The 101,727-nt window shown below is 70.5% G+C and carries 92 protein-coding genes and 3 pseudogenes; 38 read left to right on the plus strand and 57 right to left on the minus strand.

The features are described 5' to 3' along the window. The first annotated feature begins 189 nt into the window (after positions 1–189). Complete coding sequence (locus J7E96_RS06735) at positions 190–636, plus strand: transposase (RefSeq protein WP_308295865.1); 447 nt, start codon at positions 190–192, stop codon at positions 634–636. A 23-nt stretch (positions 637–659) separates the two neighbouring features. Here J7E96_RS06735 and J7E96_RS06740 read toward each other — a convergent pair whose 3' ends face one another. Both J7E96_RS06740 and J7E96_RS06745 read right to left on the minus strand, forming a co-directional pair. Beyond that, positions 660–1,643: a phosphotransferase family protein gene (locus tag J7E96_RS06740; protein WP_215128458.1), complete on the minus strand. Its 984-nt coding sequence runs from the start codon at positions 1,641–1,643 to the stop codon at positions 660–662. Positions 1,644–1,799: 156 nt separating this feature from the next. Further along, the gene (locus tag J7E96_RS06745) at positions 1,800–3,398 is read right to left on the minus strand and encodes a FadD3 family acyl-CoA ligase (RefSeq protein WP_215128460.1); all 1,599 of its coding nucleotides are present in this window, start codon (positions 3,396–3,398) and stop codon (positions 1,800–1,802) included. Between the two features lie 172 nt (positions 3,399–3,570). On the opposite strand from J7E96_RS06745, the gene J7E96_RS06750 reads away from it, so the two are divergent. Genes J7E96_RS06750 through J7E96_RS06760 form a run of 3 tightly spaced genes read left to right on the plus strand, consistent with a single transcriptional unit; the run spans position 3,571 to position 5,945 of the window. Further along, the gene (locus J7E96_RS06750) at positions 3,571–4,719 is read left to right on the plus strand and encodes a lipid-transfer protein (protein ID WP_215128462.1); all 1,149 of its coding nucleotides are present in this window, start codon (positions 3,571–3,573) and stop codon (positions 4,717–4,719) included. Between the two features lie 3 nt (positions 4,720–4,722). Beyond that, positions 4,723–5,172 carry a Zn-ribbon domain-containing OB-fold protein gene (locus J7E96_RS06755; protein WP_215128464.1) on the plus strand — a complete coding sequence of 150 codons (450 nt, stop codon included), beginning with the start codon at positions 4,723–4,725 and terminating at the stop codon, positions 5,170–5,172. Continuing rightward, entirely contained in the window at positions 5,169–5,945 is a 777-nt protein-coding gene (locus tag J7E96_RS06760) for an enoyl-CoA hydratase/isomerase family protein (RefSeq protein WP_215128466.1), read from the plus strand. The genes J7E96_RS06755 and J7E96_RS06760 overlap by 4 nt, the downstream gene beginning before the upstream one ends. An 18-nt stretch (positions 5,946–5,963) precedes the next feature. Here the strand turns inward: J7E96_RS06760 and J7E96_RS06765 are convergent, their stop codons facing one another. Further along, the gene (locus J7E96_RS06765) at positions 5,964–7,202 is read right to left on the minus strand and encodes a serine hydrolase (protein ID WP_215128468.1); all 1,239 of its coding nucleotides are present in this window, start codon (positions 7,200–7,202) and stop codon (positions 5,964–5,966) included. Between the two features lie 202 nt (positions 7,203–7,404). Here J7E96_RS06765 and J7E96_RS06770 point away from each other — a divergent pair, with 202 nt between their 5' ends. Beyond that, positions 7,405–8,046 (plus strand): hypothetical protein, encoded by a 642-nt coding sequence (locus J7E96_RS06770; RefSeq protein ID WP_215128470.1) that lies wholly within the window; start codon positions 7,405–7,407, stop codon positions 8,044–8,046. A 36-nt stretch (positions 8,047–8,082) separates the two neighbouring features. On the opposite strand, the gene J7E96_RS06775 is transcribed toward J7E96_RS06770, so the two are convergent. Together J7E96_RS06775 and J7E96_RS06780 are read right to left on the minus strand one after the other, a co-directional pair. Then, on the minus strand, positions 8,083–10,572 hold the full coding sequence (locus J7E96_RS06775; RefSeq protein ID WP_215128472.1) for a PQQ-binding-like beta-propeller repeat protein: 2,490 nt from the start codon (positions 10,570–10,572) through the stop codon (positions 8,083–8,085). 192 nt (positions 10,573–10,764) lie between these two features. Continuing rightward, positions 10,765–11,697 carry a VOC family protein gene (locus J7E96_RS06780; RefSeq protein ID WP_215128474.1) on the minus strand — a complete coding sequence of 311 codons (933 nt, stop codon included), beginning with the start codon at positions 11,695–11,697 and terminating at the stop codon, positions 10,765–10,767. A gap of 305 nt (positions 11,698–12,002) precedes the next feature. Here J7E96_RS06780 and J7E96_RS06785 point away from each other — a divergent pair, with 305 nt between their 5' ends. Then, positions 12,003–12,650: a TetR family transcriptional regulator gene (locus J7E96_RS06785; RefSeq protein WP_215128476.1), complete on the plus strand. Its 648-nt coding sequence runs from the start codon at positions 12,003–12,005 to the stop codon at positions 12,648–12,650. Positions 12,651–12,767: 117 nt separating this feature from the next. Here J7E96_RS06785 and J7E96_RS06790 read toward each other — a convergent pair whose 3' ends face one another. After that, positions 12,768–13,250 carry a nitroreductase family deazaflavin-dependent oxidoreductase gene (locus tag J7E96_RS06790; protein ID WP_215128478.1) on the minus strand — a complete coding sequence of 161 codons (483 nt, stop codon included), beginning with the start codon at positions 13,248–13,250 and terminating at the stop codon, positions 12,768–12,770. After that, on the minus strand, positions 13,250–14,512 hold the full coding sequence (locus J7E96_RS06795; RefSeq protein WP_215128480.1) for an acyl-CoA dehydrogenase family protein: 1,263 nt from the start codon (positions 14,510–14,512) through the stop codon (positions 13,250–13,252). The genes J7E96_RS06790 and J7E96_RS06795 overlap by 1 nt, the downstream gene beginning before the upstream one ends. Before the next feature lie 239 nt (positions 14,513–14,751). Between J7E96_RS06795 and J7E96_RS06800 the strand changes: the two genes are divergently transcribed. From J7E96_RS06800 to J7E96_RS06825, 6 genes are all read left to right on the plus strand, one after another. After that, the gene (locus tag J7E96_RS06800; protein ID WP_215128482.1) at positions 14,752–15,930 is read left to right on the plus strand and encodes an acetyl-CoA acetyltransferase; all 1,179 of its coding nucleotides are present in this window, start codon (positions 14,752–14,754) and stop codon (positions 15,928–15,930) included. 113 nt (positions 15,931–16,043) lie between these two features. After that, positions 16,044–16,712: a pyridoxal 5'-phosphate synthase gene (locus J7E96_RS06805; RefSeq protein WP_215128484.1), complete on the plus strand. Its 669-nt coding sequence runs from the start codon at positions 16,044–16,046 to the stop codon at positions 16,710–16,712. Positions 16,713–16,817: 105 nt separating this feature from the next. Then, a complete protein-coding gene (gene htpX / locus J7E96_RS06810; protein WP_215128486.1) occupies positions 16,818–17,729 on the plus strand; it encodes a zinc metalloprotease HtpX in 912 nt (303 codons plus the stop codon). 20 nt (positions 17,730–17,749) lie between these two features. Next, positions 17,750–18,370, plus strand: a complete 621-nt coding sequence (locus J7E96_RS06815) for a hypothetical protein (protein ID WP_215128488.1) — start codon at positions 17,750–17,752, stop codon at positions 18,368–18,370. A gap of 61 nt (positions 18,371–18,431) precedes the next feature. Then, positions 18,432–18,734, plus strand: a complete 303-nt coding sequence (locus J7E96_RS06820) for a hypothetical protein (RefSeq protein ID WP_215128490.1) — start codon at positions 18,432–18,434, stop codon at positions 18,732–18,734. Positions 18,735–18,741: 7 nt separating this feature from the next. Further along, positions 18,742–19,062 (plus strand): type II toxin-antitoxin system PemK/MazF family toxin, encoded by a 321-nt coding sequence (locus tag J7E96_RS06825; protein ID WP_215128493.1) that lies wholly within the window; start codon positions 18,742–18,744, stop codon positions 19,060–19,062. A 12-nt stretch (positions 19,063–19,074) separates the two neighbouring features. Here J7E96_RS06825 and J7E96_RS06830 read toward each other — a convergent pair whose 3' ends face one another. After that, positions 19,075–19,365: a DUF397 domain-containing protein gene (locus J7E96_RS06830; RefSeq protein WP_215128495.1), complete on the minus strand. Its 291-nt coding sequence runs from the start codon at positions 19,363–19,365 to the stop codon at positions 19,075–19,077. Beyond that, positions 19,320–20,096, minus strand: coding sequence for a helix-turn-helix transcriptional regulator (locus tag J7E96_RS06835; RefSeq protein ID WP_215128496.1), 777 nt, complete (start codon positions 20,094–20,096; stop codon positions 19,320–19,322). Before J7E96_RS06835 ends, J7E96_RS06830 begins: the two co-directional genes overlap by 46 nt. Before the next feature lie 123 nt (positions 20,097–20,219). Between J7E96_RS06835 and J7E96_RS06840 the strand changes: the two genes are divergently transcribed. Further along, positions 20,220–20,627, plus strand: a complete 408-nt coding sequence (locus tag J7E96_RS06840; RefSeq protein ID WP_215128498.1) for a hypothetical protein — start codon at positions 20,220–20,222, stop codon at positions 20,625–20,627. A gap of 24 nt (positions 20,628–20,651) precedes the next feature. Here the strand turns inward: J7E96_RS06840 and J7E96_RS06845 are convergent, their stop codons facing one another. Continuing rightward, entirely contained in the window at positions 20,652–21,050 is a 399-nt protein-coding gene (locus J7E96_RS06845; protein WP_215128500.1) for a Zn-ribbon domain-containing OB-fold protein, read from the minus strand. Next, positions 21,047–21,502 (minus strand): DoxX family membrane protein, encoded by a 456-nt coding sequence (locus J7E96_RS06850; protein WP_215128502.1) that lies wholly within the window; start codon positions 21,500–21,502, stop codon positions 21,047–21,049. Before J7E96_RS06850 ends, J7E96_RS06845 begins: the two co-directional genes overlap by 4 nt. A 298-nt stretch (positions 21,503–21,800) precedes the next feature. On the opposite strand from J7E96_RS06850, the pseudogene J7E96_RS06855 reads away from it, so the two are divergent. Beyond that, positions 21,801–22,147: pseudogene (locus J7E96_RS06855) on the plus strand (NAD(P)-binding domain-containing protein); the annotation flags it as partial. Here the strand turns inward: J7E96_RS06855 and J7E96_RS06860 are convergent. From J7E96_RS06860 to J7E96_RS06880, 5 genes are all read right to left on the minus strand, one after another. Beyond that, a complete protein-coding gene (locus J7E96_RS06860) occupies positions 22,098–22,847 on the minus strand; it encodes an ABC transporter ATP-binding protein (RefSeq protein WP_215128504.1) in 750 nt (249 codons plus the stop codon). The pseudogene J7E96_RS06855 and the gene J7E96_RS06860 overlap by 50 nt on opposite strands. Next, positions 22,844–23,431 carry a hypothetical protein gene (locus J7E96_RS06865; protein ID WP_215128506.1) on the minus strand — a complete coding sequence of 196 codons (588 nt, stop codon included), beginning with the start codon at positions 23,429–23,431 and terminating at the stop codon, positions 22,844–22,846. Before J7E96_RS06865 ends, J7E96_RS06860 begins: the two co-directional genes overlap by 4 nt. Next, a complete protein-coding gene (locus tag J7E96_RS06870; RefSeq protein ID WP_215128507.1) occupies positions 23,428–24,705 on the minus strand; it encodes a hypothetical protein in 1,278 nt (425 codons plus the stop codon). Before J7E96_RS06870 ends, J7E96_RS06865 begins: the two co-directional genes overlap by 4 nt. A gap of 73 nt (positions 24,706–24,778) precedes the next feature. Next, entirely contained in the window at positions 24,779–25,210 is a 432-nt protein-coding gene (locus J7E96_RS06875; RefSeq protein WP_215128509.1) for a hypothetical protein, read from the minus strand. A 217-nt stretch (positions 25,211–25,427) separates the two neighbouring features. Then, the gene (locus J7E96_RS06880) at positions 25,428–25,883 is read right to left on the minus strand and encodes a carboxymuconolactone decarboxylase family protein (protein ID WP_215128511.1); all 456 of its coding nucleotides are present in this window, start codon (positions 25,881–25,883) and stop codon (positions 25,428–25,430) included. A gap of 74 nt (positions 25,884–25,957) precedes the next feature. Between J7E96_RS06880 and J7E96_RS06885 the strand changes: the two genes are divergently transcribed. The 3 genes from J7E96_RS06885 (at position 25,958) to J7E96_RS06895 (ending at position 30,109) form a co-directional block, all read left to right on the plus strand. Further along, the gene (locus tag J7E96_RS06885; protein WP_215128513.1) at positions 25,958–26,860 is read left to right on the plus strand and encodes a sigma-70 family RNA polymerase sigma factor; all 903 of its coding nucleotides are present in this window, start codon (positions 25,958–25,960) and stop codon (positions 26,858–26,860) included. 133 nt (positions 26,861–26,993) lie between these two features. After that, entirely contained in the window at positions 26,994–29,228 is a 2,235-nt protein-coding gene (locus tag J7E96_RS06890) for an acetate--CoA ligase family protein (protein ID WP_215128515.1), read from the plus strand. Positions 29,229–29,299: 71 nt separating this feature from the next. Then, positions 29,300–30,109, plus strand: a complete 810-nt coding sequence (locus tag J7E96_RS06895; protein ID WP_215128517.1) for an enoyl-CoA hydratase/isomerase family protein — start codon at positions 29,300–29,302, stop codon at positions 30,107–30,109. A gap of 1 nt (position 30,110) precedes the next feature. Here the strand turns inward: J7E96_RS06895 and J7E96_RS06900 are convergent, their stop codons facing one another. Further along, positions 30,111–30,935 carry a hypothetical protein gene (locus J7E96_RS06900; RefSeq protein WP_215128519.1) on the minus strand — a complete coding sequence of 275 codons (825 nt, stop codon included), beginning with the start codon at positions 30,933–30,935 and terminating at the stop codon, positions 30,111–30,113. A 122-nt stretch (positions 30,936–31,057) separates the two neighbouring features. Here J7E96_RS06900 and J7E96_RS06905 point away from each other — a divergent pair, with 122 nt between their 5' ends. Further along, a complete protein-coding gene (locus J7E96_RS06905) occupies positions 31,058–31,672 on the plus strand; it encodes a flavin reductase family protein (protein WP_215128616.1) in 615 nt (204 codons plus the stop codon). Here the strand turns inward: J7E96_RS06905 and J7E96_RS06910 are convergent. Both J7E96_RS06910 and J7E96_RS06915 read right to left on the minus strand, forming a co-directional pair. Then, on the minus strand, positions 31,662–32,960 hold the full coding sequence (locus J7E96_RS06910; protein ID WP_215128521.1) for an MFS transporter: 1,299 nt from the start codon (positions 32,958–32,960) through the stop codon (positions 31,662–31,664). The two genes, J7E96_RS06905 and J7E96_RS06910, sit on opposite strands and share 11 nt — an antisense overlap. A gap of 108 nt (positions 32,961–33,068) precedes the next feature. Then, complete coding sequence (locus tag J7E96_RS06915; protein WP_215128524.1) at positions 33,069–34,346, minus strand: MFS transporter; 1,278 nt, start codon at positions 34,344–34,346, stop codon at positions 33,069–33,071. 75 nt (positions 34,347–34,421) lie between these two features. On the opposite strand from J7E96_RS06915, the gene J7E96_RS06920 reads away from it, so the two are divergent. Further along, entirely contained in the window at positions 34,422–35,450 is a 1,029-nt protein-coding gene (locus J7E96_RS06920; RefSeq protein ID WP_215128526.1) for a GlxA family transcriptional regulator, read from the plus strand. On the opposite strand, the gene J7E96_RS06925 is transcribed toward J7E96_RS06920, so the two are convergent. From J7E96_RS06925 to J7E96_RS06935, 3 genes are all read right to left on the minus strand, one after another. Beyond that, complete coding sequence (locus J7E96_RS06925) at positions 35,451–36,512, minus strand: Zn-dependent alcohol dehydrogenase (protein ID WP_215128618.1); 1,062 nt, start codon at positions 36,510–36,512, stop codon at positions 35,451–35,453. A gap of 8 nt (positions 36,513–36,520) precedes the next feature. Further along, positions 36,521–37,696, minus strand: a complete 1,176-nt coding sequence (locus J7E96_RS06930) for an acyl-CoA dehydrogenase family protein (protein ID WP_215128528.1) — start codon at positions 37,694–37,696, stop codon at positions 36,521–36,523. A 114-nt stretch (positions 37,697–37,810) separates the two neighbouring features. Further along, positions 37,811–38,725, minus strand: a complete 915-nt coding sequence (locus J7E96_RS06935; protein WP_215128530.1) for an SDR family oxidoreductase — start codon at positions 38,723–38,725, stop codon at positions 37,811–37,813. An 84-nt stretch (positions 38,726–38,809) separates the two neighbouring features. Between J7E96_RS06935 and J7E96_RS06940 the strand changes: the two genes are divergently transcribed. Further along, on the plus strand, positions 38,810–39,736 hold the full coding sequence (locus tag J7E96_RS06940) for a cyclase family protein (protein WP_215128532.1): 927 nt from the start codon (positions 38,810–38,812) through the stop codon (positions 39,734–39,736). Between the two features lie 252 nt (positions 39,737–39,988). Here J7E96_RS06940 and J7E96_RS06945 read toward each other — a convergent pair whose 3' ends face one another. The 4 genes from J7E96_RS06945 to J7E96_RS06960 all read right to left on the minus strand — a co-directional run bounded on the left by J7E96_RS06945 (position 39,989) and on the right by J7E96_RS06960 (position 43,825). Further along, positions 39,989–40,456, minus strand: a complete 468-nt coding sequence (locus J7E96_RS06945; protein WP_215128534.1) for an ATP-binding protein — start codon at positions 40,454–40,456, stop codon at positions 39,989–39,991. 507 nt (positions 40,457–40,963) lie between these two features. Next, positions 40,964–41,866, minus strand: a complete 903-nt coding sequence (locus J7E96_RS06950; RefSeq protein ID WP_215128536.1) for an acyl-CoA dehydrogenase family protein — start codon at positions 41,864–41,866, stop codon at positions 40,964–40,966. Positions 41,867–41,873: 7 nt separating this feature from the next. Continuing rightward, positions 41,874–43,046, minus strand: a complete 1,173-nt coding sequence (locus J7E96_RS06955; protein ID WP_215128537.1) for an acyl-CoA dehydrogenase family protein — start codon at positions 43,044–43,046, stop codon at positions 41,874–41,876. Continuing rightward, positions 43,046–43,825, minus strand: a complete 780-nt coding sequence (locus tag J7E96_RS06960; protein WP_215128538.1) for an amidohydrolase family protein — start codon at positions 43,823–43,825, stop codon at positions 43,046–43,048. Before J7E96_RS06960 ends, J7E96_RS06955 begins: the two co-directional genes overlap by 1 nt. A 152-nt stretch (positions 43,826–43,977) precedes the next feature. Here J7E96_RS06960 and J7E96_RS06965 point away from each other — a divergent pair, with 152 nt between their 5' ends. Beyond that, a complete protein-coding gene (locus J7E96_RS06965) occupies positions 43,978–45,546 on the plus strand; it encodes a class I adenylate-forming enzyme family protein (RefSeq protein WP_215128539.1) in 1,569 nt (522 codons plus the stop codon). Positions 45,547–45,565: 19 nt separating this feature from the next. On the opposite strand, the gene J7E96_RS06970 is transcribed toward J7E96_RS06965, so the two are convergent. Continuing rightward, positions 45,566–46,087, minus strand: a complete 522-nt coding sequence (locus J7E96_RS06970; RefSeq protein WP_215128541.1) for an EF-hand domain-containing protein — start codon at positions 46,085–46,087, stop codon at positions 45,566–45,568. A gap of 41 nt (positions 46,088–46,128) precedes the next feature. After that, positions 46,129–46,503 (minus strand): STAS domain-containing protein, encoded by a 375-nt coding sequence (locus tag J7E96_RS06975; protein WP_215128543.1) that lies wholly within the window; start codon positions 46,501–46,503, stop codon positions 46,129–46,131. 238 nt (positions 46,504–46,741) lie between these two features. On the opposite strand from J7E96_RS06975, the gene J7E96_RS06980 reads away from it, so the two are divergent. Continuing rightward, positions 46,742–47,329 carry a sigma-70 family RNA polymerase sigma factor gene (locus tag J7E96_RS06980; protein WP_215128545.1) on the plus strand — a complete coding sequence of 196 codons (588 nt, stop codon included), beginning with the start codon at positions 46,742–46,744 and terminating at the stop codon, positions 47,327–47,329. A gap of 140 nt (positions 47,330–47,469) precedes the next feature. Beyond that, positions 47,470–48,681, plus strand: coding sequence for a maleylpyruvate isomerase N-terminal domain-containing protein (locus J7E96_RS06985; protein ID WP_215128620.1), 1,212 nt, complete (start codon positions 47,470–47,472; stop codon positions 48,679–48,681). 28 nt (positions 48,682–48,709) lie between these two features. On the opposite strand, the gene purU is transcribed toward J7E96_RS06985, so the two are convergent. Continuing rightward, on the minus strand, positions 48,710–49,600 hold the full coding sequence (purU, locus tag J7E96_RS06990; RefSeq protein ID WP_215128547.1) for a formyltetrahydrofolate deformylase: 891 nt from the start codon (positions 49,598–49,600) through the stop codon (positions 48,710–48,712). A gap of 29 nt (positions 49,601–49,629) precedes the next feature. Further along, on the minus strand, positions 49,630–50,076 hold the full coding sequence (locus tag J7E96_RS06995) for a hypothetical protein (RefSeq protein WP_215128622.1): 447 nt from the start codon (positions 50,074–50,076) through the stop codon (positions 49,630–49,632). Between the two features lie 171 nt (positions 50,077–50,247). Here J7E96_RS06995 and J7E96_RS07000 point away from each other — a divergent pair, with 171 nt between their 5' ends. Next, positions 50,248–51,582 (plus strand): ABC transporter substrate-binding protein, encoded by a 1,335-nt coding sequence (locus J7E96_RS07000; RefSeq protein WP_215128549.1) that lies wholly within the window; start codon positions 50,248–50,250, stop codon positions 51,580–51,582. A gap of 81 nt (positions 51,583–51,663) precedes the next feature. On the opposite strand, the gene J7E96_RS07005 is transcribed toward J7E96_RS07000, so the two are convergent. Further along, on the minus strand, positions 51,664–53,334 hold the full coding sequence (locus tag J7E96_RS07005; protein ID WP_215128551.1) for a hypothetical protein: 1,671 nt from the start codon (positions 53,332–53,334) through the stop codon (positions 51,664–51,666). A 185-nt stretch (positions 53,335–53,519) separates the two neighbouring features. Further along, a complete protein-coding gene (locus tag J7E96_RS07010) occupies positions 53,520–54,905 on the minus strand; it encodes a transcriptional regulator (RefSeq protein WP_215128553.1) in 1,386 nt (461 codons plus the stop codon). A 293-nt stretch (positions 54,906–55,198) separates the two neighbouring features. Between J7E96_RS07010 and J7E96_RS07015 the strand changes: the two genes are divergently transcribed. Genes J7E96_RS07015 through J7E96_RS07025 form a run of 3 tightly spaced genes read left to right on the plus strand, consistent with a single transcriptional unit; the run spans position 55,199 to position 58,346 of the window. Next, positions 55,199–55,873 carry a bifunctional DNA primase/polymerase gene (locus J7E96_RS07015; protein ID WP_215128555.1) on the plus strand — a complete coding sequence of 225 codons (675 nt, stop codon included), beginning with the start codon at positions 55,199–55,201 and terminating at the stop codon, positions 55,871–55,873. A 44-nt stretch (positions 55,874–55,917) separates the two neighbouring features. After that, positions 55,918–56,739, plus strand: a complete 822-nt coding sequence (locus J7E96_RS07020; protein WP_215128557.1) for an ABC transporter ATP-binding protein — start codon at positions 55,918–55,920, stop codon at positions 56,737–56,739. Beyond that, on the plus strand, positions 56,736–58,346 hold the full coding sequence (locus J7E96_RS07025; protein WP_215128559.1) for a transporter: 1,611 nt from the start codon (positions 56,736–56,738) through the stop codon (positions 58,344–58,346). The genes J7E96_RS07020 and J7E96_RS07025 overlap by 4 nt, the downstream gene beginning before the upstream one ends. 88 nt (positions 58,347–58,434) lie before the next feature. On the opposite strand, the gene J7E96_RS07030 is transcribed toward J7E96_RS07025, so the two are convergent. Together J7E96_RS07030 and J7E96_RS07035 are read right to left on the minus strand one after the other, a co-directional pair. Continuing rightward, positions 58,435–59,325 (minus strand): alpha/beta fold hydrolase, encoded by an 891-nt coding sequence (locus tag J7E96_RS07030; protein ID WP_215128561.1) that lies wholly within the window; start codon positions 59,323–59,325, stop codon positions 58,435–58,437. 528 nt (positions 59,326–59,853) lie between these two features. Then, on the minus strand, positions 59,854–60,546 hold the full coding sequence (locus J7E96_RS07035; RefSeq protein ID WP_069928273.1) for a metal-dependent transcriptional regulator: 693 nt from the start codon (positions 60,544–60,546) through the stop codon (positions 59,854–59,856). A gap of 176 nt (positions 60,547–60,722) precedes the next feature. Between J7E96_RS07035 and J7E96_RS07040 the strand changes: the two genes are divergently transcribed. Next, entirely contained in the window at positions 60,723–61,478 is a 756-nt protein-coding gene (locus J7E96_RS07040; protein WP_215128563.1) for an SIS domain-containing protein, read from the plus strand. A gap of 13 nt (positions 61,479–61,491) precedes the next feature. Here J7E96_RS07040 and J7E96_RS07045 read toward each other — a convergent pair whose 3' ends face one another. Both J7E96_RS07045 and J7E96_RS07050 read right to left on the minus strand, forming a co-directional pair. Continuing rightward, complete coding sequence (locus J7E96_RS07045; RefSeq protein WP_215128565.1) at positions 61,492–62,697, minus strand: HAMP domain-containing sensor histidine kinase; 1,206 nt, start codon at positions 62,695–62,697, stop codon at positions 61,492–61,494. Beyond that, positions 62,694–63,359: a response regulator transcription factor gene (locus J7E96_RS07050; RefSeq protein WP_215128567.1), complete on the minus strand. Its 666-nt coding sequence runs from the start codon at positions 63,357–63,359 to the stop codon at positions 62,694–62,696. Before J7E96_RS07050 ends, J7E96_RS07045 begins: the two co-directional genes overlap by 4 nt. 112 nt (positions 63,360–63,471) lie before the next feature. Here J7E96_RS07050 and J7E96_RS07055 point away from each other — a divergent pair, with 112 nt between their 5' ends. The 4 genes from J7E96_RS07055 to J7E96_RS07070 are packed head-to-tail and all read left to right on the plus strand — an operon-like array spanning position 63,472 to position 66,930. Beyond that, positions 63,472–63,987: a hypothetical protein gene (locus tag J7E96_RS07055; RefSeq protein ID WP_215128569.1), complete on the plus strand. Its 516-nt coding sequence runs from the start codon at positions 63,472–63,474 to the stop codon at positions 63,985–63,987. Further along, positions 63,984–65,042: a peptidoglycan-binding protein gene (locus J7E96_RS07060; protein ID WP_215128571.1), complete on the plus strand. Its 1,059-nt coding sequence runs from the start codon at positions 63,984–63,986 to the stop codon at positions 65,040–65,042. The genes J7E96_RS07055 and J7E96_RS07060 overlap by 4 nt, the downstream gene beginning before the upstream one ends. After that, complete coding sequence (locus J7E96_RS07065) at positions 65,039–65,719, plus strand: ABC transporter ATP-binding protein (protein WP_215128573.1); 681 nt, start codon at positions 65,039–65,041, stop codon at positions 65,717–65,719. Before J7E96_RS07060 ends, J7E96_RS07065 begins: the two co-directional genes overlap by 4 nt. Then, complete coding sequence (locus J7E96_RS07070; protein ID WP_215128575.1) at positions 65,719–66,930, plus strand: ABC transporter permease; 1,212 nt, start codon at positions 65,719–65,721, stop codon at positions 66,928–66,930. Before J7E96_RS07065 ends, J7E96_RS07070 begins: the two co-directional genes overlap by 1 nt. A 39-nt stretch (positions 66,931–66,969) precedes the next feature. On the opposite strand, the gene J7E96_RS07075 is transcribed toward J7E96_RS07070, so the two are convergent. Continuing rightward, positions 66,970–68,331, minus strand: a complete 1,362-nt coding sequence (locus tag J7E96_RS07075; protein WP_308295866.1) for a PAS domain-containing protein — start codon at positions 68,329–68,331, stop codon at positions 66,970–66,972. 392 nt (positions 68,332–68,723) lie between these two features. Further along, a complete protein-coding gene (pdxH, locus tag J7E96_RS07080) occupies positions 68,724–69,347 on the minus strand; it encodes a pyridoxamine 5'-phosphate oxidase (RefSeq protein ID WP_215128624.1) in 624 nt (207 codons plus the stop codon). Positions 69,348–69,681: 334 nt separating this feature from the next. Between pdxH and J7E96_RS07085 the strand changes: the two genes are divergently transcribed. Continuing rightward, a complete protein-coding gene (locus tag J7E96_RS07085; RefSeq protein WP_215128578.1) occupies positions 69,682–70,782 on the plus strand; it encodes a citrate synthase 2 in 1,101 nt (366 codons plus the stop codon). A 30-nt stretch (positions 70,783–70,812) separates the two neighbouring features. Here J7E96_RS07085 and J7E96_RS07090 read toward each other — a convergent pair whose 3' ends face one another. The 10 genes and pseudogenes from J7E96_RS07090 to J7E96_RS07135 form a co-directional block, all read right to left on the minus strand. Then, entirely contained in the window at positions 70,813–71,445 is a 633-nt protein-coding gene (locus J7E96_RS07090; protein WP_251069521.1) for a TetR/AcrR family transcriptional regulator, read from the minus strand. After that, a complete protein-coding gene (locus J7E96_RS07095; RefSeq protein ID WP_215128580.1) occupies positions 71,433–72,173 on the minus strand; it encodes an enoyl-CoA hydratase family protein in 741 nt (246 codons plus the stop codon). Before J7E96_RS07095 ends, J7E96_RS07090 begins: the two co-directional genes overlap by 13 nt. Beyond that, positions 72,170–73,749 (minus strand): annotated as a pseudogene (locus J7E96_RS07100) (4-coumarate--CoA ligase family protein). The gene J7E96_RS07095 and the pseudogene J7E96_RS07100 overlap by 4 nt, the downstream one beginning before the upstream one ends. Positions 73,750–73,793: 44 nt before the next feature. Then, positions 73,794–74,957: an acyl-CoA dehydrogenase family protein gene (locus tag J7E96_RS07105; protein WP_215128582.1), complete on the minus strand. Its 1,164-nt coding sequence runs from the start codon at positions 74,955–74,957 to the stop codon at positions 73,794–73,796. Continuing rightward, positions 74,954–76,951 (minus strand): biotin carboxylase N-terminal domain-containing protein, encoded by a 1,998-nt coding sequence (locus tag J7E96_RS07110; protein ID WP_215128584.1) that lies wholly within the window; start codon positions 76,949–76,951, stop codon positions 74,954–74,956. Before J7E96_RS07110 ends, J7E96_RS07105 begins: the two co-directional genes overlap by 4 nt. Positions 76,952–76,962: 11 nt before the next feature. Beyond that, positions 76,963–78,564, minus strand: coding sequence for an acyl-CoA carboxylase subunit beta (locus J7E96_RS07115; RefSeq protein ID WP_215128586.1), 1,602 nt, complete (start codon positions 78,562–78,564; stop codon positions 76,963–76,965). A gap of 262 nt (positions 78,565–78,826) precedes the next feature. After that, positions 78,827–80,521 (minus strand): acyclic terpene utilization AtuA family protein, encoded by a 1,695-nt coding sequence (locus J7E96_RS07120; protein ID WP_308295867.1) that lies wholly within the window; start codon positions 80,519–80,521, stop codon positions 78,827–78,829. Next, the gene (locus J7E96_RS07125; protein ID WP_215128588.1) at positions 80,518–81,339 is read right to left on the minus strand and encodes a TIGR03084 family metal-binding protein; all 822 of its coding nucleotides are present in this window, start codon (positions 81,337–81,339) and stop codon (positions 80,518–80,520) included. Before J7E96_RS07125 ends, J7E96_RS07120 begins: the two co-directional genes overlap by 4 nt. Before the next feature lie 103 nt (positions 81,340–81,442). Then, the gene (locus J7E96_RS07130; RefSeq protein WP_215128590.1) at positions 81,443–82,423 is read right to left on the minus strand and encodes a DMT family transporter; all 981 of its coding nucleotides are present in this window, start codon (positions 82,421–82,423) and stop codon (positions 81,443–81,445) included. A 75-nt stretch (positions 82,424–82,498) separates the two neighbouring features. Beyond that, positions 82,499–85,279, minus strand: a complete 2,781-nt coding sequence (locus tag J7E96_RS07135) for an FAD-binding and (Fe-S)-binding domain-containing protein (RefSeq protein ID WP_215128630.1) — start codon at positions 85,277–85,279, stop codon at positions 82,499–82,501. A 457-nt stretch (positions 85,280–85,736) separates the two neighbouring features. On the opposite strand from J7E96_RS07135, the gene serC reads away from it, so the two are divergent. Further along, the gene (serC, locus tag J7E96_RS07140) at positions 85,737–86,855 is read left to right on the plus strand and encodes a phosphoserine transaminase (RefSeq protein WP_215128592.1); all 1,119 of its coding nucleotides are present in this window, start codon (positions 85,737–85,739) and stop codon (positions 86,853–86,855) included. A gap of 280 nt (positions 86,856–87,135) precedes the next feature. Further along, on the plus strand, positions 87,136–87,819 hold the full coding sequence (locus J7E96_RS07145; protein ID WP_215128594.1) for a DUF4360 domain-containing protein: 684 nt from the start codon (positions 87,136–87,138) through the stop codon (positions 87,817–87,819). Positions 87,820–87,904: 85 nt separating this feature from the next. Here the strand turns inward: J7E96_RS07145 and J7E96_RS07150 are convergent, their stop codons facing one another. Beyond that, complete coding sequence (locus tag J7E96_RS07150) at positions 87,905–88,717, minus strand: ABC transporter permease (protein WP_215128596.1); 813 nt, start codon at positions 88,715–88,717, stop codon at positions 87,905–87,907. Further along, complete coding sequence (locus tag J7E96_RS07155; protein WP_215128598.1) at positions 88,714–89,715, minus strand: ATP-binding cassette domain-containing protein; 1,002 nt, start codon at positions 89,713–89,715, stop codon at positions 88,714–88,716. Before J7E96_RS07155 ends, J7E96_RS07150 begins: the two co-directional genes overlap by 4 nt. 98 nt (positions 89,716–89,813) lie before the next feature. On the opposite strand from J7E96_RS07155, the gene J7E96_RS07160 reads away from it, so the two are divergent. Then, positions 89,814–90,587 (plus strand): TetR/AcrR family transcriptional regulator, encoded by a 774-nt coding sequence (locus J7E96_RS07160; protein ID WP_215128600.1) that lies wholly within the window; start codon positions 89,814–89,816, stop codon positions 90,585–90,587. 37 nt (positions 90,588–90,624) lie between these two features. On the opposite strand, the gene J7E96_RS07165 is transcribed toward J7E96_RS07160, so the two are convergent. The 4 genes from J7E96_RS07165 to J7E96_RS07180 form a co-directional block, all read right to left on the minus strand. Continuing rightward, entirely contained in the window at positions 90,625–91,368 is a 744-nt protein-coding gene (locus tag J7E96_RS07165; RefSeq protein ID WP_215128602.1) for a hypothetical protein, read from the minus strand. A gap of 88 nt (positions 91,369–91,456) precedes the next feature. Then, positions 91,457–92,746: an ATP-binding protein gene (locus J7E96_RS07170; protein ID WP_215128604.1), complete on the minus strand. Its 1,290-nt coding sequence runs from the start codon at positions 92,744–92,746 to the stop codon at positions 91,457–91,459. Between the two features lie 179 nt (positions 92,747–92,925). Next, on the minus strand, positions 92,926–93,123 hold the full coding sequence (locus J7E96_RS07175; protein ID WP_215128605.1) for a DUF6381 family protein: 198 nt from the start codon (positions 93,121–93,123) through the stop codon (positions 92,926–92,928). Positions 93,124–93,219: 96 nt separating this feature from the next. Continuing rightward, positions 93,220–94,263, minus strand: a complete 1,044-nt coding sequence (locus J7E96_RS07180; protein ID WP_215128607.1) for an esterase-like activity of phytase family protein — start codon at positions 94,261–94,263, stop codon at positions 93,220–93,222. Positions 94,264–94,322: 59 nt separating this feature from the next. Between J7E96_RS07180 and J7E96_RS07185 the strand changes: the two genes are divergently transcribed. Further along, positions 94,323–95,036, plus strand: coding sequence for a GDSL-type esterase/lipase family protein (locus J7E96_RS07185; protein WP_215128609.1), 714 nt, complete (start codon positions 94,323–94,325; stop codon positions 95,034–95,036). Between the two features lie 365 nt (positions 95,037–95,401). Here the strand turns inward: J7E96_RS07185 and J7E96_RS07190 are convergent, their stop codons facing one another. Together J7E96_RS07190 and J7E96_RS07195 are read right to left on the minus strand one after the other, a co-directional pair. Beyond that, entirely contained in the window at positions 95,402–95,950 is a 549-nt protein-coding gene (locus tag J7E96_RS07190) for a DUF1062 domain-containing protein (protein WP_215128610.1), read from the minus strand. Positions 95,951–96,349: 399 nt separating this feature from the next. Then, positions 96,350–97,012 carry a GPP34 family phosphoprotein gene (locus tag J7E96_RS07195; protein WP_215128612.1) on the minus strand — a complete coding sequence of 221 codons (663 nt, stop codon included), beginning with the start codon at positions 97,010–97,012 and terminating at the stop codon, positions 96,350–96,352. A gap of 431 nt (positions 97,013–97,443) precedes the next feature. Between J7E96_RS07195 and J7E96_RS07200 the strand changes: the two are divergent. Next, a pseudogene (locus tag J7E96_RS07200) lies at positions 97,444–98,005 on the plus strand (transposase family protein); the annotation flags it as partial. A 221-nt stretch (positions 98,006–98,226) separates the two neighbouring features. Here J7E96_RS07200 and J7E96_RS07205 read toward each other — a convergent pair. Beyond that, positions 98,227–100,503: a VCBS repeat-containing protein gene (locus tag J7E96_RS07205; RefSeq protein WP_215128614.1), complete on the minus strand. Its 2,277-nt coding sequence runs from the start codon at positions 100,501–100,503 to the stop codon at positions 98,227–98,229. Between the last annotated feature and the right edge of the window lie 1,224 nt (positions 100,504–101,727).

Raw genomic sequence — 101,727 nt, forward strand, 5'->3', positions numbered from 1 at the left:
ACCCCCGACCCCCGACCCCCGACCAAGCACGCTACAGCGGTCGGATCCGGACCGTCGGCGTACAGAGCTTCTTCACCCGGCCTGGCTGGCTGCTCGCAATGAACGTGTGCGCCGCATCGATGGCGTACTTATGGCCGCCGAGCAGTCCGGTGTCCGCGAGCAGGGCGATCGCCGCGTCGGCGACATCATGTGTCTGCGCCTTTGCATCGCCTTCGCGCTCGTCGAACCAGCACTGGATGTCGCGAAACTCAGCCTGCGCCGCCGCCCCTTCCCCCGCCAGAGCAGTGCACCCGCTCCAACAACAAGTCGGACATGGGCCGTCGGATCACCCTCCGCCCGCAAGCGGAGTATGAGGCGATTCAGCAGGCACGGGCCCAGGAAGGCACCCAGGAGTGGAAGGAACAGTACGCACACCGGGCCGGTGTCGAAGGCACGATCTCCCAAGGCGTTCGATCCTTCGGCCTGCGGCGATGCCGCTATCACGGGCTCGCCAAGGCCCGACTGCAACACCAACTCACGGCCACCGCTATGAACTTCCACCGCCTCAACGCCTGGTGGACCAACACCCCACGGGCCCGGACGCGCGTTTCTCACCTGGCAGCGCTCCGGCCCACCACGCAGAACTCCTGCTCGTAGGCGTTCGCCCCAGCGGCGACGGTTCAGGCATAGCGGCCGAAAAGGGATTCAACGTATCCCTCCAGCCTTTGAGCCAGGACACTGGCTGTCAGATCGACGCGGCCCAGTTCACGCCAGGGAACAGCGACCTTCTCCGCGTCCGGAGCGAAACCCAACGCGTCCAGCAGCCGCCAGTAGAGATGGGCGGTGCCGTCTTCGGCCAAGCTTCCTCCCGCAGCGACGTAGCGATCGGCGAAGCGCATGCCTGCGGGAGCCCCGTGCAGCAGAGCGAGGGCCGTCGAGCAATGAGCCACGTCCAAGTCGGCCGGCCCCCAAGAGGTCTCCACCCAGTCGACGACCCCACTGATCTGAAGATCATCGCCGGTGCCTGTGAAGAGGACGTTGCCGGGATGGAAGTCCCGGTGCAGAAAGCAACCCTGATAGGCCGGGGGCTCCCGGCGGATGACGTCGACAGCCCGCTGCCAGAGCTCAGGCCGCTCGGTGGCTGCGGGCAGAGTCGCTCGCTCGGGGGAGGTCCAGGCCTGATAAGTGCGAGGCCGTTGTTGCGCGGTCACCGACAGCTGATGGATACGCACCAGTTGCCGGGCCAGCAGTTCGGCGCGGTCATCAGCACCCTGATCGCCCAGGTGCACGGTCCCCGGCAACAGGGACATCAGCAAGGAGGGGTGATCGCAGTACTGCGCCGTCGCGTCCACCGCCGCGAGCGTGGCCGCAGGGACGTCCGTGTCACCGAGCAGGCGCAGGATGGTCGCCTCACGGGTCAGCAGGCCCTCCGCATGCCGAACGAAGAAAGGCTTGACGAAGGACCGCAGGACGAGTGAGCGCCGACCACCCGGACCGCCGACGTCCAGGCGGCGCATCTCCGACGTCCAGCCGCCGCGCAGCCGCACAACCTTTTCGATGCGCTCCGCCTCGGACAGCCCCTTCTGCACCCAGGAGCGCGTGGCACCCCAGCCCTGACTGTCAAGATCCGCGCCGATGCCCTCGGCCCCCTCACCCGAACCCATGGCGGCAGACTATCCGCCCCCTCCCCCTCCACTCAGCGAACGCATCCGTGAACCGAATTCGCCAACAGTGTCGCTCCTCCGGCAGGGGGACCGTGTACTTCTTGGTTGCCCTGCCATCGACCACACCTCCCGGCCCGTGGAGTGACCCACGCCATTTCAGTGGTCCCGTGACCGCAACTCCGTCTTCAGGACCTTGCCGCTCGCGTTGCGCGGAAGATCCGTGACGAACTCGACCTCCCTCGGGACCTTGTAGTTCGCCATTTCGCGGCGGGACCACGCGATCAGGTCGTCCGACGTCAGCGTCGAACCCGGGCGGCGGACCGTGTACGCCTTGCCCACCTCGCCCAGCCTCGCGTCCGGGACGCCGATCACCGCCACGTCCGCCACATCCGGGTGCAGGCCCAGCAGTTGCTCGATTTCCGCCGGGTAGGCGTTGAAGCCGCCCACTATGAACATGTCCTTGATCCGGTCGGTGATGCGCAGGTTGCCGGCCTCGTCCAGTACGCCCACATCGCCCGTACGCAGCCAGCCGTCCGTGGTGATGGCGGCAGCCGTCTCGGCCGGGTCCTCGTAGTAACCGCGCATGACGTTGAAGCCCCGCACCAGCACCTCCCCCGGACTGCCGGGCTCCGCCAGTACGCGGACCTCCGTGCCCGGGATCGCGCGGCCCGACGTCAACGCGATCGTCTCCGGCGGGTCGCCGCGCCGGCACATCGTCACGATGCCGGACGCCTCGGACAGGCCGTACGCCGTGAGGACCGTAGAGATGTGAAGCTCCGAGCGGAGGCGTTCCACCAGCCGCAGAGGCACCACCGCCGCGCCCGTGACCACCAGGCGCAGGGCGGAGAGGTCGTGGGTGTCGCGGGACGGGTGGTCCAGCAGTGACTGGTGGAGGGTGGGCGGTCCGGGGAGGACGGAGATGCGTTCGGCGGCGATGTTCGCCAGGACCGTGTCCACGCTGAAGACCGGCTGGGGGACCATCGTGGCCCCGCGCATCAGGCAGGCGATGATCCCCGCCTTGTAGCCGAAGGTGTGGAAGAAGGGGTTCACGATCAGGTAGCGGTCGCCTTCGCGCAGACCCGCCAGCTCGGACCAGATGGCGTAGCCGCGCAGCGTCTGCGCGTGCGTGATCACCGCGCCCTTGGGGCGGCCCGTCGTGCCCGACGTGTAGATGATGTCGGAGGGCGAGGAGGGGGCGATCGTCGCCGCGCGAGCGCGCACCTCCGACGACAGCACCGCCTCACCCCGCGCCAGGAAGTCCTTCCACGTGCTGAAGTTCTCGGGTGCGTCGTCCGCCAGGACCACCACCTCCTCCAGGTGCGGAAGGGAGGGCAGCGGGCCGTCGCCCGGGCCGTCCGTCGTCGCACGGCGCAGGGACGCGACGTACGACGTGCCCAGGAAAGTGCCCGTGACGAAGAGGAGTCTGGCCCGGCTGCGCTGCAGGATGTACGCCGCCTCCGCGCCCTTGAAGCGGGTGTTCAGCGGGACGAGGACCGCGCCCGCCGTCACCGCGCCGAGTGCGGACACGATCCAGTCCAGCGTGTTGGGCGCCCAGACGGCGACCCGGTCGCCCGGCTCGACCCCGCGCGCCATGCACGCCGCCGCCGCCCGCTCGACGCGCTCGCCGAGATCGGCGTACGAGATACGGGTCCGGCCCTCGGCCACCGCCTCCCGCTCCCCGTACCGTTCGGCCGCACTCCACACCAGCTCCGGGATGCTGCCCCATCCGGCGTCCCCGCCGTCCGCTGCGCTCATCACAAGCCCTCCACACCGCACTCCGCACGCTGCACGCACCACGCACCACGCCGCACGCCCCACGCCGCACGCCGACGCGGATGTCGACGCCGACGCACTAGCTGACTATCCGTCAGATTAGCTGTAACCTGACGCGCTGTCAGCAGTCGTGACCATCGCGGAGGTGCCCGACGTGGCGACGCTCAAAGATGCGACAGCGATAGTCGGTACGGGACAGACGCCCTTCGCCAAGCAACTCCCCGAGTCCGAAAAGACCTTGGCCTGCCGCGCCATACTCGCCGCCCTCGACGACGCCGGTATCGCCCCGTCCGAAGTCGACGGCCTCGCCTCGTACACCATGGAGGAGACCGACGAAGTCGAGGTAGCTAAGTCCATCGGAGCCGGTGACCTCACCTTCTTTTCCAAGGTCGGTTACGGCGGCGGCGGCTCCTGCGCCACCGTCGCCCACCTCGCCGCCGCCATCGCCACCGGCCAGGCGAGCGTCGGCGTCGCCTGGCGTTCGCGAAAGCGCGGGTCGGGGCCGCGGCCCTGGAAGAACACCGCCGTGCAGCTGCCCACCCCCGCCCAGTGGACCCGCCCCTTCGGTCTCCTGCGCCCCGCCGACGAGATCGGCATGCTGGCCCGCCGGTACATGCACGAGTACGGCGCCACCCGCGACCACCTCTTCAACGTCGCCCTCGCCTGCCGCAACCGGGCCAACCAGAACCCCGCCGCGATGATGTACGAACGCCCCCTGACCCGCGACATGTACATGAGCTCCCGCTGGATCAGCGAGCCGCTCTGCCTCTTCGACAACTGCCTGGAGACGGACGGGGCCCTGGCCTGCGTGGTCGTATCGGCCGAGCGTGCCCGCGACTGCCGGCAGAAGCCCGTGTACGTCCACTCCGCCGCCCAGGGCCTGCCCGCCCAGCACCACGGCATGGTCAACTACTGGAACGACGACCCACTCACCGGCCCCGCCTGGACCGCCGCACGCCAGCTCTGGAAGCAGGCCGACTTCGGCCCCGACGACGTCGACGTCGCGCAGATCTACGACGCCTTCACCCCACTCATTCCGCTGTCCCTGGAGGGCTACGGCTTCTGCGGGAGAGGAGAAGGAGCGGCGTTCACCGAAGGCGGGGCCCTGGAGAGCGGCGGGCGGCTGCCGATCAACACCGGCGGTGGCGGGCTCAGCGAGGCGTACGTCCACGGCTTCAACCTCATCACCGAAGGCGTCAAACAACTGCGCGGCACCAGCACCGCCCAGGTTCCCGGCGCCGCCACCTGCCTGGTCACCGCGGGCGAGGGAGTTCCGACGTCCGCCCTGCTGCTGAGGAGTTGAGGGATGAATGACAGTCGGCTGCTCACGCCCGTCGTCGACGACGACGGCGCGCCCTTCTGGGAGTACGCCGCCCAGGGCGAGCTCCGCATCCAGGCCTGCGCCGCCCCCGGCTGCGGCGAGCTCCGCTTTCCGCCCCGGCCCTGCTGCCCGCACTGCCAGTCCTTCGACAGCGAGTGGCGGCGGATGAGCGGCAAGGGGCGGATCTGGTCGTACGTCCTGCCCCACCCGCCACTCCTGCCGGCGTACGCCGCCCAGGCCCCGTACAACGCGGTCGTCGTCGAACTGGCCGACGCCCCGCACATCCGGCTCGTGGGGAACGTGGTCACCAGGCCCGACGCGGCGCTCGACTCCGTCGATCCGGCGCGGCTGCGCATCGGCGCGAGGGTGCAGGTCGCCTTCACCGAGGGAGCGGACGGCGTGACGGCGCCTCGATGGCTGCTGGAGCGGTCATGAGCAGCTGCGTCCGCGTCGAACGGGACAAGGAGACCGGCGTCGCGGTCGTCACGCTCGACCGGCCGGAGAAACGCAACGCCATTGACCTGGAGACGGCGCGCGAACTGTCCGCCGCCTGGCGCGAGTTCCGCTTCGACGACAGCGTGCGGGCGGTCGTGCTCACCGGAGCCGGCGACAAGGCCTTCTGCACCGGCATCGACCGGGGAGTGGACGTGCCCCAGCCCCCGTCGCCGTACTCGATCGACGATCCGCTCCTCTCCATCGGGCCGAAGGCGAACGACCTGTGGAAGCCGGTGATCGCGGCGGTACGGGGCATGGCGTGCGGCGGGGCGTTCTACCTGCTGGGGGAGGTCGAGTTCGTCGTCGCCGCCGAGGATGCGACTTTTTTCGATCCGCATACGACGTACGGGATGGTCAGCGCGTACGAGGCGATCTACATGGCGCAGCGCATGCCGTTCGGGGAGGTCGCCCGGATGTCGCTGATGGGTACGGCGGAACGGGTGTCGGCGCGTCGGGCGTACGAGACGGGACTCGTGTCGGAACTGACCGCCCGGCAAGACGTGTTGGGGGCGGCCGTCCGGTCGGCCGAGGTGATCGCTTCGTATCCGACGGAGGCTGTCCAAGGCACCGTACGCGCGGTGTGGGCCGCGAAGGAGGGGGCGCGCAGCCAGGCGCTCGCGCAGGCGCCGCATCTGGTGGCGCTCGGGAACCTGCCGCCGGACCGGCAGGCGGAGCTCTTCGCCGCCCGCCGGTCCGGCTTCCGTACGCGCTAGACAGCTGGGTGGTGTACCTCAGCGGCGGCGGAACAGCTCGCAGACGAAGTCCTCCTGGACCTTCCGCAGCTTGGCCAGGAGCTCAGGCGTTTCCTGCTGGCTCAACTGGGTGTTGACGGAGACCGCCACGGAGCGTTTGCCGTCGGGCGTGGCGGCGGCGAACTGGGAGTAGCCCGGGATGGTGCCCGTGTGGCCGTAGACCACGCCGCAGCGCGTCGTGTACTGAAAGAGCGCCAGTCCGGCCTTGTTGCGGCCGGGTCCGGGGTTCACGGAGGAGCCGTTGACCCACTTCGTCTGCTGCTTCCGGGTCGCTTTCGAAAGGAGTGCGCCGCCCGCGTGAGCGCGCATGAAAACGTTCATGTCGTTCGGGGTGGCGACCACTCCGCCCGAGGCCCAGAACCACGACGCACTGAAGGCGGTACTGACGTCCTCCGGAGGCTGGCCCGGCTCGAAGGCGTAACCGTGGACATAGGGCCGGGGAAGCAGGTGTCCGCGCGGCAAGCTGGTGTTGCGCAGGCCGAGCGGCCGGTAGACCAGTCGGCGCAGCAGCTCCTCATACGGACGACCGGTCACCGCCTCCGCCATCAGGGCCACCGCGATGTTCTCGGAGTTGGAGTACCGGTAGCGTGAGCCGGGCTTGAAGCGCAGGGGCTCGTCGGCGACGAAGTCCAGCAGCCTGCGCGAGTCCACCACGCGGCGCGGGTCGGCCGCCACCGCCTCCTGGAACCCGGGTTCCTCCGTGAAGTCCGGCAGGCCGCTGGTGTGCTGGAGGAGCTGACGTAGTGTCACCTTGTGCCAGGCTTTCGGCAGGGCCGGCAGCCGCTTGCCGATCGTGTCGTCAAGCCGCAGCTTCCCCCGGTCCACGAGCTGCAGCGCGACCGACCCGCTGTACGCCTTGGCGATGCTGGCCACGCGCATGTGGTCGTCGGGATGCGGCGGCCGGCCGGATTCCAGGTCCGCCACACCGGCCCGGTAGACCTTCACGTGCTTGCCCCGTTGCAGCACGGCGATGGCGCCGGGCGGCCCGTCCGGAGGGCCCACCAGCCCCTGCAGGGCCTCACGCAACGCGCGGTCGTGCCGGTTGTTGTCGGGATGCGTCTGGCTGTCGGGACGCGGCTTGCTGTCGGGATGCGGCCCGTCGGCCTGTGCCGGCCCGGCGATCAGACCGATCGCACACGCCCCGGCCACGACCAGGGCGGCGGTCGGTCGCAGTCGGGGGCGGAAGGGTCTACCGCGGTGGTTGGGTGCTGCACACATGCCGGCGTACCTCCTGGAAGTCCATCGCTCCCGGCGCATGCCGGGTCGCTCACGGCACAGCATCGGGCGACCTGCGCGGCAGCGCCCCGCCTGGTAGGCCATCTGGCCCGGCACCGTTCACCGGCCGCCCCCTCCTGTGACTGGCAACCGCCGCACGGTGGGCGTAGCGTCGGGAGCCAGAGCCACCGGAAGGAGGCCGCCGATGTTCCGCAGTGTCCTCGGCTGGGTCCTGGCTCTCGTTGGAGCGACGGCCGCCGTTCTCAGCCCCTTCCGTGCCTGGTACGACGGCCGTCTCGGGCGCGAGTACCGCATCGGTGATCTGTTCAGCGGCATTACGGAGAGCAAGGCCGGGCTGGCGGGATCCCTCCTGCTGCCGTTCGCCTTCGCCGCCCTGGTGGCCCTGGTCGGGCTGCTGCTGAGATCCCGGCTGACGGTCGCCCTCGCCGGGGTCGTCGTGCTCGGGTTCACGATCTTCTGGATGGTCCGTGTGGGCCAGGCGCAGGGAAGCCTCACGGTCAACGGCGAAGGCACCGGCCTGAACGTCGGCGTCGCCTACGCACTCGCGGGCGGCGCGCTCCTCCTGCTGGCCGCCGCCGCGATGCTCGGGCGCGGGCATCGGCGCAGGCATCGCGTGGACGGCAACGGCAACAGACACCGGCGGCGCGAGCCCGTACCGGGGGAGGAGCATGAGCCCGTACCGGAGGAGGAAGGGCACTTCCCCAGGTATCCACCGCCGCACGGCCGGGACGACCGGGGCGGCCGGGGTGGCCGGGACGACCGGGGTGGCCGGGACGACCGGGGCGAGTACGGCGACCGGCCGGGCCCGTCGCCGTACCGCCCCTGACCTACGCCCCGACCGACCTCTGCACGTGCACGCTCCCTACGACCGGCCCGTCGCCGTGCCCTTCACCGCGTCCAGGGCGTACACGCACCGGTCCTTGCTGCACGCGTACACCACACCACCCTGTGCCACCGGCGACCCGGTGATCTCGCCGCCCGTCGCGAGCTTCCAGCGCAGTTGCCCGCCGCTCGCGTCCAGCGTGTACAGGCAGTGGTCGGCCGAGCCGAAGTGCACACGGCCGTCGGAGACGACCGGCGCGCCGACCACCTCGCCGCCCGCCGCGAAACGCCACTTCGGCGTGCCGGTCACGGCGTCCAGGGTGTAGAGCGCGCTGCCGCTGCCCACGTGGATGTTGCCCGCGGCGACCAGCACCGGCTCGATGGACTGGCGGGACTCGGTGGCGATGCGCCAGCGGTCCTTGCCGGTGGAGGCGTCCAGGGCGTACACCGTGCCGAGGTAGTCGGCGAGGTAGATGCCACCGCCCGTGACGGCCGGACCCGGCGCGAAGGCGGGCGGGCTCAGGAAGACGGCGGGGGCCTCGAAGTGCCACCGCACACGGCCGCCGGCAGCGTCGATGGCGAGGACTCGGGTCCCGGCGGCGACGTACACATAGCCGTCCGGCGCCGACGTCACCCGCAGCGGGACTCCCCCGCAGGACGCCGCGTCGCCGATCGGGTACGACCAGCGCTCCCTGCCGGTACGGGCGTCCAGCGCACGCAGCCGTGCGTCCTGCCACACGTACACGGTGTCGTCATGTACGGCGGGACCGGCCTCCGGGGTCTCGAAGTCGCTCTGCGCGCCGGTGAGTTCCCACAGCTTCTGGCCGTTGGTCGCCTCCCAGGCCTGGACGCCGCCGCCCCGCGTGCCGGTCACGACTGTGCCGCGGTGAGCCTTGAGGGAGTACACCCACGCATCGGTCTGGAGCCGCCAGCGCTCCTGGCCGTCGGCCGCGTCGAGGGCGTACAGCGTGGGGCCGTCGGAGGCGTGGATACGCCCGCCCGCGACCGCCATCGCCCAGGCGACGTCACGCGTCTTGAACTGTCGCCGGCCGCTGGCCACGTCGAGGGCGTGCACCTCGAAGGAGGTGACGTAGACGAGGTCGCCCGCTACGGCGGGTGTGCCCCACACGTCGTTGGACATGCGGAACCGCCACGGCCGCCATCCCCCGGACGGCCCCGCGCCGTCCGCCGACTGTGCGGGCGGCGGAATGGCCGGGGGCGGCGGGGCGGTGGAAGGCGGCGGTACGACGCCGGCGTGGGCGTCCGCGCCGTTCGGGGAGACGCTCACCCCGGCGGGGGGCCGGATCCATCCCGTGGCGTGCTCGCCGTGCGCCTGAACGGCGGCGGTGCGGCCGTCGACCACGCGGGGGCCCGGACCGATCGGCACCTTGGCACCGGGCAGGCGTACGGCGGCATGGTCACCGGCTTGTCCCGCGTGGGCTCCCTGCGGCTGCGGCGCGCGCCCACCCGGGTACGCCGGTGCCGGTGCCGACGCCGCAGCGGAGGCAGGAGCCGACGCCGACGCCGCGGCCTGCGACCGTGACGCCACCGGGGCGAACGGCGGCGGGCCCGGCGGCCTCGGCGGCGTGGAGTGCGCCCGGGCCGGCGGCGTGCTCGGCGTGGACGGCAGTGCGGCACGCCCGCCCCGCCGCTGCTCGATCATCGCGGTGGCCCGTGCGGGCAGCCAGGCCGACGCCGTACCGCTGTCGTCCTCGCCGGAGTCGAAGAGGTGCGGCGAGAGCTGCGCCTGGAGGTCGGCCGGGCTGGGTCGCCGTACCGCCTCCATCTGCATGCACGACTCGATCAGCGGGCGCAGCTCGTCGGGCAGTCCCTCGACGTCGGGGCCCTCGCGCAGCAGCATGAAGACGGTTTCGACCGGGTTCGCGCCGTGGAAGGGCGCATGCCCGGTCGCCGCGAAGACCAGCGTCGAACCGAGCGAGAAAATGTCGCTCGCGCCCGTCACGCTGCGCGAGTCGCGCGCCTGCTCGGGCGACATGTAGGCGGGCGTACCGACGGCGACGTTGGTCATGGTCAGCCGTGTGTTGGAGACGCCCGAGGCGATACCGAAGTCGATGACGCGCGGCCCGTCCTCCACCACCAGGACGTTCGACGGCTTGAGGTCACGGTGGACCAGACCCGCCCCGTGGATGGACTGGAGCGCCTCGGCGATACCGGCCGCCAGCCAGCGCACCGCCTGGGCCGGCATCGGCCCGCATTCATTCACTATTTCTTCGAGGGAGGGCGCGGGTACGTACGCCGTGGCCAGCCACGGCACCGCCGCCCGCGGATCGGCGTCCACGACGGCGGCCGTATAAAACCCGCTGACCGCCCGGGCGGCCTCCACCTCGCGCGTGAAGCGGACGCGGAACAGCTGGTCCTCGGCGAGCTCGGTCCTTACCGTCTTGATCGCCACGCGCCGGCCGGACGCCGACCGCGCGAGATAGACCAGCCCCATGCCGCCGGCCCCGAGCCGGGCCAGTACCTCGAACGGGCCGATCCGCCGCGGGTCATGCTGCGTCAGCTGCTCCATAACTTGCCTGCCACCTCCCCGTACGAGGCCGTGAACACAGCCCCGTGAAGCGTCTCACCACTGGGCACCACCCAGCGGTGCGCACCCTGATTCTTCCTGTCGGAGGCGGTGGTGGCGAACCCGGGGGCGGACCGGGGTGTCTCACCCGGATTCGGACAGGTCACGCAGGCGCGGAATGTCGGGGATGGCCTGCTACGTTCCGGTTTCGCGGGGCCGGTCGGGCTGGGGGCGCTCGGCAACCTCGCCACTTTCGGCCACTTCGGCGGCTTCGGCCGCCTCCGCCCTGTCGGCCGTCTCGGCCGTCTCCGCCGGCTCGGCCAGCACAGCGAAGGTGGCGCCCTGGTTGTCGGTGAGCACCGCGATCCGGCCGTAGGGCGTGTCGAAGGGGTCCGCCTGGACCCGGCCGCCGAGTTCCACCGCCTTCGACACGGCCCCGTCGCAGTCGTCGACCACGAAATAGACCAGGAAGTGGTCGGGCATCTCGACCGGGAAGGCGTCCCCCATGACGCTGCGCCCCCCGATGGCCGTATCGGGGCCGGGCTCGGCGCCCGCCGGAGACCACATGCGGAATTCCTGGCCCGGTTCGTCGAGGTCGAGGTCGAAACCCTGGAAGCCGAAGACCGTCTCGTAGAACGGGTCAGTCCGGTTCTTGTCGCGCGCGTAGACCTCGGTCCAGCAGAAGCAGCCGGGCTGGTCCCGCTTCTCGAACCCGGCATGGCTCCCCGCCTGCCAGAGCCCGAACACCGCGCCGCCGGGGTCGGCGGCCACAGCCATCGTGCCGAGCGGGGGCAGAGGCAGCGGGTCCGTCACCATCTGGCCGCCCGCGTCCCTGATCTTGCGGGCGAGCGCCGCGGCGTCGTCGGTGGCGAAGTAGACGCCCCAGGCGGTGGGCATACGGCCGTCCAGTTTGGGCGCGAGGGCGGCGACCTTCTTGCCGTCAATGAGGGCGTTGACGAAGGTGGCCTGCCCCCCGGCCCGCCCCGACCATCGCGCTCTGGCCCGCTCGTCGATGCCGGGATCCTCAAACGTCCAGCCGAACAGCCCACCGTAAAATCGCTTGCCCGCTTCGACGTCAGCCAGCGTCACATCCACCCAGCACGGCATGCCTTCCGCACATACGGCCATGAGCCCGGCTCCTTCCGTCACGCAGGGCAAGGGCGGCGTGTGACGCCCGTCACCCTTCAAGCTAACGGGCCACCGCGCTCCACGCAGAGGAGGAAAATCGAACAAGTAGTTGAATACCGGGGCATCACGCCATGGCGGACACAACTTGTCCACCAAAGTTGTCCACAGGCTGTTGATAAGACTATTCGGGTTCGGGGCGGTCAGCGAGGTGGCGGCCCCTGCGGAGCAGGCCCGTGCGCCCGGCCGGTTCCCCATTTGCAGTCGGCCGAATCGCGCTCCGATCACCCCTCGGTAAGCTGACTGGCATGACAGGACAAGTACGCACGGTCGACGGCCGCGTGGCCGGACGACGCGGTCAGGCGACGCGGCAGAAGCTGCTCGACTGCCTCAGCGAGATGCTCAGCTCCTCGCCCTACCGCGACGTCAAAGTCATCGATGTGGCCCGGAAGGCGGGGACTTCACCCGCGACGTTCTACCAGTACTTCCCTGATGTGGAGGGCGCCGTCCTCGAAGTCGCGGAAGAAATGGCAAAGGAGGGCGCCGGGTTGACCGAACTCGTCTCCGGCCGCTCCTGGGTCGGCAAGGCCGGCTGGGCGACCTCCGAAGAGCTTGTCGAGGGCTTCCTCGACTTCTGGCGCAAAAACGACGCCATCCTCCGGGTCGTCGACCTGGGTGCCGCGGAGGGCGACAAGCGGTTCTACAAGATCCGCATGAAGATCCTGAACTCCGTGACCAACTCCCTTACGGACACGGTGAAGGAGCTCCAGGCCAAGGGCAAGGTCGACAAGGACATCAGCCCCGCCGCGATGGCCGGCTCTCTCGTCGCGATGCTGGCCGCGGTGGCCTCGCACCAGAAGGGCTTCCAGGCGTGGGGCGTGAAGCAGACGGAACTCCGCCCCAATCTCGCCCTGTTGGTGCACCTGGGCATCACCGGCAAGAAGCCGACGAAGTAGGCCCCGCCTCCCAAAACTTCAACCCCCAACCCCCAACCCCCAGCCCTCTCACCCCCACCCGACCCAGTCCTGTCTACGCAGCGGCGGCCCCATACCGGTCCGCCGCTGCGGCATTTCTCAGCGGCTTCGCCGCTGCTCCAGCAGAAAGAGCCGGATCTCCCGCTCCACTCTCGCCTGGTACGTCGCGTACGGCGGCCAGAACTTCAGTACCGCCTGCCACGCCTCCTCCCGCTCGGCACCCTCCAGCCGCCGCGCCCTGACCTCGATGTCCTTGCCGCGCCAGCTGATACTGGCGTCCGGGTGCTTCATCAGGTTGGCCGTCCAGCCGGGATGTCCCGGCCGGCCGAAGTTGTTCCCGACGAGAATCCACCTGCCGCCGTCCTCCGGCATGCACGCCAGCGGCGTGGTGCGCGGCAGGCCGCTCCTGGCGCCCTTCACCGTGAGGATCACGCCGGGCAGCATCTGGGCGCTCAGCATCACCCTGCCGCGGGTCAGGCGGTGTACGGCGCGGTCCATGGCGGGGACGAAGTGCGGGGCGATGCGGGCGAAGGCGCGGGTCGAGGACACCTTCTGGAGGAGCCGTACTCCGGTCGGCGGCATCAGGCCGTCACCCCTTGCTCCGCCACTCCCGCCACGCCCGCCACTCCCGTCGTCTCCCCCGCCGCCTCCCCCACCGCGCCTTCCGCCGTACCGAAGAGCCCCGCGACCTGCGCCGCGCGGTCGCGCAGGCGGTGGACGGGGCCGAACAGCAGCTCGTCCGACGCCGCCCGCTTGAAGTACAGGTGCGCGTCGTGCTCCCACGTGAATCCGATCCCGCCGTGCAGCTGGACGGCCTCCCCCGCGGTCGTACGCAGCGCCTCGACCGCGTGCGCGAGGGCGAGGCCCCCGGTGGCCGGGTCCCAGGCTGCGTAGTACGCCGCCGAGCGTGCAGCCTGGACCTGTACGTACAGGTCCGCCAGCCGGTGCTTGACCGCCTGGAAGGAACCGATCGCGCGCCCGAACTGCTCGCGCGTCTTGACGTAGTCGACGGTTCGCTCCAGCGCGTGCGAGGCTGCCCCGACCGCCTCGGCGGCGAGCATGACGGCAGCGGTACGCCCGGCTTCCGCCAGCGCCCCCGGAACATCGGCGGCGTCGTCACCACCCAGCAACTCCCCCGCGACCTCGCGCAATTGGACGCGGGCCTGGGGCCGGGTCTCGTCCAGGGCGGTCTGTCGTACGCGGACCAGTCCCGGGGCGTCGGCCCGTACGAGAAACAGCAGGGTGCGGCTCCGGGCGAAGCCGCCCGTGTGTGCGGCGACCAGCAGCAGACCGGCGCTGTGCCCGTCGAGCACCTGCTCGGCCTCCCCGTACAGCGTCCAGGTTCCGTCTCGCTCATCCGCGGCCGTACGCCGGGCCTGTACGCCGCCGGACCGGCCACCGCCCGCCCACTCGCCGCCGGCGTTGTCGCCGGTGAGGGCGAGCGCGGCGGAGAGGCCGCCGCCGGGGACGGCGAGGGTGGCGGTCAGCGTGCCGTCGGCGACGGGCGGGAGCAGGGCGGCGCGCTGGGCGTCCGTACCGAGTGCGGCGATCAGCGGTGCGGCCAGCACGGCGGTGGCGAGCAGCGGGGACGGCAGCAGGACTCGGCCCGTTTCCTCGCAGGCGAGGGCGAGTTCGACGGTCCCGCAGCCGACTCCGCCGTAGGCGGCGGGGAGGGCAAGGCCGGGCAGCCCGATCTGTTCGGCGAGCTGCCGCCAGAGGTCGGGGTCGTACCCGGCGGTGGTCCGCACGGCCGACTTCACCTCATCGGGACCACATCGCTTGGCCAGCAGTTCGCGCAGCGTGCGGCGGATCTCGTCCTGCTCCACGGTGAAGGCGGCGTCCATGGAACTCCCTCCCAGCCCTCTGACTGACGGCCCGTCATGTTAGGGCTGGGTGGGCGAGATGCACAGAGGCGCGACGGGTGCGAGCACTGGCCTCCCGGCACATCGCCACCAACCGGCACATCCGGCCTCTCCGGCGTTTGAGGAGCGGGGTCTGGGGCGGAGCCCCAGCACCCACCCGCCCGCGCCTAACTCCGCCAAGCCCCACCACCGAAGGCCAAACCTGATGTACCGTCAGTTTCATGTCGCCGCCGCCGACCCACCCCACCCGCAAGGTAGCCATCGTCGGCACAGCCCTCTCCGACTGCGGACGCGTCGACGACGCCACCCCGTACGCCCTGCACGCGCAGGCCGCCCGCCGCGCCCTCGCCGACTCCGGCCTCGACCGGTCCGTCATCGACGGCTTCGCATCGGCCGGCCTCGGCACGCTCGCGCCGATCGAGGTCGCCGAGTACCTCGGGCTGCGCCCCACCTGGGTCGACTCGACCACCGTCGGCGGTGCCACCTGGGAAGTCATGGCCGCGCACGCCGCCGACGCGGTAGCCGCCGGCCACGCCAACGCCGTACTCCTGGTGTACGGCTCGACCGCCCGCGCCGACATCAAGGCGCGGCGCCGCACCGCGAACCTCTCCTTCGGGGCGCGCGGCCCGCTGCAGTTCGAGGTCCCGTACGGGCACAGCCTCGTCGCCAAGTACGCGATGGCCGCCCGCCGCCACATGCACGAGTACGGCACGACCCTGGAGCAGCTCGCCGAGGTGGCCGTCCAGGCGCGGGCGAACGCGGCGACGAACCCCGACGCGATGTTCCGCGACCCCATAACGACCGACGACGTACACTCCGGCCCGGTGATCGCCGATCCCTTCACCAAGCTGCACTGCTGCATCCGCAGCGACGGCGGCTGCGCGGTGCTGATGGTGGCGGAGGACTACGTACCGGATGCGGCAAAGGCTCCGGTGTGGGTCCTGGGCGCCGGCTCAGCCATGTCCCACACCACCATGTCCGAGTGGGACGACTTCACGGTCTCCCCGGCGGCCGTCTCCGGGCGTCTCGCCTTCGAGCGGGCAGGCGTACGCCCCGCGGACATCGACCTCGCCGAGATCTACGACGCCTTCACGTACATGACCCTCGTGACGCTCGAGGATCTCGGCTTCTGCGCGAAGGGCGAGGGCGGCGCGTTCATCGAGAAGGGCCGGCTGTTGCGCGACGGTGGACTGCCGGTGAACACCGACGGCGGCGGCCTGTCCGCCTGCCACCCCGGGATGCGGGGCCTGTTCCTGCTGGTGGAAGCGGTACGGCAGCTGCGTGGCGAGGCGGGCGGGGGCCAGGTCCGCAGGGCGGACGGCGGGCTGCCGGAGCTGGCGGTGGCGTCGGGGACGGGCGGCTGGTTCTGCTCGTCGGGAACACTGGTGCTGGGGCGCTAACCGTTGCCCGCATGGCCGGTCCATCTCTGACCTGTCACTGGTCTTCCACTCGGTTCGCCCGGCCCCTCGGCCCCTCGTCCGCTCACCGGCGGTCGGTGGTGTGCAATGAGGCCATGAGCGATGCACAGAATGCCTTCCGGGACCTGCTCCACGCACAACGCGTGTGGGACATCGACCTCCCCGCCTTCGACCCGGCAACCGCGCCCGGCAGCCCGGTGAGCCTCTTCCACGCCTGGTTCGCCGAGGCGGTCGCCGCCGGGCAGCCCGAGCCGCACACGATGAGCCTTGCGACCGTGGACGAGGACGGCCTGCCCGACGTACGGACGCTGATGCTCCACGACGCAGACGGGCACGGCTGGCACTTCGCCACGCACGCCACCAGCGCGAAGGGCCGCCACCTCGCCGCACGCCCGCACGCGGCACTCGGCTTCTACTGGCCCGCTCAGGGCCGGCAGGTACGGATACGGGGCCGCGTCACCGCCGCCACCCCCGCGGAGAGCCAGGCCGATCTGCATGCGCGCTCGACCGGCGCCCTGGCCTCGGCCCTCGTGGGACGCCAGAGCGAGGTCCTCGACTCGTACGAGGAACTGGTGAGGGCATCGGAGGCCGCCTGGGAGCGGGCGGCCTCCGAACCGGACTCGGAGAGTCGAAGCTGGACGCGGTATGTGGTCGAGCCCCGGCAGGTGGAGTTCTTCCAGGGCGACGCGAGGCGACGGCACGTGCGGCTGCGCTACCACCGGGAGGCCGGAGGCGCGTGGGAGCGGGAGCTGCTCTGGCCGTGACGAGCCGCCCTGACGAGCGCGAACCTTATTCGATTTCAACCAGAAAGGGGCATTATAGGAGAGTCATAAACACGTAGCCCCAGGGACTCGGGACTGGAGGCACCGATGGCCCGCACCCGCACCCGTTACGCCCCCGACCGTGGTCTCACCTCCCGCATGGTGACCACCATGTTCCTGATCGGTCTGCTGTACGTCGTGCTGGTCGGCGTACTCCTCGCGGCCCTGCGCGGCGCCTGGCCGATCATCCTGGTCATCACGGGCGGCGTCTTCATCGCCCAGTTCTGGTTCAGCGACCGCATCGCCGCCTACGGCATGGGCGCCCGCGAGGTCACCCCCGAGGAAGCACCCGAGCTGCACGGCACCGTCGACCGGATCTGCGCCCTGGCGGACATGCCGAAACCCCGGGTCGCCATCGCGCAGAGCGACGTACCGAACGCCTTCGCCACCGGCCGCAGCGAGCGCACCTCCCTCGTCTGCGCGACCACCGGCCTCCTGCGCAGACTGGAGCCCGAGGAGCTGGAAGGCGTCCTCGCCCACGAGATGTCGCACGTCGCCCACCGCGACGTGGCCGTCATGACGATCGCCTCGTTCCTGGGCGTGCTGGCCGGCCTCGTCACCCGCGTCGCCCTGTGGGGCGGCTTCGCCCGCAACAACCGCAGCAGCGACCCGGCCGGCATCGTCATCATGCTGATCCCTCTGATCAGCGCCGTCGTGTACGCGGTGAGCTTCCTCCTCACCCGGCTGCTCTCCCGCTACCGCGAGCTGTCCGCCGACCGCACCGCCGCACTCCTCACCGGCCGCCCGTCGTCCCTCGCCTCGGCCCTGACCAAGGTGAGCGGGCAGATGGCCCGCATCCCGACCGAGGACCTGCGGAAGGCGGAGCCGTACAACGCCTTCTACTTCGTGCCCGCCTTCGCCGCGAAGGAGAGCCTGGGCCGGCTGCTCTCCTCCCACCCGACCCTGGAACAGCGCCTGGACCAGCTGGGCCGCATCGCGGCCGACCTGTCACGCCCCTGAAAGCCAGCCAAGGAGTTCCTGTGGGTCTGCTCGACTCCATCCTCGGCCGCAGCAAACCGGTCCGCCCCGACCTCGACCAGCTCTTCGCCGTCCCGTCCGCCGCCCTCACCCTCCAGGCGGGCGCGGGCTTCACGCCGACAGGGCTCGGCTCGGTGTGCTTCGCGGGCGTGGAGGGCGGTACGTTCGCCCGCCTCCAGCAGGACGTACGGGAACTCCTCGACGCGGACGCGGATGGAGGCGCGGGCGGGGGCGGGGGCGCGGGCGGGATCCCGGTGGAGTTCAGCCGGGACGCGTACGGCTACACCTGGCTGCTGGCCCGCCATTCGGCCGACGACCCGGCCGCCGCCCTGGTCGACCTGGTCAACGACCTGCACGCGGTCAACACCCTGCTCCAGGACGCCGGCTTCGGCCCGCACCTGCTGTGCTCATTGATCGGATTCCGGGACGGGGAGGGCCGTTCACTGGCCCTGGTCTACCTGTACAAGCGCGGCACGTTCTACCCGTTCGCCCCGCTGCCGGGCGGCGAGGAGAAACGCGACAGCCAGGTGGAGTTGCAGGTCAACGCACTGCTCGGGGACGACCTGCGGGTGGAGAAGGACCTGGCCCGGTGGTTCCCGGTCTGGGGCGCGCCGGGCTTGTGAACGATCGCGCTGCACGTACCGCCGCTTGCCATGCAGCAGCAAGTGCTGCATGCTGTGAAGCATGGCACCTGCGATGAAGATCCGTAAGAGCATCCCGCTCAGCCACGAGGACCAAGCCCACCTTGAACGCCTCCGCACCGCCGGAACCCCGGAACACGAGGCCCTCAAGCAGGTGGCGGGGATACTCCTGGCTGACGACGCCTCGGAAGCAGAGACCTTGCACGCGCTGCTCACCGCGGGACGCATTGCGGTAACCGAGCGCGTCATGCTCACCGGATATGCCGCACTGGCCGCAGCACAGGACGACGAAGACGCTGCCGCCCGCCGTGCCATGCGTGCCCGTAGCGCCCGGCTGGAGGGCTGACTCCCTCATGGGCAACACCCTTACCCCTGTGCGGGGCCGGGTCTACATGGCCGACATCGGCAACGGCCGCAAGCCCTGGCTAGTCGTCTCCAACAACGCCCGCAACCGAGCGTTGCAGGACTGTCTGGCCGTCCGTCTCACGACCAGTATCAAACCGGAGCTTCCCACCATCATCGAACTCGGATCGGCCGACCCTCTGGTAGGGCGCGCCCTCTGCGACGACGTCGCCCTGCTCTACCGCACCGACCTGGAGGAGGATCGCGGCGCCTTGTCCCCGCACACGATGATGAAGATCTCCGCCGGCCTCCGTGCGGCTCTTGCACTGTAGGGCGACGAGCAGTCAGCCAGTAGCGGTGCCGGCCAGGAACGCTGCCCAGGCGGCGGGGGCGACGGCGAAGGTGGGCCCGTCGGTGACCTTGGAGTCACGGACGTGGACGGCGTGGGGGCAGGCGGCGACCTCTACGCAGGCGCCGCCCTCGTTGCTGCTGTAGCTGGACTTGTGCCAGTCGTAGGCAACCTCGATGCAAGCCTCGCCCTCGTTACCGCTGTAGCTGGACTTGAACCACGCCAGCTCGGGTCGCGTGTTCACAGCTGCCCCGCCTTCCTCTCGATGAGCTCTGCGGATTCCCATGGTGTGAGCGCCTGCGCCCGCAGGATGCCAAACAGGTCGAACAGATCGCTAGCCTGTTCCGGCTTGTGGATCAACTTACCGCCGCCCTGCGCCTCCACGTACAGCAAAGTCCGTCCCTCTTGCGTCGCCATCAGCTGCATGGGCCCCATGAGACCCGCGTGCGTGTGCCGCCGAGTCGGCATCACTTGGAACGTGAGGTGGTTCATCGTCCTCATACAGTCCAGCACATGCCAGAGCTGCTCCTTGAGCACTTCCGGACCGCCGAGCGTCCGCTCAAGCACCGACTCTTCGACGACGAACCCGATACGAGGCGGCGGATTGCGGGTCAGGACCGCCTGCCGTTCCAGTCGGCCCTGGACGTGTCGCTCAATCTCCTCTTCTGTGTACGCCGGCACGCGGGCCTCGTACAAGGCCCGCACATACGCCTCCGTCTGCAACAACCCGGGGATGAGCAACGCCTCGTACGCGCTGATCACCCGCGCCAGTCGCTCCAGCCGCACCCAGTCCAGGAACTTCGGCGGATACTTCTCCTCCTCCATCAGCTCAATGCACGCTGTCAACGCGCCACCAGCGTCGAAGACTTGATCCGCATCCCGCAGGAAGTCCAGCGCCGGGATGCGCTCCGCCCGCTCGTACGCCCCCATCAGCGACTCCGAGACCAGCAGCTTCTCCGCCGCGTCCTTCTGCGTGAGCCCGGCCCGCGTCCGATGGATGCGAATCAGGCCCCCCACCAGCCTCCGCACATGCGACGGCTCGACACTCGTCCCCACAGCCACCACCCCACTCACCACATTCGTCCGATGTGGACCGCGTCCTCCTGGTCACGCTACGCAACCGCCAGGATGCTCGTAGCCATGACGAGTAAGAAACTCCCCGATTGGGTACCTTCCGCGGGGCATCAACTCCACCTCACCGGCATCTACTTCGACGCCATCCGCCTGCGCGGCGCACGGGGCGAGGCCGTGCTGCACCACCTCGCGACGCTCACTGACGGTGAACCCGGGCCGGTCGTGCGGGAGATCGCGGGCGGGCGATGGACGTACTTCCTGGTACCGCCCGGGGAGAGCAAGGGCTTCGACTGGCCGCCCGGGGCCAAGTGCTTCGGTCCGGCCGCCCGGGACCAGTACGTCGGCATCCCCGCGCCGGACGGCAACACGTACCCGCTGACATGGCGGTGCGGGGCTCCGGAAGAGGGGGAGTTCGTCGATGTGGAGCTGCTGTACGGGCTGGTGATGGCGCAGCTGGTCACGGACGACGAGTGACTGAGCGAGTGAGTGAGTGCGTGATCAGCCCGGCCCGAACACCGGCACCGTCACGCCCGCCCCGCACCGCCGGAAGGTCACAGTCAGCGCCATGCCGATGGCGAGGGCGGACTCCGCGCAGTCCACGACCTCCGTCATCATGCGCGGCCCCTCCGCGAGGTCCACGACGGCCGCGACGTACGGAACGCGGTCACCGAAAGGCGGCAGGTCGTTGCGGTGGATGACGGACCACGTGTAGAGCGTGGCCCGGCCGCTCGCCCGCTCCCAGCCGACGTCCTCACTCCAGCAGTACGGGCAGAACTCGCGCGGATAGTGATGCGGCCGGGTACAGGCCCGGCAGCGGCGCAGCAGCAGAAGGCCTTCGGCGGCGGCGTCCCAGTAGGGGCGGGTGAACGCGTCGATGTCCGGCGTGGCCGCGTTCATGCCCGGAGCCAGCCGATCGCATGGTCGAGGGACCATGCCTGCCACGACAGGGCGAACAGGGCGACGAGCGAGATCAGCGCCATCATGGCGTTCTGCCCCTGCTCGGCCCAGTCATGAATCATCAGGACCAGGTAGAGAAGATTGAGGAGCAGGCCTGCGGCCAGCGCGATTGGTGTCAGAAAACCGACGACCAGACCCAGCCCGAGGGCGAGTTCGGCGTACACGACGATGTACGCCATCGCCTTGGGCCGGGGCGCGACAACCACATCGAAGCCGCGCTTCACCGCCGGCCACTTGTGCTTGCCCGCGACGTCCGCCGCCCAGGCGATGCCCGTACCGCGCTCGAACCAGCCCTTCTTGTCCTTGTGGCGCCAGCTTTCCAGCCACCACAGGCCGAGGCCGATGCGCAGCACGGCGAGCCACTCCGCGCCGCCGAGCCAGATGGTCTGCATTCCGCTCCACCCACCCCTCTCCAATCTGACGGTACGTCAGTTCAACCGATGGGGCGGCCACCGCGCAAGGGGTGCGCCCAGCCCGTGTTCGGCCGATCGCACTGTTCGTCATGCGGACACGGAGCAGCTCCGTCGAAGTACCACCCATTTCGATTCCGTAAGGGGTGGCGGACGACAACAGGGCGGCCACGCCCCCCGCCTGGGGCTCTCTCTCCGGGCAGGCGGCGTGGGAGCCGACCGCCGCACCCCTGTGGCGACTGTCCGTGATCGTTACGCTCACGAATCATGACCGATACCCCCAACGTCGTTCGGGCGGTGGGTGTCGCGGGACACGTGGTGCGGTACCTGGAGAAGTACGCCGAGTTCCACGAGCTGGAGATCGTCACGGGGGTCGAGGTCGCCCGTATCGAGCCCGCGTATGACGGCGACGGCGGCTGGCTGCTGCACGCCACCGGCGGCCGCGAGCTCACCGCCTCGGCGGTGGTGGTCGCCACCGGCTACAACCACACGCCGTACGTCCCCGAGTGGCCCGGCAAAGACCTCCTGGTCGTCGGGACGGGCAACACGGGCGCGGAGATCGCGGTGGCGGCCGAGCTCAATAGGCGAGGTTGCTCCCGGCGCTCGACAGCAAGGCGGTGTACGCACCCTCCGCGGCCCGCCCCGGGGCGGCGCCTGTCGGCGTGTGCGCGAGGAAGGACTCCGTAGTTCCGGAGTGCAAGATACGGCCGGCGTCCAGGACGGCGACGTGGTCGGCCTCCTCAGCGAGGTCAGCGACGTCATGGGTTGACATGAGTACCTGTACGTCGTCGCTCAGGCCGGTGAGAATGTCCCGGAAGACGCGCCGCTGGCGCGGGTCCATGCCGGCTGTCGGTTCGTCGAGGAGCAGGACGCGGGCGTCGTGCACCAGAGCGGCGGCCACCCCGACCCTGCGCAGCTGACCGCCTGAAAGGCGGGAGGTCCGTTCGCCCGCCTTGTCTGCGAGCTCGACCCGCTGCAGGGCCTTCCGCGCCCCCTTCCAGGCATCGCTGCGGCCCATTCCCTTGAGCCAGCCGACGTAGGCGACGTACTCCCGCGCGGTCAGCGAGGGCAGCGGGGTGATCGTCTGGGGCATCCAGGCGACGGCCCTGCGGTACTCCTTGCTCCTGGCGTGAAGCCGTCCGTACGAGACCGAGCCCGAGACCGGGACGACGACGGAGGCGGCCAGCTTGAGCAGCGTGGACTTTCCGGCACCGTTCGGGCCCAGCAGAATCGTGAGACCACTGGGCAGCTGGAAGCTGAAGTCTCTGATCACGGGCGCCTTGCGCCGACTGTAGGCGTAGGTGCAGGAGGACAGTTCCAGAGTCACAGTTCACTCCTCGTAGTGCGGAGTTGGGCAACGACACCAGCTGCGAAGACCAGCACGGTGGCGATGGCGGCATGGGGGGCTGCGAATGGTTCCGGGACGATCGCCCAGAAGTAGGGGGCGTCCCAGGTGCGGAAGCCCACGAGAACGACGGTCATCACCCAGCCGAGGGGCACCATGACGGCGGGCCGGCCGACGAGTGCGCGGGCGCAGAGCATCAGCCCGGTCAGGAAGGCTGTATTCCGTCCGGAAGTCCAGGCGGCGGCGGAGCTGAACAGTGCGCCCACCGCGCATCCCACCAGGATCGCGGCCAGCACGAACGCCACGATGAGGGCAGTGTCCAGCAGCCGTACCCGGCGGATGCCGGACGACTCGGCCGCGGGAAGCCGGGAGTCGAGACAGCGCGCGACTGCTGCGACCACAACGACTGGGGCGAACAGCAGCACCTGCGTCTCGGTCCCGTTGGACAGTGAGATCGACGGCAGCCGGGCCGAGACGTCGTGGAACACCAGGGTCAGCACCGCGAGCCCAGCGATTCCCGCCGGTAGGACGAAGTGGGCCTGCCTGGCCTTGAGCCACCAGATCATGTCTGGCTCCCACAGGCGCTGTTTACCTGCTCCCGATACCACTGGGACTGTTCAGCCGGTGACTTGGCCAGCACCTCTGCCACCTTGCGGTGAAGCGCCGTGCGCTGTTTCACGTCGTAGAACGGATCCTTCGCAAGGAGGTTGTCAAGGGTCTTCCTCTCCCCTGCTCTCTCCGAGGCCCACATGACCACCAGCCGGGTGGTGGCGGCATCGGGTTGGCGGCAAGGGAAGGTCACCGCTGCGCGGACGGTCTGGTAGCGCACGATCCCCTTGCTCTCACCCTTGGTCAGCGCGATCCGCCAGGTCTCCGCAGTGGATGGCCGGGGATGAAATCCGTCCACCATCGTGTCGGTCACGACCGACGGCGACGGTCCGACCCCTGCGGTCCGCAGATCGGCGAGCACGTCCACCACATCGGACCGTACGGCCGCGAGGCTGCCCTCGGCGAACTCCGGCATGCAGACCTGGGGCGCGCTGCCCTGGCACACCATTGGTACGCCACCCCGCGCCACCGGCGGCATGGGGCCCCAGTCCCGGGTGATGAAGAACGCGGTCAGCGCGCACGCGACGGCCAGCGCCGTGCCGAGTGCCACGCGCAGGACCATCCACCGCAGCGGCGACCACAGCACTGCCACCGCCAACGCGACACCGCAAGCGGGCAGTGCCTGCGCGAGCATGGCCGGGTACGTCGCGACCTCACCGAAAGCCAGCCCCTCGGGATTCCGGCCGAGGACGTGACGCCACCAGAAGGTGTCGAGCGTGGCCGAGGTCGCCACCAGGAGATCGACCACCACGGCCAGCACCGGGGCGGCGATGATCGGCCGGACGTGCCGTCCGACGGCGAACCCGATCACGGCGTACGCCACGGAGACGAGCATCGCCATGACGAGGGGGCGAAGGCTGGGCAGCGTGGGGAGCGTGTGCTCCTGCACGAGCGCGATCGTCACCGGGAGAACGAGCATGAGCCAAGCGAGGCCGATTACCGGACCGAGTGCCTCCGCCGCGACCCGGTAGCGCGAGCGGGCCGGCGTGAGCTGCCACACCGCCCCCTGGGCCAGCCGGCCGCTCTCCCAGACGCCGAGGGCGGCGGCCAGGGCGTAGGCAAAGGGGTACATGGCCAGCAGCGGGACGGAGACGAGCCTGGGGGCGTGGCCGTAACTCGCCTGGGATATGGGTTCGTAGGTGACCGCGAAGTAATAGAACAGGGTCAGAGCGACCGCGAAGGGGGAAGCCCAGAGAGCGCTGCTCGAGCGCAGCCGGGTGCGAAGTCTCACGAATGTCCTCGAGTTGGGTCGGTGGAGCGGAGACCGCGGGTCTCCGCACCACCTCCTCAGGCAACGCCGGCTACTAGTCCGCCTGGGTGGTGTCCACGTAAACCTTGTCTACGTTGAGCAGGCAGCACTTACCGCCCTGGGCGACCTTTGCGGCCTCGAAGTAGAAGTTGCCGGTGGGCAGACCCGTCCACTCGCCATTGCTCGTTTCGCCGGCCGTGAAGCACTTTGTGAACGTCTTGCTGCCGTAGCTCGTGTCGTAGTCGTACGAGACGTCCTTCCACATCTTGACGACGACCGAGTCCTCCGTCCCGTTCTGCGCATCGCAGGTGGTGAACTGGACCTGCGAGTAGCTCTCGTCGGCCCAGCGGCGGGACTCATCCCCGTCCGTCCAGTCGTTGATGTAGCTCGTCCAGTTGGCTGACGCCGAAGGCGCGTTGATCAGGGACAGAGACGCGACCACCGCGGCGGCCATGGCCGCGCGGCGTATCGTGATGGAAGAACGCATTGCATCACTCCGTTGGTCGGGTGTGGCGTGAACCGTTCCGAGGCGTTTTCGCCTCGTCGCCCCTCTGGGATAGCGCCCGGAGGGGCGACCTGATCATGGCTCTGATCAGGCAACTTCGCTATACCCCTACCTTTTCGACACCCTTTCGACACGGATCCGTGATCTTGAAAAGGTGAAAGCCCGACATGCCGCCTTCTCACCAACCCCCGGACGGCCTCTACCAGCCCGCCCCCGCGATTTGCTTCGTGGTGGCGTTCAGGCGGTTGAAGAGGTTGGTTACGCCGATCATCAGCACCAGGCCGGCGAGCTGCTGCTCGTCGTAGTGCTTGGCGGCCTCGTCCCAGACGTCGTCCGGCACCGGCTCGGCCCGGTCGCTCAGCCGGGTGGCGGCCTCGGACAGGGCCAGCGCCGCGCGTTCGGCGTCGGTGAAGTACGGCGTCTCCCGCCAGGCCGCCACCGCGAAGAGGCGCTCGTCGCTCTCGCCCGCCTTCTTCGCGCTGCGCGCGCCGCCGTCGACGCACACACCGCAGCCGTTGATCTGGCTCGCGCGCAGGTGCACCAGCTCCAGCGTCTTCTCCGGTACGCCGCCCTTCTTCGCGGCCTTGAGCACGCTGAGGATGGCGGGCATGGCCTCGGGGATGACCACTGCGGGGTTCTGCATCCGTGCCTGCATGATCGTTCTCCTTCAAGTCCGTTCGTTTTTGGTTCGTTACTGCACTGACGGAACTCGCCCGAGGAATGTGACCGATGGACGACCACGAATTTCTGGCGGAGCGCTTCGAGGCCCATCGCGGCCACCTGCGCGCCGTTGCCTACCGGATGCTCGGCTCGCTGAGCGAGGCCGAGGACGCCGTCCAGGAGGCCTGGCTGAAGCTCAGCCGCTCCGACACCACGGAGGTCGCGAACCTGGGCGGCTGGCTCACGACCGTCGTCGGGCGGGTGTGCCTGGACATGCTGCGCTCGCGCACCTCGCGGCGTGAGGACCCTTTCGAGGTGGACGACTACGTGCATGTGCCGGATCCCGTCGTCAGCCGGGCCGACAAAGGGGATCCCGAGCACCATGCCCTGCTGGCGGACTCCGTGGGCCTCGCACTCCTCGTCGTACTCGAAACGCTGCCGCCCGCCGAGCGGCTCGCGCTCGTCCTGCACGACATGTTCGCCGTGCCCTTCGACGACATCGCCCCCATCGTCGAACGCACGCCGGCCGCGACCCGGCAGCTGGCGAGCCGTGCCCGCCGCCGGGTTCAGGGCTCTCCGCCGCCGGAAGCCGACCTCGGCCGCCAGCGGCAGGTCGTCGACGCCTTCCTCGCCGCGTCGCGCGGCGGTGACTTCGAGGCGCTCCTCGCACTCCTGGACCCGGACGTCGTCCTGCGGGCCGACGCCGGCGCCGAGGCCACGGGGACCGCGTTCGCGTCCAGGCTTGTTCGCGGTGCGCGGGCCGTGGTCGTACAGGCGCTCACGTTCTCCCGCTTCTCCATGTACTCGCGGCCGGCGCTCGTCAACGGGGCGTTCGGGCTGGTCACGGGGCTCGACGGGCAGACGTTCTCGGTCATGCACTTCACCATCAGGGACGGGAAGATCGTCGAGATCAACATCCTCGCCGACCGCGACCGCCTGAGCGGGATCGAGCTGCCCGTCCTGGACGACTGACGTGAGGGGGCCGGGTGCTGATCGTGCACCCGGCCCCAAGCTTTCCCCGCCGGACTGTTCCTGACGAGCCGTCAGTTCAGTAACCTGACAATGCGTCAGTTACGTCGGCCGACGAGCAGGAGCGGGCTGAGACATGCTTGGATCTACCCACGGCACCCTGACCACCGATCTCCGCGCCCGCGTTGTGGCCTGCGGGGAGGTTCCGCACGCCGCCGTCCACGACACGGCGACCCCCACCGCCACGGCGGCCGGTGACCTCGACGTCAGCGGCCGGCCGCTGTACGCATCGGTCCCCGACCTCGACCGGTTCTTCCGGCCCGAGTCGGTGGCCGTCGTCGGCGCGTCCGACGCCGACGGCAGGCCCAACACCGGGATCACCCGGCAGCTGATCGCCTGGTCCGAGCGGGTCGGCGCCCGGCTGCACCCCGTCCATCCCACGCGCGAGTCCGTCTTCGGGCGGCCCTGCGTTGCCTCCGTCCGCGACCTGCCGGAGCAGGTCGATCTGGCGGTGCTGCTGGTCGCCGACCCCGTACCGGTGGTCGGGGAGCTGGGCGAGGCGAAGGTGAGGTTCGCCGTCGCTTTCGCCTCCGGCTTCGCCGAGACGGGCGAGGCCGGCGCCGCCGCGCAGACGCGGCTGGCCGCCGCGGTGGAGCGGTCCGGCGTACGGCTGCTCGGCCCGAACACCAACCTCAACGCCTTCGAAACCTTCCGCGACGACCTGGACGGGCCCGCGATCGCCCTGATCACCCAGTCCGGCCACCAGGGCCGCCCCCTCCACGCCCTCCAGGAGCTCGGCATCCGCCTCTCCCACTGGGCGCCCACCGGCAACGAGGCCGACCTGGAGACGGCCGACTTCATCTCGTACTTCGCCCAGCAGCCGGAGGTCGGCGCCATCGCCTGCTACGTCGAGGGCCTCAAGGACGGCCGCTCCTTCCTGCTCGCCGCCGACCGGGCCGCGCGGGCGGGTGTGCCCGTCGTCGCGGTCAAGGTGGGACGTACGGAGAGGGGCGCCCGTACGGCCGCCTCACACACCGGCAAGCTGACCGGCGCGGACGAGGTGGTGGACGCGGCGATGCGGCAGTTCGGCGTGATCCGGGTGGACGGACTCGACGAACTCCAGGACACGGCCGCACTGTTGGCGCGGGCGCGGAAGCCGGTGGCCGACGGGGTCGTCGTCTACTCGATCTCGGGCGGTACGGGCGCGCACTTCGCGGACCTGGCGACGGCGGCGGGGCTCCGGCTGCCGGAGCTCTCGGCGGCCAAGCAGGCCGAGCTGCACGAGTGGATACCCGGCTACCTGAGCGTGGCGAACCCCGTCGACAACGGCGGCCACCCGGTCGGCGACTGGCGCGGCCGCAAGATCATCGACGCGATCCTGGCCGACCCGGCGGTGGGGGTCCTGATCTGCCCGATCACGGGCCCCTTCCCTCCCATGAGCGACAAACTGGCCCAAGACCTGGCTGCGGCGGCCGAGGCGACGGACAAGCTGGTGTGCGTGGTGTGGGGCTCCCCGGTCGGGACGGAGGCAGCGTACCGCGAGACGCTGCTCGGGTCGTCGCGCGTCGCCACCTTCCGTACCTTCGGCAACTGCATCTCGGCCGTACGCGCCTACCTCGCCCACCACCGCTTCACCGCCTCCTACCGCTCCCCCTTCGGCGACGCGCCGCGCACCCCGTCCCCCTCCTTCCGCAAGGCGCAGGCGCTGATGCGCCCCGGCGAGCAGCTGAGCGAGCACGCGGCGAAGCAGCTGCTGCGGGCGTACGGCATCCGCGTACCGCGCGAGCAGCTGGTGACGAGCGCGGCGGCGGCGGTCCGGGCGGCGGGGCTCGTCGGGTACCCGGTGGTGATGAAGGCGTCCGGCCCGCGGCTCGCGCACAAGAGCGAGCTGGGCCTGGTGAAGGTCGGCCTGACCTCCGCCAGCCAGATCCGCGACGCGTACCGCGAGCTGACGGACATCGCGCGGTACGAGGGGATCGACCTGGACGGCGTCCTGGTGTGCCAGATGGTGCAGCGGGGCGTCGAGATGATGGTCGGCGTGACGCAGGACGCGCTGTTCGGGCCGACGGTGACGGTGGGGCTGGGCGGTGTACTGGTGGAGGTGCTGCGGGACGCGTCGGTACGGGTGCCGCCGTTCGGCGAGGACCAGGCGCGGACCATGCTCGGCGAACTGCGCGGGCACGCGCTGCTGGAGGGCGTGCGGGGGGCGCCACCGGCTGACGTGGACGCCCTGGTGGAGATGGTGCTGCGGGTCCAGAGGATGGCGCTGGAACTGGGCGACGATCTGTCGGAGCTGGACATCAACCCGCTGATGATCCTGCCGCGGGGGCAGGGGGCGGTGGCGCTGGATGCGTTGGCGGTTTGCCGGTGAGGCCTTCCAGCCCCTCCGGCGTTTGGCGCCGCAGGCAACCAGCAGCCCAACACACCACCAGGAGCCACTAGATGACGACCCCCAACCCTCCCGTCGACACACTCGTACTGCACACCACCGACAACGGCGTCACCTGGCTCACCCTCAACCGCCCCACCGCCATGAACGCCCTCACGCCGGACCAGCGCGAACGCATGATCTCCCTCCTCACCACCGCCTCCGCCGACCCCGCCGTCCGCGCCGTGGTCATCACCGCCACCGGCAAAGGCTTCTGCGCCGGCGCGGACCTGCGAGGGTCGGCCGGCGGCGGGGAGCGCGTGGCCGGGGACGTCGCCCGTACGATCCGGCTCGGCGCCCAGCGGCTCATCAGCGCGGTCCTGGACTGCGAGAAGCCGGTGATCGCCGCCGTGAACGGCACCGCCGCCGGCATCGGCGCCCACCTCGCCTTCGCCTGTGACCTCGTACTCGCCGCAGAATCCGCCAAGTTCATCGAGGTCTTCGTACGACGCGGACTGGTCCCGGACGGCGGCGGGGCGTACCTGCTCCCCCGGCTCATCGGCCCGCAGCGCGCGAAGGAGCTGATGTTCTTCGGCGACTCGGTGCCGGCTGCCGAAGCCGAGCGGCTGGGACTGGTCAACAAGGTCGTCCCGGACGCCGACCTGACCGACACCGCCCGCACCTGGGCCGAGCGGCTGGCGAGTGGCCCGACCCGTTCGATCACCCTCGCCAAGCAGCTGGTCAACGCCTCCCTGGACGTGGACCGGGCCACCGCCTTCGCCGCCGAGGCGAGCGCCCAGGAGATCAACATGACGACAGCGGACGCCAACGAGGGCGTCGCGAGCTTCGTGGAGCGGCGTACCCCCAAGTACCGAGGGCTGTAAGTCAGTCCCGGTACACCACCAGCTCCGCCCGGCTGCCCTGCGCCCCCGCCCCCGCCCCGTCGCCCGACGTGAAACGCACAGTGGGCGAGCTGTAATGGCCCCCGGTCCGCAGCACCGGACCCGCCCCCGGCACGCACCCCGCGGCTCCTGCGACCCCCGCCCCGCCGCCCCGCCGCATGCGCAGCGTCAGCCGCTCGTCCGGGCCGTCGGCGGTGCGCCACGTGCCGCGCTCGCGGCAGTCGCCACGGCGTACCGTGTACGTCCCGTCCGGGCGTACGACGAGAAACACCCCGTCACCGACGGACGGCTCGATCCAGCTCCCGGTGAAGTCCCGGTCAGTGAAGTACGGCGGTACGTACAGCGCCTCCACGAACGGCACCACCAGCCACGACAACCCGGCCAGCCCCACCCCCACCGCGACCGCTCCCCCACGCCGCATCCGCCCCGCCGCCGCCCACGCCGCCGCGGCCGGCACGGCGAAGGCCAGGCACAGGATCACCCAGGCCCCGCCGTACGGCATGTACGACGCCGGCCACAGCAGCGCGCCGACCGCCGCCACGGCGGGGACGTACACGATGGGCACTCCCCGGTACGGCCTACCGGACCCGGCGCCAGTCGTCACCACCCACAGCCCACCGAGCACCGCCACCGTTCCGACCACTCCCGGCCACGCTCCCGCGCGCAGCACAGCCGACAGCGCCGCCCAGAAGTCCCCCTCGTACGGGCTCGCACTCGGCCCGGCCAGCGCCATGGCCGAAGCCACGACCAGCACCTCCGCGATCAGCGCCACGCCCCAACCCACTGCCGCCCTGCGCCAAGTCTGCATCCGGCACCCCTCCCGTCACCTCCGACGCCGTTGACCCGCCAGGGGTTGCACTCGCCCGCCCACACCACTTTCCATCTGACGAACCGTCAGCTTCAATGGAAGGCGTGATGGGACACGCAGGGATGGCGGCCACCGCCGTCCGATACCTCAGGTCGGTCGGCGCCCCCACGGCCGCCGAGCCCTACGACGCGCTCCCGCGCCCCGACCTGCGTGCGGTCGGCGAGGACGAGCGGCTGCCGGTCGACCCGGCCGCATTCCGCTCCGTACTCGGCCACTTCGCCAGCGGCGTCACCGTCATCACGGCACCGAACACCGACGGGGAGGAAGAGGACCGGCCCGCCGGCTTCGCCTGCCAGTCCTTCGCCTCCCTCTCCCTCGACCCGCCCCTGGTCACCTTCATGGTCGCCCGTACGTCCACGACCTGGCCGCGCATCGCCCGCGCCGGCGTCTTCTGCGTCAACATCCTCGGCGCGGACCAGGGCGACCTGTGCCGCGGTTTCGCGGTGAGCGGGGCGGACAAGTTCGCGGGCGTCGCGTACCGGCCGGCGCCCGTCACCGGGTCGCCGCTGCTGGACTCCGTACCGGCCTGGATCGACTGCCGCATCCAGACCGTGCACACGGGCGGTGACCACCTGATCGTGGTCGGCAGGGTCCAGGCACTGGGCGGGACGGACACGGACGACGAGGGGGAGCCCCTGCTGTTCCACCGGGGCAGGTTCGGCCGCTTCAGCGCTTGACTTCCCCGGCCAACGCGGGCTTCCTGCGGATCACCAGGGACATCAGCGCCGCCACCGCGCACAGCGCTCCCGCCGCGTACCAGACCACGTTGTACGAGTCGAAAACGTCCCGCGCCACCCCGCCCGCGAACGCGACCACCGCCGCTCCCACCTGGTGCGACGCCAGCACCCAGCCGAAGACGATCGCCGAGTCCTCGCCGTACTGCTCACGGCACAGGGCCAGGGTCGGCGGAACCGTGGCCACCCAGTCGAGCCCGTAGAAGACGATGAAGAGAATCATCGGCGGGTGGACGGTCGGAGCCATCAGCACCGGCAGGAAGAGCAGCGAGACGCCGCGCAGCGCGTAGTACACGGCCAGCAGGCGACGCGCGTCGAAGCGGTCGGTGAGCCAGCCCGAGGCGATCGTGCCGATGACGTCGAAGACACCGATGACGGCCAGCAGTGAGGCAGCTGCCGTGATCTGCATGCCGTGGTCGTGGGCCGAGGGCACGAAGTAGGTACGGATGAGACCGTTCGTCGAGGCACCGCAGATCGCGAAGGTACCCGCCAGCAGCCAGAAGTGACCAGTCTTCACCGCCGCGAAGAGGACCGTCACCGCGCGCTTCGCCGCGCCCGTCCGAGGCGCCGGCTTGGGGACGAACTCCCCGCCGTACGGCGCCAGTCCCACGTCCGCCGGGTGGTCGCGCAGCAGCAGCCAGACGAACGGGACGACGACCAGCGCGGCGAGCGCGACCGTGACGGACGCGGGCTGCCAGCCGTGGTTCTGGACGATCCAGGCGCAGAGCGGAAGGAAGACCAGCTGGCCGGACGCGCCGGCGGCGGTCAGGACGCCGGTGACCAGGCCCCGGCGGGCGACGAACCAGCGGTTGGTGACCGTCGCGGAGAACGCCAACGCCATCGATCCCGTGCCGAGGCCGACGAGCAGGCCCCAGTAGAGCATCAGCTGCCAGCTGGCCGTCATCCAGACGCTCAGCAGGGCGCCCGCGGCGACCATGCTAAGCGCCGCGACCGCCACCCTGCGCATGCCGAAGCGGTCCATGAGGGCGGCGGCGAACGGCGCGGTCAGGCCGTACAGCGCCATGTCGATGGAGACGGCGAAGCCGATCTCGCCGCGCGACCAGCCGAAATCCCGGTGCAGCGGGTCGATCAGCAGGCCGGGCAGGGAGTTGAAGGCGGCCCCGCCGATGATCGTCACAAAGGCCACGGCCGCGACGAACCACGCGCGGTGGATGCGGGGCCGGTCGGGCGCGGGGGTGGCGTGCGTGGCGGCTTGGGTTGTCTGGGTCACGTCACTCAGCTTCAAGCCCGTCGAGATCCCGGACGAGTGGCCCGGCGGTCATGGTTCGCAAGAATCGGGACACGCTGAGCAGGACACGCTGAGCCTTTTCTCGCGGGCTCAGGCCACGCGCCTCAGCTCCCGGATCGGCCGCGCCCCCAGCAGCACCCCGACCACCCCCACCATGATCACCACCCCGGCCAGCAGCACCTTGTCCGCGCCCGCCATCTCCGCCACCGGACCCGCCAGCGCCCGCCCCGCGGCCATCATCAGCAGTGATCCGGACACGTCGTACGCGTGCATCCGGTTCAGCGCGTCGGCCGGGACGTGGGTCTGGACCGTCGTCGACCACATCACCAGCCAGAACGCGAAGGCCGCACCACCGGCGAACTGCCCGATCCCCAGGCCGAGTACGGGCATGCCGAGCCCCAGCACCAGCAGGTTCACCACCACGCCGAGCAGCGCCACCGCCCCCGCCGCCAGTGGCCGCCGCGGCCGCAGGCGCAGCGCCAGCAGGCCGCCCGCGACGCTGCCCGCGCCGTTGACCGCCATCAGCGCGCCGTACGTTCCCGAGCCGTGGGCCTCGGTCACCAGGACCGCCGTCAGCGGCAGCATCGGGCCGGCGACGGTCAGTCCGTACACCGTCCAGATCGCGATGACGCCCCACAGCCAGCTGCGCGCCGTGAACTCGTGCCATCCGACGACCAGTTCGGCCATCAGCGACCCGCGCTTCACCGGGTCGCCGACCGACGGCAGCCGCAGCAGGAACAGGAAGATGCCGCTCACCGCGAAAGTCGCGGCGTTCGCGGCGAAGACCGCGCCCGCACCCGCCCCCGCACCGTCGGAAAGACCGACAACGAGCCCCGCGAAGGCCGGGCCCGCCATGGTCATGAGCGCCTCGCAGACGCGCAGGACGGCGTTCGCCCGCTGTACGTCGTGCGCGATGCGCGGGACGATCGAAGCGACCCCGGGCTGGAAGAGCGCGGCGCCGACGCCGCTGACCGCGCTCAGCCCGTACACCACCCACACCGACGGATCGCCGGCGGCGAAGGAGGCCGCGAGCACCGAGGCGCCGGCCAGCCGCAGAGCATCGGCAGTGATCATCATCCGGCGCGGAGTGAAGCGATCCGCGAGTACGCCGCCGAAGAGGACCAGCACCGCGAAGGGGCCGATCCACGCGGCGAGGGCGTAGCCGACGGACGAGCCGGGGTGGCCGGCGCCGAGCAGACCGGCCGCGAGGGCGACGGGAACCATGCCGTCGCCGAAGACCGCGACCGTACGGGCCACGAAGAAGAGCCGGAAGTTACGGTTCCACAGGGAGGACGACCGGGAGACCGCTTGTGGTTCGCGTGGTGCCGTCTCGGGAATGGCCTGGGCTGCTTCGCGCTTGTCCGTCATAGCGGAGACATGTACCAGCCTGAGGTCTATACCAGCCAGCGAATAAGCCCCAGTGAACAAGACTAGGAGTACGCCGTGCCGCACCGCGTAGTCGTCCTCGCACTGGACGGACTGCTCCCCTTCGAACTCGGCATCGCGCACCGCGTCTTCGGCCTTGCGAAAGGCGCGGCGGGCGAGCACCTCTATGAGATCGCGACGTGTTCGGTCCGGCCGCCCGGCCCGGTGCGTACGGACGCCGACTTCTCCATCGACGTCGAGCACGGCCCCGAGGCGCTGGCCACGGCCGACACCATCGTGATCCCCGCCTCGTACGAGCTCGGATGCGTCTACGAGGAGGGCGTGCTCACCGAGGACCTCAAGGCCGCCTTCTCCTTCGTACGCCCCGGCACCCGCATGGTCTCCATCTGCACCGGTGGCTACGTCCTCGCCGCGGCGGGCTACCTCGACGGCCGCCCCGCCACCACCCACTGGTCGGCGGCCGAACATTTCCAGCGTCTGTTTCCCTCCGTGCGGGTCGACGCGGAGGTCCTGTTCATCGACGACGGCGACGTACTGACCTCCGCCGGGGTCGCCGCCGGGCTCGACCTGTGCCTGCACATCGTGCGGCGCGACCACGGCAGCGGGGTCGCCAAGGACGTGGCCCGCCGCAGCGTCGTACCGCCGCACCGGGACGGGGGCCAGGCCCAGTACATCCACCGCCCGGTCCCGGAGCCCCAGCTGGCGACCACGACGACCGCGCGGGCGTGGGCACTGGCCCGCCTGCACGAGCCGATCCAGCTGCGGGACATGGCGGAGCAGGAATCGATGTCGGTACGGACGTTCACGCGCCGGTTCCGCGAGGAGGCCGGCATCAGCCCCGGCCAGTGGCTGGCCCGGCAGCGGGTGGAGCGGGCGCGGCACCTCCTCGAATCCAGCGACCTGTCCATCGACCAGATCGCCCGCGACGCCGGCTTCGGTACGGCGACGTCGCTCCGCCAGCACCTACAGGCGGCGCTCGGCGTCGCACCGACCGTCTACCGCCGCACTTTCCACGCCGCCGGCGGAAGCCGCACCGGCGGAAGCAGGACCGGCGGAAGCAGGACCGGCGGAAGCAGGACCGGCTGACTAAAACGTGAGCACTCCGCGCGCCACGCGCCCGTGGTGCGCGTCGTCCGCCGCCTTCGCGAAGTCCTCCACCGGATACGTCTCCGTCACCAGCTCGTCGAGCAGCAGCCGGCCCTCCCGGTACAGCTCGGCGTACAGCGCGATGTCCCGCTGCGGGCGCGAAGAGCCGTACCGGCAGCCGAGGATCGACTTGTCCAGGTACATCGAGGAGACGAGGAACGACGCCTCGGCCGTCGCGGCCGGTACGCCGAGCAGCACCGCCTGTCCGTGCCGGTCGAGCAGGTCGATCGCCTGCCGGATCAGTTCGGTCCTGCCGACGCATTCGAAGGCGTGGTCGGCGCCCGTCGGCAGGATCGCCCGTACCGCATCCGCGTCGTCGGCCGACGGAAGAAAGTGCGTCGCACCGAACTGCCGCGCGACCGCTTCCTTGGCCGGATTGGAATCGACGGCGACGATGGCCGACGCCCCGGCGATGCGGGCGCCTTGGATGACGTTCAGCCCGATCCCGCCCGTCCCGATGACGACGACGGTGTCCCCGAGGCCGACCTTCGCCCGGTTCAGCGCGGCGCCCACGCCCGTCACGACGCCGCAGCCGATGAGGGCGGCCGAGGTCAGCGGGATGTCGTTGGGGATCTTGACGGCCTGAACGGCTTTGACGATCGTGCGCTCCGCGAAGGTGGAGGTGGACGCGAACTGATACAGCGGCTCGCCGCCGCGGCGCGAGAAGGGCTGTCCGGGCATCCCGATCGCCTTGCGGCACATCGTCGGCCGGCCACGGCCGCACTCCGCGCAGGCCCCGCAGTTGGCGATGGTCGACAGCGAGACCTGATCACCAGGCACGACATGCGCCACCCCCGCGCCGACCGCCTCGACGACGCCCGCGCCTTCGTGCCCGAGTACGACGGGGGACGGGAAGGGGATCGTCCCGTCGATGACCGACAGATCGCTGTGACACAGCCCGGCCGCCCCGACGGCGACCATGACCTCACCGGGCCCCGGGTCCCGTATCTCCAGGTCACCGACGACCTGAACCGCCTTTCCGTCAAACACAACACCCCGCATGCCGCCACTCATCCCGACTCCCTCTCCCTCTCCCTCGGTAGACCGAGCACGCGCTCGGCGATGATGTCGCGCTGGATTTCGTCGGAGCCGCCGTAGATGGTGTCGGCCCGGCTGAAGAGGAACAGCTTCTGCAGGGAGTCCAGTTCGTACGGCCGCTCCTCGTCCCAGTCGTACGGCCCGACCGTCGCGGCCGCGCCCCGCACCTGAACGGCGAGCTCACCCAGCCGCTGGTGCCAGCCGCCCCAGAGGAGTTTGGCGACGCTGGGCGCGCCGGGTCCGCCGCCCGAAGTGCCGAGCGTACGCAGGGCGTTGGCGCGCATGGTGTGCAGCTCGGCCCACAGCCGGACGAGCCGGGCGCGTACGACGGGATCCCCGGCGCCTTCACCCCAGCCCCCCGCCCCCGCCTCGACGGCGAGCCGCACGACCTCCCGCAGCTCCTCCGCGAACCCGATCTGCTGCACGAGCGTGGACACCCCGCGCTCCAGCGCGAGCAGGCCCATGGCCACGCGCCAGCCGTTGCCTTCGCCGCCCACCACTTCGCGGGCCAGTGCCCCGTCGAAGAACACCTCGTTGAACTCGCTGGTCCCGGTCATCTGCCGGATGGGCCGCACCTCGATGCGCCCCGGCTGATCCATCGGCACCAGCAGGAACGACAGCCCGTGATGGCGCCGCGCGCCCGGCCTCGCTTCCCCGGTCCTGGCCAGGACGAAGCACCAGTCGGCGTCCTGGGCGAGGGAGGTCCAGATCTTCTGCCCAGTGACGCGGTACGCACCCCCGTCCCGTACGGCGACGGTGCGCACCCCGGCCAGGTCCGACCCGGCGCCGGGCTCGCTGTAGCCCTGGCACCAGAGCTCCTCGCCACGCGCGATCGCGGGCAGGAAGCGCTGCCTCTGGGCGTCGCTTCCGTAGGCGATGAGGGTGGGGGCCAGGAGGTTTTCCCCGATGTGCCCGGCTCTGGCGGGGGCGCGGGCGCGAGCGTACTCCTCGGCCCAGACGACCTGCTGGGTGAGGCCCGCCCGCCGGCCGCCGTACGCCCCGCCGTCGTCCCACCCGATGCCGATCCACCCGCCGTCGCCGAGCTCCCGTTCCCAGTCCCGGCCGGCCGCGTCCCCGCGATGCGCGGCGAGCCACTCGCGGGCGTCACTCCTGAACGCGTCGTCGTCCGGACCGAAGGCGAAGTCCACGGTGTCTCCCGTTCGTCGCGGATGTGTGTGTGTGCGTGCGTGCGGGTGTGGCGGGGCGGGCCTGTGCCTGCGGCTCAGCCCGATCAAGCCCGTCCGGCGATTGCCACCCCCACCTCACGCATTCGGCCGCGCCTTCCTCGCCGCCGCCTCAGCCATCGCCTCCACCCGCGCCAGCATCGGCATCGGATCCACCCCCACCGTCCCCGGCAAGAAGTCCGCGATCCGCTCCGGCGTCCACGCGCCGCCCTCCGCGTACCCCGCCCGCAATTCCCTCGGCTGCGCCCAGACCGCGATCTTCGGGCCCGCGACCGTATAGACCTGCCCGGTGATCCCTTCCTCCCGCGCCCGCTCGGAGAGCAAGTACACGACGAGCGCCGCCACGTCCTCCGGCTCCCCGATCTCCTTCAGCTCCATCGGTACGTTCGCGGACATCCGCGTGCGCGCCACCGGAGCCACCGCGTTGGCCGTAACCCCGTACTTGTGCAGCCCGAGCGCCGCGCTCCGCACGAGCGAGATGATCCCGCCCTTCGCCGCGCTGTAGTTGGCCTGGGCGACGCTCCCCTGGTGGTTGCCGCTCGTAAAGCCGATCAGCGTCCCGCCGCCCTGCTTGCGCATCACCGCCGACGCCGCCCGGAATACCGTGAACGTGCCCTTCAGGTGAGTCGCGACAACGGGATCCCACTCCTCCTCGCCCATGTTGAAAAGCATCCGCTCGCGCAGGATCCCCGCGACGCACACCACCCCGTCGATACTCCCGTACCGCGCCAGCGCCACATCGACGATCCGCTGCCCGCCCGCCATCGTCGAGACGTCGTCCGCGACCGCGACCGCCTCGCCGCCCGCCGCCGCGATCTCCTTCACCACCGCCTCGGCGACCTCGCTCGTCGGCTGCGAGCCCTCCATCGAGACGCCGTAGTCGTTGACGACGACCCGCGCCCCCTCGGCCGCGCAGGCCAGGGCCACCGCCCGCCCGATGCCGCGCCCGGCACCTGTCACGGCGACGACCTTGCCTGCCAAGAAGTTCCCCACGTCCGGCCCCTTCCCGCGGTTTCTGACGGACCGTTAGATTTTATCCGCACCCACTCACCCGGACACAAGCCCCGAGGAGGCCCCATGTCACTGCCGGCCGAGTTCCACGACATCGCCAAGCGCGTGAACAACTGGGGCCGTTGGGGCGCCGAGGACGAGATCGGCACCCTCAACCTCATCACCGACGAAGTCGTACGCACCGCCGCCACCACCATCCGCACCGGCCGCCGCATACCCCTCGCGCTCCCCCTCGACCAGGACGGCGTACAGACAGGCCTGATACCGGGCCGCGTCAACCCGCTCCACTCCATGGTCCAGATCAACCAGGAGCTCTTCGGCCCCGGCACCGTCGCCACCAGCGACGACGCCGTGACCATGGGGCTCCAGGCGGCCACGCACTGGGACGCCCTCACCCACGCGTCGCACTCGGGGAAGATCTACAACGGCCGCCCGGCCGCCACCATCACCCCCCACACCCGGGCCCGCTTCAGCGGCATAGACAAGGCGCGGCACGTCGTCTCACGCGGGGTGCTGCTCGACGTGGCCCGCGCGCGCGGAGTGGACCGGCTGGCCGGGGACCACGCGGTGACGCCGGAGGACCTCGACGCCGCCGAGGAGCTGGCGCGTACGACCGTGCGGGCCGGTGACATCGTTCTCGTACGGACCGGGCAGATCCAGGTCTACCTCACGGGCGACAAGCACGGCTACGGCTACCCGTCCCCGGGCCTGTCCGTCCGTACGCCCGAGTGGTTCCACGCCCGCGACGTCGCCGCGGTCGCGAACGACACCCTCACCTTCGAGATCTTCCCGCCGGAGATCGAGAACCTGTGGCTGCCCGTACACGCCCTCGACCTCGTCGAAATGGGCATGCTCCAGGGCCAGAACTGGAATCTGGAAACCTTGTCCACAGCCTGCGCGGAGGAGGGGCGGTACGCCTTCCTGCTCTCCGCCATGCCGGAGCCGTTCGTCGGGGGAACGGGCACCCCTGTCGCCCCCGTAGCAATCCTCTGACCTCGGCACCTTCAGGGGCTTGAACAGCCGGGTGGCGACGCACTCCCGCACGCCCCGAGCGCGGCACAAGGGCCACCACCCGGCTCCGGCGTACAGGCCCTGCCCCCCTCTTGCCCTCGAAGGAGCTGACGCCGAACCACGACCCGCACTCGCCAAGGACGGAAATCCTCGGCGTCCCCTCACAGCGAATCGCCTCGTCCAAGGGTCATCAGGCCATCACGAGCCGTCAACACCTGACCGACGATTTACGACTTATGCGCTATTTGTGACAGCGCACGACGGCTCATACGCAGTCACCTCGTACGCCCCTGATGCAACAACGGGCGCCCCCCGGTCCACCTCGCACCAGATCCGCTTGCCCGCACCCTCGGACTGCCAGCCCCAACGGTCGGCGAGGCCGTCGACCAGCTCCAGCCCCCGCCCGTTGGTGTCGTCGCCGTCCGCGTGCCGGGGCTTCGGCGGGCGGGCGCTGACATCAGCGACCTCGACCCGGACCGTGCCGTCGTCGGCGGCTCCGAAGAGCATGCGCAGTACGGCCGGACAGCCCGTATGCACCACCGCGTTGGTGACCAGTTCCGAGATGAGCAGGATCAGGGTCTCGGCCAGCGGCTCATCGACTCTTATCCCGGAGCCGACAAGCCGCGAGCGAGCCCACCTCCTGGCGCGCCCCACCTCGGCGGGGTCGGCCCCTACCTCCAACTGCACCTGAAGCACCTGCACCGCTCACACCATCCGAACCGGCGGACACATCGCCTCGCGTCTCCACAGGGTCACGGAACGTGATTCCCTTATGGAACAGCATGGTTGACGTACAGTCACCGCAACAAGCGCTTCGGGCATATTCCAGCGCGAAGGAGTACGCGTGGTGCATACTGTGCGACGCACGCTGCGGGGAGTCGAACAGGGGCGCGCACGGCGCCTCCGCACGGCGCGAGCGGCGCACATCTCGCGGCCCGCAGTCGCCACCAAGGCCACGCCGGGACAGCTGCGCATCACAACCACTCGCATCCCACGGAGGGTACCGGAGCGCACCCCCGACTCCGGCCCGTGACGAGTAACGCGAAGGACACAACCCGATATCGACGGACGGTAATCGCTCACCAGTCGCAGGATTGGGTCACCGCCCGTTTATGCACGACCACAGAACGCACACCGGACGCCCCAGTCGTCCCGTTCATCCCCGTCTCTCCTTTCACCCCTTTCACCCCCTTTCGCCCGGTCGCCCCGTCACAGCAGCGCCGCCGCCAGCGTCTCCGCCGCGTCCCCCGCCGTCTGCCACCGCTCGGCACGCACCCACGCGCGCTTCAGATGCAGGTGTACGTCGGCCTCCCAGGTGAAGCCCATGCCGCCGTACACCTGGAGGCAGTCGCGGGCGTTCCGGATCGCCGCCTCGTCGGCGAGCAGCTTGGCCCCGGCGATCTCCACCGGGTCACCGGTCACCGCGGCCCCGTACACCGCGCCGCGGGCCACCTCCGCGCGTACCAGCATCTGCGCGCACAGCTGCTTGACCGCCTGGAAGGCGCCTATGGGCCGGCCGAACTGTTCACGCTCGCGCGCGTATTGGACAGCTGCCTCAGTGGTACGGGCGGCGCTGCCGAGCTGTTCGGCGGCGGTCAGAAGGGCGGCCTCAGGGACGTTCCCCGGAACGTGCCCGGGAGCGTTCCCGTGAAGCTCCCCGGGCACGCGGTGGAGCGGCGTCAGCGGGTCCACGGAGCGTACGGGCACGGCCCCCGCGGCGTTCCCGAGTACGTGGTCGGCCGCGTCCAGCCACTCCACCAGTACGCCGTCCACCCTCGTCACCACGGTCTCGCCGGTGGCCGCTCCCGGGACCGTGCCGGCCGCGAGGTGCGTGGCCACCAGGGGGCCGGGCAGCAGCGCGCGGCCCGCCTCCTCGAAGGCGAGGACCGCTTCGGGCAGGCCGAGGCCCACTCCGCCGTCCTCCTCGGGCAGCCGCAGCGCGAAGAACCCGGCGTCGCCGAGCTCCTTCCACAGGGCCCGGTCCAGGGCGTCCGGGCCCCGGCCCGGCTTGTCGACCGCCGCCCGCAGCCGCTCGCGCCCGAAGCGCCCTTCGAGGAGGTGCCGTACGCCCGCCCGGAGCGCGCGCTGGTCGTCGGTGAGACGGAAGTCCATCAGCGCGTCAGTGCCCCTTGGGAAGGCCGAGGATGCGCTCGGCGACGATGTTCTGCTGGATCTGGGACGTGCCCGCGGCGATCGTGTACGAGAGCGACGACAGCCGGTCCAGGGTCCAGTCGTGCGACAGGTCAAGGGAACCGGGGCCGAGCACCCGCGCGGCAGCGTCGTACAGCTCCTGACGGGCGTGCGAGTAGCGCAGCTTGAAGACGGAACCGCCGTTCCCGGGAACGCTCTTTTCGCTTCCCGTGTGCTGCGCTTCGCTGACGTTCCACTGGGTGAGCCGCCACAGAGCGGTGAATTCGGCGTTCAGGCGCCCCAGGGTGCGGCGCACTTCCTGGTCGTCCCAACGGCCGTTCCCGCGAGCGGCCGCGGCGAGTGCCCGGAGCGTACGGCGGCAGGCCACGACCTCGCCGACGAAGGCCGTGCCGCGCTCGAAGGAAAGGGTGACCATGGTGACGCGCCAGCCGTCGTTCTCGTCCCCCACGCGGTGGGTGACCGGTATGCGTACCTCGTCGAGGAACATCTCCGCGAATTCGGCCGTTCCCGTGAGCGTTCGCAACGGCCTCACCGTCACGCCCGGAGCGTTCATCGGCATGGCCAGCCAGGTGATGCCCCGGTGCTTGGGAACGGCCGCGCTCACCGCCTCGGTGCGTACCAGCAGCTCGCACCAGTCGGCGACCTCCGCGTGCGAGGTCCAGATCTTCGATCCGGTGACGATGTACGTGTCACCGTCCCGCACCGCACGGGTGTGCAGCGACGCGAGGTCCGAACCGGCGTCCGGTTCGCTGAAGCCCTGGCACCAGACGTCGTCGCCGCGCAGGATCGGCGGCAGCCAGCGCGCGCGCTGTTCCCGGGTTCCTTCGGCGGCGATGGTGGGTCCCGCGTGCAGCAGGCCGACGAAGTTCGCACCGACGTAGGGCGCCCCGGCCAGCTCGGTCTCCTCCAGGAAGATCAGGTGCTGCGTGGGGGTGGCGCCGCGCCCGCCCGCGTCGGCGGGCCAGTGCAGCCCCGCGTACCCGGCGTCGTACAGCCGGCGCTGCCACGCCGTGTCGTACGCGCGCCGCCCCGGCCAGTCCCGTGGGTCGGGCCGGGGCGGCAGGCCGGGCAGCGTGGCCGCCAGCCATTCGCGCAGGCGCGCCCTGAAGTCCTCTTCCTCCTTGCTGTAGGTGAGGTCCATCAGCGGGCGCGGGCGGTGGCGGCTGGGACGCGGTCGCGGTCCAGGTCGAGGCCGAGCATGCGGATGGCGTTGCCGCGCATCAGTTTGTAGACGGTCTCGTCGTCGAGGCCCTTCACGTGATCGAGCGCGACTTCCTTCGTGTGCGGGAACGTCGAGTCGACGTGCGGATAGTCGGTCTCGAAGGTGGCGTTGTCGCGGCCGACGACGTCCAGGGAGGCGACGCCGTGCTTGTCGCGGAAGAAACAGCAGAACATCTGCCGGTAGTAGTACGTCGAAGGGGGCTCGGGGATCAGGTCCCTCACGCCGCCCCACTCCTCCACCATCCAGTCGTTGTACGCGCGCACGCAGGCGAGGGCGACCTCTTTGTCGTGCGCCTCCGCGAAGGTCTGCCCGCAGAAGCGCGGGAAGGTCGGGAAGCACAGGGAAGCCTCGACGTGGTTGAGGTCCATGTCGGCGAGCCTCGCCTTGGGGTCCCAGCAGCCTCGCCGCATCTCCGCGCGGGTGATGCCCTCCAGGGTCATGTCGTCGCGGTCGAAGCCGACGGCGGCGATGTTGCGCTTGTACGGGAACTTGAGGTCCTCGTAGATCCACCAGTCGGTGGGCGGGCCGTCGGGATCCATGGTGATCCGGTACTTGCCCGCCACATAGGCGAGGTCACCGATTCCGGCGGTCAGCGGCTTGGGGCCGCGCTCGCGGTACTTCGCCGGAAGCCAGGTCTCGAAGAGGTGCGCCGGCTCGATCACATGGTCGTCGACGCTGACAATCCGAGGCAGTTCCATGGGTGTGTCCTCCGGCGCTCGCGATCCCGCATTTCTGATGGTCCGTCAGATATCAGGCTAGCCCCGCACCCCTGGACCGACAAGGCGCAGCGCCCTACGCTCTCCGGATCACCTGACTGTCCGTCAGCTACATCAGCTGTGAGGGGACTGCCGTGACCGACACCGCGACCGACACCGCGCACGCGCTGGGCGCCTCCCGTACGCTCTGGGAGCTCGTCGACCGCCGCGCCGCGCTCACACCGCGGCGGCCCGCGCTGCTCCAGGACGACGGCGTCGACGGCGTCGGCCGCACACTCACCTTCGGCGAGCTCAGGGACCGCGCCGAGCGCGTCGCGGCGGGGCTGTACGAACTGGGGGTGCACCCCGGAAGCGTGGTCGCCTGGCAACTGCCGACCAGGATCGAAACGGTGCTCCTGTCCGTGGCCCTGGCCAGGCTCGGCGCCGTACAGTCGCCGGTCATCCCGTTCTACCGGGAGCGCGAAGTCGGCTTCGTGCTGCGGGAGTCGAAGGCGGACTTCTTCGCCGTACCGGGACAGTGGCGCGGTTTTGACCATACGGAGATGGCGCACCGGCTCGGCGCGCGTGGCGTTTTCGAGGCGTACGGGAACGTTCCGGAAGCAGACCCGGGAACGCTCCCGGAGCCACCTTCCGACGGCACCACGGTTCGCTGGATCTACTGGACCTCAGGGACGACGTCGGACCCCAAGGGCGTCCTGCACACCGACCGTTCGCTGATAGCGGGCGGCTCATGTCTCGCGCACGCTCTGCGGCTGTCCCAGGACGACGTCGGCTCCATAGCGTTCCCGTACGCGCACATCGGCGGCCCGGACTATCTGGTGATGCTGCTCCTGTACGGCTTTCCCGCCGTCCTCTTCGAGCACTTCGCGATGCCCGCCGCGCTTGACGGCTACCGCAGGCACGGCGTCACGGTCGCGGGCGGGTCCACCGCCTTCTACTCGATGTTCCTGACCGAGCAGCGAAAGGACCCGTCCCGCAGAATCGTCCCCACCCTGCGGCTGCTCGCAGGCGGCGGGGCGCCCAAACCGCCGGAGATCTACCACGCCGTCGTACGCGAGATGGGCTGCCAGTTGACCCACGGCTACGGCATGACCGAGGTACCGATGATCACGATGGGCTCCCCGGACGACACGGCGGACAACCTGGCGACGACGGAGGGCCGGCCGCCCGCGGGAATGGAGATGCGCATCACCGCCGAGGACGGCACGCCCCTGCCCGCGGGCACCGACGGGGAGGTGCGGCTGCGCGGCGAGGCCGTGTGCCAGGGCTACCTGGAACCCGCCCACAACACGGCCGCCTTCGACAAGGACGGTTTCCTCATCACCGGTGACGTCGGGCACCTCACCGCGACCGGCCATCTGGTGCTCACCGGGCGGCTGAAGGACATCATCATCCGCAAGGGCGAGAACATCTCCGCCAAGGAGGTCGAGGACCTCCTGCACCGGCACCCGGGCGTGGGAGACGCGGCCGTGGTGGGCCTGCCGGACGCGACGCGCGGAGAGCGGGTGTGCGCCGTCGTGGAACAGCCCCCGGGCGCCGCACCGCTGACCCTGGAGGAGGTCGCGGCGTATCTGCGGGCGCAAGGGTTGTCCGTACACAAACTGCCCGAGCAGCTTGAAGTCGTGGACGCGTTGCCGCGCAACGAGACGCTGCGCAAGGTCCTCAAGTACAAGCTGCGTGAACGCTATTCACAGGACCAGTAGGCCCGTGGGCCCAGTAGGTCTACGCTTCCGGTCCGGGCGTCGTGTAGTACGCGGCGAAGGCGGTCAGGATCTCGTCCTCGCTGATCAGTCCGTCACCGTCCGCGTCGAGCGCCGCCGCGACGGCCTGCGCTCTGTCCCCCGCCACACCCAGCACGCGCAGGACCCGCCCCGCGGCCTGGGGAGTTACGCCCGTGCCGTCCGCCTCTGCCGCGACGGCGATCGCCGCGTGCAGGAACGGGCGGGCGATTTCGGCGAACCGCTGTGGGTTGTCCGCCAGCCGCTTCACCGCGCCAGTGACGAACTCCTGGCGGGTGACCCGCTGGTCACCGTCCACGTCGGCGATGCCGGCCATGCCCTGCCAGAAGGCCTCGGCCCCCATGTAGAGCGCCTGCCCCTTGTCGCACCGGGCCGTCGTCCCGAACTCGGCCAGCAGGGCCGCCGCGGCGGCACTGAAGTCCTCGCGGTCGATGTATCCGTTGCCGTCCTGGTCGAAGCTCGCGAAACGGGCTGCTGTCTTGCGCTCGTACTCTGCGCTGTCCATAGGGGGGAGCGTACGACGTGGGCGGGCCGACCGAAGCATTCTCAGGCGGAGAGAGCCTGCGCTTCGTCGTCGGCGGCCGTGGCCACGTCGGGGTAGACCTCGAAGAGGCGGCGTACGCCGAGGGCGGCGAGCACCCGGTTGACGTGCGAACCGTCGACGGATCCGCGAGCGGGCAGGATCAGCCGCAGATCGCCGCCGCACGAGTGCATCAGGCGGCGGGCGGCGATCATGACGCCGACCCCGCTGGAGTCACAGAAGAAGACCTCGGACAGGTCGAGCACCACGCGGTGGCGGCCCTTCGCGACGGCGTCGTGAACGTGCTGGCGGACCGCGGGCGAGGTGACCAGGTCCAGCTCTCCGGAAACGTGCAGTACGGCCCAGGCGTTGTGCTCGGCCTCGATCACCTTCAGCGTCACGCGTCTGGACCTTTCGTTCTGCTGATGCGGAAGTAGTGCTTCCATCTCTGGCGGTTGCCCCGCCGTACTCCCATGAAACACAACGTCTTGGAGGCGCCCGTGGCCCGATCATTATCATCCCGGGCCGGGGCGCGAACTCACTTACCGTAAAGGGGCATGCGTTGTCAGTGGCTCGCACTACATTCGATGGAAGTGACGAGAGGCACACGGTGGGCAGGCGCACAGGGTTGGGGGCCGCATGGCGAAGGACGCACCACCTCGCTGGGACCGCAGGATGCAGCAGCGGCTCGCACGTGGCGAGGCGGCGGCGCTCGGTGAGCTGTACGACAGGTTCGCCTCGCTGGTGCACAGCCTGGCCCACCGGGTGCTCGACGACGACGCGGCGGCCGACCAGATCACGCGCGAGGTGTTCGGCTATGTCTGGGAGAACCCGGACGCGTACGACCCCAGGCAGGGCTCGATGAGGTCCTGGGTGGCCAAGCTCACCCACCGGCAGGCCGTGCAGCGGCTGCGGCAGACCGAGGCGGCGGCACTGGTGGACGGCGGTGGCGACGGCACCTCGGAGGAGCTGGAGCAGAAGGTCCGCAGGGCGTCGGCCGCCGCCCGCGCGGATTACATCGTGACGTCGATGCCGGCGCCGCTGCGGGCCGCGCTGGAGCTCGCGTACTTCCAGCGCAGGGACTACCGGCAGACGGCGGCCGACCTGGGAGTCACCGAGGACGAGGCGCGCAGGCGGCTGCGGCTCGGGCTGCAACTGCTGTCCACGGCGAACCCGCGCTACCAGGACGGGCTCTCGTCCCCGCCCGGATACGGACAGCACCGGTGAGCGGGGGACGCGGGCCGAGCGGACCCATCGGATCGACCGGCCCCGAGGGCAACGGTCCGGACCCGCGCGACGGGCCGGAGGAACCGCACGGACCGGAAGGACCGGACGGACCGGACAATCCACACGGCCCGCACGGTGGCGTGCCGCCGGACGGCCGGGCTCCGCGCATACCGTCACCGAGAGCGGCGGCGGACGACCGTGAAGTGCTGGAGTCCCCACCCGCACCCGCACCCCCATCGCCGCCTGCCCCGGCCGCCCTTTCCCACGGCGTGCTCAAGTCGCTGCTGGGCGCCTGGGCCCTGGCCGCGTGCTCGTCCGACGAGACCAAGGCGGTCGAGGACCACCTCACCGAGTGCGCCCCCTGCGCGGACGAGGCGCTACGGCTGCGGGACGCGGTCGGCCTGCTCCACGCCGAGCGCAGCCTGGACCTCGACCCGCTGCTGCGCAACCGCGTGCTCGACGGCTGCCTGGGCCGCAGGCCCGCCCGTATCCCCGTCCCCGGCTGGGCCACGCCGTACGACGCCGAGACAGCGCGCCTGGACGCCCTGCTGCGGGACATCGGCGACTCGGAATGGCACGCTCCGGTCCGCCTCAAGTGGTTCACGGGTGAGGAGGCGACGTACCGCAAAACAACCGTCGCCGGCGTCATCGGCCACCTGATGAGCGTCGACGGCCTGGTCGCCAAGGCGCTCAGCCTCGACGACCCGCTGGGCCCGGCAGGACCCGTATCGCCTTCGGAGCGCACCGAGTCGTACTGGCGCGGCTCCCACTTCCCGCCGACCCGCACCGTCCGCGAACCCTGGCGGCAGCAGAGCCACGACCTGATCCGCACGGTGTCCTTCGCGGGCCGCGGCGTGGCCGACCTCTCCGTGTCGTACGGCGACTTCGCGCTGCCCCTGCGCGACGCGCTTCTGGACCGGGCGTTCGAGTGCTGGGTGCACGCGGGCGACATCGCGGACGCGGTGGACTATCCGTACGAGCCGCCGGCCGCCGCGCACCTCAACAGCATGATCGACCTGGCCGCGCGGCTGATCCCGGCAACCCTCGCCGCCCGCCGCAGGGCAGGTCTCGCGGCCCCGTCCCAGAGCCTGGTGACCGCGGGCTCGCCCGGCCGCTCGCTCCACCTGGAGATCGAGGGGGCGGGCGGCGGCGACTGGTACATCGCGCTGGACTCCCCGGCGGCGGTCGGCTCCCCCGCCCACCAGGTGGCCCACGTCGCTCTGGACGGCGTCGAATTCTGCCAGCTGGCATCGGGCCACGTACCGCCCGAGGAGGCGGCGGCGGGCCAGAACGGCGACCGGGAGGCCATCCGCGACGTACTCTTCGCGGCGGCGTCACTGAGCCGCCTCTAGCCGCCGGTAGCCGCCGGACAGCCGCGCCTTACGCGAAGACCACTGTGCGGCGGCCGTTGAGCAGCACGCGGTGCTCGCTGTGCCACTTCACCGCCCGCGCCAGCGCCTGGCACTCCACGTCCCGCCCGATCGCCACCAGCTGCTCCGGCGTCACGTCGTGGCCCACCCGCTCGACCTCCTGCTCGATGATCGGCCCCTCGTCGAGGTCGGCCGTCACGTAGTGCGCCGTCGCCCCGATGAGCTTCACACCGCGCGCGTGCGCCTGGTGGTACGGCTTCGCGCCCTTGAAGCTCGGCAGGAAGGAGTGGTGGATGTTGATGATCCGGCCGCTCAGTTGCTTGCAGAGGTCGTCCGAGAGGACCTGCATGTAGCGGGCGAGGACGACCAGCTCGACGTTCTCGGAGCGTACGAGCTCAAGGAGCTGCGCCTCCGCCTCCGCCTTGTTGTCCCGCGTCACCGGAATGTGGTGGAAGGGAATGTCGTACGAGCCGACCAGCTCGGCGAAGTCCGTGTGGTTCGAGACGACCGCCGCGATCTCCACCGGCAGGGCGCCGGTCCGCGCCCGGAAGAGCAGGTCGTTCAGGCAGTGCCCGAACTTGCTGACCATCAGCACGACCCGCATCCGCTGCTCCGGGCGGTGAATCTGCCAGTCCATCCGGAAGGAGTCACCGATCGCGGCGAAGCTCGCGCGCAGCTTCTCCACGGTCACCGGGGCGTCCGCCGTGAAGTGGACCCGCATGAAGAACAGACCCGTGTCGTGGTCGCCGAACTGCTGGCTGTCCTCGATGTTGCAGCCGGTCATGAAGAGGTAACTCGACACGGCGTGCACGATGCCCTTTTTGTCCGGGCAGGAGAGGGTGAGGACGTACTGGTCCGGGGAGGACCGGTCTGACGAAGGGGCGGGGCGCGGGTCACTCATGCCCCCGAGGATTCCATATCCCGCGGGGGTCAGGCCGCTCTGGTCAGAATCCGGATGACCTCGAGCGTGCGCGGCGCCGTGTCCGGGTCCTCGCCGTCGTTGGCCGCCAGCCGTACGTGCGCCTCGCGGGCCGCCCGTACCGCTTCCGGCCAGGCGTGGTGTTCGAGGTACGCCGATACGGGCGCGTCCGCACCCACCTGATGCATGATCTTCAGCACCCGCAGGACGGCGACGTCGACGAGGGACGCCTCCTGGGCGTCCCGGAATATCGTGCCGACGTACTTCTCGGCCGACCAGTTGTCCAGCCAGGTGTCCTCCACCAGCCGGTACACGGCATCTGTCACGTCTCCGTAGCCCTCGAGACCTGCCAGCCAGCACTCCTGCTGGAAGACGGGGTCGGAGAGCATGTGCAGCGCCGATCGCACGTTCGTGCGCCAGCGCCACCAGGGCATGTCATTGAGCGGCATGCCGCCCATGGTGGGGGAGCGACGGCCGCGACGGGAAGAGTTCACCGAACCTTGCACGGTTGCAGATCGTACGTTCCCTGACAGGACGGGCGTACGGCACCCCGTAATTCACCTCGATGTCACCGCGTGTTGAGACATGCTCACTCCCCCGTTACCCATGGGGCGGAAGCGTGCATGCATATGACCGGACGGCGAAGCCATTTCTCCACCCGCCCATTCCTCTCAAAGGCCGCGACGTTGATCGCCGCGGCCACGGCAACGGCGGTCGGGGCGTCGCTGCTGACGGGATGCGGAATGCTCCCTGGTGCCACGGGGGGCACCAGGGAGCCCGTAACCGTCATGACGTGGGCCCCGGTGGGCACCTCGGCCACGAACATGCCGGGCATGCCCGCCATGGCGGAGGCCTACGCCCGCTGGGTCAACGCGAACGGCGGCCTCGCGGGCCACGAACTCAAGGTCCTCACCTGCAACGAGCGCAACAACACCGTCGGCGCGGCCAAGTGCGCCAAGCAGGCCGTACGGGAGAACGCCATCGCGGTCGTCGGCTCGTACAGCCAGCACGGCCGGGCCTTCATGGCGCCCCTGGAGGTCGCCGGCATTCCGTTCCTCGGTGGCTACGGCGCGTCCGACCAGGAGTTCACCAGCCCGCTGTCGTATCCCGTCAACGGCGGCCAGGCGGCTCTCCTCGCGGGCAACGGCAGGCAGCTCGCCCGCGACTGCGACCGCGTGTCCCTGGTACGCCCCGACACGGTCGCCGGTGACGACCTGCCGATACTCCTCGGTTCCGGCCTCGCGGAGGGCGACCGTAAAGCGCCCACGGACATCCGGGCGGCGGAGGACGCGAACGACTACACCGCGCCGGCCCGGCAGGCACTCACCAGCGCAGGGGCGTTCGACGCGTACCGGAGCGGAAAGGGCTGCGTCACGGCGGTCCTCGGCGACCACACGGAGACGTTCTTCGACTCGTTCCGGAGACTGGAGTCCGAGGCCCCCCGGGAAGTCGGTGTCGCGTCGGTCCTCGGAAGCGTCGGACAGCCGCTCCTCGACCGTACGGGCGGCAAGGACGGGCCCTTCGAGGGTGCGTACGTCACGGGCTGGTACCCGGTGGCGAGCGACGCGCGCTGGGACCCGATGCGCGAGGTCATCAAGGAACACGCCTTCGCCGACAACCGCATCGACCCGGCCGAGCCCGGGGTGCAGACGACGTGGATCGCGTACACGGTGCTCAAGGCGATCATCGAGTCGCTCGCGAAGGACGGCGGGGACGGCGACACGGACAGCGTTTCGGCGTCCGACGTGGTGGGGGCGCTCAACCGAGTTGAGGGAGTCGACACGGGCGGCCTCACCCCCACCCTCAGCTGGCGTCTGGAGCACATGCTGGCGACACGGGACTTTCCGCGGATCATCAACAGGGACGTGACGTTCCAAGTGGTGCGCCAGGGGCGGCTGGTGTCCGTGAAGAAGGGCTTCGTGGACGTGGGCGACACGCTGGTACAGGCGCCTTCTGCGGGCTGATTGGGCGGGGACGGGAGCGGGGACGAGAGAGGGGCGGGCGCCGAGTCGGTGTCCGCCCCTCTCCTTTCCCGTCCACTGCCGTCAGAGCTGCGTGGCGTCGCGCTCCGTCAGGCCGTAGCGCTTCGCGATGTCGTTCCACATGCCGACGGCTTCCTTCTTCGCCTGTGACGCCTTGCCGCTCTCGCGGTTGCCCGCCTGCTTCTGCGGCGTCGACTGTGCGTGGCCCTTCTTGCAGCCCTTCTTGCCCGCGACCTGGTCGGCCCAGGCCGCGTAGTGGTTGTCGGCCGCTTCCGACGCCTTCCACGCGGTGGTGAGGGAGGCCGACAGCTCCGCGTGCTTCGGCAGCTTGTCGATGGTCAGGCCCTTGAGGCGGGTCACCAGTTCGCTGCGCTGCTTCGCGGCCGCTCGCAGATCGCTCGCCGCCTTCGACAGGTTCTTGCAAGTCCCGATGGACTGGACCGCGCTGATCACGGAGGCGCGGCTGTCGTTGCTGTCCGCGAGCAGCGCGTCGAGCGACTCGGCCTGCGGCTTGGCGGGATCCGCGGCGGCCTGCGGCGATGCGTCGCCTCCCGGTGAACTCGCCACTGCGACCGGCTTCTTGTCATCGGTCTTCTCGCCGTCACCCATGCTGAGCAGCGCACCCGCGCCGAGGCCCAGGACGGAGCATCCGACGACGACGGCCGCGATCAGGACGAGCGGCGAATTGCGCCGCCGCGGGGCGGCCCCCGAGGGAGCCGCGGACGTCACGGGACCCCCGGGCGCAGGGGGCCCGGCCTGGGACGCGTTACGGCGTGCGGCGCGGCCCTGGGGCGCCGCCCCGAACGGGGGCTGCTGGTACTGCTGGTGCGGGGGCTGCGCGTTCAGGGGCGGCATCTGCTGCGTGGGGTCCGCAGGCGGCGCGGCGTCGGCCCGGAAGAGGTTGTCGAACTCCGCGGGCGGCTGCCGGTCCTCGGGGGCGCCCGGGCGGATGCCGTAGGGCGCGCCGGAGGGCGCCTCAGGCGCGCCCTGCCCGTTCGGGACGGGCGGGAGGTACCGCGTGGCGTCCGCGTCGCCCGCCGGGGCTCCTGCGGCCGCGTTCTGCTGCCGGCCGAGGAACTGCGTGGAGTCCGCCGGGTTTTCGGGCGGCAGGGCGCCGGGGCCTGCCGGCGGCACGTACGGGAGGTACTGAGTGGCGTCCGCGTCGGCGGCCGGGGCTCCGGCAGGGGCCTCGGCCGGCAAGGGCAAAGGCTGTGCGTGCGACTGCGGCTGCGGCTGTGCCTGCGGCTGAGGAGCGCCGTACTGCTGCGAGCCGGGCTGCGGAGGCGCTGGCTGAGAGCCGTACTGCTGCTGGGGCTGCTGCTGTACGGGCGGCTGCGCGCCGTACTGCGGGGCCTGCTGCTGCGGCTGCGCGCCGTACTGCTGCTGCGCCCCCGGCTGCGGCTGCGCCGGCGGCAGGGGCGCTCCGGGCTGCGGCTGCGGACCGCCGTACTGCTGCTGCGGCGGCGGCTGCGGAGCTCCGTACTGCTGCGTCCCGTACTGCGGGGCCTGCGGCGGCTGCGGAGCGCCGTACTGCTGTTGAGGCGGCTGCGGAGCAGCGGACTGCTGCGGCCCCCACGGCTGTCCCCACGGCTGTCCACCCGCCGGAGCCACGTGCTCCTCGGGCGCCCCGGGTATCCAGGGACCGCTGCCGTCCGCGGGCAGCACGACACCTTCGTGCGCGGGCGGCCGCGCGGCGGGAAGCCGCGACTCGTCACCCTGTCCGCTCTGCGTCACCGGGACTCCTACGTGTGGACGTATGTGTGGACCTACGGAACCGTCGGTTCACGCTACCGGGTGACCACAAGCCTCTGCCACGCGCCCACGGTCCCCACACATACCGCCGGAGTCCCGGCGGGCGGCCCTGTAACAAGATGCGCCCTTAAGGCGCTGTTAAGGGCCACCCCGTACGCCCCGTCTGCCTACGCCGCCTGGATTTCCATCCGGGCGCCGAATTCCCGTACCGCGGGTTCGTCGCGGTACGGCGCCAGGCGCTGCTGGAAGTCCTCCAGATACTCCGCTCCCCGGTTCGACCGCAAGGTACTCAGCAGCTCCACCGCGCGCGCGCCCGTGTGGCAGGCATGCTCGACCTCGCGCTGCTGGACCTGCGCCGTGGCCAGTACGACGAGCCCGATCGCCCGCCGCCGCGCCCGCGTGTCCGGATGGCCGTCCAGCGCGTCCTGGGCCCGCCGGGCCGCCGCTTCCCCCTGTCCCAGATCGCGGTGGCAGTGTGCGAGCTCGTCCGACAGATACGCGTGATCGAAGTGCGCGATCCACACGGGATCGTCGCCCGTGTCCTCCTCGGTACGCTCCAGCGCGGCCAGCGCCCTGCCCGCCATCTGGTTGCATGCCCGCGCGTCTCCCATGAGCGCGTGCCCACGTGCCTCCGCCGCGCAGAACATCGCCTCCGCGCGGGGCGTCACATGCCCCCGCGCGCCCTCCTGGGCGGCCCGCGCCAGCTGCGCGATCTCGCGCGGGTTCCCGAGCTGGGCGGCCAGGTGGCTCATGGACGCCGCCAGTACGTACCCGCCGTAGCCGCGGTCGCCCGCCGCCTGGGCGAGCCGCAGTGCCTGGATGTAGTAGCGCTGCGCGAGCCCCGGCTGGCCCGTGTCGACGGCCATGTAGCCGGCCAGTTCGGTCAGCCGCGCCACCGCCGCGAAGAGGTCCCGGCCGACCGATTCGCGGTACGAGCCGGAGAGCAGCCCGGACACGACGCTGTTGAGGTAGTGGACGACGACCGGCCTGACGTGCCCGCTGCCGAAGCGGTGGTCGAGATCCACGAGGGCGTCCGTCGTCGCCCGTACCGCCTCCACGTCCGACGCGCCGACCCGCCCGCTGCCCGACGTCCTGGCGACCTGGGTGTCCGCTCCCGTGATCAGCCAGTCGCGGCTCGGCTCCACGAGCGCCGAGGCGGCGACCGTCGAACCCGACAGGAAGTCGCGGCGACCCACGTCGCTGCGCCACAGCTCGCAGACCTGCTCGATCGCGCCGAGCACGGTCGGCGAGAACTGCAGGCCGATCCCGGAGGCCAGGTTCTTGCCGTTGGCCATGCCGATCTCGTCGATCGTGACCGTACGGCCGAGTTTGCGCCCGATCGCTTCCGCGATGATGCCGGGAGCCCGCCCGCGCGGCTGCTGTCCGCGCAGCCAGCGGGCCACCGATGTCTTGTCGTACCGCAGGTCGAGGCCGTGTTCGGCGCCGCACATGTTGACGCGACGGGCGAGCCCGGCATTGGAGCACCCGGCTTCCTGAATGAGCGCCTGCAACCGTTCGTTCGGCTGGCGGGCGACGAGAGGCCTGGCTGCCATTGACTACCCCCTGGTGCCGCTGGGTCGTGAACTGATCACGCCGGTCACGTTGATCACTGCCCGGCAGATATACAGAGAATGCCGAGAATGCAGAACATGCCGGAAGAGACGGTATTGACAGCCTTTTGACGGTCATTCCCGGGCTTCCACACCACTGGCTACCCGCCCACCGACGCACAGCCGCATGCGCGCCCCCGCCCATGCACCGATGCGCCCCGCGTGCAGGATCGATGCTCCTCGGCCAGGCACCCGCACGCCCGTAACCCAAGGTGACGGCGGGAGTTGAGTTGTTCGTGGAAGAGACCATCGGAGTCACGGATGCCGCCCAGATCCCCAAGCAGCGCAGCGATCAACTGCTGGACAGCGCCGTGCGGTACGCGGAAGAACGGCACTGGGACGTGTTCCCCGGCACCTGGCTGGAGGCGGCCGAGGGCGTCGAGCGCTGCTCGTGCGGCGTCCCCTCCTGCGCCTCGCCCGGCGCGCACCCCGCCACCGCCGACTGGGCGTCGCAGGCGACGGGCAGCGCGACCGCAGCGCGCCGCATGTGGTCGAAACAGCCGGCGTCGATCCTGCTCCCGACGGGCCGCTCCTTCGACGCCCTGGACGTTCCCGACTCGGCCGGCTTCCTGGCGCTGGCGCGCATGGAGCGTATGGACCTGACGTTCGGGCCGGTGACCTGCACGCCGGACCGCCGGATGCTGTTCTTCGTACTTCCCGGCGCCGGAGCCAAGGTTCCGGACCTGGTACGGAAGTTGGGTTGGACACCGACTGCGATCGACCTGGTCACACGAGGCGAGGGCGACTACGTCGCGGCTCCGCCGACCCGGCTCGGGGGGATGGGCGCGGTGCAGTGGGCGCGCCGTCCCACCCCGGCGAACCGGTGGCTGCCCGACGTGGAGGAGATCATCAGTCCGCTGGCGTATTCCTGCGGGCGAGAGGCAGCGGCGGCGCGCACACGGCGACCGTAGGGTGTTCCCCGTAGCGGCACGGGGACACCGAGAGGTTGTGCGACATGCCTGAGAAGGCCGTGGGACCAGAAGAGGCGGGCGGAGCGCACATGGCGCCGCCCGCCGCCGTTCGTGTAGAGGGCCTGTGGAAGCGCTTCGGCGAGCAGATCGCCGTCGGAGGCATCGATCTGGAGCTGCCCGCGGGCAAGTTCATCGGCCTGGTCGGGCCGAACGGCGCCGGGAAGACCACCACCCTTTCGATGGTCACGGGGCTGCTGCGCCCCGACGCGGGGACGGTCCTGGTCGGCGGGCACGACGTATGGCAGGACCCGGTGGCGGTGAAGGCCAGGATCGGCGTACTGCCGGAGGGACTGCGGCTGTTCGAGCGGCTGTCGGGGCGTGAACTCCTCGCGTACTCCGGGCGGCTGCGGGGGCTGCCCGGCGCCGAGGTCGACAAGCGGGCGAGGCAGCTCCTCGACGTACTGGACCTGGCGGGCGCGCAGCACAAACTGGTCGTCGACTACTCGACCGGCATGCGCAAGAAGATCGGCCTGGCCGCCGCCCTGCTGCACAACCCGGAAGTGCTGTTCCTGGACGAGCCCTTCGAGGGTGTCGATCCCGTGTCCGCGCAGACGATCCGTGGCGTGCTGGAGCGGTACACGCTGTCCGGCGCGACCGTCGTCTTCTCCAGCCATGTGATGGAGCTCGTCGAGTCGCTGTGCGACTGGGTCGCGGTGATGGCGGCGGGCCGTATCCGCGCCCAGGGAACGCTCGCAGAGGTGCGCGGCGACGCGCCCACCCTCCAGAACGCCTTCCTCGAACTGGTCGGTGCGAACAGCCGGGACAGCGGGGAAAGTCTGGACTGGCTCGGCGGTGGCGCCCGGTGAGCGCGGGCGTAACGACCGTTCCCGGGATCACGTCCGTCTTCGTACGGCTCAAGCTGTCGCTGCTGCGCAACGGGCTGCGGCAGTCGACCGGCCGCAGGACGGCGTACGTCCTCTCCGGTGTGCTCGCGCTGCTCTTCGCGGCGCTTCAGCTGATCGGTCTTGTGGTGCTTCGCGGGAACGAACACGCGACGACCGTGGTGGTGCTGCTGACGGCCATTCTCGGGCTCGGCTGGACGGTGATGCCGCTGTTCTTCCCCAGCGGCGACGAGACGCTCGACCCGACCCGCCTGGTCATGCTGCCGTTGCGGCCGCGCCCGCTGATCCGGGCGCTGCTGACGGCGTCGCTCGTCGGGATCGGACCGCTGTTCACGTTCTGCCTAGCGCTGGGGTCGGTGATCGCCGTGGCCCACGGCGCGGCGGCCGCCGTGGTCGGCGTCCTCGCCGTGGCCCTGACGCTGCTGGTGTGCCTGGCGCTGGCGCGTGCCGTGGCTGCGGCGAACATCCGGCTGCTGACCAGCCGTAAGGGCCGCGATCTGGCCGTGCTCAGCGGTCTGGTGATCGCCGTCGGCTTCCAGGTGGTCAACTTCGGCGCCCAGCGGCTCAGCACCGCCGGCGGCCTCTCGCGGGTCGACCCGGTCGCGGACGTACTGAGCTGGGTGCCGCCCGCGTCGGCGATAGGCGCGGTGGACGCGGTGAGCGACGGGGCGTACGGCCGTGGCGCGGCGCAGCTGCTGCTGGCCGTGGCGGCGCTGGCCGCGCTGCTGTGGTCCTGGGAGCGCAGTCTGGTGAAGCTGATGACGTCACCGGACGGCTCGACGCTCCAGGCCGCGGAGCCGGCCCGCAAGGAGTCGTCGCCGGGGCTCGGCGGGCGGTGGCTGCCCGGCGGACGTACGGGCGCGGTGATCGAGCGCAGTCTGCGGTACGTGTGGCGGGACCCCAAGACCAAGGCCGCCTGGGTGACTTCGCTGGTGATCGGTCTGATCGTGCCGGTGTTCAACGCGCTTCAGGGAACGGGCACGATCTACTTCGCGTGTTTCGCGGCCGGAATGCTCGGCATCCAGATGTACAACCAGTTCGGCCAGGACACCTCGGCCTTCTGGATGGTCGCCATGACGATCTCCACGCCGAAGGACGCGTACGAGGAGTTGCGGGCCCGGGCCTTGGCGCTGCTGGTGGTCACGCTCCCGTACTCGGCGCTGGTCACCGTCCTCACGGCGGCGCTGGTGGGCAACTGGCGCGCCCTACCCGAGGCGCTCGGCCTGTCCTTCGCGCTGCTCGGCGCGATGCTGGCGACGGGGGCGGTGGCTTCGGTCCGCTTCCCGTACTCGATCCCGCAGGGCAGCACGCACAAGAACGTCGCGCCGGGCCAGGCGGGCCTCGCCTGGATCTCGATGGTCGGCGGCATGATCGCGGCGGCGCTGCTGTGTGCGCCGCTGATCACGCTGACGATCTGGCTTCATGTGGCAGGCGCACAGGACTGGTTGTGGCTGGTGCTACCACTGGGCACGGCGTACGGCGCGCTGATCTCCTGGGCAGGCGTGCGCTGGTCGGCACCGCAGGCAGCGGCACGGCTCCCGGAGATCCTGACCGCGGTAAGCAAGGGCTGACCCTGGCACGCGCCTTGTCCGGCCGGGCTGCCCCGGCGAAGCCCTCAGCTCGGATGAGCAGCGGCCCCGCCGGCCGACCCCCGGCGGCTCAGGGGTGGCCCAGGGGCGGAACGACCGGTTCCTCGGCGGTCTCCTCCAGGAACGACTCGATCGCGGCGCGCCAGCCCTCCGGCTCGTCGTAATGGACGAGGTGCCCCGCGTCGACCACCTCCGCATACCGCCCACGCGGCAGCACCCTGACCATCTCCTGCGCCTCCGCCCGCCCCAGTTCGCCGTCGAGGCCGCGCACCACCAGGGCCGGGCACTGGACAAGCGCCAGCTCCTCCCAGTGGGCGTCGTACACCCACGTCTCGCGGGAAGTGAGCATCTGGCGGCGGGAGAAGAGCGGGCGCCAGCCGTCGGCCCGTTCGGCCATGACCTCGGCGAAGAACTCACCGCGGGCCGGGCTCGGCCGCTCCACCCAGGGGTCGTCCTCGCCGAACCATTTGCGTACGTCGGCGAGCGTCGCGAACGGGACGGGCCACGACTTGAACCAGTCGTCCCACTCACGCTGAGACGCGGCGCCGAGCGCACCCGCCCGCATGTCGCAGATGACGACCGCGCGCACCAGATCGGGGCGCTTGGCGGCGAGCTGCCAGGCCGTCAGGGCGCCCATGGAGTGGCCGATGAGCGTGACGGGCGCGAGACCCAGCTGCTCGACCGCGGCTTCGGCGTCGGCGACGTACGCCTCGCGGGTGTAAGGGCCGTCGGCCGGCTTGTCGCTGCGGCCGTGGCCGCGCTGGTCGAGGGCGACCGCGTGGTAGCGCTCGGAGAGCCAGCGCGCCGTGCCCGCCCAGTGCGAGGCCCGGCCCATCAGGCCGTGGAGCAGTAAGACCCCGGGTGCGCGGTCGGTTTCCCCGCTCCCCTTGGGCGGGTCGGCGAACTCCCAGGCCGCGAGGCGTACGCCGCCGGCTCCGGTCACGTCAATGCGCCGCGCCATATGTCCTGGCACCCCCTTCGTCCCCCGGGTGGTCCATCCATGAGTGGTCGAGCCCAGCCAGACTATCGAACCCGTATTCGAAAACACGCCTGCGGCGCGCAACACCCCTCTTTCGAGTGACCACGCTCAAGGATTGACTCCCGCCGACGAGGGGAGATCTTCAGCGGGAGGCGGGCCGCTCGGGGAAGACGGACCGCGGGAGCTGACCCTGGGAGCTCGGGGCTCCGGGTCAGTGCAGGGGAGGACAGGCTCCGGCGCCGCAGGGCGCCGGAGCCATCCCCTTCACAACGAAGAGAACGAACAGAACGAATAAGACGAACAGGACGACCCCCCAGGCCGTACCAGTGCGACGGGCGCATCCCCTGCCCCCTCCCCGACCGAACCGGCAGACCGGTCGGCGGCCCTCACATCAAGTGCTTCGGTTCACAGCCTGGCACGGGATCCGTCCGGTCGCTGGGATTCCGGAGGATCCCCGGACCGGCCCCAGCGGCCATGGGGCCGGGGGTCATTGCCGCAGGAGCGCCGGTGTCACCGCTTGGCGACGAAAACGTGCGAGGCCACCTCGGCACCGAGCTCCGCGGCCTCGCCACTGCTGCCGACAAGCACCCCGCCGGGAGACTCCGTCACACTCACGACCGAACCGGGCTGTACGCCCGCACGTCGCAGCGTGTACATCAGCTGGGCGTCCGTCTGGATCGGCTCCCCGATCCGGCGTACGACGACGGTCTTGCCCTCCGGGCCGGGTGCCAAATCGTTCAGGCTGACCATGTTGTCGTCCAGGAACGGGTCCGCCTCGGCCTTCTCGCCAAGCTCCTCCAGGCCGGGGATCGGGTTGCCGTACGGAGACTCCGTCGGGTGACGCAGCAGCTCCAGGACGCGCCGCTCCACCGCCTCACTCATCACGTGCTCCCAGCGGCACGCCTCCGCGTGGACCTGCTCCCACTCCAGGCCGATCACGTCGACGAGCAGACACTCGGCGAGCCGGTGCTTGCGCATCACGCGAGTCGCGAGCTTGCGGCCCTCGTCGGTCAGCTCCAGGTGACGGTCGCCCGCCACTGTCACCAGACCGTCGCGCTCCATACGCGCCACGGTCTGGCTCACTGTCGGTCCGCTCTGGTCGAGCCGCTCGGCGATACGGGCGCGCATGGGGACCACGCCTTCTTCCTCGAGCTCGAGGATGGTGCGGAGATACATCTCCGTTGTGTCGATCAGTCCGGACATACGTGCCCCTCGATTACTCGTGCGCTGGCCCTGACCCAATTCTGACGCATAGCGCTGACAACCGCGCCGCGCCGACCGGAAGCCGTATTGACACGGCACTGGTCCAGACCGCAACGTGATCCGCGCCACCGTCGCACGACACTCGCACGATGTACCGCTGGAAAGGGCCCTGCGCGATGAGCGAAAGCAAACTGGCCGGTCAGTTCTTCGACGCCGCGATCGGGCTGCTGCACCGCGTCCGCGACGAGGAGGCCCAGAACATCGCCGCCGCCGGCGCCGCCATCGCCGACGCGGTGGCGGCGGAAGGGCGGCTCTTCGCCTTCGGCGCCGGCCACTCCTCGCTGGCCGCCCAGGACGTCGTCTACCGGGCCGGCGGCCTCGCCCTGATGAACCTGCTCGCCGTTCCGGGGACCGTCGGCGTGGACGTCATGCCCGCCACCCTGGGCTCCGCCCTGGAACGCGTCGACGGACTCGCGGCGGCCGTGCTGGACAGCAGCCCCGCCAAGCCGGGCGACGTACTGGTGATCATCTCGCTGTCGGGGCGCAACGCGCTGCCGGTGGAGATGGCGATGAACGCGCGGGCGCTCGGCCTGAAGGTCATCGGCGTGACCTCGGTGGCGTACACGCGAGAGACGAAGTCCCGGCACGTCTCGGGAACGTACCTCAAGGACCATTGCGACATCGTCCTCGACAGCAAGATCGCGGTCGGCGACGCGGAGCTGACGGCGCCGGGCATCGAGGCGCCCTTCGCGCCCGCGTCGACTGTCGTGACGAGCGCTCTGGTGCAGGCCGTCATGGCGACCGCCGCGGGCGACCTCGCGGAGCGCGGCATCGAACCGCCGTTGCTGCGCTCGGGCAACGTCGACGGCGGCCACGAATGGAACGGCCGCGTGATGACGGAGTACCGCGACCGGATCTTCTACCGGCACTGATCAGGTCGTCGCCCTACGTTCCCGGGAACGTCACCCGTACGGTCAGCCCGCCACCCGGGTTGGCCACGGCCGCCGTCAGCGCTCCGTGGGCGCGCGCTATGGACGCCACGATGGACAGCCCCAGCCCCGCCCCCTCACCCGGCGCGTGGTGGCGCTCCCTCGCGCGGCGGAACGGCTCGAAAAGGCGCGGCACCGTAGCGGGCGGGACGACGGGGCCCGTGTTGGAGACCTCCAGGCCGTCAGGGGACACACGGAGCCGCACCCGGCCCCCTGGGTGGTTGTGGCGGATCGCGTTAGCGGCGAGGTTGTGGACGAGGTGTTCGAGCAGGACCGCGTCTCCCCGTACCGTCAGCGGCTGCGCCGAAGCCTCCACCGTGATGCCCAGACACCGGGCGTCCTCGGTCAGCCCCGTCGCCACCGTGCGGGCGATCGCGTCCAGCGCGGCGGGTTCACGGCGCTGGAGCCCCTGGTCGGAGACCGCGAGAAGCAGCAGGCCCTCGATGAGCTGCTCGCTCTCCCCCGCCGTCTCGATGAGCTTCTCGCGGATACGGGCGACCTTCTCCGGCGACGGTTCGTCGGCCAGTCCGATCTCTGCCGCTGCCCGCTGCACGGCGAGGGACGTCCGCAGTTCGTGGGCGGCGTTGGCGGCGAAGCGCTGCTGGGCGGAGACCAGTTGCTCTATCCGGTCGAGCATTCCGTCGAAGGTGTCGGCGAGTTCCTTGAGCTCGCCGGGCGGCGCCTTGAGGGCGAGACGTTCGTGGAGGTTCTCGCCCGACAGCCGGCGCGCCCGCGCGGTGATCACCCCGACCGGCCGGAGCACCCTGCCCGCCATCCACCAGGCCAGCGCCACGGAGGCGGCCGAGAAGAGGGCGAGCGCCACGCCGGACACCGTCAGCAGGCTCTCCAGTGCGGCGTCCTCGGCCGCGTTGCTGATCCGCCGGGTCGCCGCGTACTCCGCCGCCACACCCCGGCCGAGGTCGACGGGGGCGCCCGGTTCCGCCCGCCGGGCGGGGGCCGCTTCCCGCCAGTCCGGGTCGCGGTCCGGGTCCGTGCCCGGGACGGCGAGGTCGGCGTACGGCACCGTCGTGGTGACCGCCGTGCTGATGCTGGAGTGCAGTGCGTCCCGTACGAGGAGGTAGACGAAGCCGATCAGCAGGGCTCCGGCCAGTACGAGCAGGCCGCCGTAGAGCGCCGTCAGACGCCCGCGCTCACTCGTCATGCCGCACGACCGACCCGGTAGCCCGCGCCCGGGACCGTCTCGATCACCTGCGGCTCACCCAGCTTCGCGCGCAGTTTGCTGAGGGTGACGCGGACCGCGTTGGTGCGGTAGCTGGTGTCCTCCTCCCACACCTGCTCGATCAGGTCGTCGCCGCTGACCACCGCCCCGTCGGCGCGCATGAGGGTCTCCAGTACGGCGAATTCCTTCCGCGAGAGCGCGAGGTAGCGGCCGTCCCTGCTGACCTGCCGGCGGGCGGTGTCCAGGACCAGTCCCGCGCGTTCGAGGACCGGGGGCAGTGCGGGCCGGGCGCGCCGGCCGAGCGCCAGGACGCGGGCGAGCAGTTCGTCGTACGCGAACGGCTTGGTGAGGTAGTCGTCGGCGCCGAGGCCCAGGCCGTCGACCCGATCCCGTACCGCCCCCGAGGCCGTCAGCATCAGGATGCGGGTCAGCAGCCGCCGCTCGACGACCTTGCGGCACACGTCGTCGCCGTGCAGCCCCGGCAGATCGCGGTCCAGGACCAGTACGTCGTACTCGCCCAGCCCGAGTTTGCGCAGGGCCGTCAGGCCGTCGGGCGCCACGTCCACCGCGATCGCGTCGCGGCGCAAGCCCTCGGCGATCATCTCGGCCAGAAATGCCTCGTCCTCCACCAGCAGCACACGCATGCGCTCTGTGTACCTGAAGGGGACCTTTCGGCGATGTAAGCGTCCGGCTTGAGAGAAACGAAATGCCGTTCCTTGGAACGCTCGCGGTGTCCCCCTCAGAAGGAGAAAAACCATGAGCACCAGGACACCCGCCCGTTCCCGTACACGCTCCGCGGCCTTCGCCTCAGGATTCGCCGCGATCGCCCTCTTCACCTCGGCCTGCTCCGGCGGCAGCGGCAGCGGCAATGACACATCGCAGGACTCCGGTACGAACGCGGGCAAGGCCAGCGACGACGCGGCCAAGCACCGCAAGTGTCTGCGTGACAACGGGCTCGACGTCCCCGACCCCAAGCCGGGCGAGGACGAGCGCGGCATGACGATCAGCGGCGACGGGTTGAGCAAGGAAGCCATGGAGAAGGCGCTGAAGGCATGCTCCGGGAAGGGCGGGCCGGGCTCGGCGCGGGCGGGGATCACCCAGGCCGACAAGGACAAGATGCTCAAGCACGCCCAGTGCATGCGCAAGAACGGCTACAACATGCCCGATCCGAAGTTCGACGGCGGGATGACGGAAGCGCTGCCGATACCGAAGGGCGTCGAGAAGGAGAAGTTCGAGAAGGCCAACAAGGCCTGCGAAAGCATCATGCGATGAAGGCGCGCAGGACAGTCGTCGCCGCCGTGGTGGTCCTCGCCGTAACCGGCGGCGCCGTCGCCGCCACCGCCCTGAGCACCCCGGGCAGGAGCGAACCTCCACGGGACTCCGCTCTGCCGCCCGCTACCGCTCCCGTCGAGCGCGGCGACCTCAGCGACAGCACCCAGGTCGAGGGAACGCTCGGTTACGCCAAGGAACGCAAACTCAACGCGGGCGTCACGGGAACGCTCACTTGGGCCGCCGGCACCGGCTCCGCGGTGAAGCACGACGGCACGCTCTACGAGGTCGACGGCAAGCCCGTCCGCCTGATGTACGGCGCCGGACCGATGTACCGGACGCTGAAGACCGGCGACGAGGGCAGGGACGTCGAACAGCTGGAACAGAACCTCGCCGCCCTCGGCTACACGGGCTTCACCGTCGACGACGAGTACACGTCGCTGACCGCGGCCGCCGTCAAGCGCTGGCAGAAGGCTCACGAACTCAAGCAGACCGGCCGCGTCGGTCCCGAGCACATCGCCTTCGCGCCGGGTCCGGTACGTATCAAGAGCGCGGAGTCGGCTGTCGGAGACCAGGCGGCACCGGGCCGGCCCGTTTTCACCACCACAGGCTCGGAGAGGGTCGTCACGTTCAAGCTGGACGTCACCGACCAAAAGCTCGCCAAGGCCGACACCAAGGTCACCGTCGGCCTGCCGGACGGCTCCAGCGCACGGGGTGAGGTCTCGGCGGTCGGCAAGACCGCGAAGGCGGGCGACGACCCGCAGGACACGGCGCCCAAGATCGACGTGACCGTTTCCTTCGACGAACCGCGGAAGGTCAGCGGCTTCGACCAGTCCCCGGTCACCGTCAACCTCACCGGAGAGACCCGCGAAGGCGTTCTGTCCGTTCCCGTGAACGCACTTCTCGCACTGCCGGGCGGCGGCTTCGGCGTCGAGGTCGTCGCGAACGGCAAGTCCCGCGAGGTGAAGGTCGAACTCGGCATGTTCGGGCAGGGCCGGGTCGAGGTCAGCGGCGGCGGACTGCGCGACGGAATGCTGGTCGGGGTGCCCAAGATATGAGCGCCGTAGTCGAACTGAGAGAAGTCACCAAGGAATACCCCGGCGGTGTCGCCGCACTGCGCGGCGTCGACCTCACGGTCGAGGAGGGCGAACTGCTGGGCATCGTGGGCCCGTCCGGCTCCGGCAAGTCCACCCTGCTGCACATCGTCGGCACCCTGGACCGGCCGACCGCCGGAACGGTCGCCATCGCGGGACACGATGTCGCCGCGCTCACCGACCGTGAACTGTCCGCACTGCGCGCCCAGCATGTCGGCTTCGTCTTCCAGGCGTTCCACCTGGTGCCCGGCATCAGCGCCCGCGACAACGTCGCCGAGGGGCTGCTCTACTCCGGTCTTTCGCCCGCGCAGCGGCGCCGGCGGGCCTCGGACGCGCTCGACCGGGTGGGACTGGCGGACCGGATGGGGCACAAGCCGCACGAGTTGTCCGGCGGGCAGAAACAGCGGGTGGCGATAGCCCGTGCTGTCGTCGGCGAGCCGGATCTGCTGCTCGCCGACGAGCCCACCGGAGCACTGGACTCCGCTTCCGGGGAAGCGGTGATGGCACTGCTCCACGACCTCAACAAGGAGGGCGCGACGATCGCGGTCATCACTCACGACACGGAGATCGCCGAGCGGCTGCCCCGCCAGGTCCGCATCCGCGACGGCCGGGTCGTGGCGGACCTGAGGAGCGACAACTGATGGCCCGCACACCCGTCCGTGCACGGCTCAGAGCAGCCCGGCTCGGCCCCCGCGACGTCCTGCACGTCGGCTCGGCCGGCCTGCGCAGCCGCCCTGTGCGAGTCGTCCTGTCCGCACTGGGCATCGCCATCGGAATCGCCACGATGATCGCGGTGGTCGGCGTCTCCGCGTCCAGCCAGGCCCAGTTGATGCGCGAACTCGACAGGCTGGGAACCAACATGCTCGTGGCGACCCCCGGCGAACCGATGTTCTCCGGGGAGGACGTCAAGCTGCCCAAGGACGCGGTCGGCATGGTGGGACGTATCGACGGGGTGGAGGAGGCGGCCGCGACAGGCGACATCAAGGAAGCGGTACGGCGCAGCGAGAAGATCTCCGAGGACGAGACGGGCGGCATCGCGGTCAAGGCCGCGACGGAGGAGTTGCTGAAAGTCCTGCGCGGTGAGGTCGCCGCCGGCAGGTGGCTCAACCAGGCCAGCGGCCGATACCCCTCGGTCGTGCTCGGCCATGTCGCCGCCCAGCGGCTCGGCATCACCTCCCCGGGTCAGCAGGTCTACATCGGCGACCGGTACTTCACCGTCGTCGGCATCCTCGGCCCCCTGCCGCTCTCTCCCGAGATCGAACGCTCCGCACTGGCCGGCTGGCAGGGCGCGCAGAAGCTGCTCGGCTTCGACGGCCACCCGACGTCGGTGTACGAACGCTCGTCGGACTCCTCCGTACACGCGGTGCGCAAGCTGATCGCCTCCACGGTCGACCCGCGCAATCCCCAGAACGTGCAGGTCACCGACCCTTCGTCGGCCCTTCAGGCGAAGGCCGCGACCAAGGGTGCGTTCAGCGGTCTGCTCCTCGGACTCGGGGGGATCGCGCTGCTGGTCGGCGGGGTAGGGGTGGCCAACACCATGATCATTTCCGTGCTGGAGCGACGTTACGAGATCGGGCTTCGCCGCTCCCTGGGTGCCACCCGCGGCCAGATCCGCATCCAGTTCGTCACCGAGTCGCTGATGCTCTCGGGCCTGGGCGGCCTGGCCGGTGTCGCGATGGGCGCCGCCGCGACGGGGATCTACGCGTACTCCGGCGGCCTGCCGTGGGTCGTGCCCCCATGGGCGGTCGGCGGCGGATTCGGGGCGACGCTGGTCATCGGCACGATCGCCGGCCTGTACCCGGCCGTACGGGCCGCACGGCTCTCCCCGACGCTGGCGCTGCACGCGGCGTAGGACGGCCCGTTCCCGGATTCCTTCCTTACCTCCCCTTTCTTACGTCGCTTTCAGCACCTGCGCCAAGTCGATCGCCGCAGCCACCCGCACGGCGATGTTCTCCGCGTACGTCGCGTCCGGGCGCTCGAAGGCGGTGCGGCTCGGACCGCGCAGAAAGGTGGCCACCCCCAGCGTCCGGCCGCGGCTGCGCAGCACCGTGCACAAGGCGTGCACGGTGTCCTTGGGCCACTGGCGCTGCACCGCCCAGTCTTCAGGGCCCCCACTCGCCCGCACCGAGCCGAGACGGTCGAGGCACTGGAGCGCCGGATGACCGGCCGGATACGGCACGGGGATGCCGGCTCCGCCGGTCACCGGCAGGCACGGGCCCGGCGCGCCCGACGGCGTGGCGGCGACCCGGACCAGGCGGGCCGGGTGATCCCCCACCGCCAGATCCACCAGCGCGTGGTCGGCGAATCCGGCGAGGGCGAAGTCCAGGTACGACAACGCCGCTTCCATCGGGTCCTCGCACTCGGCGGCCGCGCGCCCGGCGCGGTGCAGCTGGTTGCCGCGGAACCGCAGCTGCGCGGCTTCCTGTTCCGCGGTCTTCGCCTCGGTGATGTCCTGGAACAGCCAGCCGACGCCCAGTGGGACCGGTTCCTCCGCGAGCGGCGAGGCCAGTCGCAGGAAGCCGCTGCGCCAGCACCGCCGCCGCTCGCCCTTCCCGCCCGCCTCCGCCCTGCGCAGCGTCACCCACAGCTCGGCGGGGGACGGCGGCGCCCCCTCCGCCAGTACGTGTTGCAGAGCGCCCTCCAGCTCTTCCAAGCCCTGGAGGATGAGCTCCCCCAGCGGGCGTCCCAGGAGCGCCGTACGCCCCACTCCGAGCGCGCGCGCCGCGTGCGTGTTGACGACGGTGGGACGCAGGTCCACGTCCACCAGAACGACGCCCCAGGACGCGTCGTCGAACAGCGCCTCGCTCAGCGCGATCGCCCGTTCCAGGTCGATCTGCGCGTGCACCTCACTGAACGCGCAGTAGACCCCGGCGGGCTTGCCCTCCGCACCGCGCACTCCCGCCGACTGTGTACGTACGAGAACGCGCCCTCCGTCCTTCCGCAGAAGCGCGAATTCGTGCACCTGACGGCCCGGAGCGTGCATCGCCGACATCAGCCGCCCCTGCACCTCGTCCGCGTCCGCCGTCCTCGCCGCCCACCCCGCGAGACCGACCCGCCCGACCGCCTCGTCGGCCGTCCACCCGAGGATCCGCTCGGCCTCGCGGTTCCAGTGGGTGATCACCCCGTCCGCGTCGAAGGCACAGAGCGCCGCGTCCATGCCGTCGAGAAGCGCGGCAAGAAGATCGTCGGAACCGGGCCCTGGCTCGTCGGGACCGTACGCGTCGGTGGTCTCGCCAATCCGGGAAGCACTCACCTGGCACCCCCTGCAGGTGTTCGCCTTTGCTGCACTGCCGTCTGCCGCACTGCTGTCTGCGGAACTCGGGATCATTCAACTGGAACGTGACGCAGCACACACCTGGTTCACCGAAATAGACGCCTCCCGTAATTCACTTGTGGCGAGCGGGAGCGGTTCTTAGGCTTGCGGCACACGTGAAGGGAGGTGGTTCGGAAGTGATGTCATTTCGGACTCGTGAGGTGACTGCGGGCTGACGGCCCGTCGTCGCACTTAGTGCAGGCCGACACAGACCGTCGGCCGAAATCCCAGCAGTCACTGACCCGCGGGCTCGCCGGTAAGTCCGGCCGGCTCCTCTTCGGAGGGACCAGAGCCCGCGGGTTTCTGCGTTCCGGGGGCACTTCGGGCACGTCCTACGGGCAGAGGCGTTCCACGCGCCAGGTGCCGTCCTCGGCGACGTACCGGAGGCGGTCGTGCAGGCGGTTCGCGTGGCCCTGCCAGAACTCGACCGTCTCGGGAACGATCCGGTAGCCGCCCCAGTCCGGCGGCACCGGTACGCGTTCGGTCTCCGGGTAGCGCGCCGCCAGCTCGTCGTAGCGGGCGAGCAGCTCTTCGCGGGACGCGACCACGGACGACTGCGCGCTCGCCCAGGCCCCCAGCTGTGAGCCGTGCGGGCGCGTTCTGAAGTACGCCGCTGTCTCGTCTCGGCCGATCCGCTCCGCCGTACCGGTGACTATCACCTGGCGGGCGACCTGGTGCCACGGGAAGAGCAGCGAGACGTACGGATTGGAAGCGATTTCCCGGCCCTTGCGGGAGGCGTAGTTCGTGAAGAAGACGAAGCCCCGTCGGTCGTACTGCTTGAGCAGCACCGTGCGGGACGAGGGCCGGCCGTCGGGGGTGGCCGTGGAGACGACCATGGCGTTCGGCTCGTGGAGGCCGCCCGTCGCGATCTCCCTGAACCAGCGGTCGAACTGATCCATCGGCTCGTCGGCGAGCTGGGCCTCGCTGAAGGCTTCGCTGCGGTAGTGCTCACGCATGGCGGCGGGATCGAAATCTCGGTTCGGCACGGTGCCATCCTGCCGCAGCGGCTCATTGTGCCCGGCACCTGGTGCCATCAACCCTCTGCGCGGGAAATGGGGCAGTGTGCCGGTAATCACGCTTCCCCGCATCGGCGGAACCCGCCAAAATGTGGGCGCCGGGCACTGTGGCCTCCATACAGCAGGGGCTATCGTGCCTGCTTCCGAGGCGGTTGGGTGACCACCGGCCGCGCGGGGAATCACCGGGGTGACCCATGGCACTTAAAACATGCCCGCATGCCCCCTGGTCACAAGCCGATTGCCGCCTGTCGAACACGTCATGAGGAGCCGCCTGATGTCCGACTTCGTACCCGGACTCGAAGGAGTCGTAGCGTTCGAAACGGAGATCGCAGAACCGGACAAGGAGGGCGGTGCGCTCCGTTACCGGGGAGTCGACATCGAAGACCTCGTCGGGCACGTGTCCTTCGGGAACGTGTGGGGCCTGCTGGTCGACGGCGCGTTCAACCCCGGCCTGCCGGCCGCCGAACCGTTTCCGATCCCCGTCCACTCCGGTGACATCCGCGTCGACGTGCAGTCCGCGCTGGCGATGCTCGCCCCCGTGTGGGGCCTGAAACCGCTGCTCGACATCGACGAGCAGACCGCGCGCGACGACCTGGCGCGGGCCGCCGTGATGGCGCTGTCGTACGTCGCCCAGTCGGCGCGCGGGCAGGGTCTGCCGATGGTTCCGCAGAAGGAGATCGACAAGGCGGAGACCGTTGTGGAGCGCTTCATGAAGCGCTGGCGCGGCGAGCCCGACCCCAAGCACGTCAAGGCTGTCGACGCGTACTGGACGTCGGCCGCCGAGCACGGCATGAACGCCTCCACGTTCACGGCGCGCGTGATCGCGTCGACCGGCGCGGACGTGGCAGCGGCGCTTTCGGGTGCGGTCGGTGCCATGTCGGGACCGCTCCACGGTGGCGCGCCCTCGCGCGTCCTCGGCATGATCGAGGAAATCGAGCGCACCGGTGACGCGACCGCGTACGTGAAGCAGGCTCTCGACAAGGGCGAGCGGCTGATGGGCTTCGGTCACCGCGTGTACCGCGCCGAGGACCCGCGGGCGCGCGTTCTGCGGCGTACGGCGAAGGAGCTCGCCGCGCCGCGCTTCGAGGTCGCCGAGGCGCTGGAGAAGGCCGCCCTTGAGGAGCTGCACGCGCGGCGGCCCGACCGGGTGCTCGCGACGAACGTCGAGTTCTGGGCGGCGATCGTGCTGGACTTCGCGGAGGTCCCGGCGCACATGTTCACGTCGATGTTCACGTGTGCGCGTACGGCGGGCTGGAGTGCCCACATCCTGGAGCAGAAGCGCACGGCTCGTCTGGTGCGGCCTTCCGCGCGGTACGTCGGTCCGGCTTCGCGCAGCCCGCGCGAGGTCACCGGCTTCGACGACATCGCTCGCTGAGGTCTGTTGAGGGGCCGGTCCGCCGGCCCCTCAGTCCAGTGCGTCGTCGAGCAGCGTGGCCCACTGGGCCACGACGCGGTCGCGGCGCGACGCGTCGTCGGTGAGGAGATTGGCGAGGCCGAGGCCGCGGGCCATGTCGAGGACGCCCTGGACGGTCTCGCGTACGCCGGGTACCGATTCGTCGGCGCCGAGGAGTTCCACGGCGATGCGGTGGGTCTCGCGGCCGACGCGGGCTTCGAGCTCGGTGACGCGGGCGCCCAGCTGGTCCTCGTTGGAGGCGGCGACCCACAGGTGCAGGGCGGCCCGGAAGAGCGGTCCCGTGTAGAGGTCGACGAGGGCGCTCACGACGGCCGCGCGGTTGGTGGCGCCGTGTGGGAACAGTGCGCGCAGTGCCGTGGAACGTTCTTCGGCGACGTACTCGACGGCCGCCGTGAAGAGGTCTTCCCGGGTCGGGAAGTGGTGCTGGGCGGCGCCCCGTGAGACGCCGGCCCGTTCCGCGACGACTGACACCGTGGAGCCTGCCCAGCCGCGCTCGGCCAGGCAGGACACGGCGGCCTCCAGCAGGCGCTGTCTGGTGGCCCTGGAGCGGTCCTGCTTGGGGGCTTTGCCGGTGGCCGGTGTCGCGCCTGCGGCTGGTGTCGGGGTCGGGGTCACAGCACCCATGCGGGGTCCCGTCGTTCGAGGAATGCCGTCACGCCTTCGGCCGCCTCCGGTGAGGCGAAGAGGTGCGCGGACCGCTCGATGAGCGTGTCCGTGTCCCGGTCGAAGGCTGCCAGCACTGTAGCCGTGACCAGGCGCTTGGACGCGGCCAGGCCTTGCGGGGAGGCTCTGCGCAGCCCGTCGAGCACGGGTGCGAGTGCCTCGTCCGCGTCAGGGTCGTCGGACGCGGCGGTGATCAGCCCGATACGGGCAGCCTCGGCCGCGTCGAACCGTTCCCCGGTGAGGTAGTAGCGGGCGGCGGCGCGCGGGTCCAGGCGCGGCAGCAGTGGCATCGAGATGACAGCGGGGGCCAGCCCGAGGCGGGACTCGGTGAACGCGAAGCTAGCGCCGGGGCCCGCCGCCGAGATGTCGCACGCGCCGAGCAGGCCGAGGCCGCCCGCGCGCACGTGTCCCCGCACGCGCGCCACGACCGGCTTGGGCAGTTCGACGACGGCTCGCAGGAGGGCGACGAAGGCCGCCGGGTCCGGCGGTGACTTGAGGTCGGCTCCCGCGCAGAAGGTGGTCCCTGTGTGGGTGAGTTGTACGGCTCGTACGGAGGGGTCCTCCGCGCACGCGGACAGTGCGTCGCGGAGCTCACCGACGAGCCGCGCGGACAGGGCGTTGCGGTTCGCCGGTGAGTCGAGGGTCAGGGTGGTTATCCCGCGTTCGTGTGCGGTCGGTACCAGGGTCATGCGTGTTCCCCTTCACGTTCGCGCAGTTCGCGCCTGAGGATCTTTCCGGAGGCCGCCCTGGGGACGCTTGCGATGAAGGCGACGCGGCGGACCTTCTTGTACGGGGCGACGCGCTCGGCGACGTACGCCATCACGTCGTCCTCGGTGAGGCGCGCGGACGGCTGCGGGACGACGTACGCCATGGGTACTTCGTTGCGGTCCTCGTCGTACACGCCGATGACGGCCGCGTCGGCGATGGCTTCGTGGGTGAGCAGGAGCGCTTCCAGTTCGGCCGGTGCGACTTGGAAGCCCTTGTACTTGATGAGTTCCTTCACCCGGTCGACGACGAACAGCCAGCCGTCCGCGTCGGCCCTTCCGATGTCACCGGTGTGCACCCATCCGTCGGCGTCGATCATCGCGGCGGTGGCTTCGGGACGGCCGAGGTAGCCCTTCATCACCTGGGGGCCGCGGATCGCGATTTCGCCCTCCTCTCCGACGGCCACGTCGGTGGTGGGGTCGTCGAGGCAGAGGATGCGCATTTCCGTTCCCGGGAGCAGCTTTCCGACTGTTCCCGGGGGCGGGTTCGGTGCGTTCCGGGGAACGGCGTGTGTGCCGGGCGACAGTTCCGTCATGCCGTACGCCTGGAGGACGGGTGGCAGACCGAGGCGGTGCGAGCATGCCTGTGCGAGAGCGGCGTCGAGCGGGGCGGCGGCGCTGACGATGTACTCCAGGCCGGACAGGTCGTACTTCGCGACGGCGGGGTGCTTGGCGAGGGCCAGGACGATCGGTGGGGCGACACGTACAGGCCGTTGATGCGGTGCTCCTGGATCGCGCCGAGGAACTGGTCGAGGTCGAAGCGCGGAAGTACGACGACCGTCGCACCATTGCGCAGGGGCGCGTTCATGAGAGCGGTCAAACCGTAGATGTGGAAGAAGGGAAGAACCGCCAGGATGCGGTCGCCGGGGCCCATGGGGAGGAAGGGCTCCAGCTGCGCCAGGTTGGTGGCGATGCTGCGGTGCGTCAGCATCACGCCCTTGGGAACGCCTGTGGTGCCCGACGAATACGGGAGCGCCGCGATGTCCTCGCACGGGTCGATGGTGAGCTGCGGTTCGGGTGCGGTCGAGGCGAGCATGTCGAGGATGGAGCGGTGTCCCTCGGCGCTGTCGCAGACGAAGATTTCCTCGATCCCGCCGACGACTTCGGCGGCCCTGCGGGCGACGCCCAGGAGCGGCGAGATCGTGACGATCCAGCGGGCGGAGGAGTCGGCGAGCTGCTTGGCGAACTCCTCCGCCGTGGACAGCGGGTGGATGGTCGTGACGGAGGCTCCGGCGCGCGTGGCGGCGTAGAAGACCACCGGGTAGGCGATCGTGTTGGGGCTGTGCAGGGCGAGTACGTCGCCCTTCCGCACGCCCGCCTCGGCGAGTGCTGCGGCGATATGCCGGTGGAAGACGTCCAGTTGGCTGTACGTGATCGTGTCGCCGTTCGTCCCGTCGATCAGGGCGGGCGTTTCGCCGTACTCGGCGGCCCTGCCGAGCACCGCCTCGTGGATGGGCAGTTCGACGGGCTCGACGGGTGTGTACTCGCTCTGGAACGCCATGACGGTCCCCTCCGCGGTATGGGTGGTGGCCAGAATCGCGCGTACTAGTACGACTTGGGGAGACCCAGGGACTGATGAGAGACGAAGTTCAGGATCATTTCGCGGCTGACGGGCGCGATACGGGCCACCCGGGCGGCGGTGATGAGCGACGCGAGGCCGTATTCGCGGGTGAGTCCGTTGCCGCCGAGGGTGTGGACGGCCTGGTCGACGGCCTTCACGCAGGCCTCGGCGGCGGCGTACTTCGCCATGTTGGCGGCCTCGCCCGCGCCGAGGTCGTCGCCCTCGTCGTAGAGGCGGGCCGCCTTCTGCATCATCAGGCGGGCCAGTTCGAGTTCGATGTGGGCCTGGGCGAGCGGGTGGGCGATGGCCTGGTGGGCGCCGATGGGGCCTTTCCAGACGGTGCGGTCCTTGGCGTACTCGACGGCCCTGCTGACGGCGTAGCGGCCCATGCCGAGGGCGAAGGCGGCGGTCATGACGCGCTCGGGGTTGAGGCCGGCGAAGAGCTGGAGGAGGCCCGCGTCCTCGTCGCCGACGAGGGCTTCGGCGGGCAGCCGCACGTCGTCGAGGACCAGTTCGAACTGCTTCTCCGGTGCCTGGAGTTCCATGTCGATCTGCGAGCGCCCGAAGCCAGGGGTGTCGCGGGGGACGATGAACAGGCACGGCTTGAGGCTGCCCGTCCTGGCGTCCTCCGTGCGGCCGACGATGAGGGTCGCGTCGGCGATGTCGACGCCGGAGATGAAGACCTTGCGTCCCGTGAGCAGCCAGTCCGTGCCGTCGCGGCGGGCCGTGGTGGTGATCCGGTGGGAGTTCGATCCGGCGTCGGGTTCGGTGATGCCGAAGGCCATGGTGAGGCTTCCGTCGGCGAGGCCCGGCAGCCAGGCGGCCTTCTGTGCGTCCGTACCGAAACGCGCGATGACGGTGCCGCAGATGGCGGGCGAGACGACCATCATGAGGAGCGGACAGCCGGCCGCCCCCAGCTCCTCCAGCACGATGGACAGTTCCGCTATCCCGCCGCCCCCTCCGCCGTACTCCTCGGGAAGGTTCACGCCCAGGTAGCCGAGCTTGGCGGCCTCCGCCCAGAGCGTGTCGGGGTGCCGTCCTTCGCGTATGACGGTGGTCATGTAGTCGCGTCCGTAGCGCTTCCCGAGAGCGGCGACGGCCGCTCGGAGCGCCTTGTGTTCTTCGGTCTCTGCAACGGCGGTGCTCATGACTGCTGTTCCTCCTGGGACTCTTCGCCAGGCTCTTCGGCCTGTACGACGGCGAGCAGGGCGCCGACCTCGACCTGGCGGCCGGGGGCGGCGTGGAGCGCGGTGAGCGTGCCGGAGGCGGGAGAAGAGATCCGGTGCTCCATCTTCATGGCCTCCAGCCAGAGCAGGGGCTGTCCGGCGGTGACGTGCGCGCCCTCCGCGAGCCCTTCGGCGACGCGGACGACGGTTCCGGGCATGGGCGCGAGCAGGGACCCCGGTTCGGTGCCGGCGGTGGGATCGGGGAAGCGGGGCAGGGCGGTGAGAGTGTGCGAACCGCCCGTGGACGTGTCGACGTGCGTACGGCCCAAGGTGTGTGCGGCGATCTGAAAGTGCCGTAGTACGCCGTCGATTTCGAGCGTCACGTGCTCTGTGCGTACGTCGTGCACGCGAACGCCCGGAGCGCCTTCCGCGGTGAAGCCGTTTCGGGTGGCCCGGTAGCGGATTTCGTGCTCTGTCCCGTCGGGCTCGGCCCGGTAGGTCTTCACCTGCGGCTGGGACGCCACGTTGCGCCAGCCGCCGAGGCGAGCCGTCGTCGTCGTTCCCGTGTCCTGCCGCGCGGCGGCGTCGGCGAGGGCCGCGGCGAGCGCGGCGTACGCGCCTTGCGGAGCGTCCGCGGACGCCTCGGTGAGCACGTCCAGATGCCGGTCGTAGAACCCTGTGTCGAGCCGCCCCGCCGCGAAGTCGGGGTGGCGGAGCGAGCGTACGAGCAGGTCCCTGTTGGTCACCGGTCCGTGGATACGGGCGCGCTCCAGGGCGTGGGCGAGCTTGCGTACGGCTTCGGCGCGGGTCGGCGCGTGGGCGATCACTTTGGCCAGCATCGGGTCGTAGTGCACTCCTACGGCGTCCCCGGCGGCGTACCCGCTGTCGAGCCGCAGTCCGGGGCTCTCCGCGACGCTCAGGGCGTGCAGGGGGCCGGTCTGGGGCTGCCAGTCGCGGGACGGGTCCTCGGCGTAGAGCCGGGCTTCCACCGCGTGGCCTGACGGGGCTGGCGGTTCCGGCGGCAGGGCCTCGCCTTCGGCGACGCGCAGCTGGAGCGCCACCAGGTCGATCCCGAACACCGATTCCGTCACGGGATGCTCGACCTGGAGGCGGGTGTTCATCTCCAGGAAGTACGGGCGGCCCTCGGCCGAGACCAGGAACTCGACCGTTCCCGCGCCCCGGTAGTCCACCGCCCTTGCCGCCGCCACGGCGGCATCGTGAAGCGTCGTACGAAGGGTGTCGTCCAGGCCGGGTGCAGGGGCCTCCTCCACGACCTTCTGGTGCCGGCGCTGGAGCGAGCAGTCACGGGTGCCGAGCGCCCACACCGTGCCGTGCGCGTCGGCCATCACCTGGACCTCGACGTGGCGGCCGCGTTCGACGTACGGCTCGGCGAAGACCTCCCCGTCGCCGAAGGCGGACCGCGCTTCAGCGGTGGCCGCTGTCAGCTCACCGGGGAGCGACGAGAGATCGCGTACGACACGCATGCCCCTGCCGCCGCCGCCCGCCGCCGCCTTGAGGAGGAGAGGGAGGTCTGCTTCGGTGGCCGTGTCGGGGTCGACGGGGGCCAGGAGGGGCACGCCGGAGGCCGCCATGAGTTCCTTGGCGCGCGTCTTGGAGGCCATGGCGTCGATCGCCGCCGGCGGCGGGCCGATCCACACCAGACCAGCGTCCAGTACGGCGCGGGCGAACTCGGCGTTCTCGGAGAGGAATCCGTACCCGGGATGCACCGCGTCGGCACCGGCCGCCAGGGCGGCCTTCACGACGAGATCGCCGCGCAGGTACGTGTCGGCCGGGGCCGTTCCCGGGAGGCGTACCGCAGCATCCGCGGAACGTGCGTGAAGCGCACCCGAGTCCGCGTCGGAGTACACGGCGACCGTGGCGATGCCAAGGTGCGCGCACGTACGGAAGACGCGGCAGGCGATCTCGCCACGGTTGGCCACAAGGACTGAGGAAATCGTCGAACTCGTCGAACTCATCGGGAGGCCCTTCACATCCGGAAGACGCCGAAGCCGCCACGCGCGCCCTCGACCGGTGCCGTGTGGATCGCGGACAGGCACAGACCCAGCACGGTCCTGGTGTCGCGCGGGTCGATGACCCCGTCGTCGTACAGCCGCCCCGACAGGAACATCGGCAGCGACTCCGACTCGATCTGCTGCTCGACCATGGCGCGCAGGGCCGCGTCGGCCTCGTCGTCATACGGCTGCCCCTTCGCGGCGGCGGACGCGCGGGCGACGATCGACAGGACGCCGGCCAGTTGCTGCGGGCCCATTACGGCGGACTTGGAGCTCGGCCAGGCGAAGAGGAAGCGGGGGTCGTAGGCGCGGCCGCACATGCCGTAGTGACCGGCTCCGTAGGACGCGCCCATGAGGACGGAGAGATGCGGGACCTTGGAGTTCGATACGGCGTTGATCATCATCGCGCCGTGCTTGATGATGCCGCCCTGCTCGTACTCCTTGCCGACCATGTAGCCGGTGGTGTTGTGGAGGAAGAGGAGCGGGATGTCGCGCTGGTTCGCCAGCTGGATGAACTGGGCGGCCTTCTGGGACTCCGCGCTGAAGAGGATGCCCTGGGCGTTGGCGAGGATGCCGATGGGGTGGCCGTGCAGGCGGGCCCATCCGGTGACGAGGCTGGGCCCGTACAGCGGCTTGAACTCGTCGAAGTCGGAGGCGTCGACGATGCGGGCGATCACCTCGCGCGGGTCGAAGGGGACCTTGAGGTCGCCGGGGACTATGCCGGCGAGTTCGTCCTCGTCGTACTTGGGCGGTTCGGTGGGAGCGGGTGGGTCGGCTTGCGCCTTGCGCCAGTTGAGGCGGGCGACGACGCGGCGGGCCTGGCGCAGGGCGTCGTGCTCGTCCAGGGCGAAGTAGTCGGCGAGGCCGGAGGTACGGGCGTGCATTTCGGCGCCGCCCAGGGATTCGTCGTCCGACTCCTCGCCGGTGGCCATTTTGACGAGGGGTGGGCCGCCGAGGAAGACCTTCGACTGCTTTTTGATCATGATGGTGTGGTCGGACATTCCGGGGATGTACGCCCCGCCGGCGGTGGAGTTGCCGAAGACGACCGCGATGGTGGGGATCCCGGCTGCGGAGAGTCGCGTGATGTCGCGGAAGAGCGCCCCGCCGGGGATGAAGATCTCCTTTTGGGAGGGGAGGTCCGCGCCGCCGGACTCCACGAGGCTGATGCAGGGGAGGCGGTTGGCGTAGGCGATCTCGTTGGCGCGGAGTGCTTTTTTGAGGGTCCAGGGGTTGGAGGCGCCGCCGCGGACGGTGGGGTCGGTGGCGGTGATCAGACATTCGACGCCCTCTACGACGCCGATGCCGGTGACCATGGACGCGCCTACGGCGTAGTCGGTGCCCCATGCGGCGAGGGGTGACAGTTCCAGGAACGGGGTGTCGGGGTCGAGCAGCAGCTCGATGCGCTCGCGGGCGAGCAGTTTGCCGCGCTTGCGGTGACGGGCCACGTACTTTTCGCCGCCGCCGGCGAGGGCTTTGGCATGCTCGGCGTCGAGGTCGGCCAGTTTGGCGAGCATGGCGGCGCGGTTGGCGGCGTAGTCGGGGGCGTGGGGGTCGAGTGCGGTGGGGAGCACGGTCACTGGGGCACCGCCGGGGAGGGCACGGCCGGGGTGGTGGGGGCGGGTGCGGGTGCGGGTGCGGTCCACGGTGCGGGTACGGGTGCCTGCGGCGCTCTTCCCCTACCCGCCCCTTCCCGAACCGGGGCTCCGCCCCAGACCCCGGTCCTCAAACGCCTGACGGGCTGAAAGGGGCCGGAGCGAGCCTGAACCGGGGCTCCGCCCCGGGCCCCGGTCCTCAGACGCCGGACGGGCTGGAAGTGGTCGCAGCGAGAGTGTTGTGCCGTCACAGGAGTACCTCCGGGATGTCGATGTGCCGGGAGCGCAGCCACTCGCCCAGGGCCTTCGCCTGGGGGTCGAAGCGGGCCTGGGACGCGACTCCCTCGCCCAGCAGGCCCTCGACGACGAAATTCAGCGCGCGCAGGTTCGGCAGGACGTGGCGCGTCACCGGGAGCGGTGAGGTCTCCGGGAGGAGGGCTCGGAAGCGGTCCACCGTGAGTGCGTGCGCGAGCCAGCGCCACTCCTCGTCCGACCGCACCCATACGCCTACGTTCGCGTCCCCGCCCTTGTCCCCGCTGCGCGCGCCCGCGACAGCGCCGAGCGGGGCCCTGCGTGTCGGACCCGTCAGTGCGGGCGGCAGCTCGGCGGCACTCACCGCCTCAAGTGCTCGCGTACGTACGGGGTGCCGCACCTTCACCCGCTCTCCCCCCGGCAGCACGGCGACGTGCTCCACGTCCGCCGGGTCGACGTACACCGCCTCGAAGACTCCGTACGGCGCGCCCTTCCCGGGTGGCGCCGTCACGTGGAAGCCCGGGTAGCTGCCGAGCGCGAGCTCGATCGCCGCTCCACTGATCACGCGGCCGACGTTCGCCGGATCGGGGTCCCGCACGACCAGCCGCAACAGCGCGCTCGCGCGTTCCTGCGTGTCCGCGTCGGGCCGGTCCGTGCGCACGAGTTCCCAGCGGACCTGTGCCGGGCGGCGCTTGGCCGCCGACAGGGCTTCCTCCACCTGGGCGCGCACCAGCGCGGCCTTCGCCTCGATGTCCAGGCCGGTCAGTACGAACCCGACCTCGTTGCGCCAGCCGACCCGGGTCAGCCCCGCCTTGAGGGTGGGCGGCGGGGCCTCTCCGCGTACACCCGAGATCCGCACCCGGTCGGGGCCCTCCTGGGCGAGGCGGACGGTGTCCAGGCGTGCTGTGACGTCCGGACCGGCGTACCGGGGTGCGCCCGTTTCGTAGAGGAGCTGCGCGGTGACCGTTCCCGTGTCGACGTAACCGCCCGTTCCCTGGTGCTTCGTTATGACGGAAGAACCGTCGGAATGGATCTCCGCGAGTGGGAAACCGGGGTGCCTTATGTCGCGATGTCCGTCAAGGAACGCGTAGTTGCCGGCCGTCGCCTGCGTTCCGCACTCCAGCACATGCCCCGCCACCACCGCCCCCGCCAACCGGTCGTACTCCTCGGGACCCCACCCGAACCACCACGCCGCCGGTCCCGTGACGAGTGCCGCGTCCGTGACGCGCCCCGTCACCACCACGTCCGCGCCCGCTCCGAGGCACTGCGCGATCCCGCCGCCGCCCAGGTAGGCGTTCGCGGTGAGCGCTCCCTGGGGCAGCGGCAGGCTGTCGCCCTCCACGTGGGCGACGCGTACGGGAACGCCGACCCGGTCGGCGAGTTCCCGTACGGCGTCGGCGAGCGCTCCCGGGTTCAGTCCGCCCGCGTTCGCGACGATCCGCACCCCGCGCTCGTGCGCGTGGCCGAGGTTCTCCTCCAATTGCCGCAGGAACGTCTTCGCGTACCCGAGCCGTGGGTCCTTCAGGCGGTCGCGTCCGAGGATCAGCATGGTCAGTTCGGCGAGATAGTCCCCGGTGAGTACGTCGAGTTCGCCGCCGGTGAGCATCTCGCTCATGGCGTCGAAGCGGTCGCCGTAGAAGCCCGAGGCGTTGCCGATGCGCAGTGGCCGGCGTCCGGGCAGCGAAGTCACCTCGCTTCCCCGTCCCGCTTCGGCTCGCGCCCCGCCCCCGCCGGCCCGGCGAACGCCTGCGCGATGTCCAGCCACCGGTCGGCGTCGGCTCCCTCTGCGCGTACGGCGAGATCGTCACGGTGGGCCCGCTGCGTCACCAGGAGGCAGAAGTCGAGCGCCGGCCCGGTCACCCGCTGCCGGGCGTCCTCGGGCCCGTACGCCCACAGCCCGGACCCGTCGCCACACGCGTGGCCGTCCGGCGGGGTCAGTTCCACCCGGAACTCCTCGGCGGGCGGCGTCAGGCCCCGTACGGCGAAGGCGTAGCCGCGCGCCCGCACGCCGATCCGGGCCACGTGCCGCAGCCGCGCCGTGGGCTCGCGTCGTACGCCCAGCGCGTCCGCGATGTCCTGCCCGTGCGCCCAGGTCTCCATCAGCCGCCCGGTCGCCATCGAAGCGCCGCCCATCGGCGGCCCGTACCAGGGGAACCTCACCCCGTCCGGCGCCGCCCGCAGCGCCCGCTGAAGCTGCTCGCGCCCGTCCCGCCACCACTCCAGCAGCTCGTCGACGGGCAACGCGGCCCCCGCCTCGGCGCCCTCGTCGACGAAACGCTCGGGCGCGTTCAGCGCCTCCCGCACCTCCGCCGCGAAGCCCTCCGGGTCGGTGACGGACAGCAGCGCGGCCGTGTCCGTCCAGGCGAGGTGGGCGATCTGGTGGGCGACGGTCCAGCGTGGCGCGGGCGTGGCGAGCGACCATTGCTTCTCGCTCAGGGCCCCGACCAGCTGGTCGAGTTCGTCCCCTTCGGCACGGAGATCATCGAGCACGGCTGCCGGATCGGACACGGTGCGCTCCCCTCGGGGTAGGGCGGTGTGTCCGGAGCATGGCAGCCCCTCAAGAAACAAGCAAGCGTGCTTGCATTATTTAGTGCGCGGGATTACTCGGACCTCACGCCACCGGCTTCGACCGCTCCCGACGCCTCTGCCGCGACTGGCTCCGTACCGCGCCCATGCTCGCCCCGATGACCAGCGCGATCGCCAACGCGTCGGTCGTGGAGAGCGCTTGGTGCAGCACCAGGAACCCGGCGACCGCCGCGATGGCCGGCTCGAGGCTCATCAGTACGGCGAAGGTTGCGGACGGCAGCCGGCGCAGCGCCAGCAGCTCCAGCGTGTACGGCAGTACGGACGACATGAGCGCGACCGCCACACCCAGCGCCACCGTGCGCGGCTCCAGCAGCCCGCTGCCCGCCTCCGCGATCCCGAACGGCAGGTTGATCAGCGCCGCGACCGCCATCGCGAGCGCCAGCCCGTCAGCCTGCGGGAACCTGCGCCCGGTCCGCGCGCTGAAGAGGATGTACGCCGCCCAGCAGCCACCGGCGGCGACCGCGTACGCCGCGCCGACCGGATCCAGCCGGTCGAAACCGCCCCCACTGAGCAACGCGACGCCGCCGAGCGCGAGCGCGGCCCACACGACGCTCATGGCACGGCGGGACGCGTACACGGAGAGCGCGAGCGGGCCGAGCACCTCAAGGGTCACCGCCACGCCCAGCGGGATACGGTCCAGCGCCTGGTAGAAGAGGCCGTTCATGCCCGCCATGGCGAGGCCGAAGGCGGCGATGGTCCCCCAGTCGGCGCGTGCGTACCCGCGCACCCGCGGCCGGCACACGACCAGCAGGATCACGGCGGCGACGGCGAGGCGCAGGGCGACGACACCGGCCGCTCCCGTGCTCGGCATGATCGTGACCGCGACAGCGGACCCGAACTGCACGGACAGCCCACCGGCCACCACCATCGCCACCGGCCCCAGCCGGGCCCCGAGACGCCCTCCGGTGCCCGCAGTGGGCGCCGGGGCGGGGACGTCGCCGGATACCGATGGAGCGGGGGCAGGGGCGGGCACGTGGCCGGGGGCGGCGGAGGTGGGCTGATCCATACGCTCCACGGTAAGTGGACCAGGACCGTTCCCTGCCCACGCCCCTGACCGAGGTGACGCGCATTACAGAGCCTTTTACTCAGCCTTCCGGTCTCCCTCGGCCGGCTCCTCTGCCGGCTCCTCTGCCGGCCCGTCCGCCAGCCCGTCCGCCAGTACCTCCGCCAGGTGCCTCGCTCGGTGGCCCGCCAGTTGTTCCAGCTGGGTGCGGCAGGAGAAGCCGTCGGCCAGGAGCTCCGTTCCCGGGGTGGCGTCGCGCACCGACGGGAGCAGTTGTTCCTCCGCGCAGGCGACCGATACGTCGTAGTGGCCGCGCTCGAAACCGAAGTTTCCGGCGAGGCCGCAGCAACCGCCGCTCAGTGCGCCGGTGAGGCCGGCCTTTTCGCGCAGCCGCCGTTCCGCCGCGTCGCCCAGTACGGCGTGCTGGTGGCAGTGCGTCTGGCCCGCGACCTGGCGGTCGATCCGGGGTGGCTGCCAGTGCGGGGCGTACTCCTCCAGTACCTGCGCGAAAGTGCGTACCGAGGAAGCGAAAGTGGCCGCTCTCGGGTCGTCCGGCAGGAGCTCGGGCAGGTCCGCCTTGAGCGCGGCCGCGCAGCTCGGTTCCAGGACTACGACGGGCAGTCCGGCGGCGCGTTCCATGCCGTCCAGGGTGTGGCGCATGACCGCGCGGGCCCTGTCGAGTTGTCCGGTCGAGACGTACGTCAGGCCGCAGCACAGCTGCCGGGGTGGCATCGCCACCCGCAGACCGGCCGCTTCAAGTACGCGCACCGCTGCGCGGCCGACGTCCGGGGACAGGTGGTTGGTGAACGTGTCGGGCCACAGGACGACCGTGGTGGCCCCTGTGGCGCCGGACTGCGACGGTCGTTCACGGTTGCGGCTGTTCCGCGCTCGCCACCAGCTCCTGAAGGTGCTCGGTGCGGGGGTCGGCAGGTCGCGTTCCGGTGCGATGCCGCCCAGGCGCTTCACGAGAGCGGTCAGCGGGCGTACCCGGGAAGCGGGCCGCAGCACACGCGCGAACGGAGCCGCCGCGCGCAGCCACACGGGAAGCCATCCCATCGCGTAGTGCGCCGCGGGGCGCACGCGGCCCTTGTAGTGGTGGTGCAGGAATTCCGCCTTGTACGTCGCCATGTCGACGCCCACCGGACAGTCGCTCCTGCATCCCTTGCACGACAGGCACAGGTCGAGCGCGTCCCGCACTTCCTCGGAACGCCAGCCGTCCGTGACGACCTCCCCGGCGAGCATTTCGTGCAGCAGACGCGCGCGCCCGCGCGTGGAGTGCTGTTCGTCTCCGGTGGCGCGGAAGGAGGGGCACATGACGCCCGCTCCCGGCGCCGCCTCGGTGCGGCACTTCGCGACGCCCACACAGCGGCGTACGGCGGCCGAGAAATCGCCCCCGTCCTGCGGGTAGGCGAAGGTGACGTCGACGGGCTGCTTGGGGAGCACCGCGAAGCGGAGGTTCTCGTCCAGCCGGGCAGGGCGGGCGAGCATGCCGGGGTTCATTCCGCCGGCCGGGTCCCACACGTCCTTGAAGCGGCCGAAGAGGGCGACGAGTTCGTTCCCGTACATCTTCGGAAGCAGTTCGGCGCGCGCCTGTCCGTCGCCGTGTTCGCCGGAGAGGGAGCCGCCGTGCGCGACGACGAGTTCCGCCTGTTCCTCGGAGAACGCACGGAAGCGGCGTACGCCCGCCTCGCTGAGCAGGTCGAAATCGATACGGACATGGATGCAGCCGTCGCCGAAGTGGCCGTAGGGCGTGCCGCGCAGGCCGTGCTCGGCGAGCAGGGACCTGAAGTCCCGCAGGTACGCGCCGAGCCGTGCGGGCGGTACGGCGCAGTCCTCCCAGCCGGGCCAGGCCTCGCTCCCGTCGGGCATCCGGGTCGCCGTACCGCTGGCGTCCTCGCGGATGCGCCAGAGGGCACGCTGTCCGGCCGCGTCCGTGACGACCGTTCCGTCGAGCGCCTGGGCGGCCTTCAACAGGCCCTCCGCGCGGGAGAGGGCTTCGGCCGGCGTGTCCCCGCCCATCTCCACGAACAGCCAGGCGGAGCCGCGCGGGAGCAGCATGCGTTCCTTCTCGGGAACGAGGTCTTCGGCCATCCCTTCCACGGTGAGCGGGCTGTACGGAAGGAGCGCGGGAGCGGCCTCGGCAGCGGCGCTCTCACCGGCGTACCCGAGAACGGCGAGTGCGCGTGCACGGGGTGCTTCCACCAGGCGTACGGTCGCCTCGCTCACCACCCCGAGCGTGCCCTCGCTTCCGCAGAACGCACGGGCGAGGTTCACGCCGTTCTCGGGAAGCAGCGCGTCCAGTGCGTACCCCGAGATGCGGCGCGGCAGCTCCGGGAAGCCGGTACGCAGGAGCGCCAGGTTGCCGTTCACGAGTGCGCGCAGTCCTTCGGGCGCGTCGCCGTACCAGCCCTGTCCGAGGCGCAGCACGTCGCCGCCGCCGTAACGGACGACCGACAGGTCGTAAATGTTGTCGGCCGTCGTTCCCCACGCCACCGAGTGGGAACCGCACGAGTTGTTGCCGATCATGCCGCCGAGCGTGCAGCGGCTGTGCGTGGACGGGTCGGGCCCGAAGGTCAGCCCGTACGCCCCCGCCGCGGCCCGCAGGTCGTCGAGGACGACGCCGGGCTGAACCACGGCAGTACGGACGTCGGGATCCAGGTCGGTGATGGCGCGCATGTGTCGGGTGAAGTCGAGGACGACGCCCGTGCCGGTCGCCTGGCCGGCGATCGACGTGCCACCGCCGCGCGGCACGACGGGCACCCCGTGCGCCCGGCAGACGGCGAGCGCGGCGGCCACGTCGTCGGTGTCGTACGGGGCGACGACGCCGAGCGGCACGCGCCGGTAATTGGAGGCGTCCATCGTCATCAGGGCGCGCGCCGCCGCGTCGAAGGCGACCTCCCCGCGCACGGCGCCGCGCAACTCGCGCGCCAGCGCGGCCGTGTCGTTCCTGGGCCGCGCCTCACCCTGTCTGCCCCGCCCGTTCCGTCCGTCACGCCGGTCACGCTTACGCCCGTCACGCTGCTCAGCCATGCGCTCAAGGATGCCGATGACTTACTACTCCCGGCGAGGCCGCAGACGCACGCTCGGGCTCGGTACGCCGAAAGGATGAAGCTCGGCGCAGCAGTAACGGAGTGGGTGGGCGTGCCTGTGGCGCTTTCCCCACCCCGCCCCTTCCCGAACCGGGGCGCTGCCCCAGACCCCGCTCCTCAAACGCCGGAGGGCTGAAAGGGGTCTCGCATCTCACCACCCGGAGCGCGCGTCTCACTCGCCGGACGCGCACCTCCAGCACCTCCACGGACCGGCTACGCTCCGGAGCGTGGCTGAGATCCAGATTCCCGCTGACATGAAGCCCGCCGACGGCCGTTTCGGCGCGGGCCCCTCCAAGGTGCGTACGGAGGCGCTGGACGCCCTGGCCGCGACCGGCACCTCCCTCCTCGGTACGTCCCACCGCCAGGCCCCGGTCAAGAACCTGGTCGGCTCGGTGCGTGACGGCGTACGCGACCTCTTCCAGCTCCCCGAGGGCTACGAGGTGATCCTGGGCAACGGCGGTTCCACCGCCTTCTGGGACATCGCGACCCACGGCCTGATCGAGCGGAAGTCCCAGCACCTGAACTTCGGCGAGTTCTCGTCGAAGTTCGCGAAGGCCGCCAAGCTGGCGCCCTGGCTGGACGACCCGACGGTCATCGCCTCCGACCCCGGCACGCACCCGGACCCGCAGGCCGAGGCGGGCGTGGACGTCTACGCGTTCACGCACAACGAGACCTCGACCGGTGTCGCGGCGCCGATCAAGCGAGTCGAGGGCGCCGACGCCGGCTCCCTCGTCGTGGTCGACGCCACCTCCGGCGCGGGCGGCCTGCCGGTCGACATCGCCGAGACCGACGTCTACTACTTCGCTCCGCAGAAGTCCTTCGCCTCCGACGGCGGCCTGTGGATCGCGGTCTTCTCCCCCGCCGCCCTGGAGCGCGCCGCGCGCGTCCACGCGTCCGGCCGCCACATCCCGGAGTTCTTCAGCCTGCCCACGGCGATCGACAACTCCCTCAAGAACCAGACGTACAACACCCCGGCGCTCGCGACCCTCTTCCTGCTGAACAACCAGCTGGAGTGGATCAACACGCAGGGCGGCCTCGACTGGTCGACCCGCCGCACCGCGACGTCCGCGGGCAACCTGTACGGCTGGGCCGACGAGTCCAAGTACGCGACGCCCTTCGTCACCGACCCGGCGAAGCGCTCGCAGGTCATCGGCACGATCGACTTCTCCGACGAGATCGACGCGACGGCGGTCGCCAAGGCGCTGCGCGCGAACGGCATCGTCGACACGGAGCCGTACCGCAAGCTGGGCCGCAACCAGCTGCGCGTGGCGATGTTCCCGGCGATCGACCCGGCCGACGTCCAGGCCCTGACGGCCTGCATCGACTACGTGATCGAGAAGCTGTAGCAGTTCGCGTGTGACACGCGGGACACGTGTGAGGGGCCCGTCCGACACCGTCGGACGGGCCCCTTTTCCGTGCCTTTTCCGTGCCTTTTCCGTGCCTTTTCCGTGCTCGGCCGATAACCGCTCTATCCAGGTCCCGCCCCGCTGCTTACAGTCCGAAGGGTTCCGGCGCCTTGAACGCCGGCCGGCACCGCTTGAATGTTTGACATGTGCACGCCATTGCGTGCGCGCCAATTCCTTCGGTTGGACCCTCCAAGTTCCCCCGACGACCGATCGGAGCACCATGCCCGAACCCACGAGCACGCCCGCGCGACGAGCGTTATTCGCCGGCGGTGCGGCCGCCGCGCTGCTCGCCTCCACCCTGTTCGCACACAACGCCTCCGCGGCCACGAACCAAGGCATCGTCGCACCGCCCGACAAGATCGTCATCGAGGTCGCGACCGTCAACGGATCGGGCTGCCGCCAGGGAACGGCCGCTGTCGCCGTCTCCCCGGACAACACGGCCTTCACCGTTACGTACAGCGACTACCTCGCCCAAGTGGGCGTGGGCGCCAAGCCGACCGACTTCCGCAAGAACTGCCAGCTCAACCTGATCGTCCACGTCCCGCACGGCTTCACCTACGCCGTCGCCAGCGCCGACTACCGCGGCTACGCCCGCCTCCAGGCGGGCGCCACCGCCGTCCAGAAGGCGTCGTACTACTTCCAGGGCTCGCCCGACACGGCGTCCAGGACCCACCCGTACACCGGGCCGTACGACAACAACTGGCAGGCGACCGACGAAACCGACTGGGGCCAGCTGGTCTGGGCGCCCTGCGGGGTGAAGCGCAACTTCAACATCAACACCGAGCTGCGCGTCAGCGCGGGCACCTCCGACCCGACGAAGACGACCAGCTTCATCGCCATGGACTCGACGGACGGTGAGATCAAGACCATCTACCGGCTCGCCTGGAAGGAGTGCCCGGCGTAGCCACGGCGGGGTGGGCCCGCCCCCTCCCGGGCCCACCCCAACTCCCCGATGGCTCCCCGGCTCAGCGACTCCCCGACTCCCCGACTCAGCGACTCAGCGCCTGGAACCGCCGCACAGCCAGCGGCAGGAACACCGCCGTGATCGCCACCGGCCAGACCACCGCCATCAGCACCGCGTTCTCCTCGATCCACGTGCCACCGCTGACCGGCTGCCCGAACAGCTCGCGCGTCGCCGTGACCGTCGACGAGACGGGGTTCCAGGCCGCGACCGGCCCCAGCCAGCTCGGCATCAGGGACGGAGCCACGAAGATGCTGGAGATCATCGTCAGCGGGAAGGCCACCGCGTAGAGCCCGCCGGCCGCCTCCGCGTTGGGGAGGAGCAGCCCCAGCCAGACCCCCACCCAGATCAGGCTGAGGCGCAGCAGCAGAAGCAGCACGAAGGCCCCCACGGCGGCGAGCGCGCCGCCCTCCGCCTTCCAGCCGATGAGCAGCGCCGTCACCGCCAGGATCGTCAACTCGGCGCAGGCGACGAGCAGATCGGACACGCCGCGCCCCGACGCCACCGCCGACGGCGCCATCGGCATGGAGCGAAACCGGTCGATGACGCCCTTCGAGGCATCGTTGACCACGGCCATCGTCGTGCCCATGAACCCGAAGGCCATGGTGGAGGCGAACATGCCGGGCATCAGGAACTCCCGGTAGTCCCCGCCGCCGGGCACCGCCATCGCCTCGCCGAAGACGAACCCGTACAGCAGCACGGAGATGATCGGGAAGCCGAGCTGCCAGATGATGGCGATGGGCTGGCGCTGGTAGTGGGTGAGGCTGCGCCTGGTTACGTTCCAGCAGTCGGCCAGCGCCCAGTACAGCCGTCGCTCGGAAGTGCTAGCAGTACTGCTCATGCCGCTGTGGCCTCCAGTTCCGCACGGTGTCCGGTCAAGCGCATGAATACGTCGTCGAGGCTCGGCCTGCGCAGGCCGATGTCCTCCACCGCGACCCCCTCCTCCTGAAGGGTCCGCGCCACCTCCGTCAGAGCCGCCACCCGGTCGCCGACCTGCGCGTGCACCCGCAGCGCCGCGCCGTCCGTCTCCGGTTCGGTTTCCGAGACCCGCGCGATCACCTTCGCGGCGACCGCGAGATCCGCCGCCTGTGCGACCACGACTTCGATACGGTCGCCGCCGACCCGGTTCTTGAGGCCGTCCGGGGTGTCGTCGGCGATGGCCCGCCCCCGGTCGATGACGGTGATGTGCGAGGCGAGCTTGTCGGCCTCGTCCAGGTACTGGGTCGTCAGCAGTACGGTCGTACCGCCGGCCACCAAGGCCCGTACCGCATCCCACACTTCGCCCCGCCCGCGCGGATCGAGCCCGGTCGTCGGCTCGTCGAGGAAGAGCACCCGCGGGGCGAGGATCATCGACGCGGCGAGGTCGAGCCGGCGCCGCATCCCGCCGCTGTACGCGCCCACGCCCTTGTCCGCCGCCTCGACCAGGTCGAACTGCTCCAGCAGTTCACCGGCCCGCACCCTCGCCCGCTTCCCGCCCAGGTGAAAGAGGCGGCCGAACATTTCGAGGTTCTGGCGCCCGGTCAGCACCTCGTCGACCGCGGCGTACTGGCCGGTGAGGCCGATCCGGCGGCGTACGAGCCGTGGATCGCGGGTCACGTCCACGCCCGCGACCTCCGCGCGGCCGCCGTCGAACTTGAGCAGCGTGGCGAGAACGCGCACGGCGGTCGTCTTGCCCGCGCCGTTGGGGCCGAGCAGGCCGTGGACGGTGCCGGCGCGGACGGCGAGATCGAAGCCGTCGAGGGCGAGCTTTTCCGCGCCGCCCTTCGCGCCCTTCGAGCCCTTTTCGGCGTACCTCTTCTGGATTCCTTCCGCCCGAACGGCGTAATCGGTGGCACTCACAAGGGGCTCCCCTTCCCGTTCACGACTTAACTGAGTACGGCGTACTCTGATGAGAGTACGCCGTACTCAGTTCCTGTCCAGAAGATTAGGGTGACCCCATGAAGAAGACGACCGGGACCGGCGAAACGAGTAGCGGGAGCGGCAGCGGCGACATCAGCCGCAGCCTCGAACTCCTCTGGGGTACGGGCGACCGCCCCAGCCGCGGCCCCAAGCCCGGCCTGACGCTGGACCGCATCGTCGCGGCTGCCGTGGCGATCGCGGACGCCGAGGGCATGGACGCCGTATCGATGCGCCGGCTGTCCACCGACCTCGGGACCGGCACCATGTCGCTGTACCGCTACGTACCGGGGAAGGCCGAGCTGCTCGACCTGATGCTCGACCGCGTACAGGGCGAGCCGCTCGACTCCGTCGACACCGGAGAGCCGGTGGACTGGCGTACGGCGGTCGAATCCATGGCCCGTACCCACCTCGATCTCCTGCGGCGCCACCCGTGGCTGCTCAAGATCAACCAGGCGCGTACGGTCCTCGGCCCGAGCGCCGTGCGCGGCCTCGAAATGTCGCTGGCCGCGCTCAAGGGCATGGGGCTACGGGACGCCGAACTGATCTCGGTGATCATCACGGTGCAGAGCTTCGTCATCGGAATCGCCCGTATGGAGGCCCAGTCCGCGGAGGCCGCCAAGGAGACGGGGCTGAGTCACGAAGACTTCTGGGAAGGGCAGCGGCCGTACCTCGAAAGGGCCATGGCGAGCGGCGAGTTCCCGCTGATGGCGGCGCTCGCGGAGGACGCGTTCTCGACCGACTTCGACCACTTCGATTTCGGTCTGCGCCGACTGATCGCCGGCTTCGAGACCTTGGTCGCGGAACGCGCGTAGGGGACGCGCGCAGGGAAGCTGACGCGGGGGCCCGGCGTCAGTCAGCCGTGCCGGGCGACACCGCCGGCTCCTGCCCCTCGTCCCGCTGCGCCACCCGCGCATTCATGATCAGCACCACGCCCGCCGCCAGCACCCACACCCCCAGCAGCACAGGCGTCGCCCATGCGCTGAAGGGTGCCCCCAGCGACAGCACCGCGACCACGAACCCGAACCACCCGAGCCACCCCGGCACCGCCCGCGACTCACGCGCCACACGCCACACCGCGAACAGCAGCACCGCCGCGCCGACCATCGCTGCGATCGTCGCGCCGTACGCCAGGTCCAGGAGCAGGATCGCGATGAGCGCCGTGTCGGGGCCGACGCGGAAGACCTCGGATGCGTTCGCCGTGATCGCGAACATGTTCCCCGCGATCGCCGAGACCATGAGGGAAACGGTGAACACGGTGCCGCCCACCAGCACGAGGTGTGAGCGGTTGCCCGCCAGGCGGGACAGGGCGACCAGGAAGAACATGAACAGCAGACCGGCGGCCAGCAGCATCAGGGCCGACGTTTCCGCCAGCACCTGATTGCTGTCCTTCGAGTAGAAGTTCACGACGTTACTGATCGCGCCCCGCCCGCTCGTGTCCGGAGTACGCATCCACAGGATGTGCCCGGCGATCAGCAGCCCTCCGGCCACCAGCCCGGCGATCCCCGACCACAGGTCACGGTGCGGGGCCGGTTCCGGATGAGAGGCGAAAGGGGAAGGCGAGGAGGAAGGGGTTTGTGCGTTCTGCGACGCCATGATCGTGGCCTCCCACGTGACGTGAGCATCCCCGAGCCGTCCGTCCCATTTTGTCACCAGGGGCTGCCGACGCACGCGGAACCGCCTCTCAGAACCGCGCGTGAGCCGTGATGTCCGCGTCGAACTGGTCGATCATCGCGGGCGTCACCGTCGGCCGGCACTGCGCGATGGCCGCCAGGTAGTCGTCCGTACTCGCGCCGAGCGCGCGCGGATCGCCCGTACCGGCTCCGATCTCCTCCAGGTCGCGCTCGAACGCGCCCTGCGCGGCGATACGGGCCGCATGCTCGATGTCGGCGGGCGTGAACAGCTCGCTCGCCTCCACCAGCCGCGCCACGTCCACATCCGCCCGGCCGTCCGTGTAACGGGCCCAGATCGCCGCCCGCGCCGCAGTGTCCGGCGTACCGATCGGGATCAGGTAGTCGAACCTGCCGGGCCGCAGGAACGCCGGGTCCAGCGACCGGATGGAGTTGGTGGCGCACACCAGCAGCCGCTCGTCGCCCTCCCGGAAGCCCGGTATGAGCTTGAGCAGCTCATTGGTCACGCCGTGCATGCCGCCGGGCTGCGCGGGCTCGGTCCGTACGGGCGCGATCTCCTCCACCTCGTCGATGAAGACGAGCACCCGCTCAAGCTCGGCGATACGGGCGAACGCGTCGCGCAGCGCCGCAGCCAGGTTGCCCTCGTCGGCCAGCCGCGACGGCAGCAGCTCTACGAACGGCCAGCCAAGCTTGGAAGCGATGCCGCGCGCGAACGTCGTTTTGCCGGTCCCGGGAGGCCCGAAGAGCGCGACTGCGCGCGGCGGCCGGACCCCGTGCCGGGCGGCTCGCTCCGGCTGTGCGAGCGGAAGTACGACGCGCCGCTCGATCAGGTCCTTCTCCGCCTCCATGCCGGCCACCTTGGCCCAGAGATCGCTGGGCAGGAAGCGCCCGCCGAGGTCCTCAAGGAGGCTGGCGGACGGCCCGTGGAGCGGCTCGACCTTCTCGAAGTACGCGACTGCGGGCTGGCGCGTGTACCCCGCGTTGAGCAGCCCCTCGCCGAGCAGATCCTCTTCGGGCAGTACGTACGCGATACGCCCCACGCGGGCGGCGACGAGCCGCCGCTCCAGCTCCACCAGGAGCGCGCTGGCCAGGCCCCGGCCGCGCCACGCCGAGGAGATCGCGATGCGCATCACCCAGGCACGCTCGCCGGCGACGCACGCGAGCGCCGCGCCGATGGGAACGCCCTGGTGCACGGCGACGACGGCGGGCTGCCGTGAGGTGAGCGCACCGATGCACTCGGCGAGCGAGAAGACGGACTCCTGCCCGAGCTCGGCCGTGGTGTCGATCAGGTGGACCACTGCCGCGAGATCGCTCTCGCGGTAGTCGTGGATGAGCCAGTTCACCGATACCGCCCCTCGTAGGTGCTGGTGCTGTTCCGGTGAGGCTAGGGGCGACGGTGCGGCGGGTCCTGCGCCACTGTGCACAATCGGGGGCGGGAAGTCGGACGATCCGTATGTAGCCAGGACGCACCGATGGCCCCCCGCCGCTTTCGCGGGACGGAAGGCCATCGGCTCGTGTACGACTACTCAGGCGGGTACCCCTGCTGGCCGCCGCCGCTCATCTTGCCCTCCTGCTGGCTCTGCTCCCGCAGCCGGTCGGCCTTCTCCATCAGCTTCTGCCGTTCCTGCGGATCGGTTGCACGGTCCGCGGCCTCCCTCAGCTGGTCGGCCTTCTGGCGCATCTGCTCCACGCGGCCACGGGAATCGCCTGTAACGCTCATCGTCACTCCTTGACGGTAGGAAGAGCGGTCCCCTTCAGCGAACCAGGGCATCGTCACCGTCGCACGTCGAACGATTACACTGTGTTACGCCACCACCTAAGGCCGCCGCCGCAGCAGCCGCTTGAGCCCGACGAACGCGGCGATCACACCGCCGAGCACAACGACGCCAAGAGTGACGTCGCCGCCACCAGCGCCGTCAGTGTCACTGCCGCCACCGCCCTTTTCGCCGTCACCGGAACTCCCCGCTCCTGACGGCGACTTGGCCCCGGCCTCCCGCTTCTCCTCGACCTCAACCCGCTCGACGCCACTCCCGACGCCCTCCGAGCCGAACATCATGGCCGTCCCGTCGGCCGTGTACGTCACCGACTCGGCCTGTCCCTGGAACGGTGCGCGCACGCTCCGGTCGGCCCCGAGCCGCCCGCTGTCCTTCCAGTCGTACGCACGGGCGCTGAAGTAGGAGCGCAGCACCAGCTCCTTCCCGTCCGGCGAGAACGCCCCGTCCGTAACCCACGGCACCTTGCCCACCCGCCGGAAGACGTTCGTACCGCCGGCCGTCAGCCGGGCGGGGCCCTCGTACAACCCGCCGCCGTCCTCGTTCTTGCTGGCGATGTAGACGCGGCCGGTCTTGGGATGCACCATCAGCGCTTCGGCGTTGCGGGGCCCGTCGGCGTACTTGACGGTGAACTGGGTGGCGTCGACCGTCGCGTTGGTGAGCTGCTTGGGCTCGGGAAAGCGGTAGATCCACACGTGGTTCCAGCTGCCGTCGAGGTTGTCGCCGATGTCACCGACGTACACGTTCCCGTCGGGCCCGATGGAGATCGCTTCGACGTCGCGCGGCGCGCCGATCCCGCGCATGGTGAGGGTCGCGACCGTATCGCCGCTCTTGGAGTCGACGGCGTAGATGAACGCGCCGTCGTCGCTGTCGTTGTGCGTCCAGTAGATGCCGGGGTGGATGCGACTGGCGGCCAGGCCACTGGACTCGGTGATCCGTGGGTCCTTGATCGTGAAGCCGTCGTCGGCGGTGGCGGTGGCGGTGGCGATACCGGCCGACGCGAGGAGGAGAAGGCCAGCGGCGGCGCTGGGGGCGACAACGTACGAGAGCGGGCGGTACGAAAGCGGACGGTACGAGAGCGGACGCATGGCCCCAAGTGTTCATCATCACGTCGCAGGCCACGGCGGTGATCCGGGATGATGGCGCAATGCGCTTCCTGTTCGTCGGCGACTCCATGACCATCGGGCGCGCCGGCGACTTCACGTGGCGCTATCGCATGTGGCAGCACCTGGTGACGTCGTACGGCGGCCCCTTCCAGATCGTCGGCCCCCGCACCGAGCTGTACGACACTTTCGCGAACGCACCGCTGTCGTACGAGTACGCCGACCCGGCCTTTCCCGCGCACGCGCGCCGCCACCTGTCGGGGTGGGGGGAGGGCTGGCTGCACATGGCGCCGTTGATAGGGGAGACGGTCGCGTCGACGAAGGCGGACGTCCTGCTGGTCTCGCTCGGCCTGATAGACCTCGGCTTCTACACGGACGCGGCCCAGACCGCCGACAACGCGGAACGCTTCATAGCGGAGGCACGCGCGGCCAATCCGGGGGTGTGGATGGTGATCCACCCGGTGATTCCCAACGTCCGGGCGGAGTCGGACGCTCCGTTCGCGGCGGAGTGCGACCGCTTCAACGAGCTTCTGGCGAAGGCGGTAGCGAATCTGGACGCGCCCGGCACGTCCCCGCTGCTGCTGGCGGCACCTCACGCGACGTACGACATCCACCAGGACACGTACGACGGCACGCACCCGGGCCCGACGGGCGAACACAAACTGGCGGCGGCTTTCGCGGAGGCGATGTACGAGGGGTGGGGCGTGGGAGGGCGGTACGCCTGCGCGTCGCCGGCTGTTTTGTTCAGCGGGGCGTAGCGCGGGTCACCTTGCGCATCCGGGCGCTTCGATCGCTTCCGCTGGTGGGGCCGCCCCCGGGGCGGGCCCGGCGCAAGGCCCGTCCGCTGGTGCGGCATCCCCATTCCGGACGCACACGCGCACCCCGCTGAGTGGGCAGCCGGCCATCCGTTTCGACCTCAAGCACGTTGCTGATGTGGGTGGGTGGAGGGGCAACGAAGACGGTCACCCAGCGAGCCATGCGGGTCGAAACGCTCCCATGACGGCCGGAAGCGAAACGGCTGAGACGGATGGGACTGAAGGGGCGTTCGGATTCATCAAGTGCTGGGTTAGTTAGGGCCTGTCCGACGGCTCTTGCCGGACAGGCCCCTGGTCCCGAGGAGGGCTCAGCGCTTGAGCGTGAAGGTGAAGTCGCCGGAGAGCTTGCCGCTCAGCCGGACTGCCGACACGAGTTTCCCCTCCCTGATCAGTCTCTCGACCTCGGCCCGCGAAAGACCGCAACCTTCAGCGATCAGTCGCACCGGACGGACAGGGATCCGCGCCGCAAAGCGGACCGAGACGTCGATCACCTCGCGGTCCAGTTGATCCGATCCACTGGTGTCGAGGCGCCAGGCGTTGTCCCAGTCGAGGGCGATGCGATTACGGCGCTGCACGACCGGATCCTGGAGCAGCTGAGCTGTCAGGCCAGGGTCGTTGTCATGCAGCCGGTCCAGCAGCTCAGGCCGTACGGAGCGCACGTTCATCCGCTCCAGGACCGTGAGCTTCGCCGTGTCCCCGCAAGCGGTACAGAGCACGAGGAGCCAGGCGTCGAGGAGCTTGTGGTTTGCGTTGACGCGAAATTTACCGTTCGCCCGGAAGCGCTCGGACGCGCACGCGTGGCAACGGCGGAGAACGGTCGGCAGGCAGGTGGGCATGACCACCCAGTTGTCGAGCACAGAAGTACACCGGTTTCAGTGAGAAGTCCGCAGCAAAAAGGAGCGCGGCGCACATGCGCGACGCGCGACACATCAGCTCTCGGGAGGTCTCACAGGGTGTACAACGGCACGTCCTTGCCTAGACGACTTGGTTCGGCAGCACGGTAGCGGCGCACAGCGGCGCTGCTCCACTGGTTTTCGAGCGCCTCACCGCCAGGTTCTGTCCGTGGCGACGGCCCGGAAGTTCTTGAGCCTGTTGATCCGGCGGGCCGACCGCCTTTTGCAGCGGGCGGCGCCCACGAGGAGCAGACAACTCGCCGTAGCCAGTCGGCGGATGGCGGTCCTCACTTCGCGGTCACCGCCACCGTATGGGCACGGATGCTCCATCTCTACGCGGGCTCGTACTCACTGCTCCGTGGTCTAACTCCCGGCCGTGGCGGCCGTTACCACGGTGACCGCGACCATCGCCGCCTGCATGTCGCGGATGGCAGCGCGGACGCTCTCGGCCGCCCACTGCCCGGTGGCCACTTCCGCCATCCGCGTGGTGACCTGCTTGCGCGGGCTGTCGGGAAAGGCCAGGCGGTGCAGCTTGGCGGAGTGAATCAGCGCGATCAGGCCCGCTGTCCGTGTGTCGGGCTCGGCGCCGCCCAGTACGACGGCGCGAAGCCGTTCCCGCAACTCAGCCTCGACGGCGCCGTCGGCCTCGGGGTAGCGGCGTATCGGGAACACGCCGAGTGCCTTGTGCTTCTCCTCCACGACCACTCCGCGCTTGCACAAGCTCTCCAGAGCCGCACCGACGGCCTTGCTCTGGTCCTTCGTCAGCCACTCCGTCACCCGTCGCTTCTTGCGACCGCGCAGCCAGGCCTCGATCAGTGCCGTCCGGCTGTCGAGCAGTTGGTCCCCGGTCGGCGTCGTGTCAGTCAGTTCCAGGTACTTGTCTGCAACGGACACCCGTCCGGCCAGGACTAGTTCGAGCAGGATCCCTCCCGACACTGCCCACCCAGCGGCTTGCCGCTGCTTCGCCGACCCGGACTCATCGTCCAGAGACAGCAGCATGATTTCCTCGGCCAGTGTGATCGCCATAGCCCTACCCCCGTTTACGCTAAGTGATCGCTTTCTCATGAGTCAGACGCCCGGAACCGCTAAGGGGTTCCCCGTCAATTCCGGCACCTTCGCGGGCAACATCGTCGAGACCTGCAACGAGATACGCCCCTGGGGGCAAGGACGCATCTGCCTGCGGTGGTCCGAGCTGCGGATTCATGCAGTGCGTCGGGGCTTTTGTTCCTGCCTTGTGCAGTGTTACGGGGCGGGCCGGACGGAAATCCTCAGGGACTCGCGGCCACCTGTTCACGCCCGATGGCTGGTTCGGACTGGTGCCTGGTCATGGAGATGGCGGTCCCCTTCGCGGGATACGACATGGCGGAGTCAGGCCGCGTAGAGGTGGGCGCCAATCAGCGGCGAGACCCCGCCCGCGGATCACCTCGGCGAGACGGTACTGGCAGTCAGCGAAGAGGGTGCCCCGAGCAGCGGGCGGATCGCACTGGAGATCACCTTCGACTCCGGCCGCGTCGCAGCCGTCCTGGATAGCCCCGTTCACCGGGTTGAGCCCCGCTGTTTCGGCATGTTGTTGACACAGTTGCGGCACGAAGGAGCTGACGCGGTCCGCAGAGGCCGGCCGTGGAGCTTGCCGCTGGAGGACCGGGTGCTGCTGGTCACGGCTTACTGGCGCACCAACTCGACGCTACGGCAGCTTGCACCACTGTTCGGCGTCTCAAAGTCCGCAGCCGACCGCATCATCCGCCACCTCGGCCCCCTGCTCGCGTCCACCAACCACCAGGTCGTCATCGACGCCGATACCCGGCGCGTCATCGTGGTCGGCCGACCGTTGCCCGGCAACCGCAACGACTGCAAGGCGTGGGCACTGTCCGGAGCCAAGGACGCCGTCGGCCGCACCACCGTGATCGCCGACGGCGGCTACCGGGGCACCGGCCTGGTCATCCCGCACCGCCGCGAGCGCGGGCAGAGCGAACTGCCGGCTGGAAGGAAGAGCACAACACTTCTCACCGCCAGGTCCGCGGGGCGAGGACGGCCTCGTCCGGACGGGGGTCTCGGACACGCGGGGCGAACGGGAGCCGATGCCCGTCCCTCACGGAACCTGGAGAGGGCGGATGCGGGCTGCTGCTCGTATCCGCCCTCACCGGCGCCTGGGCGCCAAGGACGGCCGCGTCGAAAGGACCGTCTGGGCGACCGTGCCGACGTCCCGTCAGAACAGGGTCACCGGATGGAGGCCCACGTCGTCAGAAAACCGAGTTGACGGGTGCCGAGTTCCCAAGCAGGTTGCCCGGGGCAGCGGGCTTGAACGGGGCCGCCGTGTTGCCGGTGCCCGCGTAGAACTTGGCGCCCGAGGTTCCGACCGCGTAGAGATCGGCCCGCCCGTCGCGGTCGGCGTCGCCGATGCCGACGAGGTGGGTGAAGACGCCCCAGCCCCCGCCGATCCTCGTGCGCGGTGCATAGGTGCCGTCGCCCCTGCCCTCGTACAGCCACAGGACACCGGCCTTGTCGCGGGCGACGAGGTCTCCGGCGGAGGTGCCGGTGATGTTGCCGGTGGCGGTGAGCTGGTTGTAGATCCCCCAGCCCCGGCCGATCTTCTTGCGGGGTGCGAACGGCGCGCTCGTGCTGCCCGTGCCCTTGTAGAACCACACGTCGCCGGCGGCGTCGGTGGCGAGGAGATCGGACTTCCTGTCGCCGTTGAGGTCGCTGCCGCCGGTTATGTTGTTGTAGATCTGCCAGCCGCCGCCGATCTTCGTACGGCCGGCGAAGTTGCCGTTTCCGTTGCCCTGGTAGAGCCAGAGCACGCCGGCCTTGTCACGGGCGACAAGGTCGCCGGCCGGGCTGCCGGCGATGTTCCCGACGGCCTCCAGCTGGTTGTAGATCTGCCAGCCGCTGCCGACCTTCACCCGACCCGTCGAGTACGGCTGCGGCGCGGACGCCACCTTGGCCGAGTCGTCGCGCCACAGCACGCCCGCGGCGTCACGGGAGAGCAGGTCCGGTGTGCTGTTGTTCGTGTAGTCGTGCAGGCCGGTCGTACGGGTGACCTTGAAGGTGCCGGTCTGCGCGACGTCCGGACCGATGCCGTTGAGCGGGGAGGCGGTGAAGTCCCAGGCGTAGTCGCCGCTGGGCGCGAACTCCTTCATGCCTTCGGCGTTGGGGAGCATCCCGTCCCAGCGGAAGTCGACGGCTCCCTTGCCCTCGTAGGTGCCCGCCTTCGCGAAGTCGTACCGCACGCTGCGGCCCGTGCCGACATGACGCACCGTCACGGAGCCCTTGGCGTTGGCCCGGGAGAGCACCCAGCGGAGCAGGGCCTGACCGTTGTTCTTGTCGAGGTCGACGACCGGGGGAGTGGCCGCGGTGTGCAGCGTGAGCACGGTCGGCTCGCCGGTGCTCGCGATGAGCGTGGCGGTGGGCTTGCCGTCCGCCCCGAGTACGATCCGGTAGACCCCCTCGCCGTGGGCGACCGTACCGCCGCGTACCAGGAGCGCGCCGTCGGCCGTGGGGACGGTGGACGAGGCGTGGTCGAGGAGCTTGACCGTGGATTCGTCGACGAGGTTGACGGCACTGAGCGCGAAGCGTGGGGACGCTTCGGTCGCGGCCGCGCCGCCCGGAGCCGCGTACGTGACCCAGTCGCCCAGGACGCCGATGTGCGGGCGGACGGAGTTGCCCAGGTCGGCCGCTTCCACGGCCGGCGTGCTCCCCGAACCGTCGCGGGTGGCGTACATGAGCTTGGCGTGCGCGGACGTCGGGGCGTCGACCCAGACCCAGCGGTCCCCGGAGAGGGCCGTGTCGGTGTCGTACGCGGACACGCCCACCTCGCGCTTCTCGACGACGGAGGCGGTGGCGACGTCCACGACGGCGAGGTAGGAGCGGTCGGTGTCGGCATCCGCCGAGACGTACCGGACGAGCGCCGAGCTGTCCGACAGGGCCTCGACGCTCTGGACCCTCGAGTTCGGCGTGAGGCCGGTCACCTGCCGGTCGCTGCCCGCCTGGTTCCCCTCGCCGATCAGACGGAGCTGGCCCACCTTGTTCTGGCTGTCCCAGGACGAGAAGACGAGAGTCCTGCCGACCACGCCCTTCCAGTAGAGCCGGGTGTCGGTCTGGTTGACGACCGCGGGGTCGCTGCCCGGCGATGACATGTCATGGAGCAGGTACCGGGTCGTGCCGTCCTCCTTGGCGACGACAGTGTCGGAACCGCCGCCGCGGTACCCGCTGTACCACTCCGGGAGGCCCGTGGTGGTGCCGTCGACGGTGCTGGTCCAGCGGTAGTACGTGTGGTCCCATCGGCGCTCCACCGACAGAAACCCGGTCGGGCCGACACTGAGGATCTGGTCGGTGCGGGGGATGGAGATGACGCCGTCGACGGTCGCCTGCGCGTCGGCGGGTCCGGCGTCCGCGGCGGCGGCAGCGGTGGGCGTCGCGGCGATCGCGGGCGCCGTCGCGAGGCTCGCACCGACGGTCACGGCCAGAACGGTGGTGACGGCCGCGACGAGCTGATGTCGAGCGGGACGAACATGGATCAAAGCGGGTTCCTCTCAAGCGACCGGGCGCGCACCAGGGGCTGCGCGCCCGGTCACACTCTTGATCACATCAGAAGGTTGTGCTGGGTGGCGATGTCGTCAACCGACGGAGGTGTCCCTCAGGCGAAGTGGTCATACCGGCGCTTGGTGCCGTCGAAGTACACACCGACCTGCTCACGCGAGCGGAAGGGTGTTCCAGCCGCCGCCCACCCGGATACGGGACGCGAAGGTGCCGTCGCCCTTGCCCAGGTACAGCCACGGACGACGACACGCATCACGGCCTTGGCGGGCTTGGTGAGGTCTCAGTCGACCTCGATGTACGCGACGAGAATGAGCGCAACGGTGGCCGCCGGCCCCAGAGGGCGCCTCAGGCCAGCCTTCTGCTCGAACGTCAGGGTGAAGCCGTGACCAGCAGCACCCGGTCCTCCAGCGACAAGCTCCACGGCCGGCCTCTGCGGCAGCCAGCGCGGAGACGGGGATGACGATCAGAGGGCCGCCCATCGACTCCACCCAGACAGGAGAGGCATGGACCGTATCGAGGTGGAGTCCCCTTCCGGGAAGCCCTATCCACCAGGCGGCCAGTGGTGCTGCGGTGGTGCTCTATGACGTGCCCCCCTGACGGGACAGCCGTCATCACCCGGCTCCTCACCTCATCGACCGGACAAGGTCTAATCCAGCATGTGACGCAGACCGAGCCTTTCCACACCGGCGTAAATGCCGCATAAGGGATGCGCAGGTTCGTCTTCTGTTGGGTTCGTCGCATTCCGCCCCGGCCGCCCGCGCCGACAGAACCACTTGCTCCTGGACGGCCCTCCACCCACCCACATCAGCAACGTGCTTGAGGTTCGGCCGATCACCGCTCGGGGGTGGACGCCGAACCGGCCCGAGTCACCCCATTCAACTGTCGCGCCCAGCCTGCAGACTTGCCGGTCCGCAGGTCGAAACGGATGGCCGGCTGCCCACTCAGCGGGGTGCGCGTGTGCGTCCGGAATGGGGATGCCGCACCAACAACCGTCGCCGCACCCGCTAAGACTGGGGCCGAGCCGCCCCCTAGACCCGTACTTCGCAGGTCACCCGATCGTGAAGATCAACTGGTCACGACCGATCGCCGCTCAGTCCGGTCCGCAACGGCGATCGCAATGCCGGTCCGATCCGGTCGGGTTCGGACGCCGAAGAGCCGCTGCGGCGAACCTTTTCAGCGACCCGCGAAGTCCGGGCCTAGACCTC

Origin of the sequence: Streptomyces sp. ISL-96 (genome assembly GCF_018614035.1) — a bacterium.
Taxonomy (GTDB): domain Bacteria; phylum Actinomycetota; class Actinomycetes; order Streptomycetales; family Streptomycetaceae; genus Streptomyces.

Excerpts from the sequence above, each read along its gene's own strand:
- J7E96_RS07070 (WP_215128575.1), top strand. The coding sequence starts at position 65,719 with ATGGCCCGCACACCCGTCCGTGCACGGCTCAGAGCAGCCCGGCTCGGC.
- J7E96_RS07030 (WP_215128561.1), bottom strand. The coding sequence starts at position 59,325 with ATGGCGCGGCGCATTGACGTGACCGGAGCCGGCGGCGTACGCCTCGCG.
- J7E96_RS06960 (WP_215128538.1), bottom strand. The coding sequence starts at position 43,825 with ATGGAACTGCCTCGGATTGTCAGCGTCGACGACCATGTGATCGAGCCG.
- J7E96_RS07185 (WP_215128609.1), top strand. The coding sequence starts at position 94,323 with ATGCGCTTCCTGTTCGTCGGCGACTCCATGACCATCGGGCGCGCCGGC.
- J7E96_RS06765 (WP_215128468.1), bottom strand. The coding sequence starts at position 7,202 with ATGTGTGCAGCACCCAACCACCGCGGTAGACCCTTCCGCCCCCGACTG.
- J7E96_RS07175 (WP_215128605.1), bottom strand. The coding sequence starts at position 93,123 with ATGAGCGTTACAGGCGATTCCCGTGGCCGCGTGGAGCAGATGCGCCAG.
- J7E96_RS06955 (WP_215128537.1), bottom strand. The coding sequence starts at position 43,046 with ATGGACCTCACCTACAGCAAGGAGGAAGAGGACTTCAGGGCGCGCCTG.
- J7E96_RS06770 (WP_215128470.1), top strand. The coding sequence starts at position 7,405 with ATGTTCCGCAGTGTCCTCGGCTGGGTCCTGGCTCTCGTTGGAGCGACG.
- J7E96_RS06885 (WP_215128513.1), top strand. The coding sequence starts at position 25,958 with ATGGACGACCACGAATTTCTGGCGGAGCGCTTCGAGGCCCATCGCGGC.
- htpX (WP_215128486.1), top strand. The coding sequence starts at position 16,818 with ATGGCCCGCACCCGCACCCGTTACGCCCCCGACCGTGGTCTCACCTCC.
- J7E96_RS07040 (WP_215128563.1), top strand. The coding sequence starts at position 60,723 with ATGAGCGAAAGCAAACTGGCCGGTCAGTTCTTCGACGCCGCGATCGGG.
- J7E96_RS06900 (WP_215128519.1), bottom strand. The coding sequence starts at position 30,935 with ATGCAGACTTGGCGCAGGGCGGCAGTGGGTTGGGGCGTGGCGCTGATC.
- J7E96_RS06890 (WP_215128515.1), top strand. The coding sequence starts at position 26,994 with ATGCTTGGATCTACCCACGGCACCCTGACCACCGATCTCCGCGCCCGC.
- J7E96_RS06840 (WP_215128498.1), top strand. The coding sequence starts at position 20,220 with ATGACGAGTAAGAAACTCCCCGATTGGGTACCTTCCGCGGGGCATCAA.
- J7E96_RS06970 (WP_215128541.1), bottom strand. The coding sequence starts at position 46,087 with ATGGACAGCGCAGAGTACGAGCGCAAGACAGCAGCCCGTTTCGCGAGC.
- J7E96_RS06800 (WP_215128482.1), top strand. The coding sequence starts at position 14,752 with ATGTCGCCGCCGCCGACCCACCCCACCCGCAAGGTAGCCATCGTCGGC.
- J7E96_RS07145 (WP_215128594.1), top strand. The coding sequence starts at position 87,136 with ATGCCCGAACCCACGAGCACGCCCGCGCGACGAGCGTTATTCGCCGGC.
- J7E96_RS07085 (WP_215128578.1), top strand. The coding sequence starts at position 69,682 with ATGTCCGACTTCGTACCCGGACTCGAAGGAGTCGTAGCGTTCGAAACG.
- J7E96_RS06775 (WP_215128472.1), bottom strand. The coding sequence starts at position 10,572 with ATGGAGCAGCTGACGCAGCATGACCCGCGGCGGATCGGCCCGTTCGAG.
- J7E96_RS07160 (WP_215128600.1), top strand. The coding sequence starts at position 89,814 with ATGAAGAAGACGACCGGGACCGGCGAAACGAGTAGCGGGAGCGGCAGC.
- J7E96_RS07180 (WP_215128607.1), bottom strand. The coding sequence starts at position 94,263 with ATGCGTCCGCTCTCGTACCGTCCGCTTTCGTACCGCCCGCTCTCGTAC.
- J7E96_RS06740 (WP_215128458.1), bottom strand. The coding sequence starts at position 1,643 with ATGGGTTCGGGTGAGGGGGCCGAGGGCATCGGCGCGGATCTTGACAGT.
- J7E96_RS07060 (WP_215128571.1), top strand. The coding sequence starts at position 63,984 with ATGAAGGCGCGCAGGACAGTCGTCGCCGCCGTGGTGGTCCTCGCCGTA.
- J7E96_RS06880 (WP_215128511.1), bottom strand. The coding sequence starts at position 25,883 with ATGCAGGCACGGATGCAGAACCCCGCAGTGGTCATCCCCGAGGCCATG.
- J7E96_RS07065 (WP_215128573.1), top strand. The coding sequence starts at position 65,039 with ATGAGCGCCGTAGTCGAACTGAGAGAAGTCACCAAGGAATACCCCGGC.
- J7E96_RS06780 (WP_215128474.1), bottom strand. The coding sequence starts at position 11,697 with ATGGCCGTATGTGCGGAAGGCATGCCGTGCTGGGTGGATGTGACGCTG.
- J7E96_RS06980 (WP_215128545.1), top strand. The coding sequence starts at position 46,742 with ATGGCGAAGGACGCACCACCTCGCTGGGACCGCAGGATGCAGCAGCGG.
- J7E96_RS07000 (WP_215128549.1), top strand. The coding sequence starts at position 50,248 with ATGACCGGACGGCGAAGCCATTTCTCCACCCGCCCATTCCTCTCAAAG.
- J7E96_RS07045 (WP_215128565.1), bottom strand. The coding sequence starts at position 62,697 with ATGACGAGTGAGCGCGGGCGTCTGACGGCGCTCTACGGCGGCCTGCTC.
- J7E96_RS07020 (WP_215128557.1), top strand. The coding sequence starts at position 55,918 with ATGCCTGAGAAGGCCGTGGGACCAGAAGAGGCGGGCGGAGCGCACATG.
- J7E96_RS06905 (WP_215128616.1), top strand. The coding sequence starts at position 31,058 with ATGGCGGCCACCGCCGTCCGATACCTCAGGTCGGTCGGCGCCCCCACG.
- J7E96_RS07130 (WP_215128590.1), bottom strand. The coding sequence starts at position 82,423 with ATGGATCAGCCCACCTCCGCCGCCCCCGGCCACGTGCCCGCCCCTGCC.
- J7E96_RS06825 (WP_215128493.1), top strand. The coding sequence starts at position 18,742 with ATGGGCAACACCCTTACCCCTGTGCGGGGCCGGGTCTACATGGCCGAC.
- J7E96_RS06850 (WP_215128502.1), bottom strand. The coding sequence starts at position 21,502 with ATGCAGACCATCTGGCTCGGCGGCGCGGAGTGGCTCGCCGTGCTGCGC.
- J7E96_RS07135 (WP_215128630.1), bottom strand. The coding sequence starts at position 85,279 with ATGGACGCCTCCAATTACCGGCGCGTGCCGCTCGGCGTCGTCGCCCCG.
- J7E96_RS06875 (WP_215128509.1), bottom strand. The coding sequence starts at position 25,210 with ATGCGTTCTTCCATCACGATACGCCGCGCGGCCATGGCCGCCGCGGTG.
- J7E96_RS06745 (WP_215128460.1), bottom strand. The coding sequence starts at position 3,398 with ATGAGCGCAGCGGACGGCGGGGACGCCGGATGGGGCAGCATCCCGGAG.
- J7E96_RS06795 (WP_215128480.1), bottom strand. The coding sequence starts at position 14,512 with ATGGACGCCGCCTTCACCGTGGAGCAGGACGAGATCCGCCGCACGCTG.
- J7E96_RS07035 (WP_069928273.1), bottom strand. The coding sequence starts at position 60,546 with ATGTCCGGACTGATCGACACAACGGAGATGTATCTCCGCACCATCCTC.
- purU (WP_215128547.1), bottom strand. The coding sequence starts at position 49,600 with ATGAGTGACCCGCGCCCCGCCCCTTCGTCAGACCGGTCCTCCCCGGAC.
- J7E96_RS07195 (WP_215128612.1), bottom strand. The coding sequence starts at position 97,012 with ATGGCGATCACACTGGCCGAGGAAATCATGCTGCTGTCTCTGGACGAT.
- J7E96_RS07010 (WP_215128553.1), bottom strand. The coding sequence starts at position 54,905 with ATGGCAGCCAGGCCTCTCGTCGCCCGCCAGCCGAACGAACGGTTGCAG.
- J7E96_RS06820 (WP_215128490.1), top strand. The coding sequence starts at position 18,432 with ATGGCACCTGCGATGAAGATCCGTAAGAGCATCCCGCTCAGCCACGAG.
- J7E96_RS06950 (WP_215128536.1), bottom strand. The coding sequence starts at position 41,866 with ATGGACTTCCGTCTCACCGACGACCAGCGCGCGCTCCGGGCGGGCGTA.
- J7E96_RS06925 (WP_215128618.1), bottom strand. The coding sequence starts at position 36,512 with ATGCGGGGTGTTGTGTTTGACGGAAAGGCGGTTCAGGTCGTCGGTGAC.
- J7E96_RS07150 (WP_215128596.1), bottom strand. The coding sequence starts at position 88,717 with ATGAGCAGTACTGCTAGCACTTCCGAGCGACGGCTGTACTGGGCGCTG.
- J7E96_RS06845 (WP_215128500.1), bottom strand. The coding sequence starts at position 21,050 with ATGAACGCGGCCACGCCGGACATCGACGCGTTCACCCGCCCCTACTGG.
- J7E96_RS06995 (WP_215128622.1), bottom strand. The coding sequence starts at position 50,076 with ATGGGCGGCATGCCGCTCAATGACATGCCCTGGTGGCGCTGGCGCACG.
- J7E96_RS06785 (WP_215128476.1), top strand. The coding sequence starts at position 12,003 with ATGACAGGACAAGTACGCACGGTCGACGGCCGCGTGGCCGGACGACGC.
- J7E96_RS07090 (WP_251069521.1), bottom strand. The coding sequence starts at position 71,445 with ATGGGTGCTGTGACCCCGACCCCGACACCAGCCGCAGGCGCGACACCG.
- pdxH (WP_215128624.1), bottom strand. The coding sequence starts at position 69,347 with ATGCGTGAGCACTACCGCAGCGAAGCCTTCAGCGAGGCCCAGCTCGCC.
- J7E96_RS06830 (WP_215128495.1), bottom strand. The coding sequence starts at position 19,365 with ATGGGAATCCGCAGAGCTCATCGAGAGGAAGGCGGGGCAGCTGTGAAC.
- J7E96_RS07050 (WP_215128567.1), bottom strand. The coding sequence starts at position 63,359 with ATGCGTGTGCTGCTGGTGGAGGACGAGGCATTTCTGGCCGAGATGATC.
- J7E96_RS06755 (WP_215128464.1), top strand. The coding sequence starts at position 4,723 with ATGAATGACAGTCGGCTGCTCACGCCCGTCGTCGACGACGACGGCGCG.
- J7E96_RS06940 (WP_215128532.1), top strand. The coding sequence starts at position 38,810 with ATGTCACTGCCGGCCGAGTTCCACGACATCGCCAAGCGCGTGAACAAC.
- J7E96_RS06760 (WP_215128466.1), top strand. The coding sequence starts at position 5,169 with ATGAGCAGCTGCGTCCGCGTCGAACGGGACAAGGAGACCGGCGTCGCG.
- J7E96_RS07165 (WP_215128602.1), bottom strand. The coding sequence starts at position 91,368 with ATGGCGTCGCAGAACGCACAAACCCCTTCCTCCTCGCCTTCCCCTTTC.
- J7E96_RS07105 (WP_215128582.1), bottom strand. The coding sequence starts at position 74,957 with ATGAGCACCGCCGTTGCAGAGACCGAAGAACACAAGGCGCTCCGAGCG.
- J7E96_RS06790 (WP_215128478.1), bottom strand. The coding sequence starts at position 13,250 with ATGCCGCCGACCGGAGTACGGCTCCTCCAGAAGGTGTCCTCGACCCGC.
- J7E96_RS07055 (WP_215128569.1), top strand. The coding sequence starts at position 63,472 with ATGAGCACCAGGACACCCGCCCGTTCCCGTACACGCTCCGCGGCCTTC.
- J7E96_RS07110 (WP_215128584.1), bottom strand. The coding sequence starts at position 76,951 with ATGAGTTCGACGAGTTCGACGATTTCCTCAGTCCTTGTGGCCAACCGT.
- J7E96_RS06915 (WP_215128524.1), bottom strand. The coding sequence starts at position 34,346 with ATGACGGACAAGCGCGAAGCAGCCCAGGCCATTCCCGAGACGGCACCA.
- J7E96_RS07095 (WP_215128580.1), bottom strand. The coding sequence starts at position 72,173 with ATGACCCTGGTACCGACCGCACACGAACGCGGGATAACCACCCTGACC.
- J7E96_RS06805 (WP_215128484.1), top strand. The coding sequence starts at position 16,044 with ATGAGCGATGCACAGAATGCCTTCCGGGACCTGCTCCACGCACAACGC.
- J7E96_RS06895 (WP_215128517.1), top strand. The coding sequence starts at position 29,300 with ATGACGACCCCCAACCCTCCCGTCGACACACTCGTACTGCACACCACC.
- J7E96_RS06865 (WP_215128506.1), bottom strand. The coding sequence starts at position 23,431 with ATGATCTGGTGGCTCAAGGCCAGGCAGGCCCACTTCGTCCTACCGGCG.